We start from the raw sequence: 115,343 nt of genomic DNA, 5'->3' as shown, positions 1-115,343 counted from the left end.
CAACAGCTAAAAATGATCGTGACCCTAACAATTGGTATAACAAACTAGATAAGTATGTTCGTAATACTACTAATGGTGAAACACAAGGATTACTAATAGGACCTACCAGTTCAAACTTGTTATCAGAAATAGTCTTAACTTCAATAGACTTTGAGTTAAGAAAAAATAATTGGAAATATATGAGGAATGTAGATGACTACGCATGCTATGTTTCTAGTTATGAGGAAGGTCAACAGTTTTTGACCGAATTATCTGAGCAACTTCGCACATACAAGTTAATGCTAAATCATAAAAAAACTCAAATTAAACCTTTACCAACTGGATCTACTGAGCAATGGGTAAGAAAATTAAACACTTATCTACAACTTCATGATGAAAAGAAATTAGACTTCAACGATGTGCGAGCTTTGTTGGATTTATCCATCCAATTAATGCCTTCAAATAACTTTAATTCAGCGATTCTCAACTACACTATTAAGGCTTTAAGTTCTAAGGACTTTACAGATAACGCTTCTGAGTATTATATAAAAACCGTATTCCACCTTTCAGTAATTTACCCTTATTTAATACCGTTATTAGAAAAGTATATACTAAAAGTTTTTAATGTAGATACAACCAAAATAAAAGAGTTTTCACAGACTATATATAACGAAGGAGTGAATTTTCACAACTACGAGACAGTTTCTTATGCAATTTATTTTGCTATAAAATTCGATTTTAGTATTCCTCAAATAGATTACAAATTTTTACGAAACAGTAATCATTGTATTCTCTTCATACTTGGTTTTTTGTACGCAAAGCATATTAATTACAACTCTGAAGTTAAGGAATTTAAAAAGTTAGCAAGGAAATTAAACAATAATAAAGAAGATATTGATCAATATTGGCTGTTTATTTACGAAGCATTGCCAAAGTCTCATCTGAAAGGGGATTGGAAAGATTTAAAAGAAAATCAAGTCACTTTTGTCCACTTTTAAGTTATATAAAAATCACCAAATATAATGATTTTTTTCACATTAATGGTATAATATACTAAATGTGATTCCAATGAGTTTATTAATAGCTGGAGATGGTTTTGATGAATAACGAAGAAGTTTTGGCTGAGGAAGATGATGTGAATGAAGAACTTGTTGATGCCGAAGATGGCGATAACATATATCACTCTTCAGAGTTTATATTATCCATCCTTTTAAAAGAATATGAATTTGAATTGCATAGAAAAAACACAATAGAATCCCGTACAGGAATCTTAATCACTTTATCTTCAGGCTTGTTAACCTTTGCTATATCTAAAATCGAATTGAGTAAAATTGATGCTTTAAATATGGAGTTAACATCAAATAAAATCTTCCTAATACTTTATGCACTATTAGCGTTAGGTACCCTTTTCTTCTGGCTCTGTTCAACCGTTTTATCCGTAATTGTATTAGTTGCCTTGAGATATAAGAGGTTTGATGTAGGAGCTCTAAAAGAAGAACATGAAATTAACAAAGTAGATGTCATGGCTTCTTCCTTTCTTGAATTGTATAAAGAAATCCTTTCAAAGAATCAGGCAATCAATAACAAAAAAGCTCTTTTCTTTAATTTAAGCCTAATCGCAGTGGTATTAACAGTCCCAACTACCATCGGTCTGTACTGTTTATCCATAAACCTTTAGCAGGAAGGAGGGGGCTATAGTGGGAGATAATTCTTTTGATGACATTGTTAAACGAAAGAAGAAGGGAAACAAAACTACCAACCCTGGAAAGAAACCGAAGTTAAAGACTAAGTCCGTCAATGAACGCGAAGGAATTAAAACCGAATTCTTCAGTGAGTTGCCAGATTTTTTTAAAGACCGCACCTCAAAAGATCGAACTTCAAAAGAATAGTCATAATTGAAATAGGACCCGCTTTAGAGTACAACCCTAGTGGAGGTCCTTTTTTAGTGCTACCAAGACAAATAAATTACGTACATGGAACCCTATAATCGAATATATCTACGATGAGTAGAAATAGTTCATGAATATTGAAGAGAAATTAAGTACCGAGTACTTTAGAACTCATTAAAATGAGCCTCACCTTTTGGGGGAAAGGTGGGGCTCATCCTTGCTTGAAAAACAGTAAAACTATGTGAAATTTTAATAATTTCACCACATAATACTTGTTCTTTATAAAAATAGGTAGAAATAGGAACTGAAATTCCTTCTATAAACGCTTTTTCATATTAATAAAGGTACTTTTTGAAAAATAGCACATGTACAATTATGAGTATTATCCAGTCAAAATCCAGTCAAAAAAACTTTAGAGAATGGCTAAATGTCCTCTCCACTGCGAGTCACGATTACAACGTTTGATTACTACCGAAGAATTCCCACAAAAGTTGATAAAATAGCAAACCATGGGTTTGCCAAATTTTTCTCCGTGATACGCAAAATGTACAGGATAAGATTTAAACAGGTTGATTTCTGCTGGCGGCGGAGCAGATCTTTCACTTGCAAATACGTATTATTTCCCACTCAACGAATCTCTATGAAAACCACCTTTTGCTTCATAAAGGTATTTATCAGGTACTGCTTCTTCAATCAATGGGAACAATTCTCTTTCTTCCAGCCGTACATGCTCATCCAGTAATTTGCCTAATTCATTAACTTTATCATAGGATGTATTTGAGATTTCTCGAAGATGACTAATCAGACTTCTGATTTGCGCATGTTGATATAGCACCTGTTTGACCAAACCTTCATTAGGTTGTTCAGCATATTCGAGATAAACCGGCAGTAAAATTTCCTCCTCATCCCTAAAATGCGCTTGGCCATCTTCTTTCCAAAACGAAATCATTTCCCTTATTAATTGCTTATAATTCTTTTCGCTTTTTTCTGTGCCTGCTTTTTTCATTTCAAGGGCCAACACTAAAGCGTGATGGTGGTGGTGGGAAAGTGGGATTAAAGCTTCATGTCTTTTCATGTCCAGCCTCCTATCAATAAGCAGAGTTCTTATTCTACACCTTTCATTATATATGTATTAGAAAAAATTAACAGGTGGATTTCTATAAGATGATTAAAGATGGTTAAATTAATCTTTTCGGCTGGTATTTATAAGTTTGTAATGAACGACAAGCCTCACAATTCCTGGCAGTACGTTTCAATATTCCATTCATAAACGCCGCCCCCTCTTACATACGAACGTTTGTTCTGTTAATATATATGATATCTCATTCCATATTAAATCAAACTAGAGAATGGAGGTCATTTATATGAGGTTATTTAGGGATTTGGAGATGGCGATATTTTACAATGATGATGCTACAAAGATAAAGATGAACGAGGAATGGCTGGGAGGACAGATAAAGAACAGACCTATCCTCGATGCACAAGGAGATCCCCTCATGCTGTCGATGAATTTTATGGGTATACCCGTGGAATTCAGTAGAGATGTTGAGGATTTCGAACTTAAATGTGGAGATTAATCGACGTTACATGAAATTTACAAAAAATTTTCGCTAAAAATGACACCAAATGCCTCCTAATTAACGATTATAGATTAAGGAGGCGAAAAACAAATGAACAATACAATGAAAAGGCTGGACAAGTGGCAAGAGGTTTTAGTGGAGCAGGATTTGAACGATGAATTGAAGCAGGTCCTAAAAGAGATGCATATGTATTTTGGTGATCTGGATTATGAGATTAATCGATTGAAAGTTAAAGCTCTAACTTATGAGGGGTATTTAGAAGGTTTGGGCCAAGGAGATTTAATTATGGATGAGCTGTATATGAATGAGGACAAACACTAATTTAATACACCTGGTTTCGTCAAATTCGACGGAGCCAGGGTGTATTTCCAATCAAAGGCAAGGTATATTAGACTTTCCAAACAAATCACTGCTTTTACTTTCAAAATCCATATCGTCAATTGGTTCCAACGAACAATAAACATGAGTAAAGGTATGTGGCCCTTACGTCCATTGCTTTGTAACATGTTTAATGTGAGTTAACATAACTTAATTAATCCGCGTCTTCTAACGTTTTCTTATGATTGATAATGTAACATCTTTAACGATAATTAATGGCTTAACAAAGGGTTATGTTACCCCTTTGTTACTCCACTTTCAATTAAAGGTCATTTAATATAATGACCTTTAATTTGTACCAGTATTATTTTGTTACTTGTTAAAACCTAAACCCGAGAGCTATTATGAGTAAAACACTCCTCATTGAAGAGGCACAGAGCATTACAGAATTAGAGAGAGATCATTTAGAAGTAAATGGATTTGAAAGTGATATAAAAACAAATGGGACGTTTTGAACATACCTTCGAAAGATTATAATACTATAATTTCACTAACATTTTTTCTCTAAGTAAATCAACAAACTCTTTTCTATTGAATAACCCTAATTGATCACTTGTTGCTAATTCAATTAATCTTTGCCTAGCCTGTGAAATGTTTAATAGGTCTATAACTCTCTGTTTATCATTTTATAGGTGAACGTGAGATAAAGGGAAAAGCGTGGTGGGGGATTCCCCCACCACTACATTTAACAATACACCGTAAATGACAACTTACCTTAACTCATCATCTAACGGCACAATTTGTTCATCCAATATTTTTTTCCATTCACGTTTCATCATTTGCGGGTACTTAAACGGTTTCACTTCCGGATTCTGGGCCTTAAATGTGTTATAATCTTTACTCTCAATTATGCTCTTCATATTTGGAAGTGAATCCATCCCTATCATGTACTGAATAGCAGAGGCATGCAGTTCATTACTTGAAACACACCATTGTATGCTGAATCCCTCAACAATTTGTTCCTTCTTCTCGGTAAAGAACCGCCGTTTCACTGCAAAAATATCTTCCTCTTCATCGACTTCCTTTTCATCGATTGCATTCAAGATGTTCCGATAGACTTCTTTTACTGTTTCAGCCTTGTTTAATTTTTGCAGGGCTTTTTCAATCTCTTCACGTACATCAGGATTATTCGCTTCATAGGTTCCCAGTAATTGATCGATATAGCTGGAATCAATGTCGTACAGTTTGGTTGTGGCATCACTGAAAAAGGTTAATTCTGAAAAGTCTGGTTCATCTCCAGATTCATCGTAGTTCTCTTGATTTTTGTCTATCAACGAACCCTTTACAGTATGATAAGTCCCCACTTGCTCTTCCAATGTCTGAACCTGATTTTGAAGAGCTTTTGATGTATCTATATCGTTATTGTAACTATCGTAGGTGACCAGGGCTTCATAGGCATTATTGAACTCTTGAAAGGCTTTGACATAGTCCACACGCGTTTCTATAGGGGAGTTCTCATCGATGTCACCTTCTGCTTCAATAATTTCAGATAAAGCCTTGTGAGCCTTTTTAAAGCGTTTCTTGGCAGAATCATAGCTTGGATAGATTAAGCCGGATTCTTCTTTGACTTCCGAATACAGTTTCGTAGCCTTGGCCACGTTCTCTTCCATCTTAAACGGTTTACGGAACGTGACGATGAGTCCCTTTGTTTTATCGGGATATGTGCGATTTGTTCTGGAGAATGCCTGAATCAATCCAGCGTATTCGAGGTTTCGATCCACGAATAACGTTTGAATCGTCGGGGCATCAAACCCCGTCAATAAGCGATCCACAACGATAACCAGATCCACCTGATGCCCGATCTGTTTAAACTCTGCCCGTTTTCTTGCCAGCCTGTTATTTATATCACCGTTGTAGCGTTCAATGTCATGAAGAGACCAGGCGGTTTGGTAATACTGATTATAGTCATCGATAATGTCCTGCATTTCTTGTTGCTGTTCCATGGCATTTTCCGTATTTTCGTCCAACGAGTACGTGATAGCAATGCGGGGGAAATCCGGGTCATCCATCGTCCGGCCTTCTCGAATCGGTCGATCATGGAAAATCTGTTCCATCCAGTTGTCCTCTTTTGTCATCGCTTTAATAGCCTGATAAAAACGCTTGGCCATGTCAATGGAACTGGTCGTCAGAATCGCTGATTTCGTCGGTTTTCCGTTCTTGAAATCAAACTTCGTATACGCATTATCCGGGCGGAGAATTTTCTTGATGACGTTATCAATATGCTCGTCCTGCTCATACAAAGTCTTGTCGATGTAGGCTTCCTTTTCAATCCCAGTCATCTCATCGATCTCAGTATTGAGGGCTTCATCTGGCACATGGGCATAGTTTTCATTGGTTCGGAGCTTATGAAAGATCATGTTATCCAAAGAGGTAGGTTCAATCGTCGTTTCATGTTCCACTTGGAAACCAAGGACGGAGCCGTCTTCTAAGGCATTCTTGATCGTATACGTGTGGAGAACTTCCCCGTATTGATCAAAGGTCGTTCTCGCCAGTTTCCCCTTCGCCTGTTTCTTGTTTTCTTCAAAAATCGGTGTACCGGTAAACCCAAACCATGTGGAATTCGGGAAGAAGTCTTTGATCTCTTCCATGTTCTCGGCACTCAATGCACGATGGCATTCATCGACGATGAAGACAATATGCTGGCCCATCAGTTTTTCATACCGGTTCGATCCCTTTTGTTCTTCCTGTTTCTTTGCATACTTTAACGCTGCGTCCAGTTTTTGACGCGTTGTAATGATCACAACATTTGAATTGGCATCGGCAAGGAGCGTTTTACTTAACTCCTGAGCACTGCCGGTCCCAACAATTAAGCTGTTGGCAGGCGTATTCCCGGACGAGATGCCCGTATTAAATTCCGAAGCGAACTTCGTAAATTCACTGGTTGTCTGACTGTCCAAGTCTTTTCGGTCCACGAGCATAATCGTACGATCAATCCCTGACTTCTTCGCCAACAGTTTTGTCGAGACAAAGCTCGTGAGCGTCTTCCCTGAGCCTGTGGCGTGCCAGACATAGCCGGACTGATGTTTGTTGGCTGCGGTAAATAATGCTTCAATGGCATGAATTTGATAAGGATGCAGCACCATCAAGGTTTTGTTGTCCTGATCTTCACTGACGATGGTATAGTTGGCGATCAGCCGGTGGGCATCCGGGATATTCAGGGCCTGTTTACAGAACTCATACAGGTTCTCCACCTTCTTATTATCTTTCGTACGCCAACTGAACATGAACTTCCTGTGCAGATTCTTCGGCGTTGCGTTTGCGAAGTATCGTGTCGTTTGTTCATTGGAGACAACGAACAATTGCAGCGTTGAAAAGATATTGCTTCGGAACATGCCTTCTTCGGCATATTTCTTAATTTGATTGAAGGCTTGATAGACGCCGTCTTTCGCCGTTACCTTTTTCAGTTCAATCTGCACAATCGGTAAACCGTTGATGAGCAGCGTCACGTCAAAGCGTCGATCCCGTCCTTCACCTGTGGCATTCTGCTTCGCAATCTGATTGACGACTTCATAGCTGGAGATTCCGCCGCCGATATCCTGATTGGAGTACAGGACAAGGGAAACGAACCCCAGGTTTCTGTCCTCACGTTCTATGGTGATCCGGGCGATGCCGTTTTCTCCTTTTAACCACTTCGCCGCATCAAACGGCGTTTGTGTGCGGAAAAGCAGTTCCGTTTTAATCGCTTCAAACTCTTTATCCGTTAGTGGTGTATCACCGAGTTCAGACAGATTGTTCTGTGTGATCTTTTGTCGGAGGTTACGCCAGAGATCATCTTCCGATTTCAAATCCTCACGAAACGTCCACTGGTTATACCCTTCGCCTAACACTTGAATCAAATGGTTCTCAATTTCAGCCTCCGAACGATGAGACAGACTCTGCACATGGATAACCTCCTAGACAAACATTTTTTGCAGGAATCCTTTTTTGGTTTCTCGTAAAAGTTTGAGTTCTTTCTCGTGAATAACAATTGTATCATCGAGGTTTTTGAAGAATTCGCCTATTTTTTGTTGTTCATGGTATGTAGGATAATAATTTGAAAAGCTTTCAACTTCTTGCCTTGATAAATTAGTTTGTCCTACTCCGCTATCAAATTTCAAAAAATATACATTTCTATTCAATAAAATACTTAAGAAATATGAATCAGTATCTTCTTTAGGCTTAATACCAGCGATTCGTTGATTAAGGCTGAATTTGTCACAAGAATCTATTATATATGTCCTTGCAAGTGCTTTTCCATTCGGAACATCAGAGAGCACAAACGCTATTTCCCCCGAAGTTAAAGGTTCAATTAAATTTTTGGTATATTTTTTTACATTTCCATTCGATGAAACAAATTTTGAATTAACTACGACATATTGTCCATTTTCATCAATATTTTTTTCATGCGCCTTTCCATTACGATATTTTGCAACATCACTTAATTTACGCAGTTTCCACTCCCCACTAAACCCATCAAACCGAACCTCCGGCACACGCTCGCCATCCTTCGGAAACATCTTCTGCAAAAAGCCTTGTTTGCTTTCTTTTAATAATTCGATCTGGCGTTGCTGAAAGGCGATTCGATCATCGAGTTGTTTGAAGTATTGGCCGATTTTTTGTTGTTCTTTATATGGTGGAACCATAATACTGAAATTTGAATAGTCTTTCGCATTTATACCAGGTTGACCAGATCTTTGCGATGAAATTTTAACAAAATTATGATATCGTTTCGTTAATGTATTTTGGAAAATAAACCTAGGATCAAATTCAGATTTTATTCTGGCTCTAATTAAAAATCCAGCATAAAAGACTTTTCCATCTTCCTCTTCATAACAATATGTTTTGCCAGTACTTGCCCCAGTTCTAGCAAATACAATATCCCCAAACCTCAATTGATAATGTTCTAGGTTTTTAACATCTACAGAAGGAGAAGTTAATTTTATTGGTGAAAACTTATTTGAGTTTTCATCAATGTCAGTAATCCTCAAATATTTATTTTCTCCATCAAACACTTTTGAACTAGCATTTAGACCGTACTCCATACTTTCAGAGATATCGCCAAGTCTATATAAATCCCATTTATCATTAAACTCATTAAAACGAATTTCCGGGGTCTTCTTATTTTCCATCTTTAAACACCTCTAACGCCCCTTGAATCCATTCCGCATCTTCCTCACTGTATTGAAGGGATGAAATATCTTCAAACAAACTCTTCTGCAGTGCCTCTTTATTCTGTTGAATCTCCTTCATTTCAGTGCCAACTGCTTTCATATCCACAGGTTCTTCTTCTTCAAACGTATCCACATATCTTGGGATATTTAAGTTATAATCGTTCTCTTTGATCTCTTCAAACGTCGCAAGATGAGCGTACTTATCAACACTTTCACGCTTATTGTACGTATTAACGATCTTCTCTATATTCTCTTTCGATAACTTATTCTGATTCTTACCCTTGATAAATTCCCGGCTCGCATCAATGAACAAAACATCACGTGTGCTTCGATTCTTCTTCAGAATCAGAACGGTAGTTGGAATCGACGTCCCGAAGAATAGGTTTGGAGGCATCCCGATGACTGCATAAATACTGCCGTCTTCAAGGAGCTTTTTGCGGATCACACCTTCCGCAGCGCCCCGGAACAGAATCCCGTGCGGAAGAACAATCGCCATCGTACCGGTTTCTTTCAAGTGATAATAGCCATGAAGTACGAAAGCAAAATCCGCTTTCGATTTCGGAGCCAACTTCCCGTAACGATTAAAACGTGAATCATCCAGGAAAGTATCATCCGCGGACCACTTTGCAGAGTATGGCGGGTTCATCACAACAGAGTCAAAGGTATATGGTTCATCCGTTGGCCAGTCCTTATTCAACGTATCCCCGTTACGCACCCGCATTTCCTCCGGGTCAACACCATGCAGGATCAGGTTCATCTTCGCTAAGTTAAACGTCGTTGTGTTCAATTCCTGACCGTGGTACTTCACTTTATCCGGATGATTGAGATAATTCCGCACATTCAGCATGAGTGAGCCTGATCCCATGGTCGGGTCAAAGACACTAAACCATTTTTTATCTTCCTGACCGATAGCCACAATCTGTGCCATCATGTCGGATACCATATGCGGGGTGTAGAATTCACCGGCTTTCTTACCGGCTTCCGATGCAAACTGGCCGATTAAATACTCATACGCATCACCAATCACGTCACCCTCATAACCAATGAGATCCACATCATTCAGCTTTTTAATCACGTCTGTCACCGTGACGTTTCGTTGCTGATCGTCTGACCCCAACTTCTTGGACTGCAGATCCACATCGTCAAATAACCCACTGAAGGCATCATACTTCGTGGTTAGCTGGATAAACGCTTTGTTCAGGTCATTTAATTGAAACACATTCTTCTTCGCCTGTTCGGCAAGCACACTAAACAGATACGGCGGTTCAATATCATAACCGAGTGTATCGACGACCGTTGCAATCAAATCTTCCTTCGTATCCTCATCTGACAAGAGCTCTTCATAAAGCTCAGTCTGCTTTTCCGGCGTATCGTATGTATCCATTGATTCATCTGCCAGTTCAACCACTTTCAATAACAGCTTATCCGAGAGGTACTTGTAGAAGATCAGCCCCAGTAAATAGTTCTTGTACTCCGAAGCATCCATCTTACTGCGAAGATTATCCGCAGCACTGAATAATTTTGAATTTAATTCTGCGCCCATACTCATACACACTCCTATGTCTATTTCTTTAATCTAGTTTAATTCGTTTAGTGACAGCTACTGTCAGCTTTCACACGTTCCCATTAAAAAGTCTCTAATTTACATAAACTGATTATCAATTATATATACTTCGATTCTATCATAAGCAGTTATCCTCCTTAATAAAGAATTTCATGCAGCAAGACGTTTATACAAACTTTAACCGTAAATACTCCAAAGCACCTGCTCTGTGATTCACCTTCTTTTTCTATACGCATTGGTAATTCTATTATAGTTGACCTTAATTTCTAAATCGTAATTCTCAATATCGTTATCTTCTAATTCATGATCAAGAACTCTACTAACATCACTTCGATCCTTCTCAGTGTTACTATCGGCTTCTCTTTCTAATCGAATTTGAATATCCTTTTTAGACATATTTAATTGGTCTATTGCTATTTTTATATTCCTATACCACTTAGGAAATATAATCCTTCTAGTACTTACCACGAAGAAACTATTTGCTCATTGAATTAATATCCATATTAATTATGGGTTGAAAAGGATTTCTTCTTTTAGATAATTTAGTTTCTTTTTTTAAATCTTCATTCCAATCTTTCTCTTTTGGAAAATAATTTGACGATACATCATTTTTGAATAAATTTTGATACTTTACTGCAAACTCCCTACCAGCCTTATCATTATCCGTACAGAAAGTTATGTGATTCACCTTATGGCCTTCCTTGCCCATCCGTTTGATTTCATCAATCATGGTCTGTCGCTTAAGTCCAGACATGGAAACTAAGCGAGTATCTTGTAACTTCCCTTTCTTAATACTCCAGTACGATAACGCATCGATCGGACTCTCAAACAGATAAATAGAATTTGGCTTTCCTATATCAACCGAAAATCCAGCCGATCCATGACTGTTCCTATCAATCCCTTTAAACATTCGTCCATCTTTCATTGGAGAGGTTCCTTGGCGGTCTGCTCCAACAATCTCTCCCTGCTGCTTCCACTTAAACACCACATTCCCGAGCTTGTCCTGTGCAATTAAGTCCTTTTTATCAAGCCAGTTGATAATCTTAGGATGAATCTTCCGTTCATTCGTAAGATAACCCTTAGCCTTTGTCTTATCGTTCATTTCATATTGGAAAGGATATTGATAAGGTTTCTTAGGCTTTTGCTTTTGGACGTTGTCTTTCACTTTATAACCTTGTTCATTCAGATCGAGGACAGCTTCTGGAAAATTCATTCCATAAAACATTTTGGCAAAGTTAATTACTCCAGCTCCTTTTTCGTCTCTAGAGTTCCAGGCATACATCTGGTCTTTAATCACTAAGCTGTCGTGAACTTGATGTCGGTAATATCTTCCCTCTCTTTTCAATGGCTCCCCTTTACGCTCCAGATAGTCTATAAGATCCACATTACGAGCAACCTCCACTTGGTCCGCGCTTACATGTTTGGCCATGCAGCACTTCCTCCTTTCTAAAATTAGATATAAAAAAAGACAGGGAGAAACTCTCCCTGTCTAGCGTTCAACCTCTACTTTTTCTTTTTGCTTTTCTTTCTGTTGAAAATCCTCCTTACCCCCTTTTCCATTCTTCATTTTCGAAGTGGTGCTTTCTTTCTCTTCATGGAATTCTCCATCTAACTTACTTTCAATTTGGGATAGTCGTTGTTCTCCACGATCCGTTAAAGGCAGCTCTTTTAATTCTTGAAGAGATTCTTTCTTAAGCTGGTAGACCTCTTCTTTACTATGAGTCTCCTGAAAAGTACGCATCTGATTTAAACGTTCTTGGCGGTCACTGTTTTCTTCTTTATCCAATTCTTTTCCGACGGTTGGTTCAATAAAGTTCATGAGCTCTTTTTTATAAGCATCTTTGAAGTCTTGATGAGAATATTCCTCTTCGGCCTTAACAAAAGGCCCGCTACCCTTCTCAGACTTGCTCACCTGGCTTCTGTACATCTCCCGAAGCTTTTCTGAAGGTAATATCTCTCTTTCTTTTTTCTCCTCTTCCATTTCATGTTTTTGTTCTTTAACACTCATATCTTTCTCCCCTTCCTTTTCTTGGCCCATAGATTCTTCAATGGTTGTAATGAATTCTTTAGCGGTTGCCTGAACTTCTTGTAATAAGCTTTCGTGGTCTTTAAATTCATGGTCCTTAGTCCAGTGATGCAGATAATCTAATGAGTAGTCACTGGTGTCAATATTGAAATAAGAAGCAACCGTATAAGCTGTCATTTCAGCCTGAAATTCTTTCTCCGGTTTGGTGTAGTCGCTCATATTTTCCTTCGTATGAAGCTTGGCGTGAGTCAATTCATGTAATAAAGTTTTTGTATCTTGACGCTCAGAGTTACGCGGATTAAGAGCGACTTCTCCTTTCCCTGTATAACTTACGCCTTTAGCTGCTCCTAACTCTTCATAAGGCTCTACAATTTGAATGTTATTGTTATCAGCTATATCCTCCATCCCTTTTCGAAGCTGGCTGTAATTTTGAACCTCCCCATCGATCCATTTGTTAGGAAAGATTTGTGGCAAATCTTTTTGAGTGGCTGTTGTCTGAGAAACATCAAACACACTCCCGGTAGAATAAACAAGACGGCCATCTCGTTTATTGAGTTGACCGTCTTTGACTTGTTGCTTTTCTGTTTTCGTCGCATATTTCAAGGGTTTCCATTCGCCCTCTTCATTTTGAAACTGCTTACCTAGCCGATTGGGCACGAGAACCTTTAGGCTTTTCTCTCCTTTGTTTACGGAAAATCCCTTTTCTTTCCAGAAGGCGTAAGATCCTACAGCTTCAGCCCCTGGGAACTGTGAATCAATGAGTGCTGTATTACGTGGAGAATAACGATGGAACTTACCCATAAAGTCTAGATACTCTTTCATTTGTTCGGGAGAATGAAAGTGGTTCGAAATACTTTTTTCCATCCCCTCTGTCAGTCGATTAACCTCCTCTTTTACCTTTTCCGGTGATTTCTGTTTATAGGATCGTTTAGTCTTCGCCATGATCCTCAACTCCCTCACTAATGTTCATGAGTTCTTCCATTTCTTCCTCATCGTAATTAGATTCTGTATTTAATATTAGTTCCTTTGTTTTCTTATGAAAAGGAATGAGTAAGTTTTCTTGATTCACTAAATGCTGTTCAAGATCATCCATTTCCTCTTCACTTAACGTTAAGGTATATTCCTCCTGTCCCACCTCCATCACGAGCTCATTATTTTCACTTAAACGCTTAAACACACCCACTTCATAATCGCTATTAAACAAAAGCATTCCTTCAACTCCTTTGTTAGATAATTCCTAGTGAGTACCACTATCTGGATGCTGGTTGAGTATCTCCAGCACTTATTCTCTTCTGACGCTGATGACTGATTCTTTCTTCTACCGCTTGCCTCGCATCCTTCATCGCTTGGCTCTCAAAGATCGGTGTAGTAACACAGCTTTCTAAGTTTTGGTCCATCGCAAAACCGTTCATTAATTCCAGAAGGACTTGCGTGTTTTTATCGCTTCGATTGGCTGCTAACCGCAGTCGTTTCATCTCTTCAGAAAACACGTCTTGAAAATGTTGAGCCATCAAACTCATGAGATATTCTTGTGATTGTTCCTTCGCATTCTGTGCTTCCCATTCCTCAATCATACGGTCTAAAGCTTCACCAGGATAACGAATATGATGCTGTTCCTGATACTCTTTAATTAACGCAATTGTCTCTTCATGCAACGTGACATTTTGACGTTTTCTCATTCATGTCCCCTACCTTTCTCTTTCGATTTCTCGTTCCAACTTTTGATGATCCAAGTCATTGATAAACTGGTCATACGTTTGCCCCAACGAACGTTGAATGCTTCTCAAGGAACGTTGCAATTGAATCCCGGAAGGCATGGACTTATAAGGGGCATTTGTATTGGTAGTTTGTCTAGGATACTGCTGACGATCGTACCGTTTCATTTCTTGTAAGAACGCATTGCCCATTCGTTTATAGAGGTCATCCAACTTGTTTTGTTTGTAATGCTGATATCGCTTCTTATCCTTAGGTCCATCCCCATAGGCTTGTTTTAATTCATTGACTTCTTGATCCAATTTTTCATGTAGCTGGTTCATATTTTTGGCGTGATACTTATCTAAATACCTTGTCGTTAGTTTATCAATCTTCGGTCGAATAGGATTCAGTGTTTGATAGCCATAGTGCCACTGTCGCTTATCCTTAGGCAAGTGATTATACACATCGAGGAACAGAGGTTTTATTTCTCTATTGCTCCATTTCATGCTGCTATTTTCTTTCTTTTCATTCACCATATGGTCACGAATCAACGTGTTAATTTGATTTCGTTCTTGCGTTCGATCTAACAATCCATTCACGACTTCGCTTTTCATCGCGTCTAATGTTTTCGGTTTTCGCTTTCCACGGTCACGAGTCGGGTTTGGTTCGACTGTAGCCACATGAATATGAATGTTATCGGTGTTATAGTGAATAGCAGCCGACCATACAGCACTCTTTTGCAATCCTTCTTTTTTCATCATGGCCTGCATAGATTTCCGTGTTACTTGCTTCAAAGCTTCTTCATCTAAAGTGTGTGTCTTTGAATCATAAACACCTTGTTTTTGAAGCCAATCATTATCAAAGGTAATGACGTCCTGCCACATGATACTGTTCTTCTTTTGAGCTTGTTCAAACAAAGATTTAATGCCCTGTTTTCCTTCCACCGATAAACGATCCGATTGCTGGGTAAACAAGGCAGATGTTTTATCCGGATCGTCCATATAGTGATTATATAAACTAAACATGGACCGATGAGCATCCCCCTTTCCTTTGGCCTCTTCACGATCTACGTATTGCACATAATCTTGGAATCCTTTTTTATTTGCAGTCACGAATTTTGTTTTTAAAACCACTCCAGGCGTTACGGTTTCACTCATGCTTCTTCACCTGGTTCTTCAATCTGTAAGAGATCATTCATTTCTCGAATCGCTGTATAACAATGAGCCATCGTTTGAATGTTGCGATCGACTAATTGCTGCAGTCTTTGTTCACGATAGTTCTCTTCTCGAAAGACAGCTAACTGATTCAATTGAGCATGTAAAAACTCTTGCCGACTTAATCCTTTTTCTTCCGCAAGTTCGTCAATTCGTTGAACAGTTTTCGGATCCATATATCGAATTCTAACTTCCATTACAATCACTCCCTTTGATGAAGTCCCTAAAACTAGTGAATAAAGAGAAGAGCATAAGGGGTTTTTGTTCCCACTTGGCGTGTGAATCCCGGCAGAGCCGGGCAAAACGAGGGAACAAGAAAATCTCCAGATGTGCGGTCGCTGTGCGGCTAAAACAGGAACGTTCATTCGTGTATTCGACGTGATGTGTGGTCCCTGCACAGGAGATGTGCGGCCCCTGTGTTGTCCTTAATAACAACCTTCGTCCTTTTTAGTTCGAAATCATTTCTCTTTTTTCTTCTAACATTTCAATCTTTTCAACGATGGTTTGAATAGTTAGTTCATGTTCAGCTGCCTCTTGATTGATCTGGTCTTTCTCATTTTCTAGGTGATGAATTCTAGCCTCCGTTTGCTTTTTCTCTTCCTCCGTTTCGTAAAGAAGCTCTGATTCTAATTCAACGTTTTTCTGTTCAATTTCTTTGATTCGTTCATCGATCATTTGAATACTTTCCTTCTTCTCTTTTATTGTTTCTTTTGCCTCTTCGATCTGTTCAGATACAGCATCTACTTCATATTTCTGCTCCGTTAAGATGGTTATTTGTTTGTCCATTTCCACTCTACGTTGATCTGTATAAATACGTGCCAACTCTTTCTTTTCCTCACCCTCTTTCAAGGAATTTTGAGTACTCTCTTCCGTTAAAAGCGTATTGGCATTTTCCTTATTTATATCTAAGGCCATTACATCAAAGGAAGGACTTACCTGTTGGATGCTAATGACATATCTGCTTTCATCGTTATACTCAACGTGCGTTGGTAAATCGCGTTTTGGATGCTCTTTTTCCTGAGCCGTGAAGCTTAACTTTCCATCTAATAAAGTGGTTGATTTATTAAGATTTAAGGTGACAACCATCAACTTTTTCGTTGGATTATAAACCCAGTCTTTTATGGTCAGTTCGCCTGATCCTTGTAAGTTTAGAGGTTCATTGACAGGCGTTTGTTGAACTTTACTCTGCTTTTCATCACCAAATATAAAACCAGAAAACAAGAAAAAAAGAAGCGCCATAGCCATGACGCTTAATCCAATAAGATATTTTTTTGAGGTTCCTTCCGTGATGTGTTTCGTTTGTTTCTTCATGAATAGCCCTCCTCTTCTACGTCTTGAAAATCTGTTATTACCCAGTGCCCTTCTTCTCTATGAGCATTTATTCTGAGGAACACAGGAGACACCTGTTTTTGATCGCTCTGTAAAGAATAGAGCGTGTGTTTAAACTTAACTAATACGCTAGCTTTATTGTTTGTGAGATTACCTGTTTTGATGAAAATTTCTACTTCATCCGCCTCCGTTTTCCTGTTTCCTTTATAGGTATCTGTAGGAAAGAAGGTTGCAGCTAAATCTTTACTCATCACCTTGTGTGCTTCTTTTTTCCTTTCTTGGTAGGTCTCTTTATCCTGTGTAAAAGCAACCTCTATAAACACAGAAACCTGCTTCACTAAAGCGTCATATCTCGCTTGAATGTCAGCAGGTTCCTGTTTTTGTAATGTCATCTCTAATTCAGTGTTTTCTTCCATAATCTTTTCGTTTTTCACTTTTAATTGATGCAAGCTTTCCTGTAGATCATCACTCGATTCTGTGCGTGCAGCATATATATTAACCGATGTGAGAACAATTAACAGAACGACAAACAGGACAAAAAGAACACGTCTATTCATCAACGTTCTCCTTTCTTAAAGTCCAAGATAGGGTGCAGGATTCACATCAGAACGATACTGTTTTTTGGTCCGAACTTCGAAATGTAGATGGGGACCTGTAGAGTTTCCTGTCGAACCACACTTGCCTACTTTTGTTCCTTTTTGAATCATCTCCCCGTTTTGTACACTTATCGTATACAAATGAGCATAGTGACTATAAAGTCCCTCTTCATGTTTGACAAGAACGTTATTTCCATATCCAGAGTTTTTTCTTACCACACCAACCACTTGACCGTTATCTACGCTTTGAATAGGCGTTACGGCGTTCGTACAAGCAAAATCAATCCCTCTATGCATGTCCGGTGTTCCATCAAAGGGATCTGAGCGCATGCCGTAATCAGAGGTTTGTGTGAGTGCTCCTTCAACGGGCATAACCCAATCTCCCGTAGGTTGTAAATCTGCTTCAATAACTCCACCTTTAAGGTAACTTAAAACGGCCTCAACATAACCAATATCCCCATAACAAGCTCCTGTTTCTGCCGATTCAGGTCTAATGCAGGAATACATGCCTGTATGCTTCAATTCCTGGTACTTCATTCTTGAAAATTCGATCGCTAACTCTTTGCTGTATTCTCCATTGTTGTGTTCGTTTGCGTAATCAATGAACCCTCCACCGAAGTTATAAGCTTGGAGGGTTAGCTTAATATCTCCCCCTGCTTTCTCCAGCATTTCAGAGAAGTATCGGATCCCGACATTAATGCTTCTTTCAGGATCCTCTATCGTGTTTGGAGGTAGACCGAGAGACTCACTTGCTTGCATCACATCATCAAGACGTCCACCAGATTCCTGCATCGTTTTGGCCAAGAGAAGCTCCACATACTTGGACACCCCATACTTTTCAGCATATTCTTCAAACAGAGGACGGTACTCTTCTAGTGCGGCTGAAACTTGCGCTGTTCCATTTACCACATCAACGGACCTCACGTCCTCACTGGAGGAAGACTTTTGATAACCGATTAACCCTGTAATGACTGAAGCATACAAAAGCATTTGTAGAAGGAAAAGAGCTACCAGAATACCAATCAACCAAAGCCATACTTTCCGAGGGACTAACCCCAGGAGGAGGGACCAAGGCATCCTTATGCACCTCCTCCAAACAAGGCTAATTCTTCGTCCGATACCTCTACCTTGAAACGAATGTTTTCAACCGCACGGATGCTTAACATCGTCTCCCCTGTTTGTAGGTAAGGGATATCTTTTAATTCACTTTGGCTTAACTGCCCCATGAATATTTGCTGCATCATCTCTAAGTTGTTACTATCTTGCTGCATAATAATTTTGTATTGGGTCAGTTCAAAAAGCTTCTTGATTTCCTCTACCATACTCTGATCCGAACCCTCAGGAACAAAATCACGGATGGTGTGACTGGCATAGAGAAGAGCACCAAAATACTTCCTGGCCTCTCGGCTAAACTTTGTAAGAAAATCAAGAGCACTCTCACTTTTCTTCTTTGTATTGTAAGGTAAGAACCCAGCGCCTTTCCGTATTTCTAACGGTAGGTTTCTAAGAACTCCCCTCAGAACCGTACGTACTCCTTTCGGAGTATACGGCTCGCCATCTATCCTAGAGTCATTCTAATCCAATTTTCCGGCGTGGAGTTTGACATGACAACTTCTACAAAGGACAAGAGTTTTTCGATTTCTAGCTATCATAAATTCTTCCCATTTTTTCTTACCTTTGAGGTCTTTTAATTTCCTCACATGATGGACTTCACATTTTCCTTCTCTTCCGCAATGCTCGCATTTGTTGGCTAGTAATCTATTTTCAATAGAAGTGCGTGCTTTATATTTCATTTGATTGGGTTGAGAATCTATGTGGTTTTCCAACAGTCCCATGTTTCTTTGAGAAGGGATTTTGACTGTCTTAAAACCTTCATTATAGAAGGGACGAAATCTTGTTCCTTTTGTTGTTTTGAAAAAAACACCGAAGGTGCCATTTTGGTCAAACTTCCGATAAATTTTGTGGCAAGATGTTTTGTATTTGTTGGCTAGTGTCATGGCGCAGCTTGTCTTAATGATATTGTGGACACCACTTAACTTTCTTACGTCTACTGCCAATTTATAGTATTCATAGAACCCTCTTATTTCTGCGTTATAACTTGATAGAATTTCTATATCGTCGTTATGAATTAAGTTAGCGCGATGACATGCTTTCCACTGTCCGTTTTTCTCTACCATGTAACGATTTCTAAATAAGAAGTCTCGCATCTTTTCATGTGGTAGATGTAACATAGGAATACCTTTTACGCTTCTTCTGGTAATGCCATTAGAGGAGGTTGTTTTCTTGTTTCCTCCAACGCTTACCTCGTATCCTAAAAAGGACATTCGTTTGGAAGCTGCATGCGTTATAAGTGTTTTTTCCATTGAGAGTTCTAACCTCAGACTACTACTTAGAAAATTGGCAATTTCATCTCTAATTTGTCGTGTGAAATCCTTGCTTCCTATGACTGCTACTACAAAGTCGTCTGCATAACGAACGTATTGTAGTCGCTTGAAGTTCTCGTCCATTGGATCTTCCGACGAGAGTTTTTCTCTTTGTCTCGACAGTTCTTTAATCTCGTTTTTAACTTGTTTTGCTTCTTCCTCGCTGAGCTTTTGATCCCTAAGTTTTTTATTACGATTCCATATTTTACTGTTCAGACTGTGATATTCAGGATTATTTCTTCGTCTCTTACCTCCGTTGAAGGTTGCTTTCAACTCCTCCAGGAACTTATCTAATTCGTGAAGGTAGATATTGGCCAGAATAGGACTGATAATTCCGCCTTGCGGAGTTCCACTGTAAGTGTGGTTTAACGTCCAGTCTTCAACGTAGCCCGCCTTTAGGAATTTCCAAATTAAGTTGATAAATTTTTCGTCCTTTATCGTTTTTCTTAATAGCTTGATTAATGTGTGGTGTTCGATGTTGTCGAAAAAGCCTTTAATATCTCCCTCAATCCACCATTTCACACCTGAGCATTTACTTTTCACTTCCATTAGTGCGGTATGGCAACTCTTCTTGGGTCTGAAGCCATGTGATGAATCGAGGAAACGTTCCTCGTAAATGCTTTCTAATATTTGTTTTACAACTTCTTGGACTAATTTATCATTGAAAGATGGTATTCCTAATGGTCTTTTCTTTCCGTTTTTCTTAGGGATGTATATTCTTTTTGCAGGATTGGGTCTGTAGGACTCGTCCTTTAGCGATTCGATTAGCTTTTCTACAAGTTCAAGATTAAAGCCATCTATTGTTTTCCCGTCCGTTCCCTTCGTCATATTACCTTCTTTAGCATATATCTTCCCATATGCTTTTAGGTAGAAGTCAGGATTATAGAGATTTTTGTAGAGCCCTTCAAATACATAATCTTTATTTCCGGCTTTTTCTCTTAGAATGTCTAAAATTAATTCAGGTCTTCGCATGGTCTCCACCATAACCTTCCTTTTGTTTTTTTAGATAGGATAGACTGTTCCCCTTCGCCATATGCCAGGCTTTCCCTAGCTTGGACTACTACGAGAACTCCGTTACCTTATTGATTTTTCATGAGCCACATACCTTGCTTTTTACCACTTGGTATCATCCTCAATAGCCTACTTAATAGGCGTTTCAACTTAGGTAATCCCCGTTTAGCAACTTAGCGATAATTATGATTGAGTTAGGAATCCCTTTTTGTGCTTTCACTCTATACTGAGCGCGGACTGATATTGTGGACGACATGCAGAAGCAATTATTAAATACTTTGCACTTTTTGATTAAACGCCCTGTTAAATGCGTTTATCATATCAGCAATACCTCTTAACCATAGTAGGTAAAGGAACACCATTACTCTCCTTGCACTGGGGTTCAGGCAGTCAAGCTTTATTCCTTCTCAATCGTTTCGTCTCGACACTCAGTCGCAGGATGTATGGCTTACCTGACTTGTGCCTTTACACACCATGCTACACTCCCCCGTGGGTTTCCCCTTAGGATAAGGTGGTTGACGATGAAGAGTCGTCTTCTCCAGCCTTTTTAGGCAATCGCATAAGCCCCTTACGGGCGCACGATAATGTGATGAGCTTCGTCCATTAAAATTAAATAACGAACTGCATCTTCAAACGCGAGTTCTCCTCGATCATATGCATCGAACTGTGGGGCTCCATTGGTCAGCATTGAATCCCAGAGGAGATTCAGTACGTTAAACAGTTGCGCTTGAAAAACCTCAGCTCGCATTTGGGATAGTCCTCGCAACGTAAAGGTGACTACTTGTTGAGCATCAAAGTGTTCGATCGTTGAAGCTCCATTGAACAAGTGAGCGTAAGTTTCCACGATGTTACGAATGTTCAATTCAATACTTTCCAGTCGCCGTTTTCTTTCCTGGCTCACCTTCTCCCACTGCTTTCCTTCCTCGATGTTTTCATAGAGATGGTCTTCAATAAACGCCAGGAAATCTGTAAATATAGGATAATCATTCACCGAGCGTTTCGTAATGTTCGAGTCTTCCTCCTCTCTCCATAGTCCTGTCTTTTCATAAAGCTTCCTTAGTAGATTCTCGTACTCTTTCAGTTCACTATCTGTAGCTTCTGGAGCTAAAAACTTATAAAACGTGGTCAACTTCGATAAATGCTGAGTAAAGGACGTGTACTCGTCTTCAGCAGTTCGATAGACTTGTAAGGGATTAATGACACCATCCGATCCATCTAAGGCAATTTGCTTTCCTCCTAGAGCTTCTGTTAATTCTGCGAATTCCCCAGTTACGTCAAACGTTCGAACCTTATATCCTTTGATCGCATTATCTAGCATAATCTTCTTGAGTGTAGTAGATTTTCCGGCTCCCATCGCTCCGACCATGACCCCGTTATAACTTTTTCGCTGCTTATCCCGATGAAATAAATCAAAAACCACATTCCCTCCGGTTAACGTGGTTCCGTAAAAAGTGCCGTAGGGATCATTAAGACTCGTAAAATGAAAAGGAAAACCACCAGCTAAACCTAATGCTGGAATCGGCTGCCCTTCCCGTTTATTCCGATAAGTGGATTGTTCTGTATAATTCGATAGAAGGGATTGCCATTCATACTCCTGTTCATTTAAGAAGATGGACCCTCGGAAGTTTTCATCTTGTAAGTTGGACACTACAGCTTTCACTTTATCCTCTAATTCAGCTTTTGTAGGGGCGCTGACGTAATGTCGAAGATGGACACGCTTTACGATCTCACCCTCTTCGGATACTTGGTTATAAAGCTCTCGTAAATCATCGTAATTATTTTGTGCCTCGATAATCCCTGCATTATCTTTCTCGTTGATGATACGGGAACTTTGTTCGGCCATCCCTTTATTTAATCCATCGCGTACTTTGTAACGATCGTCTGATACGACATCCATGGTGGTAATCACATTTTCCATATTGAAAATCGGTTCTAACCAGAAATCAGACACGTTCTTAGGAAAGGAATAGACATGGACACAAGCTTCATAGCCATCTCCTTTGCGAATATAAGATTCTTGAAAGTGAATGCCACCCTGGGGTTGTACATGAGCTAATAAGTAGGGATTATATCCCCGATACTCGGTTTCCTCTTCATCGTTTCTCTTTTTAAGGAAAGAAAACAATTCTTCTACCCCCTTTTTTCCAATTTGGTATTAAGATTGTTGAGCTTATAAATTAAATCAAGCTTCTTTTCATCGGTTAATTCAATGATTGGAGTCACTCGTCCAAGGTACCGACGACAGTTATTACGATATTCAGCTAGCTGCTTAAGGCTTGAGGCATAAATATATAAATAAAACTCGCGGTTGGTTCGATGAGTTTCTAAAAACTGCAATTCATCCCTTTTCTTAAGTAAAAATCGTTCATATAAAGGGGCTGTATTTTGAGCAATTTTACGGTGGATCGCGTCTAATTGCTTTTGCATATCCACTGGAAAATTCATAGAAACAACCTTAATGTCGTGAGCATAGGATTGAAAGAATTTAGCCATCATCATAATGTCGTACTCCGTTTCTTGCGTAGAGGGAGAATAAATATCCTTACTCTGCAGCTGCATCACGTCCATGTACCCTTTGTTCCTTTGAAGTTCAAAGGATCCATCAGGTGTCATATCTTGAATCGGGATAACTTCGGCAATGGAAGCTTTGGCTAGTTCTCTTTTTTTCTTCCCAGTCTTAGAGTTTCTGTCTTTAACCTTCCGTTCGGCTCGTTCATCAAAAAGAGCTTGTTGCTCCTCGCTATCTTCGAAAAACAAAACATCTTCTTTTTCTCTCCGAGGCATTTAAGAATCTCCTTTCTTTTCTTCCTCTGTATCTATCGCACAATAGGTTAATCGATCGCGGCTGACAGCTAAAAGCAACACTTTCGCCATCCGAAGCTTTGGATTCGTTTTCGTTCGTATTAACCAAGCAATCATCAACAAAATCCAAAAGATCGCGTAGTACCAAACCAAAGAAGGATGCACCACATATCGAAAAGTAAAGCCGATCCCTCCTAAGATTAAAACCACTAGGAGATCGGTAAGGTAAAACAGCCGGTTGATTTTAAGCTCACTTCCAATTTCAGAAGGAATTTTGTACTGCAAGGTCCTTTCTCCTTTCTCAAAACAAAAACGCGAACAAAGTTAAGATCCTTGTCCGCGTTTCTTGATTTTATTTTTCCAGTTTTCCGTGGAATTTCGTGATAAATCGTACGTTCGTTTTGCCCCCTGTACCTTTCTGTTATTTTGAATGCGTTCCTTAGCTTGATCCCTGACGTATTGACTAATGGTTCTCTGCTCCGTTCTGTGCTGATTAGGCATCGGTATCTCATCTGTAGTTGCTGGAGCTTCTTGAGGTGAAGTTGTGGTTCCTTGAACTTTCTTACCATCATGATTAGGGTTCTGTTCTGTTTGTTCTAGAGGCTTTCCATTTAACCCTGAGTTTTTATTTTCTCTCTTTTCCACTGAAGTACTTGTTTGATGACTCCCTTGACCTCCTTCATCATTTGAACGCTGATGGTTATATGAATAAGAGGAAGGTTGCTGATTTTCTTCGCTAATTTCTTGAGGAGTAGAATTCATGGATTTCCCAGATAAAGTGGACCCTTTACGAGAAGGTGAACGGCCTCTCTGGGAGGAATCCATTGGACTTAGTTCTTGCTTTTGAGGCTTTCTCTCTTCCTGAGCTCTGTTACTCTTTGTCGGACTAGCCGTTTGCTTATTTTGTTCAGATCCTTGTGACTGACCTTTTGGTTTACTTCCTGCCATTCCTGCAACGGCACCAGCTGCGCCAGCTCCCGTATTCATAACGGCACTAGTTCCCCCACTAGCAATAGCTCCGGCTGCTTTTTTTGCAGGTGGTCCTAGCGTTTTGGATGCTAGGTAACCTCCCATAGCCACATGCCAAGCGTTTTTCAGCCCAGCATCTATGCCGAATAGCTTCTGAACAATATTCGGTCCATCAATCACAGCTAGACTCCCTGCAATCAGGGCTACTAAATAGCCTATCCCTTCAAGGTTTTCACCGATAAAGGTGGTGTAATACATATGCACCCGCAAGCTTAGGAAAATCATAATAAGCGAAGCAAAGATACTACCAATATTCTTGATAATCGCTTTTAATCGTTGCCCAGTTGAGATATCGGCATAAGCCATAATAAGAGCAACGATATGATTAAACCCAAGTTCAAAACATAGCTTAGCGATTTTAATGGATATGAGAATCATCGTAAAAGCCATAACTCCCAGAGTCACAATGGCTGTAAACCAATCGATATGCCACCGGTAATAATTTTCAGGCAAGAAGTCAAATAAACCACTTTTGCCTAACTCTACTAGTCCTTCTTCCCCGTTTGATTCTAAGCCAACTTTATTCATTATGATCTCTTTTCCTTCAGAGGATAGTTGATCTCCATTTGCCTTTTCGAACTCCCTAGTAATGGTCTCATTAATAGAGATTTTATCTATAGAGTCAGGACTTATATGATGCTGGTTATCAACATCTGAGCTTTCCCATCCTGTTTCATCGTATACTGCAATATCCGTAACATAGTCGGTCATCACTCGGTCGGAAGTCGTGAAGGAGTCGGTGTTCACTTGGGCCACATTGACTGCATCCTCAGTAAAATCATTGACTTGTCCCATCCCAAACGTTAATAGACTAATGGTCATCACGGATAGGAAAAGGTTCATTGGCAGATCGGCACGATTTTTCTCTTTATTGAAAATCAAACGAAAACCGATCATCGCTAATGAAATAGCTAATAATACGTAAAGCACAGGTTGAATGGTATCTAGAAAACTTTGGACGGGTTCACTTAAGAAGAAATCTGTTAGTGTTAAGACACTATCGACCATGCCTTCTAGGCTATCCACGATCATCTTCAGAAGTAATATAATCCCCCAGCCCATGATCCGTAAGCCCGATATGAAGATATTATTCGTTGACAAAACCTCTGAAAACTCCAGCAACTTCTCTAAAAGTTCCTCATCTGACATCGTTTCACCCCCTCGTATCCCTTACATGGGAGTCTTTTCTTTTTCATTCCTAGGGTGCTCTTGCTCTTCTTTTAATTTGTCCGTTTGCTTACGTATGTGATCATACACTTGCCGGTTAATTTCCTGTCCCTCTCCTAACAGTTTTATATGGTCAAGAAATACCTCCATAGGTTCCTGATCCATCTCTTCCTTACTGTGATGTAAAAGGGGTGCCACCTGTTGATGAACCATATGAAGGGTACTTTTATCAAGAAATTCTCCTACCTTTTGTTCTTTCCATGGTTCTCTTCCCACACTATCTTCTTCAAACGGACCATTTTCAGCTTCACCAGATAATTTCTCCAAGTTGTTTTCCTTCTCCGTTTTGGGAAGGGAATGGTTATAAAAATCAATTACTAATTCTTTTGGTTGAATATAACGGTGCGGGGTGTGTATTTCTTCTTCCGTGATGGATCGGCTCGTATCAAAATACTGACTTAAATACGTGTGAGCATACTTCATACTGTGTTTGCCTGTATTGTATATGGGAAATGCTCGTATTTTTCTCCTCTTCTTATCTCGCCTCATTAATACACGACGAACTACCGTGTCTCCTTCCTCTAATTCTTGCAATTCGTTGGCCGTTAGGAGGTCTCTGCCTTCCGTACTTTCTGTTTTCGACTTATCTAAAGAGAAAGTAGAGCCAGACCGTGTTTGCGTATTTAATGTTTTTTTACCTAATTTGGATGAAAAAGAAGAAGCTGAATCATAATCCGCACTTAAAATGTAAATTTCATTCCCGCAATTTCCTCGGATCGTTGCCTGTCCATCCTCCCCGTATAAGTCTTTTAACTGAGCGTAGGATTGAATAATTAAGTGAAAACGTATATTTCTTCCCAGGCAAACCGTTATTTTATTGTCCATGTCTGCAATAGCGGGCATATTTCCGAATTCGTCCAGCATAAAGACTACTTCACGCAAACATTTCTGCCCCTTTGCTATGGCTGCATTTTTGGATAACACATAATACAACTGGCTCACAAAAATAGAAGGAATCGCGTGAGTCGATGTATCGTAATCCGGCGTAACCATGAAGATAGCTATAGGTTTTGTGAAATAAGTAATTCGTTCCACTCTAATTTCACTATCGGAAAGAGAGGAAGAGGAAAAATGAACCTCTCCCGTATCCTCATGAATCTCCTTCACCTTGATGGCCACTTCACATCTCTGCTTTTCTTCATCATCTTTCTTTTGATCTTTCGTTGAATTCCTTCTTTTCTTAGAAGAAACGGGCTCTTTATCTTGTTGAACAGTTATGATGTCCCCTGGCTTCAATTTTGATGAAAAGTTAATCGTCCAGGTTCCACTCTCTCCGGATTGATTGGTTTCCTTTACACCATCTGGGAATGTGACAAACACCTTTGAAAAAGGAGCACCTTGGCCTTTAACAAATTGACCAAATCCTACCTTCTTCAAATCTAACGAGTTCTTCGCTGTCATCTTAGCGGTTTCGCTCATCGTAAACTTCGTTAACCCATTCATAGCCGTTGTAAAAATGCTGGACCGCGTATTTCCTTTAGAGAAATTACTCGTCGCATACTGCTCTTTTGCTACATGCGATTGGGGTAAGCTTTGAAAATATTGATCCAGCGCGTTAAATTCTTGACCATTTTCATCGATGTCATTTTGCGTTCCTAATTCTGCTAACATGTTAGCTACGGTATACATCGTGATTTTTTCTTCTGTTCCTTCTGTTATGCTTTTCTCCGTAATCGCTAGGATCATCGCATTGACAAGTGATTTAGCCGAGTCATCCCACATAGGCTCTTTCGCTTGAGGGTTGTGGTAGAGCATGTGAGTGATCGTTTCACATAGCGTTTGAGCTGTAGAATAGTCACCATCTTGATAGGATTGTTTAACTAGTTCCAGCAGGTTAAAGCTCATGCTTTGCATGGGGTTCATTAAGTTAAGAACTTCTACTTCATACCCTCGACTTTCAAGGGTTTCACGGCTAGAAGCGAACAGTTCGCCCTTAGGATCATTCATCACTAAAGATGGTTGGTTCTCCGCCCGAGAATAGGCATCAATTGTGGGAATCACATACGTTTGCCCTTTCCCACTTCGTGTTGTCCCAATAATCAAGTTATTGACGGGAGATGGATCGATATAAGCGTTCTCCCCTTTGCGAGCTAATACAGGGCCACCTTGACCAGAATAGGAACTCCTGCGATCAGGGATAGCTTTGTATTGTTGGTGAATTTCTTTCCTCGTAGCAAATCGCTGGGATCCTTTTTCATCGGTTCCAACAGGACTAAAGTTGCTGCGAAGTTTATAAATCATATAAGCGATACCCAGGAGACTTAAAAAAGCCGCCACTCCGTAGAAATACGGCTGCTCCTTCACATGAAAATCAGTAAAATACGATGCTTCTATTACTAATGGCTGGTTAAAATAAGGAAATGTTTTTAAGGTTTCCCACATGGCAAGCCCCACATTCCAAATAAATGTGGCCATAAGCATCGTCACCATAAAAAAGCAGATGCTTAATGGGATAAGCACCTGCTTTTTAGCGATGATCGATTTCAAAATAATCGCCCTCCTATATACTATTTTGTTGAGCTTTTAGCTCGTCTATTTCTTCTTCTAAGGCCTTGATTTTATCTTGGTCTTCACTTTCTGATTGTTTCTCAGTTTCTATTTGACTGTTCACCTTCTTTAACTGTTCTTCTAATTCCTCATATTCGTTGATTTTTTCATTCAAATCATCACTTTTGGCCTCACTTGCCATTTTCTTCGCTTCTTCTAGTTGATCCACCCTCAAATAGGCCAACCCTTTTTCCTTATAAAGTTCATCTACCATAGGCAGCTTTTCAATATTGATCGCTTTTTCATACTCTTCAGTGTGGAAAGCCACTTCGAAAGCACCGACTGGACTTGGATAGGATTCTTGGAATTTCTTGAGCTCCTCTATTCCATGGAGCTTCATCACTTGACTAGCTAAAAATGTTGATTGATTTTTTTCTGCATAATGAAGAGCTTCTTTATAATTCTTTTCTGAAACTAAAAGGTAAACCAACGCTTTTTGTTCAGATGCACTTAGATCTTTTTTATTTTTCATATGGTTAACAGCTTCATTCCTATCACCACTCAACGCTGTTTCGTATGCTTGTTTCATTGTCCTTACCTCTGTCAATTCCCCTTTCGCATTATTCAAAGCTTTCGCTTGATTACTTACCATAACGGCTAACGTAATTGAAATAGTAATGGCTATGACAAGCAAACTAATCAAAGAAATAGCAAGAATCTTTCCATGTTTACTCGTTCGAGTCCATGTAGAGGATTTCTCCGTATTCTTTTTTACTAATTCCGTAACATCCATTTGATAATTCGTTGGCGTATGGGACGTTAATTGTTGCAAAAGAATGTCCCTTTCGTTTTCATGTTGATGATTTCTCATGGGGAGTTGGAAAAGCTTCTGACAAATATGGTCGTAAATATTTGTGGTATCTTCCGATCCAACGACATACGTCCCACTATACAGTTTATCTCCTTCTTCATTTGATAGCATAAAATCGAGATGTACCGGTTGAGCATTCTTTTTCTTCCACTTCTTATCAAGAATTTCTGTCTTTTCTACGACTTCTGCAAAAGAATAAGGGTGAAAACTAGTAATCTCTCCATCTAGCTTTGACGTGAATAATACTCGCATTCGTATATCGCTCCTTTAAAAAACTACCTGGCTATCAATGTATTGAGCAATAGCTGTTGCACCCATTAGAACCACAAGACCTACTGCCCCACCAATAAACCAAACAATCGAACTCTGACGCCCTCGAACACCTCCCCAAATAAGATGATAAGCTCCAATTCCAAAGGCAATGGCAGCTGAAATAATACCGAGCAACTGCATAGCAGTCAGTATCGAAGCCCCAGTAGATTGAAGATTACTAATGGCGGAAAGCATAGAATAATTAGTTAGAAATTTCATCGATCGATACACTCCTTTTAAAATTTTTCTTTCTCTTCATTCAACCCTTTGTAATGCAACAAAGATTTCATAACAACATCCTGATTGTCTTGAATATACTCTTGGTGTTTTTCATGTAGCCAATCATTGTAAGATAGGTCTTGAATAGTTAATAGGGTTTGAACCAAGTCCTTCGATTGTTTTAGTTCACGATTTGTCGCTCCCATTGTGATCACCTCCTTTAAAGGTTTTTTGGCATAAAAAAAGAAGCGATCTATTAAAGATCACTTCCGTTATGATGCGTTATTGTCAATAAATTCTTGCAAAGCTTTTTCCTTACTATCTTCTGAAGGAAAATCAACACTTCTTAAGGAAACATAGTCTTTTAATTTTCCATCCTCATAAAAGCCCAAAGTCTCAAACTGGATGCTTTTTAACCCTAAGTCTTCTGGCTTTAAATTATTATCTAGCATCTCTGGAGACTTAGCATTTATTTCTTTCACACTAATCGAATTAATCTTATCTTCAACTAATTCAATCTTTTCTGTCCGATCTTCCTTATCCTCCGTATTATTAAGTAATATAAAGGCTGTGTCATTTTCTTCGATGTGACTTCTCATTTCGTCTGGTGATAAAGACTCTACTTCACCTGTGGCTCCTTGAGCTCCACAACCTACAAGAATGATAGCTAATATCAAACCAGAGAAACTACTGATCCAATACTTTTTCATCAGATCATTCCCTTCTCGAGTGAACTGTATAACGATTCTAACACCTACTTAAACATAAATCCACATCTTGGAAAGGAATCCTTATTATATAAAGAGATTGTTTTTGGCTAGATACAATCAACCCTATGCAGACCCACCATGTTAATCATAGTGTTCTGCAATGCACAACGTTTCTAGCATATACGTAGAACTTTATGCATCTAGGTTTTACTATTAAAAGTTTCATTGGCTATATCCTCACTCCAAATAGAAGAACCATTATTGATACAACGCTTATCCGGTCACTAGATGCGTTTCACGTGACACGCACCGAACGATTATCGACAGCTAGGAAAGTTCTGTGACCTTTCTTTTCCTAACGTAGATATGTAGTTTTCAAAGTTCCATACGTGCTATTTAAGCACGTATTAAAATCGTTACATTTACCTGACGGGTATTAGTTCACTCTTAGGGTTTTTGCGTTTTGCAATGGTTTTAAATCGATCATTCTTCACGGTTCGAATTCGGTAATAGATACTGGCAAGTTTTTTAGTAGTTCCATAGCGATCTACCGCCCAAATACCGTGTACATCATATCTTTTTCCTTCAAAGGTTTTTACATTATCCGCTTGTGATGCAATATCATAATAAGCAAAGTGTTTATTTTTGGTTTTTCCCACTTTCCTACCTCCCTTGTTTATGGATCTCCAACCACACTAGGGTTCGATTGTTCGAGTAAAATATCTAAGGCAGTGTATTTACCTTCCTGAATCGAAGCTATATCTTCTTCAGAGAGTTTATACCGATGATCAATAGATTCAAGAATTCTCTCTCTCGGTCTATTTAACTTGATGGATAACTCAATGATTCGAGCTATATCTTCAATGCTAGGCGGTTTATTTGTATTATGACTTTCTTGCTCTGCACAGTTTTTGAACCAATCGGGAATCACCTCTTGGTTTTGTGGTTGTCTGGTATACCTAGCTTCATTAGGGCGTCTATTCTTATATTCAACTTCTTCAGCCTCAGTTTGTTCTATAGTTTGAATTCCTTTATTTACCCAGGACTGAAGAATACTTTTCACGTATCCCCACCTTGGTTTATTACGATCTAGAGAGCGCTTCATTGCTTCCACGGTCAATGGATCTCCAAGATCCTTACTCCAGGTCATTATTTCTTCTGAGATTTGAGGACGTATAATACCAAAGTTGTTTTGATAAAATTTAATGGCTTCACATTCCACTCGTTCAGAAGTAGTTGTTGTAATAAATTCTTTTACATTCTTAACTTCTTTAAGTTCTCTGCCATTCTTGTATGTGTCTTTTTGCTGTCTATCTGATGGCGAAGTGCTGTTCTTTTGCTGGTTATCTGCTGATGATTTGTTGTCGTATTCTTCATCGTTAGATTGGTAATTTGCCCAGTTTTCAACGGTTATGACACTATATTTGTTGGTGGAAAGAATAGTAATTACATCATCTTCCTCTAATATTTTTAAGTAATCACGAACCGTCGATTCATTCATGTTCAATTCAGATGCAGCCTTTTTACGACCAAATATAAATTGTCCTGGTTTAAGTTGAACCTTCTGCCTACCCACTCTAGATTCAGTATTTTTATGACTTGATTTCGTTAGGCAATAGATAAAAATCTTTAACATTTTTTCATTTTCAAAAATCTCACTTTGAATGATTTTACGATGAAGCTTTATCCAACCTTGCATTCTTTCACCTCCTGCAATTTTTAAAATATTTTGGGTTTAGAGTACATAACCATTGGATTTTAATTTAGAATAATGCTCTTCCCACAACTCTAGCCATCCCATGTTGTAAGTCTCACACACGATAGCTAAGTACATAAGTGACCAGTAAACTGCTTCAACAATTTCACTAGCAGAAATTCGAATATCTTGGAGATCCATAGAGTGAACAAAATTAGGAACTTTATTAATTTCAACTCTAGCAATAGAATCAAGTACGCCATGAAGTGCTTCTTCTACTTCTGATTGAACAATACTGCTAAGATTATCAGCCTTAGGACCATCTAATTTGGTTACACCCCAGCCGATATATTCATTAGCTGCCTCTAGTGCCAACCATGGATCGTTGTACTTGTCAATAAATTGTCTTGTTAAGCCTGGCTGAACCGACCTATTTCCGTTTTCTTGCTTACTTAAAGATTCTCTAGATTGTAAAACCTCACTTGAAAGTTGTTCTTGTGTTTTATCCATTTTCTCTCTCAACTCCTTCAAAGTTCTTCCAACACGATTACCCTTCAATAGATGTAGTCTCCTTTTTGTACCACTTTGTTAACAATTATTGTCTTAAACTTAAGTTACATAGCTTGATGTTCATAGTTGGACTCCTGATCTTTAATCCAATTATTAACTGCATCTTGGGAGAAAAAGATACGCCGACGCACTCTAAAATGTGGAATTTCGTTGAGTTGGACCATCTTATAAATGGTTTCAATACATACACCAAGATAATCAGCGGTTTCTTGAGTAGTCATTGTTACTCTTTGCATTTAAATCACCTCCTCAGAATCACAAGTTTCCAAATCGGAAACTTTATACTTAATAAATAGTTGATCGATTGGAATACCTAAAAATTCGCTTACCTTTGCTAGTTTTTCTGCAGTAAATTTACTTTTTCCTGATTCTAAATAAAAGTATCCATTAGGACTGTTGTAGCCAAGTATTTCAGCCATTCGTTCAAGAGAAATGTCATTACTTTTTCTAGCGGCTTTTATTTTTTTTAAGTCTACTTTTTGTTCAAACATCATTTCCACCTCCTCATTACCAATTTGGTAACTATAATCACATCTTACATTACCATTTTGGAAATGTAAAGATATAAATTACCAATTCGGAAATATGTTTTTACCAATTAGGTAATAATGTTAAAATAATGGTATTCATGAATACTGATGGAAGGAAGATCTTCCTTGAATATTATAGGTAAAAGAATTAAACATTTACGGGATAGAAATAATCTCTCACAAAAGAGAGTTTCTGAATCAATAGGTGTTTCTAACGTACAACTCTCTCGATATGAATCTGGTTCGAGGCAGCCAGATTATGAAACACTACAAAAAATTGCTGATTATTTCGATGTATCCACTGATTACTTATTAGGAAGAATTAATAGTCACAACCTTACACCACGTAAAGAAAATGACTTTGATTCTTTATCAGAGATAAACCGCCTTCTTGAGAAGTACGAAATTGATGATATGTCTTTTTTTGATATTGAGAAGTGGAAGTCCATGGGGCCGGAACAGATAAAGGAATTGGAGAGTTATTTTCAATACTTAATTCAGAAATCAAAAGAAATAGAAAGTGATAAAAAATAAAGTATTTTGTGAATAAACCAAAAAGCACACCCACTTTTGGTGTGTTTTTTTATTGACTCTGTTAAAGTTGAGTGTTGATATTACTAACAAAATGAGGAACTTCCAATTTCATTGAAGTTCCTCTTTTTTATATTGGGCTTATTCAACTAAAGCTCCCCAACAACAGAAGACTTGATTTCGAGATATTGAAACAGATTTCCAACTCAGTTTTCTCTGTTTTTAAGTTGAAGACGATTTAGAATTGGAAATCCCCATCCTTCATTAGCAGGACTTCAGTTCCACCTTCTTCAATCCCCACTACTTTCATATCTTCGGTACCAAAAGTCACATTGACTAACAAAAGTGAAGCATTTAGACCCGCCGCCTTCAACTTTTCCTCAGTTTGGTCAACACCATTTTGAATATTGGAGGGAGATGCATTTCCGATTCCAATATGACAGGACGTGTTTTCATCAAACAGGTTATTGTAAAAAAGGGTATCTATCTGAGCAAGAGGAGATTTATTAGAGACCAAGGCAATCTCACCTAGATAATGAGAACCTTCATCTGTTTCGATGAGATCCTGTAACACATCCTGTCCCTTTGCGGCATAATAGTCGGTAATCCTTCCATCTTGAAAAATTAGATGAAATTCATCGATGACACTTCCCCCATAGACAAGAGGTTTAGTACCTACCAATTTTCCATTCACCTTATTTTTATGGGGAGCCGTAAATACTTCTTCCGTAGGAATGTTCGGAAAGAAAGGTATTCCCTTTTTATCTATGACACCCCCGCCGATATAAAGATGATTTTTAGGTAGACCAACGAACAAATCAGTTCCACGGCTATTTGTAAAATGCAGGGCTTCAAATTGGCTCTCGTTGAGGATCTTTTTTCGAGAATCGAAGGCACGGTCATGATTTTCCCAGTCTTTGATAGGATCTGTTCCATCTACCCGCGCTCCACTTAAGATCGCTTGCCATAACGATTGCACGGCTTCTTCTTTACTTACGTGAGGATATACTTTCGAAGCCCATTCAAAAGAAGGTACAGCTATAAGACACCAACGTACCTCATGGGATCTGATTTTTGCATGATGGTCCTTCAATTTCGTACGAGAAGCCTTTAGATAACGATTTATCCTGTCTGTAGAAACCTCCTCGAAGACATCTAAGTTTTCAGAAATAATATGTATGTAAGCAGCACCTCCATCTTCCCATTCCTTGAAACGGGCAGCCTGCCAATCAGGAAAGTGATCGATGGCATCATCTGTTGCATTTAAGTAAAATTCTTTGGCAGCCTGTTCATCTTTCCAATCTATAAATACATTTGAAGCCCCTGCCTCGTAGGCTACCGTTTGGATTAGACGGGCAAACGTAGCATTTTGTATATCACTATGAATAATCAACAATTGATGTTTTTGCAGATTTACTCCAGCTCGCACAGCAAGTTCTGCATACTTTTTTAACTCTGCTTCACTTATAAATTCATATAATCCTTTAGTCATTTATTATCTCCCCTGTGATGTTCTTGTATATGTTTACTCAAGAAATGCTCCCAATTATGGAAGACTTGATTTCGAGATATTTTTATAAAATGTTAACTAATGCATACCCTAGTACAATATGAAATCTTATAAATAACCTTTCATCCTAATTACTTTTCCATCAACTTCTGTACCGACTTCATCCATTCCGATTGTACGATAAAACTTGATCGCGTTGTTATTTGATGGAGAAACCCTTAGATGATACTCACTAACTTCATTGTTTTTAAAGAATTGCTTAGCGTAGTGGTGTAAAGTTTTCCCTTTACCCTGGCCACGCATTTCGGGTGTTAAATAATACAAATTTACATACCCAATTTTATTGCCTTCGTATTCACGTATAGTTAATTCAAGTTGTCCGATATATTTACCATCTTCCTTGGCTAAAACAAAACCTTCCGGAAAATCTCTAATTTTTTCAGCTAACCAGCTTAAATATTCCTCTTCTTCACCGAACCCCATAGCATTCCCAAAACTTACATAAAATGAATCTTTCCGAAATTGAACTACTGTATCTCGATGTTTCTTTATATCAATTTCCTCAAAGATCATTTTAAACCCCCTCGTAAATATCAAATCCCTTCTTCAACTAGCCTTCTCCGTGAGTTACAAAAGCTATCGTCTTTATTGGAGGATAGCTCCCCAATAACGGAAGATTTAAATTCAAGATAATATTCCTCGTTCATGGTGAAAACTTCGTTCTCTTCTTTAAGAAATCCCCATCTGGTCCAATGAAATCGACCCAAAATAGAGGAATAAAGAAGGACGCATGTCAGTAAGATAATACCATAAAAACATTTAAATGGAGGGGGATTAATATAAAACCAATATCTATTCTATATTTTATGTTAATAATGACATCATTAATAGTAATCTTGCCAACTGCTGTCGTAGTTCCTTATGTAAATCCCCAAGAGCACGAAGTAAGCCAGACAACTACAGAGAAGACAGAAAATAATAGTATAGATGAAACTATTATACTAGACCAATCAACTGAAGTAAGTGTTTATCGTACTCAAAAAGATGTGGTAGAAAAACTCCCTTTAGAACATTATGTAGTTGGTGTAGTTGCTAGTGAAATGCCAGAAGAATTTGAGAAGGAAGCCTTGAAAGCACAAGCACTCAGTGCGAGAACGTATATTACCTCATTATTGCTAAATCCAGACCACTCAGTTCCCCAAAAAGCCGATGTAACAGACACAGTCACTCACCAAGTGTTTAGTAGTACAGCAGATTTAAAAGAAAAATGGGGCGCGAACTATATCCAAAAAATCAATAAAATAAAAGAGGCCGTTCATGATACCCAAGGGCAAGTAATCGTTTATGAAGATCGTTTAATTACAGCGTCTTACTTTTCTACAAGTAATGGTTTTACTGAGAATTCAGAGGATTATTGGTCAGCAGAACTTCCATACCTTAGAAGTGTAGAAAGTCCATGGGACAAGGATTCTCCTAAAGCTTCTAATCAAACAGTTATACCGGTATCTGTCTTCGAAGAAAAACTTAGTGTTGACCTCGAACAAGAGCCTGATTTAGAAGCTTCCATATCGGAAAGGACTAACGGAGACCGTGTACGCCAGGTAACGTTAAACGGGAAAGAATTAACGGGTAAACAAATTAGAGAGAAACTTAATTTACCTTCATCTGACTTTCATTGGAAAAAGAAAGGGGACCACATTGTCATTTCTTCTGAAGGATATGGTCATGGGGTAGGAATGAGCCAATATGGGGCGAATGGTATGGCGAAATCCGGGAAAACATATCAAGAAATTATTCAACACTACTATACAGGAGTGAAAATTGTTGATAATGAAAAATTTCTTTTAGAAATCTCAAAAGTAAATCAAAGCTAATTATCCTCCCCATCAGGGCCATATGCCCTTATTGCATTACCAATAGAAGAAAAATTCGAGAAAGTCAACATGCCACATTAATAATGAAAAAAGGAGAGGAGAGGCTTAATAATTAAGTCTCTCCTCTCCTTTTTTCATCTCTGAGATTTTTATTTCATGCTTAGCGTACGTTTTCCGCGTTTTGCTGGCGGTACCCCAATAATAACTTAATTACATAATCCATGGATTTACATACCCAATTTTATTGCCTTCGTATTCACGTATAGTTAATTCAAGTTGTCCGATATATTTACCATCTTCTTTGGCTAAAACAAAACCTTCCGGAAAATCTCTAATTTTTTCAGCTAGCCAGCTTAAATATTCCCCTTCTTCACCGAACCCCATAGCATTCCCAAAACTTACATTAAATGAATCTTTCCGAAATTGAACTACTGTATCTCGATGTTTCTTTATATCAATTTCCTCAAAGATCATTTTAAACCTCCTCGTAAATATCAAATCCCTTTTTCAACTAGCCTTCTCCGTTAGTTACAAAATTGATAACTTGAAACTGAGATGAATGCTATTTAAAAAAAGAAAAGAGCAACGAGCTCTTTTTTTAATCCTACTAAAGAGTTTCTGCAAATTCATCCAACAAATATTCACTCAGCCTTTCCGCCTCATCCTCATCAAAATATTTGTCATTAATCCATTGATGATAATGCACTAGTTCATGAGCCATACTTTTTAAAATTGCCCATAATGCATCTATTTCTCCCCTATCAGATACCAACTGTTCATAATCACCTGTGGCTATTCTTATATATGGCTCATGTGTTTTATTGGAAGGAGCAAAAAATGTAGCACTTGCAAACTCTTCTATTTCTATTGTTTTTAAAATAGAATCTTTCTTAAGATATACCACAACCCTAATCGGGAATTCCTGAGTTGTTCGAAGCCATTTAGCGAAATTAATACAGGATTCTCTTACTGCGCTATTTACTTCTTTATCGCTTCTTATCCTTAAACCTATTCGATTTTCATTTCTAACCATTTCATCACCCTGGGGTTTCTATTTTTTCCAAAGGTTTTTAACTAATTTCATTCATATAACTTACTTAATTGTTTTTTAAAGCTTTTATAATGCCAGTTTATGTGATCTAATTCAATTTCCAAGTTAATTAAAAGATCTTCTAATTCATCTTTTTTGTCTAATGAATCTATTTCATCTATCAACTTCGTTACTTTTATATTACTTTCAAGAATGTCATTTAAATCAACGGCTAATATTGAAGGGGCATCTATCTGCTTCACGAGTGAAGCTTTTTTCCTTAACTTCTCAATCCTATTATTACTCATAAAAACCCTCCTTGCATCTCAGATTAAACAGACAAAAATCCCGGCGATCGCAAAATGGTCAATTACAGGAAACTTTCACACTATATATGTAATTATTTAACAAACACGCTTTATTCATTGTATCACCAATGGAAGGAGTTTATTTAATATATCTCGTAACCAAACCTTTCAGATGACATCTTAAACATAAGTAAAAGGGAACAAACCTTTTTTACAGATTTGTTCCCTTTTATCGATTTATCGAAATTGAGACAAATCTAGAGGAGAGTCAACTTGCAACATAGATATCAGTGGCATCATATTCAAACCACAGTATTCTTTCGTGTTCTCCATCTATCTCAACACTAACTTTTTCACTTAACACGTCATAGTATTTTTTTCCTTTTATCGGATTTAAAACCAAAAAGAAAAAATCATTTATTTCGGTTAATAAGTAAATTTGGTTAATTAAATCAAATTCTTTAATGAAATCATTTTTGTTAAAAATTAATTCAAGATATTTCTTTGATTTATTCAAAGAGAATGTCTTTTTTGATTCAAAATTAAAATTCACCTCTTCTTCATTATAAAAACTATTGTTCACTTCTCCTCCTATTAGGACCCTTTCATAAGTAAGTTTATTGATAGCATTGAAAAAAGATTGAACATTATAAACTGGATAAGAATGAATGGAGTTGTACTGCTTAAATGTCATTTTTTCAGTTCTTATTAAAGCTAGGTCTTCTTTTATTGGTAGAAAATCATCCATATTTTCACTACCTTTACTTTAATTTATTTTGGGGTTGCACTTCTCAAATTTATTTTATCATGTTCAATTCATCTCGAATTCAAGTCTTCCTTAAACCTGCCTAAATAATAAATAAAAGGAGCAAACCCTTTTGTTACAGATTTGCCCCCTTTTGTGGAAGACTCGAATTCGAGATATAATCAATTAATCTTTTACTTACTCACCCATAATTTTAAATATATTGTAATTTGTCATCATTTAAATTTATTCCAAACTCCTGATAAGCCCAGTTATCAAAAGTTACCCATAAATTACTCACAGCACTTTGGATATCATTCAACTGTGCATTTAAAAACAAGCTTCTTATATTTAGTTCATAATTTTCTGGTATATTATTCAATACGAAGCTCTCTTCAACCATATTTTTATTTGATTTATATTTATATCTGTTAGCTAAACCAACCGTTAATGCTGACCAATAAGCTATATTGGTTACCTCCTGAGTAATACCTATGTAATTTGTAGATGACAATGTAAAAACTTTATAGATATGTTCATACATATCCGTGATAGCCTCCACTATTAGTTCGTTAAAATTTGCATTTTGCTCAGCAAACTTATTATTTACCTTCAGATCATCATAAATATAATGCGGGTCAAAGATTACTTCAGCAGTTTCCAAGTTATCGCCACTTATTGACCATTCATAATCAATCACTTTGGAAGCCTCTAAGGTTCTGGAAACAGAATTATAGCTAACCCCTACAAACATACCTTCATAAAAGAATGCATACCACCTATGATAATTAAAGTCTTTATCCAAAAGTACTCTTAACTCTAAGTCTGATTCTGGTGCATCCAACCCTTTAGCTGTTGACCCTTCAACTGCAACTGAAATTAATGAGTCTTTATATCTACCTTTCAAATTTTTCAATATTTTATAAGCAGTTTTGAGTCTATCTTCGTTAGTAAACTTATTAGGAGTCCATTTAAACATTTTATTGCTCACCTCTCTGCTCTCTCATTAAACTATCCTACTTCGTTATTTAAAAAGCGAAGGCTACTGTTTAACTATCGCTCCCTTACTAGAAAACTTGACTTCGAGATAACTTGGATTAAATACTTAGCAAACGAACCCGGTTGTTGAACAGTTTTTAGATTTTCTATTTTTCAAAATAATGTTCTTTATTCTCTACTACTAAAAATTCTTCTAAATTTGGAGATTGATTATATTTAATTGCAGCTTGTTTATCCTTTTTTATAATGGCTTTTGTTAAATCAATATCATTTATACTCGCAATTGACACTGCGTAGTGTATAACATCAACTAACTCTTTTTCTAAAGAAGCATCATCTGAATTTTCCTTCCGACCTTCTAACTGGTTTAGTGCCTCTGCTACCTCCCCGATCTCTTCTACTAGTTTCATAAATAAACCAGATGAAGTGCGTTCTTCTGTATATTTTAGTGCTAGGTAGTTCTGTAGCTCACCGAATGTTAATTGTTTCATACGAATCCTCACTTTTAATCTTATTTGTCTTATAAACTATTTATAAAAAAAGCAGCTTAATCGACGGTGCCTTCGTTTTAATCAAAGCGGCAGGTGCATTTCTTTTTTCGGGTTATAAATATCAAGCCAATTTTCTGTTTCCATCTCAATCCAACTGCCAAAGCAATTCAAGAATTTTAATATTTCTTCTGGACTTGATAAGGGGTTGATTGCGTACCAAAGGGCTGTTCTCATCTCATGCTCTTTTTCTGGATAGTGCTTCGAAAATAGTTTATAGGCTGGGTATAGATCCCTTGTGTACGATTGTTCTCGAACAATGACAAGCGCACCACCAGCCCTCACAATAATTCTCATGATCCAAGAACAGCAATCCTTAATGTCCTCAATATCGTCATTTCCTGTTAAATCATGCTTGGCCTTATTAATCAGAGATGTTAAGTGAATGAGGTGTTCATTCGCCAGGGAGCTGTCGGGTTTATAATCAGGGAGCTTACTTATTAGGTTTTCGCCATAAACACAAATACCATAGGTTTTTAGAATAAAGGGGATCATAGAGCAATATTTCAACACCTCAACCTCACTTAAAGGGCTGAATCCTAATTCTACACCGTTGATAAAAGAGAATTTTTGATCAATAAATTGTTCCGTCTCCTCAACCCAATCCAAGTCAAGTTCTTGAGGATTGGAATAGGTTACAATTATTGCGTCCACATCCGATACACCTTCAATGTCTAACCCTCTTGGCACAGAACCTCTTATGTAAATGCTGTGAATTTCCTTTGGTAAAGCGTAAAGACAGCTTTCCTTTATAAGTTGGATGACTTCTCTGAATTTCTTGTTGATATTTTTGTAATCAGACTGGTTTATGATATAGCCTTTGTCGTCTAAAGAACATAAAGATCCTATTTCTTTAATTTCAGTCATACAAGTCCCCATTCCTGTTCAGATTGTATTTATTCATAAAATGACCTTTCCCCATACAAAAAACGCATGTCTTATTCAAGATTTGCCCCCCGTTACTTTAAGACTCAATTTCGAGATATGTCTTGGGAAGTCTTCAACTTGTTACCCCTTAGTTATACACCATATCTCAATAAGCCAGTTTCTTGGAAAGATAATACTGTTGATTATTATTATTAGGATGATCTTCTATTACACCTACTATTTCATAACCATATTTCTGATAGAAATTTGGGGCTTGAAAGCTAAATGTATCTAGTTGAATGAGGTTGCATCTATTCTCTCTTGCTATTTCCTCTATATTATCTAATAACTGTTTTCCGTAGCCTTTTCCTCTAAGAGATTCATCAACCCATAAGAATTCAATATGTAAGTTATACCAAAAAATCCTTCCAGTAATGCCACCTAAAATTTTCTCCTCTTCATTTCGAAGCATAAAGCTAATGTTCTTGACTGGGTGTTTTACTTCATCTGGTAATTTAGAAAGATTGTGTTCAATTACCTTTTTACGAATATAATTACTGTCTTCTTGATTCCATTGTTGAGTTATTTTCATAATTTTCCTCCATATAAGTTCCTGAATAAATATTTAGCACAACGTTATTGCCTGTGTTTATGTAAGAAAGGGGTAATGCTCTATTAAACAATAGCCCCATAAACTTGAATATTTGAACTCAAGATATTTACACTTTTTCAGCTGATGGTTTATGAGTTCTTTTAAAAAAAGTAAAGCCAACTATAGAGAAACATAGAACTCCACTTACCATGTAAATAGAAGTAAATATTTTCCCTCCTGAAGTAGGTGAGTTCATTATAAAAAAGCTAGTTGCCAAAAATATAATACCCCAAAGAGATAAGTATAAAGTTAACTTTTTAATGTGTGCTTTTAAGAATTGATATCCGATTAATAAAATTAGATAAATACTACTAATGGCCATAATAGTTGGAAACGTTGGATGAAATTTTGCAGCATATACAAAGTAATCTAACTGTGATATTTGCTCATCACTATGTATGTTTTCATGGAGACGCTCTGAAAAAGGAGTGGAATACTCCCATTCCCAAGGATTCTCTAATAATGCACTTCCCTCATACCACGTGACAAAAGTGGAAAAAACTAATAAGGACAGCGAAATACAGAGTTGTATGAGAAACCAATACATATAATCACCTCTAATAAAATATACAACCTTATAACTACAATATTCAATATAAATTCTATAATGTAGAGATTCGTTGGAGTTGAGACTTACCTGCCCATAATAAAGGAAAAGAAGCAAACCCTTCTATTGCAGATTTGCTCCCATTTACGGAAGACTTGATGTCAAGATATTTTTATAAAATGTTAACTAATACATCCCCTAGCACAATATGAAATCTTATAAATAACCTTTCATCCTAATTACTTTTCCATCAACTTCTGTACCGACTTCATCCATTCCGATTGTACGATAAAACTTGATCGCGTTGTTATTTGATGGAGAAACCCTTAGATGATACTCACTAACTTCATTGTTTTTAAAGAATTGCTTAGCGTAGTGGTGTAAAGTTTTCCCTTTACCCTGGCCACGCATTTCGGGTGTTAAATAATACAAATTTACATACCCAATTTTATTGCCTTCGTATTCACGTATAGTTAATTCAAGTTGTCCGATATATTTACCATCTTCCTTGGCTAAAACAAAACCTTCCGGAAAATCTCTAATTTTTTCAGCTAACCAGCTTAAATATTCCTCTTCTTCACCGAACCCCATAGCATTCCCAAAACTTACATAAAATGAATCTTTCCGAAATTGAACTACTGTATCTCGATGTTTCTTTATATCAATTTCCTCAAAGATCATTTTAAACCCCCTCGTAAATATCAAATCCCTTCTTCAACTAGCCTTCTCCGTGAGTTACAAAAGCTATCGTCTTTATTGGAGGATAGCTCTCTATAAAAGAAAACTCAGTATCAAGATAATTTGCGTGCAGTACATGCAAAATATAAATTATATTATATTGGTGTAGACTGTGGCTATCCAAATAACTAATAAAGCAAATATTAAAGCAGCTACTAAATTAATCCAGTTCTTCTTATAATCACGTCGAATTTTTTCGATAATCATTATGGCAAAAAAACCAATAGCAAAAATAAAAACAAGATATAGATTCCACCCTAAACCAAATATTAGCTCTATAGAAACAACAAGCAATAAAACAATGGCATACGGAATTAGCTCATTAACAGTGCTTTTTAAAAAAATCATTATTACTCCCCCCTCACTTATCTTATGAATATAATTACATAAAATTTCAGTAACGCTCCAAGACTCGATTTCAAAATAAAGTTAAATCAGTTATTTGATTTTCCGAATATCCTTCCATCCATAAACAACTTCACTTAGTCTTTTCCGAGAGACTTCAATCTCAATAATATCCAATTTTTCAGCTCCAACTTTTTCATAAAAAAAACGGGAATGATTGTCTTCTAATACTAAAACAAGCATTGAATATATACCTTGATCTTCTAGTTCTTGTATTATTGGCTTTAATAGCTGTTTTCCTAAACCTTTTCTTTGATGATCTTTTAATATGTAAATGGCATAAAGTTCTCCTTCAAATTCAGGATACTTTCCTGTCCTTTCAGGCCCGCCGTTAGAGAAGCCTATTATTTTTCCCTTATTGTCTTCAGCTATAAAAACTGGCTGCTTAGAGATTATGTCTTTCCACTTTTTTTCCCGGCTTTCGTAGGTCATCTTCCTTAAATACTCTTCAGGTACTATGTCCTTGTAAGTTGAATACCAGCTATCAACCTGAACTTTTGCCACTCCCTCTGCATCTGTTACGGTTGCCTTTCTAATCTTCATGCTTCACCTCCCTTAGTTACTAATCTCATGGCTACGTTTAGTTCCAATTATTTCAAATTATTACCCTTTACTCAACAGAATTTATTAAAAAGGCGTAATTCCTTTCCGGAATCACGCCTTGTGACTAAAGACAACAAATACCCTCTAATGAAGGTTTGTTATTGCTAAATTGCTCCCATTTCATGAACACTTGATTTCAAGACAATTCTTGACTCTTCCTTTATTGGCTATGCTTTAATTGTAACCAGTCATCATAAATAGAAGGATCCTTAATGTCCAATTGATGATTTAGGAACCTTGTAAATTCCTCTGTGTTTACTTCTTTATATTTATAGGTCAAATAATACTTTGTAAGGAAGTTTTCTGCTGCTTCTTTTCCTCCATGCTGCCTAAAAATATTCCAAAGACCGATCGGTGAGTTCCCATATACTTGAGTATGATAATCTTTTTGGTAGTGATCTAAAGGTAAATTTACGGGTTGAAGATTAGGGTAGAATTCATTAGGCAACTGAACATCTTCTGACTCAACGTCTGCAAGAAACAAGGAGGTTGCTAAATTTGCTAACCCTTCATCTAACCAAGCATCTCTATAAGGGTCATTGTTGATGACACCATAAAACCATTGATGGGCGATTTCGTGCACGACTTCATCCTTTAGTGATTCCATTCTTACCCCTCTCGAATTATCAACTGTCACTACACCTGGGTATTCCATACCTATATCACTGAGAATAATATCTAACTGTTTATGTGGATAAGGTCCAATTTTATTTTGGAAGTAATCCAGAGCTTGGAGTGCTGTTTCTAATACTTCTTCCTTTCTATTAGTCTGATCTGAGCTAAAGATACGAATTGTTACCCCTTGCTTTTCCTTCTCGAGTATTTCAGGATGACGTAAGATTGCCACGTAAAATTCTTTAACGGATTCAGCTTTCACTTTCTGTTCCTTAAGTGTAGGAAGGTTCTCAGTATCACTTGAAGTTATCACGGTATACTCTTCTGGAACTTTATAACTGAAATCAAAGTCACTGAAAGTGGTGTGATAAGATTCTCCTTTAGAACGATATTCTTCTTTATTCCAACCATCTCTGTATGTAGGAACCATCGGATACCATTGAGCTAAATAATAATTTGAATCATTTTCTGTATATCTATGACCTTTTTCAGGGAGAGTAAAAGAATAAGTAATCTCAATGTTTTTCTCTTCTTTAGACTGAACCTTCTCTTTTAATGGTACTGTAAAAGTATCTTTCTCTAAAAAATAATTAACCTCTTTACCATTTACAGAAACTTTTTGGACATTTAGTGACCCAGGCTTATCTAGTTCAGGAGCATTATCCTGAGTGAACATATTAGGTATAAAGTAGAAAACGAGGGACTCCCAAGCATCCTTCGACAAATTTGTGATCTCAATGGATGCTTTCACCTTAAATTCACCATTTTCATCTAAACTCAGCGATAAATCATAGTTACTTTTACTGCCTGCTGGAAGTTCCATAGGAGAAAACTCTGCCTTATTTTCTTTTAATTCTTCTTTATGACCAATTGAGTTACAAGAAGTCAATAATATTAGTAGTAAAATCATGTAGAGACACTTTTTCAAAAACTCTGCCCCTTTCGTTTTTAATATATAACATCCAATATACCAAGGGAACAGTTAGCAAAATATAGTTTCTACACAACTTCCAACTAAACAACAACTTTATATAAATATAGAGTTTAATTTCTCGAAACTGAGTCTTCAACGATTCTTGCCAAATTAAGTAAAAAGAGCAAACCCTTTTATTGCAGATTTGCTCCCCTTATCATGAAGACTCGATTTCAAAATATATTACCTTAAAAGTTAATATTTCACTACGGACATTTTGTGATTTACCGACCTTTTAAAAAATACAGTTATTTTTTAAATTCTCAACCTTTACAGTAGACTATTTCCCTAGATATATTAATTCTTGACCGTCCTTCTTTCTAAAATTTAGTGCTCCATTGACCCCATGAGCGCTACCGTAGTATTCTGCTTTATCTAACCCAATTTTTCTAAAATCAAAAGTAATTTTAGAGTCTCCGGCGTGGAATATAAAGTCGTCTTCTCTTATAGTACTGCTAAATTTTATAACATTTATCATTCCATTAGCCACACGTTCTTTTATTATAGAAAAAACTTGTTCAACAATACTTTCATCTAAGGTATTTTCTGCTTGAGCCAAGCATTTCTCAATGGATTGCTGTTCGAATCTAATTCTTACATGATTAGAATTATCGGGAGCTTTAAAATGAATCTCTTTACCAGAAGCCATACAGTCAATATCCTCTACTCTCATATGATTTATTAACATATCGTTATTTTTAACTTCAGCTATGATTTCTTTTTTATTATTCCAAAGTAGCGCATTGACAAAAATTTTCCCTTTATGATCTTGTTCTAATTTAAATAATTCTTTTCCTTTGATTCTCATAGTTAATGAAGGAGAAAAGAAATAGTTACCTCCTGATATTACTATTCCTTCATCGATACTCCAACCTAACTTACCTTTTGGCTTTTCCCTGTAAGGAGCTCTTTTCATTTCATGTAGGTCTTCAATTGACCAAGCTCTTTGATCAGCTTGTCTGTGGTGAATTGGACAAAGAGCTATCATTCCATCTTCGTTATGCATTTTCCCTTCATTAAAAGGTGGGTCGAAATGATGAAATTCGAGAAATGGGACTCTGCACCCTTCCACTGGGCAGCCAAAACCAACTTCTTTTCTTAACCTTCTTCTTTTCTTTCTTCCAATAGCATCCCTTCCCATACCTAGCCTCCTCTATCATGCAATGAAGCTGTTGAAACAATTAAATGAATTAAGCAAGAACACTTTTAAGACTTTCTTTATCGACGTTGTTATATAAGATCATTAATAATGCTTTCATAAATTTCATTTAATTCTTTTACAATTTGTATTCGGTATTCTGCATAATTTAACAATTAACTAATGATTCTTCCAAATTCTTTTTATACAAAAAAAGCATTTCCTTTCAATGCTATTCTATTCCTCACTGGCTGAAGCCTGCTCCATAGCCTCATGAATTTGGCTTCTAACTTCATCTATAGCCGGATCTTCTTCACTTTCAAATTCAAATTCGCTCATCATCATGTTGAAGTGAGACATATGATTAGAATTTTTGAATATCCGCCAAAATATATTAAAGTAAGTCTGATTTGCTTCCTGATTACTGTCAATATATAAATCATCGTTCACATGATGCGAACCATCGTTAGCCCAGGAAAGTAAAGAATTACAAACCACCTTTTCTTCATCAGGAAACCCTTCAACGATTTCATTAACATCCACGTTACCGAAGAACTTAAAGTAGTTTTCTAATATTCTTCTCATAATGTTTGGTGTTGTTATTGAATTAGGATTTTCCCGTAATTCTTTCCATAGTAGTTCATATGAATTCTTAATTGGGTTTTCTTCGTACCTACTAATGTAAGATATATTACCCGTCTTCCTGATAATCCAAAATGATTCATCAGGTTGCTTTTTATTGCTCATACCCTTATTGAAGGAAATTTCCTTATGGAAATAAATGTTGTGAGTCAAAATGATCAATTGTTTAAAGTTTGAATCACTACGCCTTACCTTTTTCTTTAGATTATTTATCAGGTTACTTACCATAAATAGTATATTGCTGTCTAGGCTAGAAATTGGATCATCAATAACAATTACTCTTGCGGTATTTACTTTGTCTTGATCATTACTTCCATTAATAAGTTGATAAAAATATAGGAAAGTAATAAAGGTTTTCTCCCCTTCACTTAACGTTTCATTCGCATCTTCGCCATTTTCTCTTACGATCTTGTAATTACCCTGTTCATCAGATTCAGCTAACTGAAAATTTGTGAAACCAAAGGATTTAAGAAGCGTATTAATTTCATGAATGGAAGGTAAAACACTTGTAAGCTGATTCTGCAACTCAATAACCTCTTCTTCCAGTCTTTTTTTATGGTCCTTTTGTACTTCCTTACCTTTTCTCATTCCTTCTAAAGCTCTATTCTGTATTCTGAAATTACTCTTGTAATTTTCATAGTGGCTTTTATTCTCTTCCACAATAAATCGCCATATATCTTTTATTAACCTCTCTTTTTCTTCCTTAATATTTTCAATTACCCTGTTTAATTCTGCTATTTGTTCATTTGCTTGTTCTACCTCTGATTTTATTTGCTCGAGGTAGCTTGTTATGGAACTCAACTCAACATCTCTACTTGGTTCATTGATCTTCCTTTCAAGCAACTGAATATTTTCGTTATATGTTGATTTCATAATTTCAAGTAGAGAAGTTATTTTTTCCTTATTAATGAAAGGGATATCTTCATTAATAAGAAATTTGTACTTTTCAAAAAAGCTAAATGTATTTCTTTTATATTTTTCTATTGATGAATTAAGATTTTGTATTTGTTCGTTATATGTTTCATCAAAATATTCATCCAACTTTTCCTTAAATCCTTCAGGAAGTTCTCGTTGGCAAAATGGGCATAAACCATCTGTATCCTCCATATGTATGTGCCCTTGTTGTATCCAGTCGCTTATATTTAGTTTAGTAATTAATCTAGCAACATCTATATCTTTTTTACCTATTATTTTTGTTTGAAATATTGATTGTTGCTCTAAAGAACTATCATAGTTAATTGTTGGAATTATTCCTACTTTTGCTTGGGGGGCTTTAAAGACCGACTCTACTCTATTTTTTAATTCTTCAAAATTAAATAGTTCATTTCTATTATTTACGGCTTCATCCATACACCTTTCCATAAATCTGTCTCTATTATTGCGTAAACCAGTAAATGCCTCTTTAAAATTTTCATCATATTTTTGTTTTAATTTCCAGCATTGATTTGAAAAATTTGTTTTTAAGATATCTAACTGCTCTGTTCTTTGATTTATGTTATTTTCTAAATTACTAATCCGCCCCTGATGTTTTTCAGCATCCTTCATTTTTTCATCAATTAAGTCTAATATATCCGTAGATTCTTTTCCTAAAGTAAAAATCCCCTTTATTTCATTACGGATATTGAAGTTTTCCTGGACAAAACTTCTATTATAAACATACAGATCAAAGTCAGAACTTTCTTGTTTTCTTTCTATATTGCAATAAGAATACTTTGGTTTGTCGCTATTTCTTAGTAATTCAGAAATAGTTGTCTTTCCAGTACCATTGCTTCCGTATATATAATTAATCTTACTCAAATTAACTTGAATTCCTGTTGAATCATAGGATGCTACTTTCTTAATACTAATCTTTTCTATCAATTTATAACCTCCCCACTTTTTCTAAATTCCCTAATGTCAATTCCTATTTTACAGGAAAAGTTTAACAAACAATATAAACAAAACACCAAATATTACACAAATAATCCTTATTTCAGTTCAATATCTTGAAAATGAGTCTTCAACAATCCTGCCCTTTACTTTAAGACTCAGTTTCGAGATAAATATCCGCTTAGGAGAACAAGATTCAATGGTTACATCGTGAAAGTAAATCATCTAAGGGTATCATAGGTTTCGACACTTGGAAATAAACCCCTTTTTACCATCATATCGTTCATCCTTCATACCGCTGACAATGGATGCTCTCTAATACCTGAAACCAGGTCAGGTTTGGCTTTCGTTCCGAGATTCCTTGCAGTACCGCCCCTGTTAAGGATGACTCTGTAAGAGCATCGATTAAATATTCCCGTAAACTATGCTTTTCCTCTGGATTAAGTTTTTCAATGGCTTTAAGAATATCTGTTGCTCTCACGGTCGTCACCCACTTATATTTGATAACTCCTTCACAGAACATTTGTTCTAATTATTCAAATATCAACAACAAACTTTAACTCAGCCTTTTTATTAGGCGTGATTTATTGAGGATCTTTTTTCTTACTTTACATGAAAAATTTGTATTTTCTATATATCTAGTAGCTGAAATTTTCTATAATTAAAGTAATTGTTTTAAAATACTCGAACATGAGAGGTTGATAATATGCCGAATGATGACTTTCGGGATGAAATAGACGTGATTTATAAGAGACCTTTAGAAAATGGATTATTACCAGGGGAAGTAATCCTTTTGGATTGGCTAAGTGGCAAAAACTTTATGAAAGCTACTTTTCCACTGTATTTTGAATATGATTATGGAATTGATGCTCACAGATCAGCAGAGAAGTTAATTAATGAAGACTACTTAGAACAAGCTACTATTTATGAATCACTTCCAGACTTCAAGGTTGCAGAGCTTAAAGAGATTTTAAAACACCACAACCTTAAAATTTCAGGAAAAAAAGCAATTCTTGTAGATCGCATAAAAGAGGAAATAACTTTGGCTGATCTTCAGCATCATATTATTGATACCACCTTGAAACTAACTTCTAAAGGTGAGGAAGTATTTAATAGGTACTATTATATTGTTCCTGCACACAAGTCCTCTTCTAAAGATGGTATTTATTATCCTGCTAGTGCAATTCGTTTTGTAAATCAGAGCAATCTTACTCCAAGTAACAGCGAGATTTCATGGGGTCTTTATACTCGTGCCAAAAGCAGATATGAGAGAGAGCGTAATTTTGGATTATTGACTATTGTCTTAATTAATATGGCCAATCAATTATACAATGAGGAAGATTATGAATCTGCACATAATTATTATCTTCATGCATTTATATTAAGCACTAGTGGTTTACACAATGGATTTATTATTGATAATCCAGAAAATATATCACCTATGCCCACAAGTAAGCGACTGAATCAATTAAATGAAATCTTAGAATTAAACCAAAATGACCTCAAATGGATATTCAATAAATCATGGGTTGAACTAAAGAACACCCTCCCCCACCACGCTCTAGATGCAGAAAACTGCTTCAATTGCTTGCTGGCACACATAGAGGACGATGAAGAGAAATTTAGGTCACTGGTAATAGAATCTTATAACATTAAACCTCAAATAAACGAAACAGGAATATCTACAAACGAGCAAGGCACAGACATTTCAAATGAAAATTTTACATCTCAAAAGGGAAAACAACCATCTAATCAGAATGAGAAAGCTTTACCTAAAAAAGAGTTGGTTAAAAATCTAATAATGAGTATGCACTCTGATTTTATTTATATGGTAGAGGGCGGATTATATAAATCAAATGAACCCAGTCAGTACTCTGCAATTACTCATACCGGAATATTTGCTTACTCCTATCAAAAGGGAAAACTAATACAACTTGAACAAACACATTGGAAATCAGTAGCTCATGCTTCGATTGATTTTAGAGCTATGAGTACTCTTCTAACGTTAAATGGAAAAATTTATAAGATATATAGCGATAGTAAAAAAGTATTAAGTACCGCCGAAGAAAAGTGCAATGTAAAAATTGAAAAAAAAGAAAGAAAATGGTACCAGAAAATTGTAGGGTTTAGAACCGGTAAAGCATGGAAAATGGTGACATCTATCCTTATCTATATCCTTTTGATCGGGACTAGTGTAGATGCTCTTTCTGGGGAAAATGATGATTTAACAGATGAAACTACTACAGAGGATGTGATGGCTGAGACAGACACATCACCTGAAAACTCTAGTAATGGCGATGGAGCAGACCCAAACAGTGAAGAAGAATTAAAGGCAGCCGAAGAAAAAGAAGCTAAAGAAGTTGAAGAACAAAAAGAGCAGGAAGAAAAAGATAAAAAAGAGGCTGAAGAACAGACTCAAGCAGAGAAAGAGCGTAAAGAAAAAGAAGCTGAAGAAAAGGCACAAGCTGAAAAAGATAAAGAAGCTAAAGAAAAGGCTGAAGCAGAAGCTGCTGAAAAAAAGAAAAATGAAACAAACGCTACAGTAACTCGAGTCATAGACGGAGACACAATTGAAGTGAACATGGATGGTAAAACAGAAGATGTCCGTCTCTTACTTATTGACACACCTGAAACGGTACACCCTTCTGAACCAGTTCAACCTTACGGACCTGAAGCATCTCAGTTTGTTAAGGATACTCTATCCGGAGAAGAAGTTAGAGTGAAAGTTGGAAGCGAAGAGCGTGACAATTACGGTCGATTACTAGCTTATGTATATATTGATGGTGAAACTATTCAAGAAAAATTGCTGGAAAAAGGATTGGCACGAACTGCTTACTTATACAACGACTTAACCATGCTTGATGAATTTCATGCAGCTCAACAGAAAGCAATCGACTCTGGCAATGGTGTCTGGTCAATTGAAGGTTATGCACATAAAGATCACGACCATGGTTACCACTTTGAGGAAGAATCGGAACCAGCGCCTGAACCGGAGCCATCTCCACAGCCTGAACCTTCAGAACCGTCTAATAACGGACTTCTTTATGATCCATTTGGACCTGATCGTGACTGTGGTGACTTCCCTGACCATGCTTCAGCACAAGCATTTTTTGAAGCTGCTGGTGGGCCAGCGAATGATCCTCATGATTTGAATAGGGATACTGATGGTATTGCTTGTGATAGTTTACAATAAATTTACAGGAGGTAATAAAAATGGCGCGTAAACGAGATAGCTTTTATATTAATAGCGAAGGTGGAAACTATGAAGCTTTAAAAAGAGGTATTCAATGGCTTATAAAGCAATGTGAAAAAGATGGAAACCAAAATGCATTTTTATGTGTACCTACCAAACAAAATTTAACGGGGGTAATAAGTGATACATTAGGAAAAGATTATACAAATATCCTCTCTAAGAATAACGAAGCACGTTTACCAAATAATTTAGGGAAATTGATTCTTATAACTGAACGCAGTAAAAATGTGAATAACTCTGGCCCTTGTCTTGTTCTATACCCAAGTTCCAAATTATTAAATAAAATCGATTCCTACACAGAATTGAGAAAAGTATTAGTTATCCCTTGGGGTTGGAATAGTAACATTCAAAATTGGATTAAGACATGGAATGCGAAAGAATTGGAGACAAATGATAAGAAAAACGCAGAACAGTTTATCAAGAATCCAGTTGTAGATGAAGCTCTCAGAGATTTATTAGAGAGTATAAACACGTCTACTGGAATCTCCTGAAGAAAGACAGAGGTTAGATCCGCCTCTGCCATCTTTTTGATCCACTTAGGACAAGGAATTGAGCCACTCGCGCCATAAGTGAGCCACTACCATACATGATGGTGGATCTGAGTTTTACTGGTGTAATCCGTAACGTTCTCTCATCGACATTTCTCCGTCAATGACAATATTATATGAATCGTGAACGATTCGATCGAGAATGGCGTCAGCCAGTGTGCTTTCTCCTATTTTTTCATGCCATCCTCGCGGATCAAATTGTGAACAGAAAATAGTGGATCCTTGTTGGTGACGTGCCTCCACAATTTCTAGAAGGTCTCTTGCTTCCGTATCATTTAGAGGTGTTAGAAGCCATTCGTCTAATATGAGTAAGTTAACTTTTTTATATTTTTTCATTACTTTTCTGTAGATCCCTTCGCCTCTAGCGATGGCTAATTCGTCTAATAAGTCGGGGAGACGGGTGTATTTCACTTTATAAAACTGCCGACATGCTGCGTTGCCAAAGGCACAACCCAAGTATGTTTTACCATTTCCAGAGGCGCCCATAAGAATGATGTTGTGGTGCTCTTCAATATAGCTACCTGTCGCCAAACGCAAGATTTGGTTTTTGTCCAATTTCCGGTCAGAGTAATACCTGATGTCTTCAATACATGCTTGAGTGTCTCTTAATTCAGCTGCCTTTATCAATCGATCGAGTTTACTATTTTGTCTTCGTGACCATTCCATGTCAACCAGTAATCCAAAACGATCCTCAAATGATAATTCTTGATATTCAGGGTTACTTAATTGTTCAGTAAATTTCTCTGCCATTGCTGTCATACGCATTTCATTTAATTTTATTAGAGTATTATCAGTTGTCATGATTTTTACCTCCATAATAGTTCGCACCGCGTGTAAAACCATAAGCGCTATCATTTTTTCGTTCACTAGATTTTTTTGTCACCATTTTAGGATCGAATTTATCCTGGCCCGTTTTTAAAATGGTCTGAACACTTTTGAGTTTAGGTCTTGGAGTATAGGACAAAATTCTTTCGCAGGCGTCTTCGACACGTTCAATGGAATACTTATCTGCTAACTTAATTAAACCGAAGGTTGATTTTAAGCCTTGCTTTTCAGTTGGGTAGCTTTCTAAAATCTTTTCAATGGTTAATAATGTGAACGGTCCTGCGGACTTCCCCCATTTTAAAATGTACTCTTTATCAAGCTCTAAATATTGCTGGTGTTTTCTAGGCATATGATCTGGAATCGTTTGAAAAGAATCCCCATATCTACTTAATCTCTTATGGGAGGCAATCCGTGCATTTTTATAAAATACTTCTACTATTGTTCTAGTCATTCTGACGTCTACTGTACATTTGATATAATCATAAGGAACAGAATAAAATTTAGAATCAGCTTTTATATGATAGTCGGGTTGGACAGTCGCCGTTGTCCAAGTCGCCATTTCATAGGATGAAGTAGGCAGAGGCATAAGAGCGAACTTTTCTTCCTCTAAAAATGCTTTCTGCCTATTTCCACTTTTTTTCTGAAAATCTTTAGTATTGAATTCTTCTAACTTCTCTTTTATTGCCTTATTAACTTCTATGAGAGTAAAGAATTTTTGATTACGAAGAGAAGCAATAATCCACGTTGATATGTGGCCTACAGTAACTTCTACACTTGGTTTATCTTTTGGGTGAGAGACTCGTGCTGGGATTATAGTTGTCTGATAATGTTCAGCCATCTCTTGATAAGTCGGGTTAATGATAGGTTCAGTACGAGATGATTTCGTTACACCAGTTTTTAAGTTATCAGGGACGATAATTCTCGGGATTCCCCCAAAAAATTCAAAAGCATGAATATGAGCTGTAATCCAGCTTTCACTGTTCATGGACAAAAATGCTTCTACATATGCATACTGACTACAAGGTAAAACACTAACGAAAATATACACAGGTATCTTCTCACCAGTTAAGTGGTCGGTCAGATGCATTGTATCCCCTGCCCAGTCAACTTCCAGCTGTTCTCCAGGTTTCCTTTTAATACGCATGGTAGCTTTCGTTTTTCGTGCATAGTCATTATAAAACCTGCAAAACTGGCGATAGCTGTATGGGATTTCATTATTCGCCCTGCTCTGCACAGAGTATTCATCCCATAATAGAGATAAAGTGACACCTGACTTCGCCAATTCCTTATGAATATATTCACCATCTGGCTTGCGCCGATGATCGGAAGGAAGTTTCTTTTCCGGGAACAGAATGGACAGTAAATCTAAGTCAGTCACATCCTTGTCCAATGGCCAACATACACCTTTTTCCTCCGCTCGTTTTAGCACTTCCCTTACAGTGTTCCTGGAATGTCCACAACTTGAAGCTATCCCCCTTTGAGTGACTCCTTGTGCCTGAAGCCTTAATATCTCTCGATACTTAACCACAAAAAAACCCCCTACATAATAAAATGGCACCGTTAAGGTGCTTCTTTATTATATAGGAGGGTGGATCAGCTTTGTCTTAAGTGGATCAATATATTGGTAGAGTTGGATCAAAAAGATGGCAGACCTGGGTCATTTCCATGGCTGTAAACATCATCCCGCAGATAAAAGCGCTACCATTGACTTATTCAGAACCCTAAAAAAAGGAAACGAAGAATTTGAACCAAATGAAATCAGATCTTGGTTAATAATTGAAGCTGAACTTAATCCTAAGTTCGCTGATGATATAAGGGACATAGCAAAAGAAGTATCCGACGGTAAACAAATTAACGGAGATTCATTTTGGAATGAAAGTATTTTAACTGCATGGAGAACGAGAGCAAAACAAAGAGATATGAATTAACTAGTAATAAAAATATATAGCTAAATATTCACTTGAGTCATAGATAATAATTATCTATGGCCTTTTTTATAGAAAAACATTTGAAAACAAGAACATTTGTTCGTATAATACTAACAGGAAGGTGATAGTATGAATTTCCCGCAATACACGACAACAGCACTAGAAGATTGCGTGTCCAACTGGTACATAAAGCACACAATTGAATACCCAGATGACCTCAAAATCAAGAAAATAGCGATGAAATATCAAATTTTCATCCACTACAAGCCGCATGAATCAAGATATACCCGATTTGGAAGGTATGAAGAAATCGTTATTAACTCCACTAAAGATCCACTGATTCAACGCGAACAATTTTTTCATGAATTTTGTCACGCTCTTCGCCATGTAGGAAAACAAACGATGATGCCTGAAGCCTTTAGAGAGCTTCAGGAGCGAGATGCTCGTAACTTTACTCTATATGCTGCTCTCCCCTATCACATGATTAAGAAGTACAATCTCCAGGATCCAGAAATCATCGAAAGATTGTCCCAAGACTTTAAGGTGTCGCCTAGTTTATGTGTGGAAAGACTGGATCAGATTCAAAGAAGATACATTTCAGCAAGGGAAGAAAATTGTACCACGTGTATTGCTGAAGATAGTTTACGTTACTTGTAAAGGAGGTTGAAGCTATGGGAAGCATTGAGAAACGTGGTAAGGGCTCATTTCGTCTTTCCGTTGTAACTGGATATGATGCAAAAGGAAAAGCTATTAGAGAGCGCAGAAACGTTAAAGTAAGGAATAAGACACGAGCAAGGCAAGAACTGGCTAAATTTGAGTCAGAAGTGCTTTCTGGCGATTATACTAAGCCCACTTATACTAAGTTAGATGACTTCTATCAGGAATGGCTTACTAAGTATGCAGAAGATCATTTTGCACCGCGCACAAAGTACGAATATATTAATATTATTCAGAAAAGAATTCTTCCCCAGTTAGGTCATCTAAAACTTATGGATATCAAACCTATGCATGTTGTGGATTTTATCGATCAATTAAAGAAGGGTGACATTCGTTTTGATGGTAAAGATGATCCATTGTCCTCTTCTACTATTCGAAACTGTTACAAGGCTCTTAACAGCCTTTTATCGGTCGCTGCTGATTTTGGATTAATTAAAAACAACCCTGCAAAAAATATTAAGCTCCCTACGAACTCAAACAAGAATGCTATATCCTTTTCTAAAGGGACGATTGATTACATTATTGAATGTATTGGTAATGAACCATTTGAGAAGCAGGTCATATTTTGGATTGCGTTCGTCACAGGTTGTCGAGAGGGTGAATTAGTCGCCTTAGAGGATCGTCACATCTTGCCAGAGAATAACGCTATTCGTTTTGAACAATCTCTGACTCAAATTAAGGGTGGAGAATTAAAAGTGAAATCAATAAAAAATGGCATGGATGGTACAGCTGCTATTCCAGTAGAATTAATGACCATGATTGATAAGATAGTTAAAGAGAAGAAGAGGCACTTTATTAAGCTCAGGGATCGATGGTATGACCCAGAGCACCTATTCCTCTTCTCTGATGAACTAGGTAAGCCTATGCGTCCGGATAGCATTAGTCAGTGGTGGGGGCGTTTTAGAAAGAGGTATGAGATTGGAAACGTTCGATTCCATGATTTGAGACACTACTCTGTTACTTATTTAATTCAAAAGAATGTCCCTACTAAATCGATCAGTCAACGGGTACGTCATAGGAAGATTGGGACAACTATGGACATTTATGGACATCATATTGAAGAAATTGATCAAGTAGCAGCTGAGCACTTTAGTGAATTCTTTCAAAATAATACGATAGAGAAAGCTAAAAGAAGCTACTGATTTAGTAGTTTCTTTTAGTTTAAACATCACACTTTACGATCTCCTTAAGAAAAAAAGATCCATTTCTTTGAAAGCAGATTTCAAGTCATTAAATTGATTACTGTTTTCTAGATTTTCTTTTATTAGATATGCGAGGGAAAGTTTACCAATTTCCACTTCTTGATCTGGATATACTTTATTTAAGTGATTTTCTAAATTATTGGTAAAAACGTTGAATCTTTCTTGATTTCTTATACTATTTAATTCTTCATCACTAATTTTTGTGAAATTTGCTACTCTTTCAGCTAAATAAGAATTAATACAACTATACAATATCTCATCTTCGAATAAGTCTTCAAATTCTGAACTGTTGTAAATTGGTTTTTTAGGAATAACTACTTTATCGTTATCATATTTTTTCTTTTTAGAAATTTTAGTAGCGACATCTAATCCATCTTTATCGTTATCCAGAAAGAGACAAAATGGCAATTCAACTTTATCCTTTAAAATCGATAAAAAAGGCTCCATCTTTTTTGCTCCTTCTGCTGATATTATATTTATTCTATCCTCATCTAACTTAATTTCTTTTTCTGTCTTTAAAATCTCAATCATACGAGGAAAAACAAGTTGCTCTGTTCTTCCTTCCACTACTAAATTAAAATCACCTAGTAACATTCCGTCAGAAATACTAGCCCCCATTAGTTCTCTTAACATCTTCCAATTTTCTTTTTTGTGTTTCTTTAAATCTATTCTTGTTCTCCCTCTGCTATCTCGCTCAACTAAAAATATATTTTCGTCTTTTGACTTATCCAAAAAAATGAGGGAATGGGTTGATATAATTACCTGATGTTTAATAGACAATTCTTTTAAAAACTTAAATAACTTTTTTTGTAAGCCAACATGAAGACTCGCTTCAGGTTCGTCAATAGCTATTATAAAACCATTTTTACTATTAGTATTCAAACCTAAACTTAGCGTCATCGACATCAGTGCAGCCATTTGAGTACCTGAGCTTTTATTCTGGAGGTGATCGTCGTCGCCAAACTCATCTATTAACCTTAGGTCTGGCTCCTCGGTATACCTCTTGTCTGCGTACAACTTGTAAGTAGAATCAAATATTTCAGACATAAATTGATTAGCATTAGACATAATTTTTGAGTATTCATCATCATCTTCAGGTAATATCTTAGCAATATTTTGTTGCATATCTCTAATCTCATTATCTCTAGAAAGATAAATAAATTTTGGAAATGTTTCATTTTCACTATTAATTACTTTTCTCGAGTCATCCAACATGCGTTTATTTAGATGTGTTTTTTCCTTATTACCGAAATAACAAGTATAAACATTAGATTCCTCCTTATTGAACCTTACTTCAATAGTAGGAACTATTCTATTGCCCTCCAGCTGTACCGATAATAATTTTGACACTTCATTTTTTTGTATGGAATCCGAATTAAAAAAGGCATTTAAAGACTTTAAAATATTACTTTTACCAGAATTATTTTTTCCAACAAATACGTTCAGACTGTCTTTTAGATGTATAAACTCCATTTCTGCTATTGATTTATAATTATAGATTTTTATAGAATCTATGTACATCTAATCGCCCCTCTCTCTAGTTACTGTGAATTATCTATTACTAAAATATACCATTGAAACTCTCATAATCAATAGAATTATATATAAAAATTAAAATTGAAAAATTCTGCCCCAGTTCTGCCCCAAAAGCACTTTTGGGAGTTCACCAGCCCTAAACTGTTCAATACAAGAAAAACGCTGAATCCCTTGATAGACAAGAGATTCAGCGTTTTTACAGTTAGCGTCCCAGGAGAGATTCGAACTCCCGACCCACAGCTTAGAAGGCTGTTGCTCTATCCAGCTGAGCTACTGGGACATTGTAAAAAATTATTCAGTTTGTAGATCAACTTTTAATAGAACACCTGTCGTCCCGATTTTTCAAATCGGTACGTTGAAGCTTTTTCTTTGAAGCTCATTCGTTCATGCTCTATCCAGCTGAGCTACTGGGACATAGTATGAAATTTAAGCAAGTTATGTAATTCATTGGAGCGGGTGAAGGGAATCGAACCCTCATCATCAGCTTGGAAGGCTGAGGTTTTACCACTAAACTACACCCGCATTTACTTAAGCAGATTACGTAGTTCCTGTTTTTTCGGACAAGAATAAGTATATAAATATATGGACCATTTGTCAACAGCCTGCAGCAAAGAAATTTAATTCTTTGCCGCAAGTGTTGTTTCCATCTGCAGTCCAGACAGGGCTTCACCGTCTACATGATAGTATTGAACCCTTACCTCATTAGGATTTTCCCATTCTAATATAGCATAGGTTGGTTCTTTTCGATCTCTTGGCTGCCTTGCGCTTCCCGGATTAATAAACAGCTTACCGTCAATATTTTCTGCTCCTGCCATGTGGGAATGGCCAAAGCAGGCGACTTGAGCCCCGACTTCATCTGCCCGGTATGACAGTGGCATCAATGTCGATTTAATTTGATGCATGTGTCCATGGACGACAAGAAAAGTCAGTCCATCAACCGTAAAGATTTGCTCTTCTTCCATTTCCGGCTGGAAATCACAATTTCCTTTGGCATAGTAAAAGCCTTCAAGCTCTTTTGAATCGAAATCCAATTCGGAATCGCCGCAGTGAATCATTGCGTCTACTTCCTCCTGATGCCGTTCTTTAATTTCCGTCACTTTGTCCGTTAGACCATGGGTATCACTGATAATGAGTACCTTAGCCAATTGATCACCTCATTTTCACAAGTCACTTAACCATTTTTCGATTTTTAAAATTGCATTTTTGCGATGACTGATTGCATTTTTCTCTTCCGAAGTATGCTCGGCCATCGTCCGGCTTTCCCCTTTAGGGATAAATACGGGGTCATAGCCGAAGCCCTGGCTTCCTTCTTGCTTTTCGGCAATGGAGCCTTCGCACGTTCCTCTTTCCACAAGGGAATCAGAATCAGGCCGGGCGATGGCAATTGCACAGACGAACCTTGCTGTGCGTTTCTCTTTCTCCACACCTTTTAGCTCACTCAATAGTTTATCGATGTTTTTCTGGTCGTCTTTCTCTATACCCGCATAACGGGCAGAATAAATCCCCGGGGCCCCATTTAAGGCATCTACTTCAAGACCGGAGTCATCTGCAACAACCGGCAGACTAAACTGACGCGCGATAGCTTCAGCTTTGATTAGAGCATTTTCTTCAAAAGTCATGCCTGTTTCTTCAATGTCCTCTACAGGTTCATTTAGATCTAAAAGAGAATAACCTTCCAGCTCGTATTTTAAAAACATTTCTTTAAACTCTCTGGCTTTTCCTTCATTTTTTGTAGCAATAATTACTTTTTTCATCATTACTCACCTGCTTGTTTGGTTTCGATAACTTCCGCCCAGGAACCGATCGCTTCTTTCTGGATAGAAATTAGCTCATTGATCCCTTCCTGTGCCAGACCAAGCATTGTCTGAAGCTGATTAACGGAGAAAGTCGCTTCTTCTCCAGTTCCCTGTAATTCTACAAACTCACCCTCACCTGTCATAACGACATTCATATCCACCTGGGCCTGGCTGTCTTCTGTATAGCAAAGGTCAAGAATCTCTTGGCCATCATTTAAAACGCCGACAGAAATGGCAGCTAAAAAGTCGGTAACAGGCAGCTCTTTAATCGTGCCTTTCTCAACTAATTTGCCAAATGCAAGGACAACGGCCACAAAGGCACCGGTAATGGAAGCAGTTCTCGTTCCGCCATCCGCCTGGATAACGTCACAGTCGACCCATAGAGTTCTTTCTCCCAGTTTGCCTAAGTCTACAACAGCTCTTAAAGCTCTTCCGATAAGACGCTGTATTTCCATTGTACGGCCTGACACTTTTCCTTTGGAGGATTCGCGTATGTTTCTTTGTTCAGTGGCCCTTGGAAGCATCGCATATTCAGCTGTAATCCATCCTTTGCCCTGTCCCCTTAGAAATGGAGGCACACGATCTTCCACACTGGCATTACAGATTACTTTTGTATCTCCAAAACTGATTAACACAGATCCTTCCGGGTGTTTAATATAATCGGTCTCAATTTTTATATTTCGTAATTCATTTACTTCTCGCTGATCATTTCTCATCTACTTACTTCCTCCCTTTAACAACAACCTTTTTCCTCGCTTATCGTAACATAATCCCTGTGATGTTTACAGAAACAAATAAGAGCCACTAACCTATATAGTGGCTCTCCTGCATCCATATTATAAGCTTTGCGCTTTTTGTACGTCTGTTTTAGTCACTGGTTCGGTAATGGCTTCTCCTGCTTCATTTAAGACTTCTTCTACACCTTCCACTTTCACTTGGACAGATTCTACCTCAGGAAGGTTTGTCAGGCTCATGACAAGGCTTGTAAGAGCTTCATTTGATAATGATTTCGTTTCTTCTCCCGTCAGCAGGGCTTCGTTAAAGGTGACACTCAAAACGCCTTCATTAAATTCTGCGTTCGTTACTTCTGCTCCTGCATTAAATGGCTGCAGCAGGGATGTACCCAGGGCCGGTCCTTCAAGAAGTGTTTGCACAACTGCCGTGTACAGGTCCTCTTCGTTCGTTACCCGGGTCGTGACAGGCACATGATACACCTCTTGTCCGTTTTGCTGTGAAGGATAATAGACGGTAACTGGATCACTCTCTACAGGGTCGCTGACTGCGCTCTCCTGAATGTTAATCCCGTCTGAACGGGAGACCCCGTCAGAGATCGGGGTTCCGTTGACAGGCATTGTTTTTAGTTCATGGCCGTTGATCCACAATTTAATTCTTTCTACTCCGTCAAACTGAGTAAGTGTATAAGTCATGGCTTGCAAAATTTTCTGTTCTTCTTCCGGCTTATAGGTTTCAAATTCCTTGGAAACATCGACGATCATCGTGCCGTCTTCTTTTAGATTCACTCCTTGAATCTGGGTGCCCGCCGGCAGGACTGCAGCAAATCCCGAAGGTAAAAGTTCAGTCACTGGTCCATCTTTTACTAAGTATTCTAAGGCCTGAGCCGCTACTTCTTTAGAAGCTGGAATCTCGATGGTCTGCGGGACGACCATTCCGTTAGAATCAAGTAAGTATAATTCTCTCTCCACTGTACCTGCTGTTTCTTCTTCCTCTGCACCTTCTTCTGTATCTGTCTCACTCTCAGTAACTTCGGATGTTGTCTCTTCGTTTACTTCTTCCTCAGGAGGACCGTCCATTTCCTCCATTGACTGCTCACCTTCAAAGAAACAGCCGGCCAGCAATCCTAAACTTAGAAGAGCAACAATAGATAAGGGCTTAATGCCGCTTGTTTTCATTCCTTTCCCTCCCAATGATAGTTTGTACTACCATATATACGAGCTTTTAGGGGGATTAGACTAGAAATATCCGCAAGAAAGAAAAAAAGCTCCGTATTATTTTACGGAACTCTGCATAGGATCAAGATTTACTAATTCTAATATTTGGACGGGTTCATCCAGCCATTGGTCAGCCACACTTCGGAACTTTTCCAAATCTCCTGTGGTATAGAATTCATGAACAGGAATATCAAACCGTTTAGCTAATGCTTTATTATAAGCAAGGATTAAGCTAGCCTCACGTGCTGTTTCTTCTCCAGAGCTTATTACTTGAATATGAGAGCCCATTTCAGCTTGTACGAGATCTTTAATAATCGGATAATGCGTGCATCCGAGAATAAGAGTGTCCATGGCCTGATGATTTTTCAACGGAGCAAGGGTATGTTTCACAATTGCTTCCGCTTCTTCGCCTTGCAGGACTCCATTTTCAATCATAGGCACAAACGGAGGACACGCCAGGCCTTCAACCAGAATCGTATTATCGATTCCTCTAAGAGCCTTCGGGTATGCCTTGCTTTGAATCGTTCCTTCGGTGCCAATGACTCCGATGTTTTTATTCTGACTGCTGCTGATCGCTGCACGTGCTCCCGGCTCAATGACTCCGATCACTGGAATATCAAGCTCAGATTGAAGCTCGGTTAGTGTGTACGCAGTCGCGGTATTACAAGCGACGATCAGCATTTTAATGTCTTTTTCAAGAAGATAATGAACCATTTCCCACGTGTAACGCTTTACTTCCGCTTTAGGTCTTGGCCCATATGGACACCTTCTTGTATCTCCTAGATAAATATACTTTTCCTTCGGCAGCTGGCGCATCAGCTCGCGGGCTACCGTAAGTCCCCCGACTCCTGAATCAATTACACCTATAGGCTGTTGCAAGCTAATCCCTCTTTCTGTATCTACTTAGATGTATCAAGCATTTGCTGATGAAGTAAGCCCAGTAATTTATTCAATGTTACTACTTCATTTTCCGAGAAGTCACTTAATACATTCTCTAAATACTTTTGTCTTTTTTCGATAACTTCGTGAATGATCTGCTTTCCTTTTTCCTGAACATGAATCCGGACTACACGGCGGTCCTTAGGATCCCTGACTCGTTCAACCAGTTTATTCTTCTCCATACGATCAACTAAATCCGTCGTCGTACTGCATGCTAAGTGTATATGATTCGACAACTCTCCAATCGTTAAATCGCCCTTATCCATCAACCATTGTAAAGCGACAAACTGCGGGGCAGTTATCGGATAATTATCCAGAATTTCTCTTCCTTTTTGCTTAATAATCCCAGATATGTACCTTAATTCTTTTTCTACATCGGCAACGATGGCTGCCGGCTGTGAGTGAGTCACTATTAGAGCACTCCTAACAAATAGTTTATTCTTTATTCTCACGCTTTTTATTACAAAATTCAAGTTAAAGTTATAAAATGAAAATCCTCTCAGGACCGGAATGCCATTTACCATCCAAATCCTGAAAGGTCCTTCAGTGACGCCATTGCCCTTTTAACGTTTGCGCTAAAGCTTTAACTCACCCATACGCAGCAGTTCTACTACAGCTTGAGACCGTCCTTTTACACCAAGTTTCTGCATTGCATTAGAAATGTGGTTTCGCACGGTTTTCTCGGAAATGAACAATTCTTTAGCGATCTCCCTGGTCGTCTTATCCTGAACTAACAGCTCAAAAACTTCCCGCTCGCGTTTTGTAAGAATTTGTGTCGGCCTATAGCCCTCCTCCTTCACAAGCGTACCCCTCCTTGTTATCTAGAGCTCTATCGGAAGGAATTATTTAGTCTTGATATCGTATGAAAGGAGGTATGGCCCTGTGCCGGCCGATTACGTTTTAGATATTAATCCAAATTCCTGAGCCTTAAATAAAGCTTCTGTACGTGATTTCACCGACAGTTTATTAAAGATTCCAGTCAGCGTATATTCAACGCTTCGCTGCGACATGTGAAGGGTCTGTGCGATTTCACGATTCGTCAGCCCTGACGCCACCTCTTTTAAGATCGACTGTTCTTTCTCATTTAAAGAAATGCTATTGCCTTCCATTTTAGAGGTTTCGCCTACACTCGCTTCCGACCTTCGCAGCTGCTTAAATAAGTGAAGCGGAAGGACCACTTCATCTCTAAGGGCACAGCGAATAACGTTAACGAGCTGTTCGCTTGTCGCCGTCTTGCTTACGAAACCGTTAATGTTCGCTTCAACGAGCATGTTAAAGTGGGTGCTTAAGTCAAAGCCTGTATAAATTAATATGACGAGATCGGGGTGGTTCTTCCGTAAATCCTTGGCTAGCTCTACACCGCTCATTCCCGGCATATATAAATCAAGCAATAATACATCATAGTCCTGCTTCTTAATCTTATCTTCTGTATCTTTAGCCTTATCTATGACATCCACCAGCATATCTTCTTCCTGCTCAAGCATCGCTTTTGTTCCTGCTCCTACTGCCGGGTGATCATCAACAATTAATACACGCGTCATACTCTAACCTCCTTGTAGGCTGTACTTGGAAATTTAATGACAGCCTTAAAACCTGCATTCGGGGCTGTTTCTACGTTCAGCTGACCGTCTAACCCGTGGACACGCTGTTCAATCCCTGATAAACCAATATGGGAAAACAAGTCCCGCTGGAAGGAATAATCCATTCCCTGACCATTATCCGAATACATAAGGGTAACTTCTTTATCCGTATTAGATAAACTCAGCTTTACGATTTTCGCTTCTGAGTGCTTCATCGCATTTGATAAAAGTTCCTGAGTGATTCTAAAAATAGCTAAGACCCTCTCCTGATCGAGTTCCTGGTCAAAGTTCTGGTGAGAAAAATAAACGGTAAAATTGGAACGCAGCTGATACTGTTCGATTAGATTTTCCATGGCGTGGACCAGCCCTAATTCTTCAATAAATGCGGGCCTTAATTCATTACACGTTTCTCTAATTAAGTGAATACTGTCTAAAATCGATTCCTTGAAAATATTTAACTCTGCCTGCAGTGTCTTCGGAAGATCTTCCCGTTTACAGATCAGGTCGTCCATTTTCCTGTATAAATATAACTGTTCCTGAAGCACGGTATCATGTAAATCGATCGATAACTGCTTCCGTTGATTCTCCGCAATGGAGAATAAGAGCCTTGAGAGCCACGCTGGATATTGCTGCGTCTGATCACTTCTCAGTGTCCTCAGCTCTTTTAAAAGATCTTCAATGAGATTCATATTTTCAATAGCGATATTGGCGTTGTGGGAAATGGTCTGCAAATATGTTTTTTCATCACGGTTTAACGCGGTAAAATTTTTCTTTCCTTCGCACCACAGCATCGTTACTTTTTCTAAAGAAAAACCAACGATAACACCAAAGCCTTTCTGAGTCTCAACGATGGATCCAATATCATACTTGTTTACATCAAAATTCTCTGTAAAATGGCCGAGCAGATTTTCCGGAATAGGGTCATAGACACAATACATCGGCTTATCAATATGCTTTGAATAAATGTAAATATGGCGCACATTAAGAACACTGCTGATCTCCCCGCGCAATACTTTCATAAGATCTACCGCATTTGTCTGGTCTTTCATATCTTTAGCCAGACGGTGCATACTTTCCTGATAACTATAGCGTGCTGCGAATAAATACTGCTGCAGCCGGAAGTCCAGGATTTCTTTTACCGATAAAAAAAGGATCAGCATAAACAGGACTACAAAATAAATTTCTACATAGTGAACAGCTCTCAGGCGGTCGCCCATCGTCAATGCAATCACTATAAGAATCCCAAAGCTCGGGATCGTGGATAAGATAGCATAATACCTCAGCCGTCCCATATAAAAATCAATGTCAATCAAGCGTTCCCTTGTCACTAAGTACATAAAGGTCGCTGGCAGCGCCAGCAGGAATACAGCCGCGACTTCAAGGGGAATCAGCTTGAACCCTAACGTAAGTCCCGGAATTAAATATAATACAATATAAGGAAGAAAAGCTGCCGACATGGCAAAGGCCATGTATTTAAACAGTACTCCGTGAGCCTGATCCTTATAAAGGTAAAGACCTCTATAGATAATAAAAAATAACAGAATGTATTGCAGCAATAATAAAATCCGCGGAATCTGGTAAAAGTAAGGCGGATAGTAAACGAGCATCAGGAATACACTTTCCAGAAGGCCGGTAATCAGTACAATGATATATAAACTCTGAAACCATTTTTTCGAAAACCAATAGACGTTAAACTCCGCAAAGTAATTGTATAAGAAATGGATTAAGACAACCGGAGATAATAAGAATAATAATGTATTTAAAAACACGCTGTATAGATCATCTCTGACAGCTCCGCTGGCACTGAGATAACCTAAGCCTATTAATAAGAAAAACAGGACGAGCAGGTGTGCCGAGAAGCGTTTCTCTACCTTTTTCTTAACGACTTGTGATATCCAGAGTACAATTACTAAGAAAATAAGAGGAAGGATGATAAATAAAGCCCAATGAATAATGGAAGATTGTTCGATTCCCTCATAGACAATCGTTTCTCCCTCATTTATTATTTCAAAAGAGTTCGCATTCTCGATTTCTCCAAACATGAAAACCGTATAATGTTCCTCAGGGAGTTCGTCATTGATCGCAGATACTTCAGCTCCCAAAGGTACTCCCTGACGGTCTGCCCAGCTCTCCCCTTTAATATGGGAGATTTCCCATCCTTCGTTTGTGCTTTCTACTTCTATCCCTAGAAAAGGCTGATTAATAGAAATAATAGTTATATAACTAGCCGACGCTATAATAAAAAGTAATAAAGCCAGCTCTTTCTTGTTAAATGACTTCATATGCCTTCCACCTTCAATAAAAATCAATAATTTTTATTATACTACGTGAAATAAATAGGACAACCATCGACAAAAAAACCACTGCCATTTTTGACAGTGGTTTTTCATAATTTATGGTATTTATACGCGCTGGTCACTTCCGAAGAAGCTCTTAAACGATTCAATGGCCGTATCACGATACAGTGCGGCAAGAGAAGTCGTTAATGGGATTCCTTTAGGGCAGGCCTGCACACAGTTTTGTGCATTTCCACACCCCATAATTCCTTCTTCATCCATAATCGTCTGAAGACGTTCGCTCTTATTCATAGCCCCCGTTGGGTGGGAGTTGAATAGACGTACTTGGGAAAGAGCCGCCGGACCAATAAAATCTGATTTGCTGTTAACGTTCGGGCAGGCTTCAAGGCAAACCCCGCACGTCATACATTTAGAAAGTTCATAAGCCCACTGGCGTTTACTTTCAGGCATTCTCGGCCCTGGTCCAAGATCGTAAGTACCATCAATTGGAATCCAGGCTTTTACTTTCTTCAAGGAATCAAACATTCTATTTCGGTCCACTGCCAAGTCACGCATTACTGGGAATGTGGACATCGGAGCTAACCGGATCGGCTGCTCAAGCTTATCGACAAGAGCTGTACATGACTGTCTTGGTTTTCCGTTAATAACCATCGAACAAGCTCCACAAACTTCTTCCAGGCAACCCATTTCCCAATCAACAGGAGAGGTCGCTTTGCCTTCCGCATTTACCGGGTTGCGTCGTATTTCCATTAAAGCGGAAATAACGTTCATATTTTTACGATATGGAATTTCGAAGGTTTCTTCATATGGAGCAGATTCGGGATCATCCTGACGCGTAATAATAAACGTAATCGTTTTATTTTCGCTCATAATGGTGAACCTCCTTTATTTGCTTTTAGAGTAATCTCGTTTCCTCGGTGTAATCAACGATGTATCTACAGGCTCGTAACTGAACACAGGCTGGTTGTTTGCCTTGTCATAATCAGCAATGGTTGTTTTCAGCCAATCTTCGTCGTTACGATCCGGGAATTCAGGTTTAAAGTGAGCTCCACGGCTTTCATTACGGTTATAGGCACCCTGTGTAATAACACGGGCCAACTGAAGCATATTCCAAAGCTGACGTGTAAACATAGCTCCCTGGTTACTCCATCTCGACGTATCGTTAATGTTAATACGTGAATATCTCTCCATTAACTCAACAATCTTTTCATCCGTTTTAAGGAGTTTTTCGTTTTCACGAACTACTGTTACGTTATCTGTCATCCACTCACCAAGTTCCTTATGAATCTGGTAAGCATTTTCATCTCCATCCATGCTCATGATCTGCTCGAACTTTTCCTGCTCTTCTTTTACTTTCTGATCGAACAGCGTAGAGGTCATTTCCTCAGAGATCGTTTCCAGCCCGTCCGTATATTCAACGGCTTTCGGTCCGGCAACCATACCGCCATAGATGGATGACAATAAGGAGTTAGCACCTAAACGGTTTCCTCCGTGCTGGCTGTAGTCACATTCACCCGCTGCAAAGATTCCTGGAATATTTGTCATCTGGTCAAAGTCGACCCATAGACCGCCCATAGAATAGTGGACAGCCGGGAAGATCTTCATAGGGACTTTACGTGGATCTTCGCCAACGAATTTTTCATAAATTTCGATAATACCGCCAAGCTTAACATCCAGTTCCTTAGGATCTTTATGGGAAAGGTCGAGATAAACCATGTTTTCTCCGTTAATCCCAAGCTTCTGGTTAACACACACGTCGAAAATTTCACGAGTGGCAATATCACGCGGTACGAGGTTCCCGTAAGCCGGGTATTTTTCCTCGAGGAAGTACCAAGGCTCCCCATCTTTATATGTCCAAACACGGCCGCCTTCTCCGCGAGCTGACTCACTCATTAAGCGCAGTTTGTCATCACCAGGAATGGCCGTTGGGTGGATCTGAATGAATTCTCCATTCGCATACTTAGCTCCTTGCTGATAAAGAGAACCAGCAGCAGAACCAGTATTGATCACAGAGTTCGTAGATTTACCGAAAATGATTCCAGGGCCGCCTGTAGCCATAATCACAGCATCGGCAGGAAACGCTTTAATTTCATGATTTCTCAGGTTTTGACCGACAACACCGCGGCCTACTCCCTTTTCATCAATTATAGCAGATATAAATTCCCAATTCTCATATTTTGTCACAAGTCCGTTCACCTCGTGACGGCGGACTTGTTCATCAAGAGCGTATAATAATTGCTGGCCTGTTGTAGCCCCGGCAAATGCCGTTCTATGGTGCTGTGTCCCGCCAAAGCGACGGAAGTCAAGCAGCCCTTCAGGAGTACGGTTGAACATAACTCCCATACGGTCAAGCAAGTGAATAATTCCTGGTGCAGCTTCACACATTGCTTTTACTGGCGGCTGGTTTGCTAAGAAGTCTCCTCCATAAACTGTATCGTCAAAGTGTTCCCACGGTGAATCTCCTTCACCTTTCGTGTTTACGGCCCCATTAATTCCACCTTGGGCACATACAGAGTGAGAACGTTTAACGGGTACTACAGATAGAAGGTCCACATGTACACCCTGCTCTGCAGCCTTAATTGTCGCCATCAGTCCCGCAAGACCTCCGCCAACAATAACTATATTTCGATTACTCATGATTGAACCTCACTCCCTTGCTTTCTATAACAGATCATGAATGATTATTTAAATTCCATAAGCGAATTGAATTAGCGTACGTACACCGACATAGGAAATGGCAATGAAAACAATCATGCTTACATAAGTCATGATTCTTTGAGAGCGTGGTGAAACTGTAAGTCCCCAGCTGACAAAGAATGACCATAGGCCATTAGAGAAGTGGAATGTCGTGGAAATAACCCCTACTATGTAGAACCAGAAAAAGAATGGATCTGTAAGAATGCCTTCCATCAGCTGATAATTCAATTCAGCCCAGCCAAATCCAATGGCTATACGAGTTTCCCACACATGCCACGCTATAAAAATAAGTGTAATGATACCCGTGACGCGCTGTAAGATGAACATCCAGTTTCGGAAATAACCAAAATTAGATAGGTTACTCTTTGCCGTAAACGCGATATATACCCCATAAATACCGTGGAAAAGCAGCGGTAAAAATATAATAAAAGTTTCCAGGACGTAGCGGTATGGTAAGCTTTCCATAAAATGCGCCGCATTGTTAAACGCCTCAGGCCCGCGTGTAGCAAAGTAATTCACGGTTAAGTGCTGGATAAGGAATATTCCAATTGGAACTACTCCTAATAATGAATGTAATCTTCTGTTTACGTATCCTCGTGTTCCTGCCATGTTTACCCCCCTCAAGATGATAGCGATAGATTTTTGCACATTTCAGATAATAAAGCGCTTTACAAACAGCTTAAAAATATATGAAAATCCACAAATTCTCATATAAAAACTGATAAATGTACAATTTGTAACACGTTTATTGTACTTCTATCACGTAAGAGCGTCAAGAAATCAAGGATATAAATTATGGAAAAACGTACATTTGGTTTATTGCACGGAAACATGTTGCGAGTTTTCCTAATTCGGGGGATAATAGAGGGGCAGAAAGGAATGAGCGTTGTGAAAGAATCAGCTAAGCTAAAGACAGAGAATATTTCATCGCTGGTTGCTACCGGAGCAGGCTACGATCTGCTGAGATACTATACTCTCCCCGACTTTTTAGGAAAAGAAGCTCCATACTTGCTTTATTTTATGGGGAAGAATATAGCCCGCGAAACGAAAATAGAAAGTTTTGAAGAGCTCTTTGAGTTCTTTCAGTATATGGGATGGGGCGAATTGCAGCTTGTGAAAGAGAAAAAACGTACGTTGACTTTCCACCTGCATGGCCATATCGTTGAGAAACGGCTGACCCAAAAATTATTCCCTGTAGACTTCAGATTGGAATGCGGTTTTTTATCAGAAGTCCTTTGCAGCATAACCGATGATACATATGAATGCATGGAAGAAGTTATACAAAAGCGTATTATTGAAATAATGGCGACGAAGGAATAATAAAGAGCCAGCTGTTCACTCCTCAGCTGGCTCTTCTTCTTGGTTTAAGGTTTCAATTATATTTTGGGCGACAGGCTGAGGCAGCCCTAACTTCGTAAGGTCATCCGGTACAGCTTCTTTTATGGCTTTTACAGACTTAAAGTGTCTTAGTAGTAATCGTCTGCGCTTCTGTCCAACCCCCGGGATTTTGTCGAGCTCTGATTGAAGAGCTCCTTTGCCGCGCAATTGCCTGTGGAACGAGATAGCAAAACGGTGCACTTCATCCTGAATTCGCTGGACTAGATAAAATTCCTGCGAGTTTCGATCAAGCGGCACTATACTTGGCGGCTCGCCGTATAAGAGCTCACTCGTCTTATGTTTATCATCCTTTGCTAATCCGCATAACGGAACATCAAGTCCCAGTTCATTTTCCAGCACGTCAATCGCCGCCGACATTTGTCCCTTACCGCCGTCCACGACGATTAAATCAGGTAAAGGCAGATCTTCTTTAAGCACCCGTGCATACCTTCTCCTAATTACTTCACGCATAGTGTCGTAGTCATCAGGACCTTCTACGTTTTTTACTTTATACTTGCGGTATTCCTTCTTGTTAGGTTTTCCATCTATAAACGCGACCATAGCCGAAACCGGGTCTGTCCCTTGTATATTCGAGTTATCAAATGCTTCGATCCGGTAAGGCGTTTCGATATTTAATGCCTCACCCAGTGTTTCTACTGCTTTAATCGTACGCTCTTCATCTCTTTCAATTAAAGCGAACTTTTCTTCAAGTGCAATTTCTGCATTCTTCATCGCTAATTCCACGAGTTCCTTCTTACGCCCGCGCATGGGAATCAATACTTTTGTATCAATAATCCCCTCTAACAGTTCTGTTTTCGTTGCGATAGGTACGAGCACCTCTTTTGGATAAAGGTGATTCTGATGCAGGTAGAATCGTCCAATATAGCTTAGGAAAGAATCTTCCGGGTCATCAAAGAACGGAAATAGAGCGACATCTCTTTCAATCAGTTTGCCCTGGCGGATGAAAAACACCTGTACACACATCCAGCCTTTATTGTATGAATAGCCGAAGATGTCACGGTCAACGCGGTCATTCATCGTCATCTTCTGCTGCTCCATAACAGACTCTATATGTTCAATCTGATCGCGATATTCTTTCGCTCTTTCAAAATCAAGCTTTTCAGAAGCTTCATGCATTTTATTTTTCAGGTCATCTTTGATTTCCTTGTGCCCGCCTGCTAAAAAAGATGTAATGCTCTGGACGATTTCCTGATTGGTTTCTTTAGAAACAGGAAATTCACAAGGGCCCAAGCATTGATGCATATGGTAATATAGACAAACACGATCAGGCATCGTATTGCACTTTCTTAAAGGATACAGACGGTCGAGCAGTTTCTTCGTTTCCCTTGCCGCTATAACGTTAGGGTAAGGACCAAAGTATTTCCCCTTATCCTTTTTAACCTTTCTCGTTACAATCAGCTTCGGATGCCTTTCGGCTGTAACTTTCAAATACGGATATGTCTTATCATCTTTAAGCATGACGTTATATTTAGGGTCATGCTTTTTAATTAAGTTCATTTCAAGAATCAACGCTTCAATCTCTGAAGTCGTCACGATATATTCGAAGTCCACGATTTCCCGGACTAATCTTTGGGTCTTTCCATCATGGGCTCCCGTAAAATAAGAGCGGACCCGATTTTTTAATACCTTGGCTTTTCCAACGTATATAATCGTACCCTGTTTATCTTTCATTAAATAGCAGCCCGGCTGACCCGGCAGCACGGCTAGCTTTTCTTTTAAATTGTTATTCATTGTTGCTCACTCCACCCTATTGTGGTTCTTCTAAAAATGTACCACATTTAGGAAATGATATACAGCAAAAAAGCCACGTCGCTGAAGCAACGTGGCTTTCTCTTAAATTGTTGATTAAGAATGCTTTGTAATCAATTCAGCAAGTGCTTCCTTAGGCTGGAAACCAATGACCTGATCAACTACTTTTCCATCTTTGAATAGAAGCAATGTAGGAATACTCATAACGCCAAACTTACTGGCAGTTTCCTGGTTTTCATCTACATCAAGCTTCACAATTTTCACTTGATCGCTCATCTCTTCATCTAGTTCTTCAAGTACGGGAGCGATCATTTTACAAGGGCCACACCAAGGTGCCCAGAAATCAGCAAGTACTAATCCCTCGCTAGTTTCTTCTGTAAAGTTCTGATCAGTTGCTTTAACAAGTGCCATAAATAAATTCCTCCTCGATCATAATCTTTTGATCTGTAATGAGTATATCACTTTATATTTTGAGTGACTAACAATTTGTTTATGCTAAGAAAAGTAAGAGGGGCTAAGTTAGGCCTGACATGCATATGCAAAACCATGCAGTGGCGGTCCTTTGCCACGTAATGGGATTGCTTATGACACGAAGGCCTGCCCCTCGCAACTGGACCTTTTAAAAGTGGAGGTGCCTCGGTAAGCTGCGACAAGCATAAGACAAGCTTTAGCGTGAAGTGATCCACTTCACATAGCCAACAAACTTAAAATTGAAAGGCCAAAGCAATTAAGCTTTGGCCCTTTTCAATTATGCGTTAACTTTAAGCTGCTTAATTTCTTCTGTAAGTTTCGGCACGACATCAAACAGGTCACCGACAATTCCATAATCGGCTACATTAAAAATGTTAGCTTCCGGATCTTTGTTTATAGCAACAATAACTTTTGAGTTCGACATCCCCGCTAAGTGCTGAATGGCTCCTGAGATACCGCAGGCGATATACAAGTCAGGAGTTACAACTTTACCTGTCTGGCCAATTTGAAGAGAGTAATCACAGTATCCCGCATCACAAGCTCCACGAGAGGCTCCTACTGTCCCCCCAAGAACTTCAGCCAGTTCCTCTAGAGGGCCAAACCCTTCTGAACTTTTCACTCCACGCCCTCCGGCTACAATTACTTTGGCTTCAGATAGATCTACACCGTCAGATGATTTACGAAGGATATCTTTAATCACTGTGCGGATATTCTGAACCTCTACATCCTTCTCAACAATTTCTCCGGACCTTGATTCGTCCCGGGCACCAGCTGGTATATTATTTGGACGGATTGTCGCAAATACAATGCCATCGGTAATTTCTTTCTTCTCAAACGCTTTTCCTGAATAAATCGGCCGAGTAAAGACAACCTTATCACCCTCAGCTGTTACTTCTGTTGCATCCGAAACCAATCCGGACTCCAAGCGGCTGGCAAGCTTAGGTGTTAAATCTTTACCTATGGACGTGTGTCCCATGATAATTCCTTCTGGAGACTCTTCATCAAGAACCGACTGAATCGCCTGGCCATATCCATCAGATGTATACGTTTTCAATTCATCGTTTGCTAACGTAATTACGCGGTCAGCGCCGTAATAAATCATTTCCTGACCCATTTCCTTTAGGTTATCAGAGCCGCATAATACACCTACGACTTCGCCGCCATCACTGATAATCTTTCCAGCAGCAATTGCTTCAAACGTTACGTTTCTTAGAGATCCCTCACGAGCTTCCCCGATTACTAATACTTTTTTACCCATACCTCTATCTCTCCCTTCTCTGTATTAAAGGACTTTCGCTTCTGTTTTTAATAAAGATACTAACTCTTTTACCTGATCTTCTGTGTCTCCTTCGAGAACCTTTCCAGCCTGCTTCTCCGGAGGAAGGAAAATATCGATCGTTTTCGTTTTTGGTTCTACATCATCTTCATCTAAATCCAAATCATCAATTTCCAGCTCTTCCAGCGGCTTTTTCTTCGCTTTCATAATCCCCGGCAGTGAAGGGTATCTTGGTTCATTAAGTCCCTGTTGACACGTAACGAGAAGCGGCAGAGTTGTATCGACTTTCTCAATATCTCCTTCCACATCACGTTCGATATGGACGTCAGAGCCGTCGATTTCAATATTAGTAATAGTAGTTACACAGGGTATATCTAATCGTTCCGCTAAACGAGGTCCAACTTGACCGCTGGCTTCATCTATAGCAACATTTCCGCCTAAAATAATATCAACTTCTTTATCTTCGAAATAAGCTTCTAATATTTTTACAGTAGTAAATTGATCGCCTTCTTCAAGATCATCTTCTGTATTGATCAGTACGGCTTTATCCGCACCCATCGCAAGAGCCGTACGCAGCTGCTTCTCTGCGTCTTCTCCACCTACTGTAACAACTGTTACTTCTCCTCCATGGGCATCGCGTAAGTTAATGGCTTCTTCGACCGCATACTCATCGTAAGGGTTAATAATGAATTCTGCCCCATCTTCTTCTATACGTCCTCCGCCAATAGATATTTTTTCCTCTGTGTCAAAAGTACGTTTCATTAGCACATAAATATTCATGAAAAAATTCCTCCTGTCCTATTGATCTTTAAACACTGGTTTTCTTTTTTCTATAAAAGCCTGCACGCCTTCGAGAGCATCTTCATTAGCAAAAATTTCGCCAAATGCTTTGGCTTCCTGCTCCATCCCCTCTTTAAGCTGTGTAGTATGCGCATAAGGGATAAGCTTCATAATTTGATGGATCGACGGTCCGCTCTTTGAAACCATTTGGCTCATTCGCTTTTTCGCTTCTTCAAAAAGGGTGTCTTCCGGAAAACTAGCATTAGCCAGCCCGCACTGAACGGCGTCTTTACCAGTAATTGGCGTGCCGGTTAGGATCATTTCATAGGCCTTTGCTGTACCCACATAGCGAGGAAGCCTTTGAGTGCCTGCAAATCCTGGTATGATTCCTAAGTTCAATTCAGGGAGCCCAAGTTTTGCATTTTCAGAGACATATCGGATATGACAGGACATCGCAAGCTCGAGTCCTCCTCCTAATGCCGCACCATGGATGACAGCGATCACCGGAATATGAAAGTTCTCAATTCGATTAAACAGCTCTTGTCCATCCTTGGCCAGGTGGCCGGAACCAGAGGAATCCTGAAAAGAAGTAAATTCTTTAATATCAGCACCTGCAGAGAAGAACCTTCCCTCTCCTTTTAAGAGGATACCTTTAATTTCTTTATTGTTTTCAATCTGATCGAGCTCATGTGATAAATCTTTTAAAATATGACTTGATAATGCATTGGCCGGCGGGCTGTCTATTGTTATCTCAGCCAGTGTCCCGCTCAGCCGTACTTTCATAGTAGACAATAACATTCACTCCTTAGTCTGAGGTTGGGCCAGCCCATAAACGATTAAACTATGGACGTCTTTAGCCTGTTCTTCTAAGTTATAACGCTGATCCTTCATCACCCAATTGGTCACTGCTTCATCCATCATTCCAAAAATCAACTGACGGACGAGACGGCGGTTTAGGTTATCCCGAAACAGCTTTTCACGAATGCCTTCTTCCACGATTTTATCGATCACCGCAAGATAACGCTTTAACACATTGTTGATCTTGCTTCTCAGTTCCTTGTTAGACTGGCGAAGTTCAAGCTGTGTTACAATTGCTAAGTGATGATCGGCAGCCAGCTGTTGAAAATGTGTCTCAATCAGAGTAAGCAGCTTTTCTTCGGCTGACTGCCGGGAAGTGGTTTCGTGTTCAATTTTCTCTATGAACTGGCCCATCTTATCTTGAAATAATGACACTAAAATATCTTCTTTGTTTTTAAAATAAAGGTAAATGGTACCATCCGCCACTCCCGCTTTTTTGGCAATTTTTGATACTTGCGAGGAGTGATATCCATTTTCAGCAATAACTACAACTGCTGCTTCAATGATTTGTTTGTATTTTGGTTTGTTTTTGTTCATGTGCAATCCCTGCCTTTGCTAAAAAATGAATGAATGGTCATTCACGTATTATATTACAGTCCAAAAATCACACTGTCAACAGCTTTTCCTAGGAATTTTGCAAAGGTTTAGAGTCTTCTATCTTTTTTCTTTCTTCTTCCACCAGAGTGCGTCTTAGAATTTTTCCGACTGCTGTTTTTGGCAGTTCTTCTCTGAATTCATAGATCCGCGGAATTTTATAGGCCGCCATATTTTTTCTGCAGAATTCGTTAAGCTCTTCTTCTGTCACTTCCTTGTTTTGTTTTTTGACAATAAAGGCTTTAACAGTTTCTCCGCGATAAGGATCAGGTACTCCTATAATAACAGCTTCCTGAACGGCCTCGTGCTCATAAAGAACTTCTTCTACTTCCCGTGGATAAATATTATATCCACCGGCAATAATCATATCTTTCTTTCGATCAACCACGTAAAAATACCCATCTTCATTCATATAGCCCATATCACCTGTACGGAACCAGCCATCTTCACTCAGTACTTCTTCCGTATCTTCTTTTCTGTTCCAGTACCCCTTCATTACTTGAGGTCCTTTCACGACGATTTCGCCTATTTCTCCAAACTCTGCCTCTTCATCTGATCCCATTTTAATGACTTTCGCATCTGTATCCGGCCAAGGGACTCCGATACTTCCGCTCACCCGATTTGTCCAGATGAAGTTGGAGTGTGTAACCGGCGACGTCTCAGTCAGACCATAACCTTCTACAAGCTTACCTCCAGTTATTTTTTCAAATTGTTCCTGTACTTCTACTGGCAGAGGAGCCGAACCACTGAGGCATGCTTCGATCGATGAAAGGTCGTATTTCTTGAGGTCTGGATGATTGAGAAGAGCAATATAAATCGTAGGGGCTCCCGGGAAAAGGGTCGGCCTTTGCTTTTCGATTACTTTTAAAACGTCGAGAGGTTCAAACCTCGGCATGAGCACCATTCGATTCGACATCATAACAGATAGGTTCATAACGGCTGTCATTCCGTAAACGTGAAAGAAAGGTAAGATTGCTAAAACCGTTTCTTTTCCTCTTTCACATTTATAGAGCCATTTCACCGACATCTGGGTATTAGCCACAAGATTAAAATGGGTGAGCATTACACCTTTAGGAAAGCCGGTTGTACCTCCTGTATACTGCAGCAGTGCTAAGTCTTCCTTAGGATCAACTTCCACCGGGGAAAATTGACCGCTGCTTTCCTTAATAAGATGATGCCATAAGTGAGTATCCGTAGATCGCTCAGGTTTAACGAGCATCTGATATTGTTTTCTTTGAATAAAAGGATAAATTTTATTTTTAGGAAATGGAAGATAATCCTTAATCCCTGTCACAAGGATATGTTCCAGCTGTGTAGCTGCTTTTATATGTGCGACTTTTGGATAAAGAATATCCAGACAGAGGATCATTTTGGCTCCAGAGTCTTTTAACTGGTATTCCAATTCTCTTTCCATATAAAGAGGATTGGTCTGAACAACAACTCCTCCGGCCAATAATACTCCATAGTAAGCAATTACAGATTGAGGGCAGTTCGGCAGCATGATGGAAACCCGGTCACCTTTTTCTAAACCGAGCTTCTGCAGATAGCCGGCAAACTTCTTAGCATCTCTATATACTTCTTCATACGTCAATTCCTTACCCATAAAATAAAGCGCTTTCTTTTCTGGGTAATTTAGAGCACTTTCTTCTAAATAATCGTGTAGAGGCTTTTCATCATATGTCAGGCTGACAGGTATTTCCGGGGGATAATGCTTATGCCAAGGACGTGATTCATTAACCATAATCGATTCCCTCCCACCTTTTAATACTTTCATTATACCGATATATCCAAATAATTTGAAATATTTTTTAAATAATCTTAATTTACTAAGTATTTAGTTCTATCCCCTCGTGTAGTCGCATATAAAAAAACTCCCTGTTAGAAACAGGAAGTTTAAACAATAAACATATATATAACACCGACAATAATAAATACAGCTGCCACCACCATTAATACTTTCGCTAGTGTTTCCACCTTAAGCCTCCTTACTTAATATTGGCCCCGATAACAAAGGACAGACCTATGGAAATAATTAATGAAATAAAACCTACCGCCCGATTATCATTTGCAATTTCTTCATCAATTTTAAAGGAAGGGGTTAAGAATTCGAAAATAAAATATCCAAGCAGAAGAAGAACAAACCCGTAAAGCCCCCACCCCATCATTTGCAAAAGAGAATCATTATGAGCGATGGAATACCGAAAAATATTAGCGATTCCGAAAATTTTTCCGCCTGTCGCCATCGCTACCGCCAAATTCCCTGCTTTGATCTCGCTCCAGTTGTTGTATCTTGTGACCATTTCAAAGACCGTCATAAATATGACTACACATAGAACAGCCACACTGTAACTGGCAGCCGTTTCTATATAAACGTTTTCCCAAAAACCAGTCATACTCCCGCACTCCTCGTGTATAGATTATTTTAACTCTAACACTGTCACTCCGCTTCCGCCTTCATTCATGCCCCCAGCCCGGTATGAGGAAATGGAGCGGTGGTTCTTGGCATAGTTTTGAACAGCATTACGCAAAGCTCCGGTTCCTTTACCGTGAATAATAGAGACTCGCGGATAATTGGCTAATAACGCATCGTCCACATATTTCTCCAGTAAATTTAGAGCGTCTTCATACCTTTCGCCCCTTAAGTCCAGCTCTGTTTTTACATAGTGTGCTTTGCCTTTAACTGTCGCCATAGGTTTTTCTTTGTACGGCTGTTTGGCCTTCACAAATTCCAAGTCGGTTCTTTTAGCTTTCACTTTTAATACACCGAACTGAACCTGGTATTCGTCCCTGCCTGTCTTCTCTAAGATGACGCCCTGCTGATTTAAAGTCACATGTTTGACTTCATCGCCTGGCTTGAGTTCCTTATCTTCCTTAGCTGTATTGAGAGTTTGAGGTTTCCCGTCTCTTTTAGCAAGATGAGGCTGGGCTTCTTCAAGGGATTTCCGAGCTTCAATCCATTCGTGCTCTTTCATTCCCGCCTGATTCTTCATGCTGCGGATCTGGCTGACGATCTCTTCCGCCTCACGTCTGGCATTCTCGATGGCTTTTTCAGCTTTTGCCTCTGCTTTTTGATAAAGCTTTTCTTTCTTTTCTTCTAATTGCTGCCACTGTGCGCGCAAATCATCGTAAAGCTCCTGGGCTTCTTCGAGCTTCCTCTGCGCTTCTTCATAATCACGCTCTGCTCCTCTCGTTGATTCCTCAAGAGAAGCAATCATATTTTCAACACTTTGTGAGTCAACTCCCACTTGCTGCTGGGCAGTATGAATAATATCTTCGGAAAGGCCCAGCCTTCTAGATATTTCAAATGCATTACTCCGGCCCGGAACCCCGATTAATAAACGGTAAGTCGGCTTTAATGTTTGAATATCAAATTCGACCGAAGCGTTCGTAACCCCTTCACGATTGTAGCCGTATGCTTTTAATTCAGGGTAGTGAGTAGTGGCAATCACGCGGGCTTTCCTGCCAACAACTTCATCAAGAATAGACATCGCTAATGCTGCACCTTCCTGCGGGTCGGTTCCTGCCCCAAGTTCATCGAAAAGCACTAGAGTACGGTCATTTACGTGCTTAAGAATTTCCACGATATTGGTCATATGTGATGAAAAAGTTGATAGGCTCTGCTCAATCGACTGCTCATCACCAATATCGGCAAAAACTTGTTCAAATACGGCTAATTCACAGCCGTCTAACGCAGGCACTTGAAGACCTGACTGAGCCATTAACGTAAATAATCCGACTAATTTCAGTGTGACCGTTTTACCACCGGTATTGGGCCCGGTAATAACAATTGACGTAAAGTCCGTCCCAATTTCAATATCATTTGGCACAACTTCCTTTGGATCAATGAGCGGGTGCCGCGCCTGTTTCATTTTAATACGGCCTTCTTTGTTCATCGAAGGCATAGCCGCTTTCATCTTTTGGCCGAGCTTTGCCCGGGCGAACATAAAATCAACAGCCGCTAATATGTCGACGTTGTGGCGCAGTGCTCCTTCTTCTTCAGCGATCGCCTGAGAAAGCTCGGAAAGAATTCGTTCGATTTCCCGCTTTTCATCAACACGAGCTTGCTGCAGCTGATTATTCACTTCAACTACAGCCTGTGGTTCTATGAACAAAGTAGCTCCTGAAGAAGATTGGTCGTGGACGATGCCTCCAATTGATCCTCTGCTCTCCTGCTTCACAGGCAGCACATAACGATCGTTTCGGATAGTCACAATTGCATCAGAGAGCATACTCGCTTTGGACTTCATTAAACTGTCCAGCTTATCGCGGACTCTGCTTTCATACGTGCGGATTCTTGACCGGATAGTCCTCAGTTTTTCTGAAGCTCCGTCCATCACTGTCCCGTTGTCATCAATACAGTTTTTTATTTGCCTCTCGAGCTCTGAGAGCGGAAGAAGTTCTCCGATTAACTCTCTTAATATCGGCATTTCAGGCTCATCCAAATCTTCAATAAAGCGTCGAAGCTGACGGCCGCCGTAGATCGTGCTGGCGATATCCAGACACTCCAAAGCACTTAGGACACCGCCTATCGCTGACCGTTTTAAGCTTGGTTTAATATCAAAAATCCCGCCTAACGGAATATTGCCTTTTAAACGAAGCACTTGAGCTGCTTCGTCCGTTTCGTTCTGCATCCTAACGACTTTCTCAAAATCAGTCGAAGGTTTTAAGGAAGCGGCTTCCTGCTTGCCGAGTGACGATGCAGCTTGTTCAGTCAGCTGATCTATAATTTTTTTATATTCTAAAACCTGCAGGATTCGTTGATTCATGGATTCAGATCTCCTTTACGTACGCTTAATCCCTAACCGTTTCTTCAGCTGTTTGGCTGTTAAAGTGTTGATTACCGTTTCTTTCTTCAGCCAGCCTTTACGCGCTGTACCTACACCCACTTCCATATGATCAAGCATTGGGTAGCTGTGGGCATCGGTATTAATGGCGATTTCTACTCCTTCTTCCTGGGCTTTTCTCACCCACTCAGAGTTTAAATCAAGACGGTTAGGGTTAGCGTTCAATTCTAGAATGGTGCCTGTGTCTTTTGCCCCTTGAATGAGCTTGTCTACATCAATGGCATACCCATTTCTACGTCCAATCAGACGCCCAGTCGGATGGGCAATCATATGAACGCAGGGATTTTCTAATGCATTAAATAAACGTTTCATAATTTTGTCTTGTGACTGAGTGAAACTGGAATGAATGGAACCGATCACCCAGTCCATTTCTTTTAAAAATTCATCATCGAAGTCAAGAGAGCCGTCAGGAAGGATATCCAATTCAATTCCCGCAAAGATGTGGAAGTCCTTAAACTCTTCATTCAGCTTATCGATTTCTTCTCTCTGCTTCCTCAGTTTCTTTTCATCTAATCCGTTGGCCACACGTAAATACTTAGAGTGATCTGTAATAGCGATATAGTCATATCCTTTTTCCTGACTGCGAAACGCCATTTCCCTAATCGACTGAGCACCATCACTCCACGTTGAGTGCATATGCAGATCCCCGCGTATATCGGAGTGTTCAAGCAGTTCCACTTTATCTTTAAAAACTTCCACTTCTCCTGTATTTTCTCTTACTTCCGGAGGAATATAATGCAAACCGAAATGAGCAAAAAAATCCTCTTCTGTTTCAAATGTTTCTATTTCTCCGGTTTCTGTATTTTCTATTCCATACTCGCTGATTTTTTCATTTCTTTCCTTCGCCAGCTGCCTCATCGTCACATTATGATCTTTTGAACCGGTAAAATGATGAAGCGTAGTAATAAACTCTTCAGGCTCCACAATTCGAAAGTCAATTCCGATATCATATCCTTCGTTAACGATCACTGAGACTTTTGTTTCACCTGAAGCGATAACTTCTTTCACATCCGGGTACTCCAACAGCTGATCTCGTGCTGCAGGTGCATCTGTGGAAGCCACAATAAAATCTAAGTCTTTAATCGTTTCCTTCATTCTGCGCACACTACCGGCCTGTGAATACCGTTTAATAGAAGACAGGCTGCTTAAGTATTCTTCAACCTTCTGTGCGAGCGGCAGCATAACAGCGATCGGAAGACGCTCAGGTCTTGAACCTGCCTCTTCTAAGCTCTTCAGCATTTTTTCTGCTGATTTCTTCCCAAACCCTTCTAACTCTTCAACTTTTCCTGATTCGAGAGCTTCTTTAAGGGATTCCGCATCTGTTACCCCAAGCTTCTGGTAAAGCTTAGCCAGCTTCTTACCGCCAAGTCCCGGTAAGTTAAGAAGAGGAACTAACCCTGCCGGCACTTCGGCTTCGAGCTGGCGGAGGGTTTCTGAGACTCCATCTTCTATATACTCTTCAATTACAGAAGCTGTTCCTTTTCCAATGCCTTTCATTTTTGTAAAGTCGTCGATCTCTGACAGAGAACGGTCATCTTCTTCCAGCGCACCGGCCGCTTTTCGGTAGGCTGATATTTTAAAAGGATTTTCTCCTTTGAGCTCTAAGTAAATCGCAATTTTTTCAAGGAGTTTTACTACTTGTTTTTTATTCACAGTCATATCTTTTCCACCTTTCTATTCGCATAGGCTGTGTTAATTATTCGTAGTGACTTCCTATCATAAGGGAAGAGACTGTTTGCTTTCTGCGGACGAACAGTCAAGGCTCCTCACTCGTGACCTCTCTGCTGAGGTCGCAGGCCGTCTGTTTTTTAAGCAGGACTCTCGCAGGACCCCTCCTTATCCGGAATCTCAACATCCTGTTCGTAAAGGGTTCATAAAAAAGAGCCGCCATGATCTAATCATAGCGGCTCCATTTCTCTTTATATCATACTTGCCACTTGTTCAATCCATAAATTTTTCAATTGACCAGACAAAACAGGCGTATGTTCAATAATGAACTGCGCAATAAACGATCCATCGATTGCGTTCTGAACAGACGCTATCGGAACGAGCGCCGCGATATAAAGCAATATAAAGAGAATGATATAACGCTCGATGAACCCAAGGAAACCGCCAAGAAGCCCATTGACGGAACTTAGCACAGGAAGCTCCGCGACAAAGTCCAGCATAGAGGCGATGATTTGGAGAATAATTTTCACACCAAAAAATATAATGGCAAAAGCAATTGCATTATAAAAGGCAGCTTCGAGCGGCAGACTCTCTAGAAACACTGCCCATGAAGCATCCTGTGGCAGCTGTGGATAAGGCACCCACAGTACCAGATGAGGAGCTAAGTCATCATAATAAAGCACTCCTGTTACAAATGCGGTTATAAATCCAATCAAATGAAATATTTGAAGAATGAAGCCTCGTTTAAAGCCTGTAAAAATACCTAAAAGTAAAATTAAAATTATCAGTATATCAATCATTTTCGTTGTCTTCCTCTTTCTCTATTGTTTCAATGTAGTTCATGAGCTCCGTACATTCTTCTTTAAGTTTTATGTACTCGTTCATCGTATTAACCGCCGTTAAAACAGCTAACCTGGAAACATCCAGGGTTGGATTCGCTTCATGAATCTCTCTCATTTTCTGATCGACAAGATTAGAAACCATACGGATATGGTGTGGCTCTTCCTGACCTATAATTGTATAAGACCTATTGTGAATTTCAACTGTGATTCTTTTACGTTCTTTATCAGATTGGGACACATCCATACCCCCCTCCATAATATCCTACGCTTAATAGTAACATGAAGGTAAACGAATAGGAAACTATTACGTATTCTTTCTATTTTGAGTAGTATATATTTGCTATACTAATTCTATCGCGATTATTTAAAAGGAAGGAAATACATATGCCACAAGTTGTTCTTAAGCTTTCAAAAAAGCAGTTAACAGATATAAAAAAGCATTATGAGTCATCCTTAAAAAACCCCCCAGCCCATGCTTTATTTGCAGCCAAAACACAAAGCTGTACGATCACCGCCTACCCTTCAGGAAAAGTCCTTTTTCAAGGTAAAAATCCTGAAGCCGAAGCCGGCAAGTGGGGGTCTTTGGCTGAAGTGAAATCTAAGGCCTCAACCAAGCCTGTTCACCGCTATCATCCGCCAAATGAATTGTTTGCACAGTCACACATCGGCTCAGATGAAGCGGGCACGGGGGATTTTTTCGGTCCGATTACCGTAGCAGCGGCTTACGTAAAAGAGCATCAAATCGGCCAGTTAAAAGCGATAGGCGTCAAAGATTCCAAGCACCTTGCAGACAGGCAGATCACACATCTGGCCAGACAAATTATTGAAATGAAAATTCCTTACAGCCTGATGCGGTTAAACAATGCGAAATATAATGAGTGGCAGCAAAGAGGATGGTCCCAAGGGAAAATGAAAACCATACTGCATGATAAGGCTCTTGAAGCCCTGCTTGCTAAAATTGCTCCAGAAAAGCCGGCAGGAATTTTAGTCGACCAGTTTTCCCAGCCTGATGTATATCAGAAGCACCTCATGTCACAAGGACGTAAACTACAGGAAAACATATATTTCATGACGAAAGCTGAAAGTTACTCAATTGCTGTTGCTGTTGGTTCGATTATTGCGAGATCAAGCTTTGTCAAAGCGATGAATCAGATCGAAATGGATACAGGGCTTCCGATTCCTAAAGGAGCATCTGCTAAAGTTGATCAAGCAGCCGCGAAGATCATTGAAGTATATGGTGTAGAGAAATTAAACGAAATTGCCAAGGTTCACTTTGCCAACAAAGAAAAAGCGAAAAAGCTGGTAAAAAAACAACCATAACAACGCGAGGGAGTTAAGCCGTTCGCTTTCCGTGGACGACCTGCCAAGCCTCCACGTTCGTTACCTCACTAAAGAGGCTCGTGGTCTTATCTCCATCCGTCTGAGCGAAAAAAAGATTCTCCTCCATGGTTTACTATAAACAGGAGAGAGTCTTTTTTTGTTCTTATTACCAACACAGCTGAGCCTTTTTCTAAAAACTAAAAAAGCGAGCGTTAAACGCTCGCTTTTTTATTATCCTCTTAGTTCAGCAGCATGCTTATTTTTAACTGCCTGCAGGATTTCATTGTGTTTTCCTTCCACTTCTTCATCCTTAAGAGTTCTGGCCGGATCAAGGTATACGAGATTGAAGGCTAACGATTTCTTACCTGCCTCTAAATGCTCGCCTTGATAAACATCAAAGACTAAAACATCTTTAACCAGCGGCTCACCAGATTCACGGATTGTTGCTTCAATGTCTCCAGCTTCGATATTTTCATCTACTACAAGCGCAATATCACGGCTTACGCTTGGAAATCTAGGGATCGTTTCAAATCTTTCTTCTTTATTATACAGCTCAAGCAGCTTCTCTGCGTTCAAATCAAAGACGTACGTTTCTTTCAACCCTTTTTCTTTCTGTAATCGAGGGTGAATTTGTCCTAAGAAACCAATCACTTCTCCGGCTGCTTTTATAAAAGCGGTTCTGCCTGGATGCATATTCTGAAGCTTCGCTTTTTCAAAAGTGATCTCAATTCCGAGCTTCTCTGCCAGCCCTTCAACAATTCCTTTAACAACGAAGAAGTCAACAGCTTTCTTCTCTTGCTGCCACGGATGAGACATCCATTCACCAGTTAAGACTCCAGCGGCACGAAGGACTTCCTGCGGCTGTTTGGTCACCTGCTCTTCTTCACTGATAAACACTGTGCCTATTTCATAGTAGGCGATGTCCGCCTGTTTGCGTGCTACATTATAAGCGGCTGAGTTCAGTATTTCAGGCAGCAGGCTCAGGCGCAGATGGCTGTGGTCTTCACTCATCGGCATAGCCAATTGTACGGGCGATTTTGCCTGCTCTTCTACTTCTTTACTTACGAGGATTGTCGACTGCTTCTCACTGGTCAGTGAATATGTGATCACTTCATCCAGGCCTGCTCCTTCAAAGTACGCCTTCATACGGCGCTTAAGCAGCTGTTCCTGTGTTAATCCGCCGGCCTGGGAAGCTCCGCTTGGCAGAGTGTATGGAAGATTATCATAGCCGTAAATTCGTGCTACTTCTTCAAGCATATCTTCAAATAGAACAACATCTCCGCGGCGGGTCGGTACACTGACCGTGAAATCTTCGTCTTTCTGCTTATATCTAAATTGCAGTCTATCAAGGATTCCGGCGATTTCATTAGAAGAAATCTCTGTTCCTAAACGATCATTAATCGTGTTTGTATTAATTTCCACTGTTTTTTCAGCGCGGTCCAGTTTATCAAAGCTGGAAGCACCTTTCAGAACGGTGGCGCCTGCATATTTTTCTAACAGTTCACAGGCTCTTACCCCTGCCTTATCCACGCGGTTAGGATCTACACCTTTTTCAAAGCGAGTGCTCGCTTCACTTCTAAGACCGTGATCTTTCGCAGATTGTCTAACATTCGCCGGGTTAAAGTAAGCAGCTTCTAACAAGATGGTCGTTGTATCTTCCTGTACTTCTGATTCCGCACCGCCCATTACACCGGCAATCGCATGTGCTTTTTTCCCATTCGTAATTACTAAATGCTTGCTTGTTAATACTCTTTCCTGGTCATCCAGCGTAACAATAGTTTCTCCATCACGGGCACGTCGGGTAACAACCTTGTTGGAACCAAAGCGGTCGTAATCAAAAGCGTGAAGCGGCTGGCCATATTCCAATAGCACATAGTTTGTGATGTCTACCACATTATTAATCGGGCGGATACCGGCAGCTGTTAAACGGTTTTGCATCCAAAGCGGCGATGGTCCTACTTTGACATTCTTCACGATAAACGCTCCGTAATAAGGGTTCGCCTGCGGGTCTTCGACGTCTACTTCGATATAAGATTCTGCTTTTTCAGAAGAAGTCTCCGCTTCCTGTGTTTCTAACTTATAATCGCGTCCCAGAGCCGCAGCAACTTCGTAGGCAACTCCTGCCATGCTTAAGCAATCCGCACGGTTAGGTGTTAAGCCTAGTTCAATGATGATATCGTCAAGATTAAGCAGGGAGATCGCATTTTCGCCTTTCTGCACATCTTCAGAAAAGACATAAATGCCTTTCTGAAATTCTTGCGGCACATCCTTCTCATCTACACCAAGCTCCTGCAGTGAACAGACCATCCCGTTGGATACTTCTCCGCGAAGCTTTGTTTTCTTTATTTTAAAGTTACCTGGAAGGACAGCACCTGGTACAGCAACAGGCACCTTTTGGCCTTGAGCAATATTTGGTGCACCGCAGACGATCTGAAGCTTTTCTTCCCCGACATCTATCTGGCATAGGGATAGCTTGTCCGCATTCGGATGCTGCTCACAAGATTCTACATACCCTACGACAACTCCCTTAACTGCTTCAGCTACCGGTTCAACACTCTCTACTTCAATTCCAGTTTTCGTAATAATTTCAGCTAAATCTTCTGGTTTATAGTCACGAACATCAATTAATTCATTTAACCAATTGAATGATACTAACATCGATCTTCCTCCTCTACGCCTTATGGTATTGCTTTAAGAATCTCTTATCATTTGTATAGAAGTTGCGGATATCATCTACTCCGTACTTCAGCATTGCGATACGCTCAGGCCCCATGCCGAAAGCAAAGCCGGAATATTCTTTCGGATCATATCCTGCCATTTCTAACACGTTCGGGTGAACCATTCCGGCACCAAGGATTTCAATCCAGCCCGTTCCCTTACAAACTGAACAGCCTTTTCCTCCACATACTTTACACGAGATATCCATTTCAACAGAAGGCTCTGTAAAAGGGAAAAAGCTTGGACGCAGGCGGATCTCGCGTTCAGAACCAAACATCTGCTTGGCGAAAGCATTAAGGACTCCTTTAAGGTCACTCATTCGAACATGTTTATCTACGAGCAGGCCTTCTATTTGAGTAAACTGGTGGGAGTGTGTCGCATCATCCGTATCACGGCGGTACACTTTACCCGGACAGATCATCTTAACAGGTTCTTTTCCATCCTTCAGCCCCATAGTTCTCGCCTGAACCGGTGACGTATGTGTTCTTAGGAGAAGCTCCTCTGTAATATAAAAGGAATCCTGCATATCACGAGCGGGATGCCCTTTAGGCAGGTTTAATGCTTCAAAATTGTAGTAGTCTGTTTCTACCTCAGGTCCTTCTTTAATTTCAAAGCCCATGCCGATAAATAGATCCTCGATTTCTTCTACGATGCTTGTCAGCAGATGCGGGCCTCCTGTTTGGACCGGACGCCCTGGAAGTGTGACATCTATACTTTCACTTTCGAGCTGCTTTTCCAGAGCTTCTTCTTCTAAGCGAGTCTGTTTCGCTTCGATGACTTGGGCGATTTCTTCGCGCACTTCGTTCGCCAGCTGGCCAATAACCGGGCGTTCTTCCTTAGACAGCTTGCCCATGCCTCTGAGAACTTCTGTAATTGGTCCTTTTTTACCTAAGTATTGAACGCGGATGTCTTTTAATGACTGAACATCTTCAGCTTTATTAACTTGCTGCAACGCTTCTTCTTTTAATTCCTGTAAACGTTCCTTCATGTATATTTCCTCCTTTAATTCTCAAATAATAGATCATTTACTACTCTAGTGGGGAATAAGCTCGCTTTTTGCGGACGAACTGTCAAGCCCCTCTCTGCGCGGTCTCGCCAATTCCCTTTTAATAGTCAGCACCAAAATAAAAAAAGCCTCTCCCTAAAAAAGGGACGAGACTTTTGCGGTTCGCGGTACCACCCTTGTTGACACACTTAGTGCCCACCTTGATGAGATAACGGACTTGCATCCGAACGCTAAAATGCGCCAGCTCCAGAGTGAAAATTCAAGTATGGCCACGATAGAAGTGCTTCCAGTCTAACGGCACTTCTTCCCTGAATCGATGTTGCGATACTTTACTTGCTCTTTCTTCGCTATTCACTATATAACTCCCATTATTATAGAGAATGTAGGCTGACAATGCAACCCTATCCTTTTAAGTGATACATTAAAATACCACCGGCAATCGCTACGTTTAGTGATTCCGCCTTTCCGTAAATCGGGATATATACCTGATCGCTCGAAAGCTCCACATAGGAATCAGCAATTCCCTGGCCTTCATTGCCGAGCAGCAATGCAGCCGAGGAGGAAGGGGACATTTCTTGAAAGGCTCTTGCCCCTTGTAAAGTAGCCGCAAACACAGGTACTTCCGCTTCCTTCAGGCGCGGGATATAATCACCAAGCTCGCCTTGGATTACAGAAACGTGAAAAAGAGAACCTTGTGTTGAACGGATAGCTTTTTCATTGTAAACGTCCACTGTCCCCTTGCCTAGGATCACCTGTGAAAAGCCGGCGGCGTCAGCCGTACGAATAAGCGTACCCAAATTACCCGGGTCCTGTAAGGAATCAAGCAGAAGTGTGTAAGGAGCATTTTCAAACTCAAACTTCTTAATTTCAACTACAGCCGCAATCCCTTGAGGGGTTTCCGTATCAGCTGTCTCTTTGAAGACTTGATCACTTACTTCCACAACGGATATATCCTGATCAGGAAGCTCTCTGTGATAGTCTTCACGTTTAATTACCTCGATAACTTTCCAATTGCTCTTAAGGGCTTCCTCCACGAGGTGCTCTCCTTCTACAATAAAGCGCTGAAGTTTATCACGGTATTTCCGTTTTTTCAGTTTTCTCCATTCTTTCACTTTTGAATTTTGAATTGATGTAATCATAAATATTAAGCCTCTATTCATCTGATTTCCTATCCATCATACATAGCCTTATCACATTTGGTCAAACTAAACCTAATTCAACAGGAGGTATGCAAACATGGACTTAAATTTAAGACAAGCAATTCTTTCAAATGTCTCTGGCCATAGTGCTCAGGAGCTTCAGGCTACTATTGATGATGCAATGGCAAGAGGTGAAGAGAAAATGCTGCCTGGTTTAGGCGTTTTCTTCGAAATGCTCTGGAAAGAATCCAACGAGCAGGATCGACAGGAAATCCTTGAAACTCTTGAACAAAGCCTGGCTGAATAACAGAAAAAGCATCCCGGAATTTTTAGGGATGCTTTTTTACTATGGATTAATTAAAAGTGATTTCTTTAACGGTTTTATCGTCTAAACGCTTTATAACTTCCACGATCAGTTTAACTGCATTTTCAAAGTCATCACGGTGAAGCATCGCCGCGTGTGAGTGAATATAGCGGGTCGCGATCGTGATAGATAAAGCAGGAACTCCATTATGGCTTAAGTGGATGGCACCAGAGTCCGTTCCACCTCCAGCAAGTGAATCAAATTGATAAGGAATCCCCTGTTCATCTGCTGTATCTACGACGAAGTCACGTAGACCTTTATGGGAAACCATAGAAGCATCATACAGAATTATTTGCGGGCCTTCTCCCATTTTGCTGGCTGCATCTCTGCTGGACACTCCCGGTGTGTCGCCTGCAATTCCAACATCCACTCCAAAGGCAATATCAGGGTTAATCAGGTTAGCAGAAGTACGTGCTCCGCGCAGTCCCACTTCTTCCTGAACAGTTCCAACTCCGTAAACAACGTTCGGGTGCTTTTCACCTTTAAGCTGTTTTAGCACTTCAATCGCAATCGCACAGCCTATACGGTTATCCCAAGCTTTAGCCAGCAGCATTTTTTCATTTTTCATTTGAGTGAATTCGAAATACGGCACAATGGAATCACCAGGTGTGACACCAAATTCCTTTGCTTCTTCTTTGCTGGAGGCACCGATATCAATAAACATATCCTTTATGTCTACAGCTTTCTTACGCTGATCAGCCGGCAGGATATGTGGGGGCTTGGATCCGATAATTCCTGTAAGATCGCCGTTACGTGTCATAATCGTAACACGCTGAGCCAGCATAACCTGACTCCACCATCCGCCTACAGGCTGGAAGTAAATATACCCGTTATCATCGATCCGGGTTACCATAAAGCCTACCTCATCCAAGTGGCCGGCAACCATAATATGAGGGCCTTTTTTATTGCCGATTTTTTTGGCAACAAGACTTCCAAGATTATCGGTATAAACCTCATCCGCATATGGAGAAATATAGCGGCTCATTACTTCTCTAGGTTCCCGTTCATTGCCGGGGATACCTTTTGCATCCGTTAAATCTTTCAGCATTTGTAACGTATCTTCTCGTTTTGCCATATGTAAATTCCTCCTTTTCATCACTCTATTTTATTATATAGCTTATCGTCAGAATTACAAAAATTTTTCCATTAATACCCTTCTTCCTGTCTTTGAAAGTTCACTTCATTCTTTTGGATATATCCTCTCATTAAATCTTCTTCCTTTAAGCCAAGGGATAAGCCAAGTTTTAAATAAGATTGAAATAGATTTACATAGGATCCTTCACTTTTTGCTTGTTTAAATTCCTCAATAGAAGTGTAAACCTCTAGAAAAGCCGCTGCAGCAGACTTAAGATTTTCCGTTTCTTCCGTTTCTTTCTCATAGTAAAAACCTAAATCCAATCCGAGGGATAAGATAAAGTGAAGGCCATCAACGTATTCTTCTAAGATCACTTCTTTTGGACTGGAAGGTTTAGTGCTCCAAAACTTAAAACATCTTGTCTCATTGGCGAGTTCGCCCGCTTCTACTAATAAAGCCAGTATTTTATCATCCACTACGTTTTTTCCTTGAAGATTTTGTGACTTCATTATATGGCTGTCCAATTGTTTTTGCATATCGTAAAACTCTGACCAGTTCATAAACTGCCTCCTTTAAAAGACTCTCATAATAAATGTATCATTTTTTTGAAACAAATGCGGAGGAAAGAACGTATATAAAATATTAACTCCAAAAAACAGGGAGACGATCTTGATGTTAATGATTATTTTACTTAGAATTCTGCTATTGGCAGCTATCGTGTTAATTATATATACAACCATCCAATTCATGATGAATCCCCGGCGCAAACTGGACAAAGCTCACGAACAAAGAGATTATTATATGCTTGATGATGCCGATAATATTAAGCAGAACTTCCTGATTACGTATAAAGGAATGATGTTTGAAGGGGAGAAATATTTAGGGACGACAGACGACAGCTTCGAAGTGTTAACGATTTATGTATCAGCCTGCCAGCCTGAGAAGCTTAAAGGATTAGAGAGAAATGACCTTTATTTTATGGAAGAAAAAATCTTACAGCGTTATCCCTTTACAAAAATCGAGTGGAAATATCCGATCAACCGATTAAATGTACATCCCTTTCCGGAAGATGACCAGTGATCACCCCTTCATTCAAATTGTAACGGCAGAGACTCATGCAAGAGGCAGAGGGATCGAAGAATGCGAGACGCCTGCGGCAAAACGAATGAGCCGAGAGACCCTGCAGAGCGGTTTCTCGAGGTGCGTTCGTCTACAGAAAGCGAGCATTCTTCACTCCAGGAGCTTCTGCTCTACAACCTAAAAGGCCGCATTTTGCGGCCTTTTTATTTTGCAGTTTGAAAGAAATCGTTCCACAGAAAAACTTCTGATTTTTTTCTCACTATAAAACAAAGAAGCAGAAGCAGGCTTGAAGCGAAAAGCATAACAGGCAGGGAAAATAGGGTAATCCACTGCCCCATCGATGTATATATAAACGCTAAAGGAAAGTTCGTAACGAGCGATGATTTAGTGTAATCTTTAAAATCAGCCGTAATTTGGATAAGACAATATGAGAGAAAATGAAAATGAATAAAAGGAATAAGACGAAGTATAGCGACTTGCTTAACCGTAAGCTGGGACTTTCTTTTCGTCCACTTCTTATACATCTCCTGAAGCCTTTTAAATCCTGAAGGTACAAGGTGTGTCATACGGTAAAATAAAATACTTGAGAGTACCGTTCCCACCACAGAGTAAGCTGTCCCGGCGACCGGTCCAAACAGCACACCTCCTGCTATACAAAGCAGTATGACCGGCAGAAATAAAAAAGGGCGAAGTAAATGGATAACGATAAATAACAGAGGGGCCCAATATCCTTGATGTTCTATCCATGTAAGCAAAGTAGCTGAAGCTTCGCTCATGCCCTTCACACCTCCTGCCTACAGAATATGATACGTTCCTTCACATTAGAACAGATCCGCAGCAAAGATCGCATAGATGTGCAGTCCGGCTAATAAAGGCATTCCAATGACGAAAGAGGTATGCTTTGTTTTATGGCGGAACACCTGCATTCCGGCTGCAGCTCCTGCTGCACCGCCGAAGAGGGCAAGCAGCCATAATGTTTTCTCGCTTATTCTCCATTTTCTTTCTCGGGCTTGCTTCTTGTCATAGCCCATTAGTAAGAACTGGATGAGACTCATAATGATTAACAAAGTTACAGCTGCTGTTTCCAAATTGATCTTCTCCTTCTCCTGCGATTCTTTTAAACTTTTCGTATATGTTTATTAATAAGAGGAGGGAATTCTCTCTCTTTTTAAGCAGACCCAGGTGATACAGGGGCCGTTAGATGTTGGCTTAGGACATGCCTGGTTTATTCCATTTTCTCATTTATACTTTAGCTCCCTGACTGCGGGACCCTCTGACTTTAAAGATATAAAAAAAGCCATTTCCTACCGACCGGAAATGGCTTCTTTCTTAAAGCTCAAACGCACTCAAGGTGTTTTGCTTATGCGTGTCGTGTCTGACCAGGGCGTTTTCGCTTTTCTTTTGTCCAGCTGCAACGCCTAGACACTCGCGTCATAAGCACTCCCATTACGCGGCAAGGACTGCCGCTTCATGGGTTTGCTTATGCGTGTCGTGTCTGACCAAGGCGTTTTCGCTTTTCTTAATTACTTAAGAGCTGATTTAGCTTGCTCTGCTAGGCTTGCGAAACCTTTTTCGTCATTAACAGCAAGGTCAGCAAGCATCTTACGGTTAACTTCGATTCCAGCAAGCTTCAGTCCGTGCATTAGACGGCTGTAAGAAATGTCATTTAGACGAGCAGCAGCGTTAATACGCGCGATCCATAGCTTACGGAAATCACGTTTTTTCTGACGACGGTCACGGTAAGCATACTGACCTGATTTCATTACTTGCTGTTTAGCTGTTTTGAATAGAGCGTGTTTTGAACCATAATAACCTTTTGCTAATTTAAGAACACGATTACGACGTTTACGTGTTACTGTTCCACCTTTAACTCGTGGCATTGGAATTCCCTCCTATTTGAATCTCATTCTAAATTATTTTTTTGGAAGCATGTGTTTGATACGACGGAAATCTCCAGCAGATACTAGAGTAGCTTTACGAAGCTTACGTTTCTGCTTAGTAGATTTGTTAGCAAACAAGTGGCTTGTGAACGCGTGAGAGCGTTTCACCTTTCCGTTACCTGTCTTTTTAAAACGTTTTTGAGAACCTTTGTGGGTTTTCATTTTAGGCATAACAAATTTCCTCCTTCAACTAATTTCGCTTACTTCTCTCCAATGGGAGCAAGCATCATAAACATATTTCGACCTTCCATCTTAGGCTTGGTCTCAATGGTAGCAATATCATTGCATTCTTCAGCCAGACGATCCAGAACTTTTTGTCCCAGCTCTTTGTGAGTAATTGCACGTCCACGGAAACGAACAGAAGCTTTTACTTTATCGCCTTTTGTTAAGAACTTTCGTGCATTCCGAAGCTTCGTATTAAAATCATGTTCTTCAATACCTGGGCTCAGGCGAACTTCCTTGATTTTAATAGTTGTTTGGTTCTTACGAGCTTCTTTTTCTTTCTTTTGCTGCTCATAGCGATACTTACCATAGTCCATGATACGGCACACCGGAGGCTTCGCATTTGGTGCTACCATAACTAGATCAAGATTCGCATTTGCAGCGATATCAAGTGCTTCGTTCTTTGATTTAACACCTAGCTGTTCACCGTTTACATCAATGAGCCGTACTTCGCGTGCACGAATTTTCTCATTAACATTCATGTTATCCTTGCTAATAACTAGCCACCTCCAACTTATATTAGAAACCTTTTATAAGATCCGTCATCGACAAGTCTTTTTTCATTCCATAAAAAAAGTGCAGGTACACATACTGCACCCACACGTCTCCTATAAAATACAAAAGGATTAGTAACCTGCCAACAGCTTCTAAAGCGTCGATCAGGTGAGAAGCGGGTGCTTCTTCTTGTCTCAGATCCGTTCATTCAGTTACCTAAATAATAGTAGCATGTATTACTAGTTCGTGTCAACCATTTATCCGTTGAAGCAAGCTACCTTATAGATAATAAAGGAAAACTTGTACAAAATCAATAGCAAATAAGAAAAGGCCGGCATATTTCCGGCCTAATCATTTAGAAAAAATTTATTCTCTTCTACTCGTATTTTTCCTTCTCCCTGGGAACTTTTTTCAGTACGCTTATTTATTTAAAAGCTTTTGGTCAATTTCATTTTTAATTTCTTTAATGAAATCATCGACTGACTTCGTTTCGGAATTTTTCTCACTGTAACGTCTTACGTTAACTGAGCGATCCTCAATTTCACGATCTCCGACTACGAGGGCAAATGGAATTTTCTCTGTCTGAGTTTCACGAATTTTATATCCAATTTTCTCGTCGCGTTCATCTACTTCCACACGAACTCCTGCTTCTCTCAGTTCATCTTCCAGCTCTTTTGCATAGTCTAAGTGAACTTCAGCAGATACAGGGATGATGCGGGCCTGAACAGGTGCCAGCCAAGTTGGGAACGCTCCTTTATACTCTTCAATTAAAAAGGCCACAAATCGTTCCATAGTAGAAACGACACCGCGGTGAATAACAACAGGACGGTGATCTTTTCCGTCTTCTCCTACATACGTAAGGTCAAATCGTTCGGGAAGGTGGAAGTCTAACTGAACAGTCGAAAGCGTTTCGTCTTTTCCAAGAGCTGTTTTCACTTGAACGTCAAGCTTAGGACCGTAGAACGCGGCTTCTCCTTCTGCTTCAACATACTCGAGGTTCATGTCTTCCATTGTTTCTTTCAGCATTGCCTGGGCCTTGTTCCACATTTCATCGTTATCCACATATTTCTCTTTATCTTCCGGATCACGATAAGAAAGACGGAAGTAATAGTCGTCAATGCCGAAATCACGGTATACATGCTGAACGAGCTTCACAACTCGTTTGAATTCGTCTTTTAACTGGTCCGGACGGGCAAATATGTGGGCATCATTTAAGGTCATCGCCCGCACACGCTGCAGACCGGCTAAGGCTCCCGACATTTCATGACGGTGCATCGTTCCTAATTCCGCAATACGTACTGGGAGGTTACGGTAGCTGTAATATTCATTTTTATAAACCATCATATGGTGCGGACAGTTCATCGGACGAAGCACCAGGTCTTCATTATCCATTTCAAGTGTCGGGAACATATCATCTTTATAGTGATCCCAGTGTCCGCTTGTTTTATAAAGATCAACGCTTCCAAGGACTGGAGTATACACGTGGTCGTATCCCAGGCGTTCTTCTGTGTCTACAATATATCTTTCAATATTGCGTCGGATGGTCGCACCCTTAGGCAGCCATAGCGGAAGGCCCTGACCAACTTTTTGGTTAACTGTAAACAAGCCAAGTTCTTTACCCAGCTTGCGGTGATCACGTTCTTTCGCTTCTTCGCGCATTTTAATGTACTCGTCGAGGTGAGCCTGCTTTTCAAATGCTGTACCGTATATACGCTGAAGCATTTTATTGTTGCTGTCGCCTCTCCAGTAGGCACCTGAAATGTTTAGCAGCTTAAAGATTTTTATTTTACTTGTCTGCGGAACGTGAACGCCGCGGCATAGGTCGAAAAACTCCCCCTGCCTGTAAATGGTCAGCGTTTCTTCTTCAGGAATGTCATGGATCAATTCAAGTTTAAGGTCGTCGCCGATTTCTTTATACTTCTCGATTGCCTCTTCTCTGGAGAGCTCAATTCGTTCAATCTCTAAATTTTCATCGACGATACGCTGCATTTCCTTTTCAATCTTTGGAAGATCCTCCGGAGTCAGTGACTCATCTAAGTCAATGTCGTAGTAGAAACCATTTTCAATTACAGGGCCTACTCCTAGTTTCACTTCTCCATACAGCCGTTTGATTGCCTGAGCCATTAAGTGGGCTGTCGAGTGGCGCAGCACTTCAATGCCTTCTGGATTTTTATATGTTAAAATCTCAATCGCTCCATCTTTTTCAATGGGACGACGAAGATCATAAGGCTCCCCGTCTAATTTAATAGCAAGTGCCTGTTTCCTTAAGCCGGGGGAGATTGAATGGGCAATCTCTTCTCCCGTGGTTCCTTTATCAAATTCTTTCTTATTCCCATCAGGAAACTGTATTTGAATAGCTTCTTCTGCCATAAGTCCCTCACTCCTTAATCTTTATTATAAAAATAAAAACGCCCGCCCCTTAGTCTTGTAACTAAGGGACGAGCGTTGTCACTCGTGGTTCCACCCAAAATTCCCGCAGAAAATGCGGCTTCATTTGTCCTTAACGCGGATAAAACGCTGTTCATTACTAGAATTCGTTCACGAACAGTGCTCCGAGGTGGTAAACATCCAAGTCGTCAAGAAGGAGCTTTCAGCCGGCGGCTCCTCTCTCTAATCATGCGTCACTTCATGTTCATGTCCTCATCTAAGCCCTAATATTAAATATGTAGGTATTATAGCCGGATTCCAGTAAGAAATCAAGCTTTTAGAAAAGGAAAATGAGAAAGTGGTTTCCAGACTGCTTTTTCTTCAAAAATATTCATCAGCAATTCAAGCTTCGCTTCACCCTGACGATCTGAATAGATGACAAGTTCTTCAGGTGAGTAAATCAGTGCCGGAAGGATTCCCCAATCGGCCGGGAGGTTCTGGATGAGAGGATCGGGATGGGATTTTAAATAATTTAATAATTCCCCCCGCCTGACTTCATTGCCCTCCGAATAAAAATAACGAACTCTTTCATCATACAGCACATGCAGAAGGTGCACTCCAGTATCATTATTGTTTACTCGACGGCGCCAGGAATCGACCATCATTTGATGGGCTTCTTCTAGCTTGTACTCATCAAGAAGCTTTCCAGTAAAGTCCAAGAGGTCATGATACAGATACTCTAAGCAGTCAGCCGAAAGGTCATCAAACAAAATATCTTCCTGTTCAATGACTGCCTTCCTTACGAACCTCTCGACATAAAGATCAATCGGAGGAATTACGACGCCTTCGGGCGGGTCCTCTTTAATTTTAGATGATAATTTAACGACTCTTTCAATTTCGTCCCTGTCTTCATAATAAAAACGATGACGGAGTATCCCTTCCATCCATGCGTTTAGCTTGCGGCGGCACAATATGTTAGTAATTGCCCGGCTGACTCTGGGAGCGGTATTTTTTTGTGATTCATATACTTCTACACTCCAGCTGCCGCGGTCTTTTTTAATCTCTCCGTTTAATTGCTGCCGTGAACTAGTATCAAAAAGAAATTGATAAAATAAAAATGCCTCTTTACGGTTTGAGAACTGAACACAGACCAACATCACTTCCTCCTCACCACAACGTGTAAAGCCTGTCCATTCTTACAGAGTGAATGGAACTAAACCTTTTGTACTTTATACATATGTGGATACTGAAAGAAACATGACTCTACTTATCCACGGCGGTTTTTCCCATACACAGGAACGGACTTGCTCAGCTGCCTGATTCGTTCAGTAATTCGCTGAGCCTTAACTTGATCCACTTCTCCGCGATTGCTCGTCATAAATATTTTCTCCAGCTCTTCTAGGTTGTAGTTGGATGTGAAAAATACCGGCAGTCTTTCCATCATGCGGTATTGCAGGATCGAACCGAGCACCTCGTCTCTAAACCAGGAGGATTGAGATTCAGCTCCGATGTCGTCGAGCATTAATACAGGCGTTTTCTTGAACGCTTCTATTTTTTCGTTCATGGAATCATCTTTAATTGACGACTTGATTTCCCTGACAAATTCAGGCATGTAAATGACCATGGAAGATATATTTTTTTTACTTAATTCATTCGCAATAACCCCGAGAAAATAAGTTTTCCCTACCCCGAACGGACCGCAAAAATACAGACCTTTACTTGGCAGCTCATCTCCAATGCCTTCTAAATATTGCACAGTCTGCATAACCGCTTCGCCTCTTTCTGGGTCTTCAACATCCAGTCTGTCTAAGGTAGCTTCGAGAGTTTCTCTTGGTATATGCAGGCTGTTTATGAGAGACCTCTGTTTTCGTTGATGCTCAAGACGCCTCTCCCTCTGGCAAAGGTTGTAAGCCAGCTTAAGTTCCGTTCCTTCAACCGTTGCTTCAGGCGTATACCCCGGCAAAATATTAATGCACTCTTCGCGTGACGGGCATTTCTCACAATTCTTAGATTGTGATTGGTATTCATAAAACTTAATCAGCTGCTTCTCCACAGCTTCTTTCGTTAATGATGGATTTTCTTTCATAATCTGCTGAACTTCAGGATCATTTAATACAGATTTTTTCATCCCATTAAAACGCTTCTGAAATTCATTGTGACTTTTCATCCACTTCTGCAGCGACGTTTGAATCGGCTCCATAAGCTGCCACCTCCTTACGCTCCATTATTGTTGCTCGACAGTTTTCGGATTCTCTCGGCAATTTCATTCGTATCAATAGAAGCAGAAGCTGTCTGTTCCTGCTGTTCCCTTTTTTCATCCTGTTTCTTAAACCATTCAGGTATGACTTCTTTGCTCTGTTTACGGTAAGACGATCTCTGTCGTCCCCACTGCTGGTATTTCTGGTGCTCCGCTTTCGCCAGGTTCATAGCCTGCCGCACCGTAGTTACATTTTTTCTCGTCCAGTGACTTGCAATTTTTTCAAGGTATGGTTTAGACAGCTTCATGTCTGTTTTCAACAGCACATAGTGAACAAGCACGTTCATAACTCCTGGTGAAAGACCTTGTTCTGTCATAACATCACGGATCATCCGCAGATCCCCATCCGCAGCTTGGTTTCCATAAGACACGTCTTCAAGAAGCTCTTTTGGAGAAATCTGTTCCAGCATTTGTACAAACTGCTCCTCTTTACTTAAGGACGAATCAGAAGAAGCGGCTACTTTCTCGCGGGTATTTTCCACGTCAGCTGTTGATTTATTTTTCTTCATGAAATCGTGGCAAGCTGATTTGAACTCTTCAACATCCAATTCATTTTCATCGTTGATCGCCCACGTAAGCGCCCGCTCTATTTCTGTAGTGGTCAGATTATAGAGAGAGGCCAGCTGAACAATCAATTTTTTATTGATTCCACTAAGTATCTTTTGGGAAGGGTACATCCGCTGTTTGAGTGCTTCCTCCAGCCAGTTAAAATCTATACGGTTGTTCAGAATGATCGGCCCCTTCTTAACCGGCCCTTTATCCTTCTGCTGAGGTGAAGGCATATCCTCTTTCATAGACACGGGCAGGCGCTGATGAAAGATATCATCAAAAGAAGCCGTAATTTCTTCGTATCCCTCTAGAGAAGTCTCTTCTCTTTGAAAACGCAGTTTGAGCTGATTGAATTTATCATTCCCAATTTCATGCTGCAGCAGCAGAGAAAGAAATGTATCTTTGAAAAATTCCTCAGGAGAAAATGGAGGACAAATCTCATAAATATACACTCTGTTCTCTTGTTTGCTGACATACGTTTTCAGCAAACCGATCGCCTCAAGCAGCCGTCTTGCATCATAGAATTTATCAAGCGGCGTGGATAAATAAGTCATCAGCGTATGATGGGTCTGTTTTTGTATTTCTTTGCTTGTCTCATGCTCACTGCACAGAAACTGGTAAATAGAAATCGGCAGCTGTCCTAAGATAGGCTGATATAAGTGAGTTAGTGCAGAATGGTCGTCTTTTGGTGTAACTCCTGTCTTTGTAATGATAAAACCATCTACAGGAAGAATTTTGCCAATTGAAGAATCCACTAGTTATCTCCCCCTTTCTCCCTATCACTTGAAAAAGAAAATGAGCCGATGAAGGGGCTCATTCTTTATCTTCATGCTTAATTAATTCTTTTAGTTCATCAATAAAAACATTAATATCTTTAAACTGTCTGTAGACAGACGCAAATCTAACATAGGCGACCTCATCGATTGCAGATAAATGGCCCATTACCATTTCCCCGATATCTTTGCTTTGGACTTCAGAAACTCCCCGGTTTCGTAAATCCTTCTCGATTTTCTGCGTTACCTTTTCGAGTTCTTCTACGGCTACCGGACGTTTTTCACAGGCTCGAATAAGTCCACGCATAAGTTTTTCCCGACTGAACTCTTCGCGTGTCCCCTCTTTTTTGACGACAATAAGAGGTACTTCTTCCAATCGTTCGAATGTTGTATAACGGAACTCGCACTTCTCACATTCTCGCCGTCTGCGGATGGCATGGCCATCTTCTATAGGTCTCGAGTCTAAAACCCGAGTGCTTTTATAGTGGCAATTCGGACACTTCAAAGTTAATCATCTCCACATATCTTTTCTAATCTACTGAGCTTTATCGTGTCTTGTGAACTGACGGTTTAATTTTTCGTACGCATCGACAATTAAATTATGGCTGAAACCAAAATCAATTGGACCGCCTGAATCTGTCGTTACTGAAAAATCGACAGCTGTTTCAAATGGACGAACCATAATTATGGTAGCCACTACAAACGCCTTTCGTTTCCCCTTATAATTAATTGAGATTTCTCCACGTTCTTTGGAAAGCGCTACTTTTTCTGAAGGAGATGGAAATAGAGCTTCGACCGCCTGAAAAACTTCATCTCTCTTTGCTTTATAGTAATGAGTGACTAACTCGGGATCCTTATGAGTTTCACTCGTTTCCGTGTGATTGCTGAAATATTTCGATATAAACCTTTTCAATGACATTACCCCTTACGAAAATTCGACATGATCTGTATTTATTTTAACACGTTTTATTAAAAAGAAAAGTAAGGGTGAGAGACCGAAGGATAAAAAAATCACACAGGATCCCCTGTGTGATTTTGTTCATATTATAAAGCGCGTGACTGTTGGACTTCTACCGGTCCCATTCCTCTTGGAACTTCAACCGTTTCATTTCTTCCTGCTTCAAGAGAATCAACAATAAACTGTGCCGCTACATTTGGATCAATCCGGTCGCCGCACGTATACACATCAATACTTGCATATCCATGCTCTGGAAAACTGTGAATCGTTAAATGAGATTCAGAAATGATTACTACTCCGCTGACTCCATGAGGAGCAAATTTGTGAAAAGCTACTTCACGTACTTCAGCACCTGCTTTAAGAGCAGCATCCACAAATACCTGCTCGATATAACTCATATCGTTTAATTTATCTTCATTACAATCCCATAATTCAGCTATTACATGTCTTCCCATTGTATCCATTTAGGATCCCCCTTTTTGTACAGTGACTAATTTGACTACTGAATAAACAGACATGTACTACCACGGGGGAAAGTTAGTCCTGAGAGGTCCTAACCCTTTGAGCAGACATGAAACGGACAGTATTCAGAAGTTCAAAAAAAGTATATACGGTTTATCCCATTTTTGCAAGAAACTTTTTAAAAATACCGATGGTGCTTATTATAAGATACAAAGGGAAGTTTTTCTAGTTATTAAGAAACTTTTGCTGGTTTTTCTTGTTTCAGGAACTTGCCGACATGTTTCGCCAAGTCTACGACTCTGCAGGAGTAACCCCATTCATTATCGTACCAGGCCAGCACTTTCACTTTTCTGTCACCCATAACCTGTGTAGATAATCCGTCGACAATTGCAGAAGCCGGAGATGTCGTGTAATCAATAGAGACAAGCGGCTCATCGCTAAACTCTAGGAACCCTTTCATTTCACCCTGGCTGACTCGCTTAAAGGCCTGGTTTACTTTTTCTTCCGTGACATCTTCTTTTAAGTCAACCACTAAATCAACAAGCGAAACATTCGGGGTAGGCACTCGGAGCGCCATCCCATTGAGTTTTCCCTTCAAGGAAGGAATAACCTCACCGAGGGCTTTGGCAGCTCCTGTTGACGTAGGAATGATCGACTGAGTGCAGCCGCGGGCACGTCTTAAGTCCTTATGTGGATTATCTAAGTTTTTCTGATCATTTGTAAAAGCATGAACTGTTGTCATAAGCCCGTTTTCAATTCCAAACTCGTCTTCCAGTACTTTGACCACTGGTGCTAAACAGTTTGTCGTACAGGAAGCATTCGAGATTACATTATGTTCTTCCGGGTTATAAACATCTTCATTAACTCCCATTACAATAGTTGAATCCACTGATTTACCTGGAGCTGTAATGATGACCTTTTTAGCACCAGCCTGAATATGAAGAGCTGCTTCTTCCTGGGTTCTGAATTTACCTGTTGCTTCAATAACAATATCAACATTTAATTCATCCCATGGCAGCTCTAAGGGATTTCTTGTAGAACAAAGCTGAACTGTTTTTTTATTAATTAATAACCCATTTTTAATAGGTTCAATTTCACCTTCAAATCGGCCGTGCACACTGTCATATTTGAGCATATGTGCCATCGTTTCAGGAGGATAACTTGCATTGACCGCTACAAGCTCGATTGACTCATCGAGAACCGCCTTCCTGAAGACCATTCTCCCAATTCTCCCCAGACCATTTATAGCCACTCTTGTTTTCTCCATAAGACAAGCCTCCTATATGTGATATACCCTTTAAATTATTTTTCAGAATTAGTATAACACATTGAAAACGCTTTTGTAGCCTATTTTTATTAAAAAAGCTATGTCAACTTTTTATTAAAGGCTACACTCATTTTTCACAAAAAAATGCACGCCTATTCGCCTAAATTGCCCCACATAATTCCGGGTGTTCGATGCCGGCATACGTAGAACTACTTCGTGGGGTTTCACATCTCATCATCTACCTTCCTCACTCGCAAGCCTTAACCACTCCGTTTTTGAGCAGACGCGTACCTGAACAAAAAAAGAAGATGATAAAGTCTACGCTTTATCATCTTCTTCAATGACTCCCCAATTGGTAAGTATAGCCTTTAACTGTTCGAAACTTTGCTCACGAGTGCCGGAATTATCAATGACTGCGTCTGCCCATTCGGCTTTTTTAGAAGCTGGAATTTGGGAGCGAATCCGCTCCATCGCTTCCGCTTCTTTAGACTCGTCCCTCGCCATCAGACGCTTCAGCTGTGTCTCTGAATCCACATATACAACAAGAGTGCGATCCACATAGTCTGTGAGCTTGCTCTCAAATAATAAAGGGATATCCAGAACGACCGCTTTGTCTCCTCTGGCTAAATAACCGTCACGCTGTCTTTTCATTTCTTTTCTTACTTGGGGATGAACGATGCGATTAAGTATATTTCTCTTCTCTTTATCTCTAAAAATGACCTTGCCGAGCTCTTTTCGGTTAATGGCCCCGTCTTCATTTAAGATCTCTTCACTAAATTGCTCTACAATTTCTTTATATGCCGGTTCCCCAGGATTAACCACTTCTCTGGAAATAATATCAGCATCTACTACAGGAATCTCAAAATGTTTAAACATTTGAGAGACCGTGCTTTTTCCTGTAGCAATGCTGCCTGTTAAACCAATTACAATACCCAAACAGCTGCCTCCTTACACTATTTTTATTAGGCCGATTAAAATGAGTAATATTCCCGGAAGTGAGGACAGGTACTCAAGTTTATGACTCAGCCTCGCTCCGCACTTAAGGCCGCCGTAAAGCATGGCACTTGTCAGCACAAAAATCAAAGCGGCTGCAGTAAAAGGCGGAATGCCAATAAACACACCGCTTATCCCGGCGCCAATAGTATCAAGCGATAAAGCGATCCCAAGCAAAAAGACCTCTTTCCCTTTAATGCCCCCTGAGCGGTCGATGTCTGCGGATTCTGGAGCCTGCAGAACATGAACCGGCTGCTTCCACACTGAGGTGACGTCTTCTTCTTCATTTTGACGAAGATTATTGATTAGAAAGAAAGCCCCGAGCACTATAAAAGCAAGCGCACCCAGCCACTCAAACAAATCAGCATCGACGTATGGAAGCAATAAAAAACCAGCCATTGCCGACCCTAAAAAGAACAACCCCGACAAACACGCAATTCCAAGAATGGCTCTATTCGATAACTGAATACCTTTCATCCCAATGATACAGCCGATGCCAAAGCTATCCATACTGACAGCAATTACAAATAAAAAAAGAAAAACAGCAGTCCCCACCTATTTCACCTCAGCTATTCATGAATGTGAAATAGTATATGGGCCGCTTCCTCTTTTCGTGTCAGCACTGGCACTCAGGACAAATATGGGTGCCCCGGCCGCTGACTCGCAGCTTAATAATCACCGTGCCGCAGCCGGGACATTCAGTATCTTCTTTTCCATAAACATTGAGCTTCTGCTGAAACATTCCCATTTCACCCTGTCCGTTTAAATAGGACCGTATCGTTGTGCCTCCCTGCTCAACAGCTTCAACGATCGTTTCGATGCTGGCATCTCTGACACGCCGTGCTTCCTCGAAGGTGAGTTCTTTTGATATCCGCTCAGGATGCACCCGCGCACGATATAGGGCCTCATCCACATAAATATTTCCAAGGCCTGCTACTACCGACTGGTCTAATAATACGGCTTTAATGTTTCTGCTTGTCTTTTTAAGCTTTTCATAAAAGTAATCAATCGTAAAAGCAGGAGCAAAAGGATCTGGTCCCAGCTGATTTAAAGGCTTTTCTTTACTTTCTTCCCCTTTAGGAAACAAGTGCATCGTTCCAAATTTACGAACATCATTGTAACGGAGCTCTGTGCCATCGGTGAAATGGAATATGACATGGGTATGCTTCGGGCGTGGAACAGCTGATTCATACACACCAAATTTGCCTTCCATTCGCAAGTGAGACACCATGGAAATGTCATCCATCTCAAAAACCAGAAACTTCCCCTGACGTTTAATTTCCTGCATCGTCTGACCCTTGAGCCACGATTTAAATATTTCCGGATCTTGCGGTTTTTTTATAATATTCCCCCAAAAAATTGAAACATCTTGAATTTCTTTTTTCAATATTAAGTTTTTTAACGTCTTCCGAACTGTTTCTACTTCAGGCAGTTCCGGCATCTTTCATTCTCCTCATCTACTTTGCATCATACCATGTCGGGCCATAGGAGTGATCCACTTCAAGCGGAACATCTAGTTCGATCGTATGTTCCATCACATCGGCAACCACTTTGGCTAACTGTTCAACTTCAGACTCAGGCGCTTCCAGGATGAGTTCATCATGCACCTGAAGAAGCATGTGGGCCTGCAGGTTCTCTTTTTTCAGCCGTTCGTCCAAATCAATCATCGCTTTCTTAATGATGTCAGCGGCACTCCCCTGAATAGGTGTGTTCATAGCCGTACGTTCTGCAAAGCTTCTTTTATTAAAATTACGGCTCGTAATATCAGGCAGATATCTTCTTCGGTTCATAAATGTAGATACATACCCGAGCCTCTTCGCATTTTGGATCGATTCATCCATGTATTCTTTTACTCCAGGATAGCTGTCTAAATACTTATCGATAAACAGCTTGGCTTCTTTTCTTGTAATTCCAAGGCTCTGTGATAATCCGTAATCGCTGATCCCGTAAACAATTCCAAAGTTTACGGCTTTTGCCTGTCTTCTCATATTCGAAGTGACTTTATCGTGCGGCACGTCAAACACTTCACTTGCTGTCTGTGTATGAATATCTCTGCCTTCTCTGAAGGCTTCTATTAATTTTTCATCCTGTGCAATGTGGGCTAAAACTCTCAATTCAATTTGAGAATAATCACTTGCAAAGATCACCCAGCCTTCCTTGGAAGGAACGAAAGCCTGTCTGATTTTCCTTCCTTCTTCCAGCCGAATCGGGATGTTCTGCAAATTAGGCTCAATCGAGCTAAGTCTCCCTGTCTGTGTAAGAGCTTGATTAAAACGGGTGTGAATCTTATTTGATTTCTCGTCCACTACCTTCAGAAGGCCTTCAATATAAGTGGACTGCAGCTTCCCAAGCTGGCGGTACAGTAGGATTTTAGCGACAACTTCGTGCTGGTCCTCTAGCTGCTCTAATACATCAGCAGAAGTAGAGTAGCCTGTTTTGGTTTTTTTGATCACTGGAAGGCCGAGCTTCTCAAATAGTATCGGCCCAAGCTGTTTTGGTGAATTCAAATTAAATTCCTCACCCGCAAGTTCATATATCTCACTTTTCACTTGATCCAGTCTTTGCTGTAAATCATCTTTCATTTCTTTTAACCGCTCGACATCCACTTTAACACCGCAATATTCCATCTCACCTAAAATCAGCGCTAAAGGCATTTCAAGCTCTTTAAATAGCTCCATCTGCTCATTAGCTTCAAGCTGTTCTTCCATATTTTCTTTTAAACGGTAGAGGACTTCTGATTTTCTAACAGTATGCTCTTGCAGGATACTGTCATCGTCAGGAAGCTTCATCTTAGCTCCTTTTCCGTAGACTTCTTCATCGTATTTAACAGCACGTTCGTTCATACGGTGGGCGATCGCTGGAATATCATGATTGTTTTCCGAGGGGTTGATTAAATAAGACGCTAACAATAAATCGAATGTGACCCCCTGCAGACTAATTCCGTGATGCCTTAATGCCACGTGTGTACGCTTAGCGTCGAAGACCCACTTTTCTTTTGAATCATCTTCTGCCCAGTCACAGAACCCCTTAGACTTCTTGGCGTCCTCTATCGAAATAAAATAGCTGTTGTCTTTGTTAACAATTGAAATGCCGGCGATCGGAGAGTGATGATAATTCTCCTGAAGCATTTCGACAACTAATGCTTCTTTCCCGGTTATCATGTCGTCTTCAATGTCTTTAATTACTTTCACATCCACCGGCTCCCATTCCTGGTCAGATGTTTCTTTCGGTTCCTCGTCCTGATCAGAGACACGTGAAATGAGGGACTGAAATCCTAATTCACGGAAGACAGATGTTACTTTGTGAGATTCATAGCCCTTATAAGCAATGTCGCTTAAAGCAACCTCTATAGGAGCTTCTCTCTCGATCGTCACCAGCTGTTTGCTCATAAAGGCTTCATCTTTGTTTGTTTCAAGCTTTTCTTTAAGTTTTTTGCCGCTTACCTCATCAAGGTTTTCATAGAGATTCTCAAGTTTATCAAATTGTTTCAGCAGCTTAACCGCCGTTTTTTCACCTACACCCGGAACGCCGGGGATATTATCCGAGCTGTCTCCCATCAGTGCTTTAAAGTCTATAACTTGATCCGGGCGAATGCCGATTTTCTCTTCTAAAAAGGCGGGGTCATACGTATCCACATTCGTAATCCCTTTTTTCGTTAGTGTCACCTTGGTCCGCTCAGTGACAAGCTGAAGCAGGTCTTTATCGCCTGAAATCACCTTGACATCATACTTTTGGCCATCAGCCTGAGTGGCTAACGTTCCGATAATATCATCTGCTTCATACTGTTCCAGCTGATAATAAGGAATGCCAAAAGCATCAAGCAGTTCTTTTAAAACAGGGAACTGTTCTGATAATTCCGGCGGAGTTTTCTGACGTCCACCTTTATATTCTGTGTATGTCTTATGCCTGAAGGTTGTTTTACCCGCATCAAAGGCAACGAGCAGATGATCAGGCTTATCCTCTTCTAAAATTTTTAAAAGCATTGTGGTAAAACCGTACACAGCGTTTGTGTATACACCTTTATCATTGTTTAGTAAAGGCAATGCGAAAAAGGCCCGGTAAGCAATGCTGTTTCCATCGATTAATACTACTTTTTCTGCCATATCGTTCAGCTCCTCACACTTAAACATCATACTTTCTATTTTACCATGTTCATCAGCGAGAAGAAAAAGATCAGAAAAGCAAAAAAAAGCAGAAGTTATAATAACTTCTGCTTAAAGAGAAAACACCTTGGATGAAAGGGTTTCAATGATAGAATACCAAGGGTTTGTTAATATAATTCCAAAGTATTATTAATTATTTGTAAATTCCTTAGGAAGAATGACGGTGAAGGTTGTTCCTTGATCGATTTTACTTTCTACCTGAACCGTTCCATGGTGAGCTTCTACAATGTGCTTCACAATCGCAAGCCCAAGTCCGGTTCCGCCTGAATTACGGCTTCTCGCTTTATCCACGCGATAAAAACGTTCAAAGATACGCGAGATTTCCTCTTCGGGTATCCCTACACCATTATCTGTCACCCGGACAAAAACTTCATCTTCATGTTCTTCAAATGCTAATTTCACCTCGCCGCCTTCTCCTGTGTAATTGACAGCATTTGAGAGAAGGTTAATAAATACCTGCTTTAAGCGGCTCGAATCTCCTTCTACAATCGCTTCTCCATCGATCTCCGTCCGTATATTGATCTTTTTTTTGTCTGCCTGCTGTTCAATTAAGGGAACGAGGTCGAGCAGAAACTTATGGAATTTAATTTGTTCCAGTGTTAAATGAAAGTCTTCCCTTTCTACTTTGGAAAGTTCTAGCAGATCTTGAATAAGCGACTGAAGCCGGCCGCTTTCTTTTAAAATAATCTGCAGAAATCTCTCAAGCATGGCTTCATCTTTCATTGCCCCGTCAAGCAGGGTTTCCGAAAAGCCACGAATCGAAGTAATGGGGGTCTTTAATTCATGGGAAACATTTGCCACAAAATCCTTGCGCATCTGCTCAAGCTTTTTCATATCAGTAATATCATGGAAAACGAGGACGACTCCCTTCCATGCATTCTTTTCGCTGAAGATAGGAGCTCCTGTAACTTCCAGATGCTTATGGTCAATATGAATCGGCAGAAGAAAGTTTTCCCTGACCGTTTCTTCAAACATATATACATTTTGTACGGTTTCATGAATTGCTGTGTAGGGAATTGCGTCATGATATAAATATCCTACATAGCTCTTCTTTTCACCGCCGAAATTCTTCAAAAATGCACGGTTTACCAACAGGATATAACCTTTTTCATCTATGAGGACGAGACCGCTGCCCATATTGTTAATGACTGCCTCTAATTGGTTTTCCTGCATGCCCTTTGAACTCGTCATCTGCTGTAAATTTCTCGCCAGAATATTGATTGACTGGCTGAGCTGTCCTGCCTCACCGAACTGCCCTTCGTAGGTTCTTGCTTTATAATTCCCCTTCGCTAATTCATTCGCCACATCAGCAGCTGAGCGAATCGGCCGCACGTATTTCGAAAAAATATTAAAACCGATAAAGAAAATAGCGGTTAGTCCTAGAAGCAGTGTCAGCCCAATAATCAGCCAGATGTTTTTAGTAATTGTTGATAAAGAAGTAACAGGAGATATCAAAACAAGTGTCCCCGCTGTATTATCCACTGTCAGGGAAGTGGTATAGTAAAACACGTCTTCAAGCAGACGTCCCTTTTGCTCCTCGTCTGTATTATTGATTGAAGCTAATATAACCGACTTATCCTCGCTAGTTATTTCCTTATTTGCGCTTACTGTATCAAGAACCAGTTCTTCATCTGCGGTAACATAAAGAATACTCGTATTTAATTGATCACTAAACCGATGAAGAGTATCCGTCGATATGTCTTCATCCTCAAGGTATCCTTTTACATAGTTAACAAAATACTCACTTTCTACGGAGATTCTCTCTTCAAATATTGTAATGAAATAGCTTCGTGTCAGCTGTGCTAACAGTATGCCTAAGCTGATCATCACAATGATGACGAGAACCGTATAAGTAAGTAAAGGACGCGTATTGGACCTCATGTTATTTAGGGACCTCCATTTTGTACCCTAGACCTCTGATTGTTTTTATATACACTGGTTTCTTTGTATCCGGCTCGATTTTTTCCCGCAGGTGACTGACATGGACATCTACGATGCGTGTATCTCCGGCGAAATCATAATTCCAAACCGCACTAAGCAGCTGGTCTCTAGAAAGTACTCTCCCTAAATTCTGGCCTAAGTAATAGAGCAGCTCGAATTCTTTAGGAGTAAATGTTAACGGCTCGCCGTTGATGGTAGCCTCATATTGCTCCGGATATATCATAAGGTCTGCTACTTTAATGCTAGGAGAGGAATCCTCTTCGGAAGGTTCACGAACCATTCGGCGTAAAATCGCCTTAATTCTTGCCAGCACTTCTCTTGGGCTGAACGGTTTTGTTAAGTAATCATCCGCACCGAGCTCAAGTCCAAGCACTTTATCAAACTCGTCATCTTTGGCCGTCAGCATTAATATCGGCGTCTGGACCTGCTTTTGACGAAGCTCTTTGCACACGTCCATTCCATCCATTTCCGGCAGCATGACGTCGAGTACAATTAAATCAAAAGTCGTGGATGAAGCTTTCTCAAGTGCTTCTTTCCCATTGAAAGCCACGTCTGTTTCATACCCGGCCTGCTCTATGTTGTATTGCAGGAGCGTTACGATGGATTCTTCATCATCTACTATTAAAATTCTCTGCTTCACGATAATCACCTCAGCGGACAAAGTATGATACACTTTCATCATACAACGAAGTTTACAGTTTGACACAAATCTTTGCAATCTTTACATAATCATTACATTTATTAGAGTTATCTTTCCACAAAAAAGAGACTGAATACGATCAGCCTCAATAAAAATTCTCTAATGAAGTGGCGTTTAATGATTTAGGTTCATATGGAGGACGCACCCATATTTTCCCTTCTACGATTTTGTCTCCTTCTTCATCATATCCGTGGACTGCCAACTCTACGATATGATCTTTTTTATGAATGAGACTGACTTCAGCCGAAATCTTAACTTCACTGTAATGGTATACCGCTTTATCATAGCTGAGTTCCTGTCTAATAATGTGGCTTCCAGGACCAGGCAAATGCATGGAAATCATCGAAGAGATTTTTCCAAAAATCATGACAGTCGGTACAATCGGACGCTGATAAGGGGTCTCTGAGGCATAATCATGCTGAATATAAAGAGGGTTGGCATCATCTGTCAGCCCTAAGTACATTAAAAGTTCTTTATCTTCGATCGTAAAGGATGAAGTAAAGGAGTCGCCCACTTTCAGGTTCTGCACCTTTTTCCCTAGCTTTCTTTTTTTCCCAAGCATCGTAATCCCTCCAATAGTAAGCGTTTTCAAAAAAGTTAAAAAAGGATTCGAGGAATCATCCCCGAATCCTTCTATTCTTAGTTTAATACATTTAGGACGTTTTTAACAGAGTCAGCTGATTGATCCAGCTGTTTCTTCTCTTCTTCTGTAAGTTCCAGCTCGATTACTTCTTCGATTCCATTCCCGCCTAAAATCGTTGGAACCCCAAGATAAATTCCCTCATAGCCATATTCACCTTCAAGGTAAGCAATTGCCGGAAGGATACGGCGCTGGTCTTTAAGAATAGCCTCTGCCATTTGGGTTAAAGAGGCAGCCGGTGCATAATAAGCACTTCCGTTACCTAACAGTCCGACAATTTCGCCGCCGCCTTTACGGGTACGCTGAACGATTTCATCTAGACGTTCTTTAGATATTAATTTCTCAAGAGGGATGCCGCCTGCGAAAGAATAACGCACGAGAGGCACCATGTCATCTCCATGTCCGCCGAGTACAAAGCCTGTTACATCCTTTACGGATACGTTAAGTTCTTCCGCAACAAATGTACGGAAACGGGCTGTATCAAGAACGCCGGACTGTCCAATGACACGGTTCTTAGGAAGTCCTGCTTCCTGGAACACAGAATAAGTCATCGCGTCTACTGGGTTAGTAAGAACAATGATATAGCAATCCGGTGAATATTTAACAATCTCTTTCGTTACGCTCTTCATAATCTTAGAGTTTGTATTTACAAGATCATCACGGCTCATCCCCGGCTTTCTGGCAATACCCGCTGTAATGATCACCAGGTCAGAACCTTCAGTTTCTTCATAGTTTGCAGTACCTGTGACTTTGGCGTCAAATCCTTGCACAGGGCTTGCTTCTAGCATGTCGAGCGCTCTCCCTTTTGTCGGGTCTTCCATATCAGGAATATCCACTAACACGACATCGCCCAGTTCTTTCTGTGCAAGCATCAGCGCTGTAGTAGCCCCGGTAAATCCACTTCCGATAACTGAAATCTTGTTTCTGCGAATAGCCATAATGTTCTCCTTCCTTACCCCATATTTTTAATGAGTGCGTCACCGAACTCAGAACATTTAACTTCTGTAGCGCCTTCCATCATACGAGCGAAATCGTAAGTTACTACTTTACTTCCGATCGTTTTGTCCATAGATTTAGAAATAAGCTCAGCCGCTTCTCTCCAGCCAAGGTGTTCAAGCATTAAAACACCTGAAAGGATAACTGAAGATGGATTAACCTTATCTAAACCTGCATATTTAGGAGCCGTACCGTGTGTAGCTTCAAAAATAGCATGTCCAGTTTCATAGTTGATGTTCGCCCCAGGAGCGATTCCGATTCCGCCTACCTGCGCAGCAAGTGCGTCGGAA

The 115,343-nt window shown here is 39.5% G+C and carries 115 protein-coding genes, 2 tRNA genes, 2 pseudogenes and 1 other annotated feature (2 of these 120 cut by a window edge); of the genes and pseudogenes, 16 read left to right on the top strand and 103 right to left on the bottom strand.

Annotation, left to right across the window (positions count from 1 at the left end; all coding sequences use genetic code 11):
* From HUS26_RS04245 to HUS26_RS04235, 3 genes are all read left to right on the top strand, one after another.
* A protein-coding gene (locus tag HUS26_RS04245) for an RNA-directed DNA polymerase (protein WP_173915968.1) crosses the window boundary here: on the top strand, window positions 1-977 show its 3' portion. Its footprint begins 526 nt before the window's first position; only the last 977 of its 1,503 coding nucleotides appear in the window; its start codon lies beyond the left edge, outside the window; its stop codon occupies window positions 975-977.
* 101 nt (window positions 978-1,078) lie between these two features.
* On the top strand, window positions 1,079-1,657 hold the full coding sequence (locus tag HUS26_RS04240; protein WP_173915967.1) for a hypothetical protein: 579 nt from the start codon (window positions 1,079-1,081) through the stop codon (window positions 1,655-1,657).
* A 19-nt stretch (window positions 1,658-1,676) separates the two neighbouring features.
* Window positions 1,677-1,868, top strand: coding sequence for a hypothetical protein (locus tag HUS26_RS04235; protein ID WP_173915966.1), 192 nt, complete (start codon window positions 1,677-1,679; stop codon window positions 1,866-1,868).
* 616 nt (window positions 1,869-2,484) lie between these two features.
* On the opposite strand, the gene HUS26_RS04230 is transcribed toward HUS26_RS04235, so the two are convergent.
* Complete coding sequence (locus HUS26_RS04230) at window positions 2,485-2,943, bottom strand: hemerythrin domain-containing protein (protein WP_173915965.1); 459 nt, start codon at window positions 2,941-2,943, stop codon at window positions 2,485-2,487.
* A gap of 289 nt (window positions 2,944-3,232) precedes the next feature.
* Between HUS26_RS04230 and HUS26_RS04225 the strand changes: the two genes are divergently transcribed.
* Window positions 3,233-3,445 (top strand): hypothetical protein, encoded by a 213-nt coding sequence (locus tag HUS26_RS04225; protein ID WP_173915964.1) that lies wholly within the window; start codon window positions 3,233-3,235, stop codon window positions 3,443-3,445.
* Between the two features lie 93 nt (window positions 3,446-3,538).
* Complete coding sequence (locus HUS26_RS04220; protein WP_173915963.1) at window positions 3,539-3,769, top strand: hypothetical protein; 231 nt, start codon at window positions 3,539-3,541, stop codon at window positions 3,767-3,769.
* Window positions 3,770-4,536: 767 nt separating this feature from the next.
* Here HUS26_RS04220 and HUS26_RS04215 read toward each other — a convergent pair.
* The 28 genes and pseudogenes from HUS26_RS04215 to HUS26_RS04080 form a co-directional block, all read right to left on the bottom strand.
* Entirely contained in the window at window positions 4,537-7,707 is a 3,171-nt protein-coding gene (locus HUS26_RS04215; RefSeq protein WP_173915962.1) for a type I restriction endonuclease subunit R, read from the bottom strand.
* 12 nt (window positions 7,708-7,719) lie between these two features.
* On the bottom strand, window positions 7,720-8,934 hold the full coding sequence (locus HUS26_RS04210; RefSeq protein WP_173915961.1) for a restriction endonuclease subunit S: 1,215 nt from the start codon (window positions 8,932-8,934) through the stop codon (window positions 7,720-7,722).
* A complete protein-coding gene (locus tag HUS26_RS04205; RefSeq protein WP_173915960.1) occupies window positions 8,924-10,519 on the bottom strand; it encodes a type I restriction-modification system subunit M in 1,596 nt (531 codons plus the stop codon). Before HUS26_RS04205 ends, HUS26_RS04210 begins: the two co-directional genes overlap by 11 nt.
* A 496-nt stretch (window positions 10,520-11,015) precedes the next feature.
* Window positions 11,016-11,969, bottom strand: a complete 954-nt coding sequence (locus HUS26_RS04200; protein ID WP_173915959.1) for a toprim domain-containing protein — start codon at window positions 11,967-11,969, stop codon at window positions 11,016-11,018.
* Between the two features lie 60 nt (window positions 11,970-12,029).
* Window positions 12,030-13,508 (bottom strand): ImmA/IrrE family metallo-endopeptidase, encoded by a 1,479-nt coding sequence (locus tag HUS26_RS04195; protein ID WP_173915958.1) that lies wholly within the window; start codon window positions 13,506-13,508, stop codon window positions 12,030-12,032.
* The gene (locus HUS26_RS04190; RefSeq protein WP_173915957.1) at window positions 13,495-13,776 is read right to left on the bottom strand and encodes a hypothetical protein; all 282 of its coding nucleotides are present in this window, start codon (window positions 13,774-13,776) and stop codon (window positions 13,495-13,497) included. The genes HUS26_RS04195 and HUS26_RS04190 overlap by 14 nt, the downstream gene beginning before the upstream one ends.
* 40 nt (window positions 13,777-13,816) lie before the next feature.
* Complete coding sequence (locus HUS26_RS04185; protein ID WP_173915956.1) at window positions 13,817-14,245, bottom strand: hypothetical protein; 429 nt, start codon at window positions 14,243-14,245, stop codon at window positions 13,817-13,819.
* A gap of 9 nt (window positions 14,246-14,254) precedes the next feature.
* Window positions 14,255-15,418 carry a MobP2 family relaxase gene (mobP2, locus tag HUS26_RS04180; protein WP_173915955.1) on the bottom strand — a complete coding sequence of 388 codons (1,164 nt, stop codon included), beginning with the start codon at window positions 15,416-15,418 and terminating at the stop codon, window positions 14,255-14,257.
* Window positions 15,415-15,672, bottom strand: coding sequence for a hypothetical protein (locus HUS26_RS04175; protein WP_173915954.1), 258 nt, complete (start codon window positions 15,670-15,672; stop codon window positions 15,415-15,417). The genes mobP2 and HUS26_RS04175 overlap by 4 nt, the downstream gene beginning before the upstream one ends.
* A 250-nt stretch (window positions 15,673-15,922) precedes the next feature.
* The gene (locus tag HUS26_RS04170) at window positions 15,923-16,786 is read right to left on the bottom strand and encodes a hypothetical protein (protein ID WP_173915953.1); all 864 of its coding nucleotides are present in this window, start codon (window positions 16,784-16,786) and stop codon (window positions 15,923-15,925) included.
* Window positions 16,783-17,361, bottom strand: a complete 579-nt coding sequence (locus tag HUS26_RS04165) for a hypothetical protein (protein ID WP_173915952.1) — start codon at window positions 17,359-17,361, stop codon at window positions 16,783-16,785. Before HUS26_RS04165 ends, HUS26_RS04170 begins: the two co-directional genes overlap by 4 nt.
* Window positions 17,362-17,376: 15 nt before the next feature.
* Window positions 17,377-18,477 (bottom strand): lysozyme family protein, encoded by a 1,101-nt coding sequence (locus HUS26_RS04160; RefSeq protein ID WP_173915951.1) that lies wholly within the window; start codon window positions 18,475-18,477, stop codon window positions 17,377-17,379.
* 2 nt (window positions 18,478-18,479) lie between these two features.
* Window positions 18,480-18,857, bottom strand: a pseudogene (locus HUS26_RS04155) (type IV secretion system protein VirB4); the annotation flags it as partial.
* Between the two features lie 117 nt (window positions 18,858-18,974).
* Window positions 18,975-20,795 (bottom strand): reverse transcriptase/maturase family protein, encoded by a 1,821-nt coding sequence (locus HUS26_RS04150; protein ID WP_173918738.1) that lies wholly within the window; start codon window positions 20,793-20,795, stop codon window positions 18,975-18,977.
* A gap of 607 nt (window positions 20,796-21,402) precedes the next feature.
* A complete protein-coding gene (locus HUS26_RS04145; protein WP_173915950.1) occupies window positions 21,403-22,959 on the bottom strand; it encodes a VirB4 family type IV secretion system protein in 1,557 nt (518 codons plus the stop codon).
* Between the two features lie 5 nt (window positions 22,960-22,964).
* Window positions 22,965-23,618 carry a hypothetical protein gene (locus HUS26_RS04140; RefSeq protein WP_173915949.1) on the bottom strand — a complete coding sequence of 218 codons (654 nt, stop codon included), beginning with the start codon at window positions 23,616-23,618 and terminating at the stop codon, window positions 22,965-22,967.
* Complete coding sequence (locus HUS26_RS04135) at window positions 23,619-23,921, bottom strand: DUF5592 family protein (RefSeq protein WP_173915948.1); 303 nt, start codon at window positions 23,919-23,921, stop codon at window positions 23,619-23,621.
* 39 nt (window positions 23,922-23,960) lie between these two features.
* On the bottom strand, window positions 23,961-25,814 hold the full coding sequence (locus HUS26_RS04130) for a pLS20_p028 family conjugation system transmembrane protein (RefSeq protein ID WP_173915947.1): 1,854 nt from the start codon (window positions 25,812-25,814) through the stop codon (window positions 23,961-23,963).
* Between the two features lie 21 nt (window positions 25,815-25,835).
* Window positions 25,836-28,379 carry a VirD4-like conjugal transfer protein, CD1115 family gene (locus tag HUS26_RS04125; protein WP_173915946.1) on the bottom strand — a complete coding sequence of 848 codons (2,544 nt, stop codon included), beginning with the start codon at window positions 28,377-28,379 and terminating at the stop codon, window positions 25,836-25,838.
* 13 nt (window positions 28,380-28,392) lie between these two features.
* Window positions 28,393-29,502: a hypothetical protein gene (locus tag HUS26_RS04120; RefSeq protein WP_173915945.1), complete on the bottom strand. Its 1,110-nt coding sequence runs from the start codon at window positions 29,500-29,502 to the stop codon at window positions 28,393-28,395.
* 15 nt (window positions 29,503-29,517) lie between these two features.
* A complete protein-coding gene (locus HUS26_RS04115) occupies window positions 29,518-29,781 on the bottom strand; it encodes a hypothetical protein (protein WP_173915944.1) in 264 nt (87 codons plus the stop codon).
* A 17-nt stretch (window positions 29,782-29,798) separates the two neighbouring features.
* Window positions 29,799-29,987, bottom strand: coding sequence for a hypothetical protein (locus tag HUS26_RS04110; RefSeq protein ID WP_173915943.1), 189 nt, complete (start codon window positions 29,985-29,987; stop codon window positions 29,799-29,801).
* 66 nt (window positions 29,988-30,053) lie between these two features.
* Window positions 30,054-30,491, bottom strand: coding sequence for a hypothetical protein (locus HUS26_RS04105; protein WP_173915942.1), 438 nt, complete (start codon window positions 30,489-30,491; stop codon window positions 30,054-30,056).
* Between the two features lie 422 nt (window positions 30,492-30,913).
* A complete protein-coding gene (locus HUS26_RS04100) occupies window positions 30,914-31,150 on the bottom strand; it encodes a hypothetical protein (RefSeq protein WP_254434138.1) in 237 nt (78 codons plus the stop codon).
* Between the two features lie 17 nt (window positions 31,151-31,167).
* Window positions 31,168-32,190, bottom strand: coding sequence for a DnaD domain-containing protein (locus HUS26_RS04095; RefSeq protein WP_173915941.1), 1,023 nt, complete (start codon window positions 32,188-32,190; stop codon window positions 31,168-31,170).
* A 36-nt stretch (window positions 32,191-32,226) separates the two neighbouring features.
* The gene (locus HUS26_RS04090) at window positions 32,227-32,697 is read right to left on the bottom strand and encodes an XRE family transcriptional regulator (RefSeq protein WP_254434137.1); all 471 of its coding nucleotides are present in this window, start codon (window positions 32,695-32,697) and stop codon (window positions 32,227-32,229) included.
* Window positions 32,698-32,801: 104 nt separating this feature from the next.
* Window positions 32,802-32,993 carry a helix-turn-helix domain-containing protein gene (locus HUS26_RS04085; protein WP_173915939.1) on the bottom strand — a complete coding sequence of 64 codons (192 nt, stop codon included), beginning with the start codon at window positions 32,991-32,993 and terminating at the stop codon, window positions 32,802-32,804.
* Window positions 32,994-33,248 carry a helix-turn-helix domain-containing protein gene (locus HUS26_RS04080; protein WP_254434136.1) on the bottom strand — a complete coding sequence of 85 codons (255 nt, stop codon included), beginning with the start codon at window positions 33,246-33,248 and terminating at the stop codon, window positions 32,994-32,996.
* A 165-nt stretch (window positions 33,249-33,413) separates the two neighbouring features.
* Here HUS26_RS04080 and HUS26_RS04075 point away from each other — a divergent pair, with 165 nt between their 5' ends.
* Window positions 33,414-33,821 (top strand): helix-turn-helix domain-containing protein, encoded by a 408-nt coding sequence (locus HUS26_RS04075; RefSeq protein ID WP_254434135.1) that lies wholly within the window; start codon window positions 33,414-33,416, stop codon window positions 33,819-33,821.
* Window positions 33,822-34,056: 235 nt separating this feature from the next.
* Here the strand turns inward: HUS26_RS04075 and HUS26_RS04070 are convergent, their stop codons facing one another.
* Both HUS26_RS04070 and HUS26_RS04065 read right to left on the bottom strand, forming a co-directional pair.
* Window positions 34,057-35,310 carry an aminopeptidase gene (locus tag HUS26_RS04070; RefSeq protein WP_173915936.1) on the bottom strand — a complete coding sequence of 418 codons (1,254 nt, stop codon included), beginning with the start codon at window positions 35,308-35,310 and terminating at the stop codon, window positions 34,057-34,059.
* A gap of 126 nt (window positions 35,311-35,436) precedes the next feature.
* Entirely contained in the window at window positions 35,437-35,901 is a 465-nt protein-coding gene (locus tag HUS26_RS04065) for a GNAT family N-acetyltransferase (RefSeq protein WP_173915926.1), read from the bottom strand.
* 293 nt (window positions 35,902-36,194) lie between these two features.
* On the opposite strand from HUS26_RS04065, the gene spoIID reads away from it, so the two are divergent.
* Window positions 36,195-37,202, top strand: a complete 1,008-nt coding sequence (spoIID, locus tag HUS26_RS04060; RefSeq protein ID WP_173915935.1) for a stage II sporulation protein D — start codon at window positions 36,195-36,197, stop codon at window positions 37,200-37,202.
* A 210-nt stretch (window positions 37,203-37,412) separates the two neighbouring features.
* Here spoIID and HUS26_RS04055 read toward each other — a convergent pair whose 3' ends face one another.
* The 16 genes and pseudogenes from HUS26_RS04055 to HUS26_RS03980 all read right to left on the bottom strand — a co-directional run.
* Window positions 37,413-37,676, bottom strand: coding sequence for an N-acetyltransferase (locus tag HUS26_RS04055; RefSeq protein ID WP_173915934.1), 264 nt, complete (start codon window positions 37,674-37,676; stop codon window positions 37,413-37,415).
* A 133-nt stretch (window positions 37,677-37,809) separates the two neighbouring features.
* Window positions 37,810-38,235: a hypothetical protein gene (locus HUS26_RS04050; protein WP_173915933.1), complete on the bottom strand. Its 426-nt coding sequence runs from the start codon at window positions 38,233-38,235 to the stop codon at window positions 37,810-37,812.
* 47 nt (window positions 38,236-38,282) lie between these two features.
* Window positions 38,283-38,540: a hypothetical protein gene (locus HUS26_RS04045; protein ID WP_173915932.1), complete on the bottom strand. Its 258-nt coding sequence runs from the start codon at window positions 38,538-38,540 to the stop codon at window positions 38,283-38,285.
* A gap of 268 nt (window positions 38,541-38,808) precedes the next feature.
* Entirely contained in the window at window positions 38,809-39,288 is a 480-nt protein-coding gene (locus tag HUS26_RS04040) for a hypothetical protein (RefSeq protein WP_173915931.1), read from the bottom strand.
* Window positions 39,289-39,499: 211 nt separating this feature from the next.
* Window positions 39,500-40,264: a kanamycin nucleotidyltransferase C-terminal domain-containing protein gene (locus tag HUS26_RS04035; RefSeq protein WP_173915930.1), complete on the bottom strand. Its 765-nt coding sequence runs from the start codon at window positions 40,262-40,264 to the stop codon at window positions 39,500-39,502.
* Window positions 40,265-40,430: 166 nt separating this feature from the next.
* Window positions 40,431-40,775 (bottom strand): MazG nucleotide pyrophosphohydrolase domain-containing protein, encoded by a 345-nt coding sequence (locus HUS26_RS04030; protein ID WP_173915929.1) that lies wholly within the window; start codon window positions 40,773-40,775, stop codon window positions 40,431-40,433.
* Between the two features lie 81 nt (window positions 40,776-40,856).
* Complete coding sequence (locus HUS26_RS04025) at window positions 40,857-41,699, bottom strand: nucleotidyltransferase (RefSeq protein ID WP_173915928.1); 843 nt, start codon at window positions 41,697-41,699, stop codon at window positions 40,857-40,859.
* Between the two features lie 166 nt (window positions 41,700-41,865).
* Window positions 41,866-42,291 carry an N-acetyltransferase gene (locus tag HUS26_RS04020; RefSeq protein WP_075038409.1) on the bottom strand — a complete coding sequence of 142 codons (426 nt, stop codon included), beginning with the start codon at window positions 42,289-42,291 and terminating at the stop codon, window positions 41,866-41,868.
* Window positions 42,292-42,418: 127 nt separating this feature from the next.
* Complete coding sequence (locus HUS26_RS04015) at window positions 42,419-42,898, bottom strand: YjdJ family protein (protein ID WP_173915927.1); 480 nt, start codon at window positions 42,896-42,898, stop codon at window positions 42,419-42,421.
* 216 nt (window positions 42,899-43,114) lie between these two features.
* Window positions 43,115-43,579: a GNAT family N-acetyltransferase gene (locus tag HUS26_RS04010; RefSeq protein ID WP_173915926.1), complete on the bottom strand. Its 465-nt coding sequence runs from the start codon at window positions 43,577-43,579 to the stop codon at window positions 43,115-43,117.
* A 147-nt stretch (window positions 43,580-43,726) separates the two neighbouring features.
* On the bottom strand, window positions 43,727-43,984 hold the full coding sequence (locus HUS26_RS04005; protein WP_173915925.1) for a hypothetical protein: 258 nt from the start codon (window positions 43,982-43,984) through the stop codon (window positions 43,727-43,729).
* A gap of 90 nt (window positions 43,985-44,074) precedes the next feature.
* Window positions 44,075-44,584 (bottom strand): GNAT family N-acetyltransferase, encoded by a 510-nt coding sequence (locus HUS26_RS04000; RefSeq protein ID WP_173915924.1) that lies wholly within the window; start codon window positions 44,582-44,584, stop codon window positions 44,075-44,077.
* 220 nt (window positions 44,585-44,804) lie between these two features.
* On the bottom strand, window positions 44,805-46,169 hold the full coding sequence (locus HUS26_RS03995) for a M1 family metallopeptidase (RefSeq protein WP_173915923.1): 1,365 nt from the start codon (window positions 46,167-46,169) through the stop codon (window positions 44,805-44,807).
* Between the two features lie 343 nt (window positions 46,170-46,512).
* The gene (locus HUS26_RS03990) at window positions 46,513-47,373 is read right to left on the bottom strand and encodes a hypothetical protein (RefSeq protein WP_173915922.1); all 861 of its coding nucleotides are present in this window, start codon (window positions 47,371-47,373) and stop codon (window positions 46,513-46,515) included.
* A 234-nt stretch (window positions 47,374-47,607) separates the two neighbouring features.
* Window positions 47,608-49,872: an AAA family ATPase gene (locus HUS26_RS03985; protein ID WP_173915921.1), complete on the bottom strand. Its 2,265-nt coding sequence runs from the start codon at window positions 49,870-49,872 to the stop codon at window positions 47,608-47,610.
* A gap of 352 nt (window positions 49,873-50,224) precedes the next feature.
* Window positions 50,225-50,362: pseudogene (locus HUS26_RS03980) on the bottom strand (IS1595 family transposase); the annotation flags it as partial.
* 225 nt (window positions 50,363-50,587) lie between these two features.
* Between HUS26_RS03980 and HUS26_RS03975 the strand changes: the two are divergent.
* Both HUS26_RS03975 and HUS26_RS03970 read left to right on the top strand, forming a co-directional pair.
* Complete coding sequence (locus tag HUS26_RS03975) at window positions 50,588-53,074, top strand: thermonuclease family protein (protein ID WP_173915920.1); 2,487 nt, start codon at window positions 50,588-50,590, stop codon at window positions 53,072-53,074.
* A gap of 20 nt (window positions 53,075-53,094) precedes the next feature.
* A complete protein-coding gene (locus tag HUS26_RS03970; protein ID WP_173915919.1) occupies window positions 53,095-53,625 on the top strand; it encodes a hypothetical protein in 531 nt (176 codons plus the stop codon).
* A gap of 114 nt (window positions 53,626-53,739) precedes the next feature.
* Here the strand turns inward: HUS26_RS03970 and istB are convergent, their stop codons facing one another.
* Both istB and istA read right to left on the bottom strand, forming a co-directional pair.
* Window positions 53,740-54,483, bottom strand: a complete 744-nt coding sequence (istB, locus tag HUS26_RS03965) for an IS21-like element helper ATPase IstB (RefSeq protein ID WP_173915207.1) — start codon at window positions 54,481-54,483, stop codon at window positions 53,740-53,742.
* Window positions 54,473-56,035: an IS21 family transposase gene (gene istA, locus HUS26_RS03960; RefSeq protein ID WP_173915918.1), complete on the bottom strand. Its 1,563-nt coding sequence runs from the start codon at window positions 56,033-56,035 to the stop codon at window positions 54,473-54,475. The genes istB and istA overlap by 11 nt, the downstream gene beginning before the upstream one ends.
* 115 nt (window positions 56,036-56,150) lie before the next feature.
* On the opposite strand from istA, the gene HUS26_RS03955 reads away from it, so the two are divergent.
* From HUS26_RS03955 to HUS26_RS03945, 3 genes are all read left to right on the top strand, one after another.
* Window positions 56,151-56,435: a hypothetical protein gene (locus HUS26_RS03955; RefSeq protein ID WP_173915917.1), complete on the top strand. Its 285-nt coding sequence runs from the start codon at window positions 56,151-56,153 to the stop codon at window positions 56,433-56,435.
* 237 nt (window positions 56,436-56,672) lie between these two features.
* Complete coding sequence (locus tag HUS26_RS03950) at window positions 56,673-57,092, top strand: ImmA/IrrE family metallo-endopeptidase (RefSeq protein WP_371809544.1); 420 nt, start codon at window positions 56,673-56,675, stop codon at window positions 57,090-57,092.
* Between the two features lie 14 nt (window positions 57,093-57,106).
* Window positions 57,107-58,294 carry a site-specific integrase gene (locus tag HUS26_RS03945; protein ID WP_173915915.1) on the top strand — a complete coding sequence of 396 codons (1,188 nt, stop codon included), beginning with the start codon at window positions 57,107-57,109 and terminating at the stop codon, window positions 58,292-58,294.
* Between the two features lie 33 nt (window positions 58,295-58,327).
* On the opposite strand, the gene HUS26_RS03940 is transcribed toward HUS26_RS03945, so the two are convergent.
* The 15 genes from HUS26_RS03940 to HUS26_RS03870 form a co-directional block, all read right to left on the bottom strand.
* Window positions 58,328-59,875: an ATP-dependent endonuclease gene (locus HUS26_RS03940; RefSeq protein ID WP_173915914.1), complete on the bottom strand. Its 1,548-nt coding sequence runs from the start codon at window positions 59,873-59,875 to the stop codon at window positions 58,328-58,330.
* A 221-nt stretch (window positions 59,876-60,096) separates the two neighbouring features.
* Window positions 60,097-60,170 (bottom strand) — tRNA-Arg (locus HUS26_RS03935).
* A gap of 168 nt (window positions 60,171-60,338) precedes the next feature.
* Window positions 60,339-60,412: transfer RNA gene (locus tag HUS26_RS03930), tRNA-Gly, on the bottom strand.
* Window positions 60,413-60,507: 95 nt separating this feature from the next.
* Window positions 60,508-61,035, bottom strand: coding sequence for a metallophosphoesterase family protein (locus tag HUS26_RS03925; RefSeq protein WP_173915913.1), 528 nt, complete (start codon window positions 61,033-61,035; stop codon window positions 60,508-60,510).
* A 15-nt stretch (window positions 61,036-61,050) separates the two neighbouring features.
* Window positions 61,051-61,644 carry an XTP/dITP diphosphatase gene (locus HUS26_RS03920; RefSeq protein ID WP_173915912.1) on the bottom strand — a complete coding sequence of 198 codons (594 nt, stop codon included), beginning with the start codon at window positions 61,642-61,644 and terminating at the stop codon, window positions 61,051-61,053.
* Between the two features lie 2 nt (window positions 61,645-61,646).
* Window positions 61,647-62,402, bottom strand: a complete 756-nt coding sequence (gene rph / locus HUS26_RS03915; RefSeq protein WP_173915911.1) for a ribonuclease PH — start codon at window positions 62,400-62,402, stop codon at window positions 61,647-61,649.
* A 120-nt stretch (window positions 62,403-62,522) separates the two neighbouring features.
* Window positions 62,523-63,596 carry a GerMN domain-containing protein gene (locus tag HUS26_RS03910; RefSeq protein WP_173915910.1) on the bottom strand — a complete coding sequence of 358 codons (1,074 nt, stop codon included), beginning with the start codon at window positions 63,594-63,596 and terminating at the stop codon, window positions 62,523-62,525.
* A gap of 96 nt (window positions 63,597-63,692) precedes the next feature.
* Window positions 63,693-64,514 carry a glutamate racemase gene (gene racE / locus HUS26_RS03905; protein ID WP_173915909.1) on the bottom strand — a complete coding sequence of 274 codons (822 nt, stop codon included), beginning with the start codon at window positions 64,512-64,514 and terminating at the stop codon, window positions 63,693-63,695.
* Window positions 64,515-64,534: 20 nt separating this feature from the next.
* Window positions 64,535-64,984, bottom strand: coding sequence for a MarR family winged helix-turn-helix transcriptional regulator (locus HUS26_RS03900; protein ID WP_254434133.1), 450 nt, complete (start codon window positions 64,982-64,984; stop codon window positions 64,535-64,537).
* A gap of 165 nt (window positions 64,985-65,149) precedes the next feature.
* Complete coding sequence (locus tag HUS26_RS03895) at window positions 65,150-65,374, bottom strand: response regulator transcription factor (protein WP_082233663.1); 225 nt, start codon at window positions 65,372-65,374, stop codon at window positions 65,150-65,152.
* 93 nt (window positions 65,375-65,467) lie between these two features.
* Window positions 65,468-66,115 carry a response regulator transcription factor gene (locus tag HUS26_RS03890; protein ID WP_173915907.1) on the bottom strand — a complete coding sequence of 216 codons (648 nt, stop codon included), beginning with the start codon at window positions 66,113-66,115 and terminating at the stop codon, window positions 65,468-65,470.
* The gene (locus HUS26_RS03885) at window positions 66,112-68,436 is read right to left on the bottom strand and encodes a sensor histidine kinase (RefSeq protein WP_173915906.1); all 2,325 of its coding nucleotides are present in this window, start codon (window positions 68,434-68,436) and stop codon (window positions 66,112-66,114) included. Before HUS26_RS03885 ends, HUS26_RS03890 begins: the two co-directional genes overlap by 4 nt.
* A 120-nt stretch (window positions 68,437-68,556) precedes the next feature.
* Complete coding sequence (gene sdhB / locus HUS26_RS03880; protein WP_173915905.1) at window positions 68,557-69,321, bottom strand: succinate dehydrogenase iron-sulfur subunit; 765 nt, start codon at window positions 69,319-69,321, stop codon at window positions 68,557-68,559.
* A 15-nt stretch (window positions 69,322-69,336) separates the two neighbouring features.
* Entirely contained in the window at window positions 69,337-71,088 is a 1,752-nt protein-coding gene (sdhA, locus tag HUS26_RS03875) for a succinate dehydrogenase flavoprotein subunit (RefSeq protein WP_173915904.1), read from the bottom strand.
* Window positions 71,089-71,136: 48 nt separating this feature from the next.
* A complete protein-coding gene (locus HUS26_RS03870; protein ID WP_173915903.1) occupies window positions 71,137-71,757 on the bottom strand; it encodes a succinate dehydrogenase cytochrome b558 subunit in 621 nt (206 codons plus the stop codon).
* A gap of 270 nt (window positions 71,758-72,027) precedes the next feature.
* Here HUS26_RS03870 and HUS26_RS03865 point away from each other — a divergent pair, with 270 nt between their 5' ends.
* The gene (locus tag HUS26_RS03865) at window positions 72,028-72,468 is read left to right on the top strand and encodes a DUF2507 domain-containing protein (protein ID WP_173915902.1); all 441 of its coding nucleotides are present in this window, start codon (window positions 72,028-72,030) and stop codon (window positions 72,466-72,468) included.
* A gap of 15 nt (window positions 72,469-72,483) precedes the next feature.
* Here HUS26_RS03865 and uvrC read toward each other — a convergent pair whose 3' ends face one another.
* The 12 genes from uvrC to zapA all read right to left on the bottom strand — a co-directional run bounded on the left by uvrC (window position 72,484) and on the right by zapA (window position 85,872).
* Window positions 72,484-74,277 (bottom strand): excinuclease ABC subunit UvrC, encoded by a 1,794-nt coding sequence (gene uvrC, locus HUS26_RS03860; protein ID WP_173915901.1) that lies wholly within the window; start codon window positions 74,275-74,277, stop codon window positions 72,484-72,486.
* A 114-nt stretch (window positions 74,278-74,391) separates the two neighbouring features.
* Window positions 74,392-74,706, bottom strand: a complete 315-nt coding sequence (gene trxA, locus HUS26_RS03855; protein ID WP_173915900.1) for a thioredoxin — start codon at window positions 74,704-74,706, stop codon at window positions 74,392-74,394.
* A gap of 337 nt (window positions 74,707-75,043) precedes the next feature.
* Window positions 75,044-76,024: an electron transfer flavoprotein subunit alpha/FixB family protein gene (locus HUS26_RS03850; protein ID WP_173915899.1), complete on the bottom strand. Its 981-nt coding sequence runs from the start codon at window positions 76,022-76,024 to the stop codon at window positions 75,044-75,046.
* Between the two features lie 24 nt (window positions 76,025-76,048).
* Window positions 76,049-76,822: an electron transfer flavoprotein subunit beta/FixA family protein gene (locus tag HUS26_RS03845; RefSeq protein WP_173915898.1), complete on the bottom strand. Its 774-nt coding sequence runs from the start codon at window positions 76,820-76,822 to the stop codon at window positions 76,049-76,051.
* A gap of 18 nt (window positions 76,823-76,840) precedes the next feature.
* Window positions 76,841-77,614: an enoyl-CoA hydratase gene (locus HUS26_RS03840; protein WP_371809542.1), complete on the bottom strand. Its 774-nt coding sequence runs from the start codon at window positions 77,612-77,614 to the stop codon at window positions 76,841-76,843.
* A gap of 6 nt (window positions 77,615-77,620) precedes the next feature.
* A complete protein-coding gene (locus tag HUS26_RS03835; RefSeq protein ID WP_173915896.1) occupies window positions 77,621-78,217 on the bottom strand; it encodes a TetR/AcrR family transcriptional regulator in 597 nt (198 codons plus the stop codon).
* A gap of 88 nt (window positions 78,218-78,305) precedes the next feature.
* On the bottom strand, window positions 78,306-80,015 hold the full coding sequence (locus HUS26_RS03830; RefSeq protein WP_173915895.1) for an AMP-binding protein: 1,710 nt from the start codon (window positions 80,013-80,015) through the stop codon (window positions 78,306-78,308).
* Between the two features lie 244 nt (window positions 80,016-80,259).
* Window positions 80,260-80,667: a DUF350 domain-containing protein gene (locus HUS26_RS03825; protein WP_173915894.1), complete on the bottom strand. Its 408-nt coding sequence runs from the start codon at window positions 80,665-80,667 to the stop codon at window positions 80,260-80,262.
* A 24-nt stretch (window positions 80,668-80,691) separates the two neighbouring features.
* On the bottom strand, window positions 80,692-83,040 hold the full coding sequence (locus tag HUS26_RS03820) for an endonuclease MutS2 (protein WP_173915893.1): 2,349 nt from the start codon (window positions 83,038-83,040) through the stop codon (window positions 80,692-80,694).
* A gap of 15 nt (window positions 83,041-83,055) precedes the next feature.
* A complete protein-coding gene (gene polX, locus HUS26_RS03815; RefSeq protein ID WP_173915892.1) occupies window positions 83,056-84,777 on the bottom strand; it encodes a DNA polymerase/3'-5' exonuclease PolX in 1,722 nt (573 codons plus the stop codon).
* A gap of 260 nt (window positions 84,778-85,037) precedes the next feature.
* Window positions 85,038-85,586 (bottom strand): CvpA family protein, encoded by a 549-nt coding sequence (locus HUS26_RS03810; RefSeq protein ID WP_173915891.1) that lies wholly within the window; start codon window positions 85,584-85,586, stop codon window positions 85,038-85,040.
* Window positions 85,579-85,872 carry a cell division protein ZapA gene (zapA, locus tag HUS26_RS03805; protein WP_371809539.1) on the bottom strand — a complete coding sequence of 98 codons (294 nt, stop codon included), beginning with the start codon at window positions 85,870-85,872 and terminating at the stop codon, window positions 85,579-85,581. The genes HUS26_RS03810 and zapA overlap by 8 nt, the downstream gene beginning before the upstream one ends.
* A 140-nt stretch (window positions 85,873-86,012) precedes the next feature.
* Here zapA and rnhC point away from each other — a divergent pair, with 140 nt between their 5' ends.
* Complete coding sequence (gene rnhC / locus HUS26_RS03800) at window positions 86,013-86,948, top strand: ribonuclease HIII (RefSeq protein WP_173915889.1); 936 nt, start codon at window positions 86,013-86,015, stop codon at window positions 86,946-86,948.
* A gap of 231 nt (window positions 86,949-87,179) precedes the next feature.
* Here rnhC and pheT read toward each other — a convergent pair whose 3' ends face one another.
* The 3 genes from pheT to HUS26_RS03785 all read right to left on the bottom strand — a co-directional run bounded on the left by pheT (window position 87,180) and on the right by HUS26_RS03785 (window position 91,811).
* Window positions 87,180-89,606 carry a phenylalanine--tRNA ligase subunit beta gene (gene pheT, locus HUS26_RS03795; RefSeq protein WP_173915888.1) on the bottom strand — a complete coding sequence of 809 codons (2,427 nt, stop codon included), beginning with the start codon at window positions 89,604-89,606 and terminating at the stop codon, window positions 87,180-87,182.
* Window positions 89,607-89,619: 13 nt separating this feature from the next.
* On the bottom strand, window positions 89,620-90,654 hold the full coding sequence (gene pheS, locus HUS26_RS03790; protein WP_173915887.1) for a phenylalanine--tRNA ligase subunit alpha: 1,035 nt from the start codon (window positions 90,652-90,654) through the stop codon (window positions 89,620-89,622).
* Between the two features lie 419 nt (window positions 90,655-91,073).
* On the bottom strand, window positions 91,074-91,811 hold the full coding sequence (locus HUS26_RS03785) for an RNA methyltransferase (RefSeq protein ID WP_173915886.1): 738 nt from the start codon (window positions 91,809-91,811) through the stop codon (window positions 91,074-91,076).
* A gap of 97 nt (window positions 91,812-91,908) precedes the next feature.
* Here HUS26_RS03785 and sspI point away from each other — a divergent pair, with 97 nt between their 5' ends.
* Entirely contained in the window at window positions 91,909-92,118 is a 210-nt protein-coding gene (gene sspI / locus HUS26_RS03780) for a small acid-soluble spore protein SspI (protein ID WP_173915885.1), read from the top strand.
* Between the two features lie 46 nt (window positions 92,119-92,164).
* Here the strand turns inward: sspI and HUS26_RS03775 are convergent, their stop codons facing one another.
* Window positions 92,165-93,250: a M42 family metallopeptidase gene (locus HUS26_RS03775; RefSeq protein ID WP_173915884.1), complete on the bottom strand. Its 1,086-nt coding sequence runs from the start codon at window positions 93,248-93,250 to the stop codon at window positions 92,165-92,167.
* A gap of 71 nt (window positions 93,251-93,321) precedes the next feature.
* Window positions 93,322-93,810, bottom strand: a complete 489-nt coding sequence (locus HUS26_RS03770) for a dUTP diphosphatase (protein WP_173915883.1) — start codon at window positions 93,808-93,810, stop codon at window positions 93,322-93,324.
* Between the two features lie 112 nt (window positions 93,811-93,922).
* On the opposite strand from HUS26_RS03770, the gene HUS26_RS03765 reads away from it, so the two are divergent.
* The gene (locus HUS26_RS03765; RefSeq protein ID WP_371809536.1) at window positions 93,923-94,330 is read left to right on the top strand and encodes a sigma-w pathway protein ysdB; all 408 of its coding nucleotides are present in this window, start codon (window positions 93,923-93,925) and stop codon (window positions 94,328-94,330) included.
* A gap of 203 nt (window positions 94,331-94,533) precedes the next feature.
* Here the strand turns inward: HUS26_RS03765 and HUS26_RS03760 are convergent, their stop codons facing one another.
* From HUS26_RS03760 to icd, 22 genes are all read right to left on the bottom strand, one after another.
* A complete protein-coding gene (locus HUS26_RS03760; protein WP_173915882.1) occupies window positions 94,534-95,106 on the bottom strand; it encodes a TVP38/TMEM64 family protein in 573 nt (190 codons plus the stop codon).
* 45 nt (window positions 95,107-95,151) lie between these two features.
* Window positions 95,152-95,418, bottom strand: coding sequence for a DUF1294 domain-containing protein (locus HUS26_RS03755; protein WP_254434132.1), 267 nt, complete (start codon window positions 95,416-95,418; stop codon window positions 95,152-95,154).
* 435 nt (window positions 95,419-95,853) lie between these two features.
* Window positions 95,854-96,210, bottom strand: coding sequence for a 50S ribosomal protein L20 (gene rplT / locus HUS26_RS03750; RefSeq protein ID WP_173915881.1), 357 nt, complete (start codon window positions 96,208-96,210; stop codon window positions 95,854-95,856).
* Window positions 96,211-96,243: 33 nt separating this feature from the next.
* Window positions 96,244-96,441, bottom strand: a complete 198-nt coding sequence (gene rpmI, locus HUS26_RS03745) for a 50S ribosomal protein L35 (RefSeq protein ID WP_082233632.1) — start codon at window positions 96,439-96,441, stop codon at window positions 96,244-96,246.
* Window positions 96,442-96,470: 29 nt separating this feature from the next.
* The gene (gene infC / locus HUS26_RS03740; protein WP_173915880.1) at window positions 96,471-96,974 is read right to left on the bottom strand and encodes a translation initiation factor IF-3; all 504 of its coding nucleotides are present in this window, start codon (window positions 96,972-96,974) and stop codon (window positions 96,471-96,473) included.
* An 82-nt stretch (window positions 96,975-97,056) separates the two neighbouring features.
* Window positions 97,057-97,184, bottom strand: a sequence feature (ribosomal protein L20 leader region).
* Window positions 97,185-97,407: 223 nt separating this feature from the next.
* Window positions 97,408-99,357, bottom strand: a complete 1,950-nt coding sequence (gene thrS / locus HUS26_RS03735; protein WP_173915879.1) for a threonine--tRNA ligase — start codon at window positions 99,355-99,357, stop codon at window positions 97,408-97,410.
* Window positions 99,358-99,683: 326 nt separating this feature from the next.
* Entirely contained in the window at window positions 99,684-100,508 is an 825-nt protein-coding gene (ytxC, locus tag HUS26_RS03730; protein ID WP_173915878.1) for a sporulation protein YtxC, read from the bottom strand.
* 113 nt (window positions 100,509-100,621) lie between these two features.
* Window positions 100,622-101,554 carry a primosomal protein DnaI gene (gene dnaI, locus HUS26_RS03725; protein WP_173915877.1) on the bottom strand — a complete coding sequence of 311 codons (933 nt, stop codon included), beginning with the start codon at window positions 101,552-101,554 and terminating at the stop codon, window positions 100,622-100,624.
* 14 nt (window positions 101,555-101,568) lie between these two features.
* Window positions 101,569-102,915: a replication initiation and membrane attachment family protein gene (locus HUS26_RS03720; RefSeq protein ID WP_173915876.1), complete on the bottom strand. Its 1,347-nt coding sequence runs from the start codon at window positions 102,913-102,915 to the stop codon at window positions 101,569-101,571.
* Between the two features lie 58 nt (window positions 102,916-102,973).
* Window positions 102,974-103,438: a transcriptional regulator NrdR gene (nrdR, locus tag HUS26_RS03715; protein ID WP_173915875.1), complete on the bottom strand. Its 465-nt coding sequence runs from the start codon at window positions 103,436-103,438 to the stop codon at window positions 102,974-102,976.
* 30 nt (window positions 103,439-103,468) lie between these two features.
* The gene (locus HUS26_RS03710) at window positions 103,469-103,852 is read right to left on the bottom strand and encodes a cytosolic protein (protein WP_254434131.1); all 384 of its coding nucleotides are present in this window, start codon (window positions 103,850-103,852) and stop codon (window positions 103,469-103,471) included.
* 125 nt (window positions 103,853-103,977) lie between these two features.
* Entirely contained in the window at window positions 103,978-104,355 is a 378-nt protein-coding gene (gene speD, locus HUS26_RS03705; protein WP_173915873.1) for an adenosylmethionine decarboxylase, read from the bottom strand.
* A gap of 230 nt (window positions 104,356-104,585) precedes the next feature.
* Entirely contained in the window at window positions 104,586-105,620 is a 1,035-nt protein-coding gene (locus tag HUS26_RS03700; protein ID WP_173915872.1) for a glyceraldehyde-3-phosphate dehydrogenase, read from the bottom strand.
* Window positions 105,621-105,938: 318 nt separating this feature from the next.
* Window positions 105,939-106,556: a dephospho-CoA kinase gene (coaE, locus tag HUS26_RS03695; RefSeq protein ID WP_173915871.1), complete on the bottom strand. Its 618-nt coding sequence runs from the start codon at window positions 106,554-106,556 to the stop codon at window positions 105,939-105,941.
* A 12-nt stretch (window positions 106,557-106,568) separates the two neighbouring features.
* Window positions 106,569-107,168: a manganese efflux pump gene (locus HUS26_RS03690; RefSeq protein ID WP_173915870.1), complete on the bottom strand. Its 600-nt coding sequence runs from the start codon at window positions 107,166-107,168 to the stop codon at window positions 106,569-106,571.
* A 61-nt stretch (window positions 107,169-107,229) separates the two neighbouring features.
* Window positions 107,230-108,054 carry a DNA-formamidopyrimidine glycosylase gene (mutM, locus tag HUS26_RS03685; protein ID WP_173915869.1) on the bottom strand — a complete coding sequence of 275 codons (825 nt, stop codon included), beginning with the start codon at window positions 108,052-108,054 and terminating at the stop codon, window positions 107,230-107,232.
* Window positions 108,055-108,070: 16 nt separating this feature from the next.
* A complete protein-coding gene (polA, locus tag HUS26_RS03680) occupies window positions 108,071-110,716 on the bottom strand; it encodes a DNA polymerase I (protein ID WP_173915868.1) in 2,646 nt (881 codons plus the stop codon).
* Between the two features lie 189 nt (window positions 110,717-110,905).
* Window positions 110,906-112,657, bottom strand: coding sequence for a two-component system histidine kinase PnpS (gene pnpS, locus HUS26_RS03675; protein WP_173915867.1), 1,752 nt, complete (start codon window positions 112,655-112,657; stop codon window positions 110,906-110,908).
* A 1-nt stretch (window position 112,658) separates the two neighbouring features.
* Complete coding sequence (locus HUS26_RS03670; RefSeq protein WP_173915866.1) at window positions 112,659-113,357, bottom strand: response regulator transcription factor; 699 nt, start codon at window positions 113,355-113,357, stop codon at window positions 112,659-112,661.
* A gap of 145 nt (window positions 113,358-113,502) precedes the next feature.
* Complete coding sequence (locus HUS26_RS03665) at window positions 113,503-113,979, bottom strand: MaoC/PaaZ C-terminal domain-containing protein (RefSeq protein WP_173915865.1); 477 nt, start codon at window positions 113,977-113,979, stop codon at window positions 113,503-113,505.
* 77 nt (window positions 113,980-114,056) lie between these two features.
* The gene (mdh, locus tag HUS26_RS03660; protein WP_173915864.1) at window positions 114,057-114,995 is read right to left on the bottom strand and encodes a malate dehydrogenase; all 939 of its coding nucleotides are present in this window, start codon (window positions 114,993-114,995) and stop codon (window positions 114,057-114,059) included.
* A 14-nt stretch (window positions 114,996-115,009) separates the two neighbouring features.
* A protein-coding gene (icd, locus tag HUS26_RS03655) for an NADP-dependent isocitrate dehydrogenase (protein WP_173915863.1) crosses the window boundary here: on the bottom strand, window positions 115,010-115,343 show its 3' portion. The gene runs 941 nt beyond the window's last position; 334 of the gene's 1,275 nt are visible here — the last part of the coding sequence; its start codon lies off the right edge, out of view; its stop codon occupies window positions 115,010-115,012.

The sequence above is a fragment of the Halobacillus sp. Marseille-Q1614 genome, from assembly GCF_902809865.1.
GTDB lineage: Bacteria > Bacillota > Bacilli > Bacillales > Halobacillaceae > Halobacillus_A.
The sequence above is the reverse complement of the archived record's forward strand: the minus strand, read 5'-3'. Positions and strand labels throughout refer to the sequence as shown.

Coding starts and splice junctions, on each gene's coding strand:
- HUS26_RS03810 (WP_173915891.1), bottom strand. CDS start 85,586: ATGATTGATATACTGATAATTTTAATTTTACTTTTAGGTATTTTTACA.
- sdhB (WP_173915905.1), bottom strand. CDS start 69,321: ATGAGCGAAAATAAAACGATTACGTTTATTATTACGCGTCAGGATGAT.
- pnpS (WP_173915867.1), bottom strand. CDS start 112,657: ATGAGGTCCAATACGCGTCCTTTACTTACTTATACGGTTCTCGTCATC.
- pheS (WP_173915887.1), bottom strand. CDS start 90,654: ATGAAGGAACGTTTACAGGAATTAAAAGAAGAAGCGTTGCAGCAAGTT.
- HUS26_RS03845 (WP_173915898.1), bottom strand. CDS start 76,822: ATGAATATTTATGTGCTAATGAAACGTACTTTTGACACAGAGGAAAAA.
- HUS26_RS03820 (WP_173915893.1), bottom strand. CDS start 83,040: ATGAATCAACGAATCCTGCAGGTTTTAGAATATAAAAAAATTATAGAT.
- sspI (WP_173915885.1), top strand. CDS start 91,909: ATGGACTTAAATTTAAGACAAGCAATTCTTTCAAATGTCTCTGGCCAT.
- HUS26_RS04035 (WP_173915930.1), bottom strand. CDS start 40,264: ATGTTTAAATGGACTCCTAATAAGTTTACTAACGAAGATAGACTCAAA.
- HUS26_RS03785 (WP_173915886.1), bottom strand. CDS start 91,811: ATGATTACATCAATTCAAAATTCAAAAGTGAAAGAATGGAGAAAACTG.
- HUS26_RS04165 (WP_173915952.1), bottom strand. CDS start 17,361: ATGAATAGACGTGTTCTTTTTGTCCTGTTTGTCGTTCTGTTAATTGTT.
- HUS26_RS04225 (WP_173915964.1), top strand. CDS start 3,233: ATGAGGTTATTTAGGGATTTGGAGATGGCGATATTTTACAATGATGAT.
- HUS26_RS03910 (WP_173915910.1), bottom strand. CDS start 63,596: ATGAAAACAAGCGGCATTAAGCCCTTATCTATTGTTGCTCTTCTAAGT.
- mdh (WP_173915864.1), bottom strand. CDS start 114,995: ATGGCTATTCGCAGAAACAAGATTTCAGTTATCGGAAGTGGATTTACC.
- HUS26_RS04150 (WP_173918738.1), bottom strand. CDS start 20,795: ATGCGAAGACCTGAATTAATTTTAGACATTCTAAGAGAAAAAGCCGGA.
- HUS26_RS03760 (WP_173915882.1), bottom strand. CDS start 95,106: ATGAGCGAAGCTTCAGCTACTTTGCTTACATGGATAGAACATCAAGGA.
- HUS26_RS04210 (WP_173915961.1), bottom strand. CDS start 8,934: ATGGAAAATAAGAAGACCCCGGAAATTCGTTTTAATGAGTTTAATGAT.
- HUS26_RS04000 (WP_173915924.1), bottom strand. CDS start 44,584: ATGAAGATTAGAAAGGCAACCGTAACAGATGCAGAGGGAGTGGCAAAA.
- HUS26_RS04070 (WP_173915936.1), bottom strand. CDS start 35,310: ATGACTAAAGGATTATATGAATTTATAAGTGAAGCAGAGTTAAAAAAG.
- HUS26_RS04105 (WP_173915942.1), bottom strand. CDS start 30,491: ATGAAAAAGTATTGGATCAGTAGTTTCTCTGGTTTGATATTAGCTATC.
- HUS26_RS04050 (WP_173915933.1), bottom strand. CDS start 38,235: ATGGTTAGAAATGAAAATCGAATAGGTTTAAGGATAAGAAGCGATAAA.
- polA (WP_173915868.1), bottom strand. CDS start 110,716: ATGGCAGAAAAAGTAGTATTAATCGATGGAAACAGCATTGCTTACCGG.
- uvrC (WP_173915901.1), bottom strand. CDS start 74,277: ATGAATAACAATTTAAAAGAAAAGCTAGCCGTGCTGCCGGGTCAGCCG.
- rnhC (WP_173915889.1), top strand. CDS start 86,013: ATGCCACAAGTTGTTCTTAAGCTTTCAAAAAAGCAGTTAACAGATATA.
- HUS26_RS04055 (WP_173915934.1), bottom strand. CDS start 37,676: ATGATCTTTGAGGAAATTGATATAAAGAAACATCGAGATACAGTAGTT.
- mutM (WP_173915869.1), bottom strand. CDS start 108,054: ATGCCGGAACTGCCTGAAGTAGAAACAGTTCGGAAGACGTTAAAAAAC.
- HUS26_RS03890 (WP_173915907.1), bottom strand. CDS start 66,115: ATGACGCGTGTATTAATTGTTGATGATCACCCGGCAGTAGGAGCAGGA.
- HUS26_RS03835 (WP_173915896.1), bottom strand. CDS start 78,217: ATGAACAAAAACAAACCAAAATACAAACAAATCATTGAAGCAGCAGTT.
- HUS26_RS04120 (WP_173915945.1), bottom strand. CDS start 29,502: ATGCGAGTATTATTCACGTCAAAGCTAGATGGAGAGATTACTAGTTTT.
- HUS26_RS04140 (WP_173915949.1), bottom strand. CDS start 23,618: ATGCCTCGGAGAGAAAAAGAAGATGTTTTGTTTTTCGAAGATAGCGAG.
- HUS26_RS03775 (WP_173915884.1), bottom strand. CDS start 93,250: ATGGCAAAACGAGAAGATACGTTACAAATGCTGAAAGATTTAACGGAT.
- rpmI (WP_082233632.1), bottom strand. CDS start 96,441: ATGCCTAAAATGAAAACCCACAAAGGTTCTCAAAAACGTTTTAAAAAG.
- HUS26_RS03975 (WP_173915920.1), top strand. CDS start 50,588: ATGCCGAATGATGACTTTCGGGATGAAATAGACGTGATTTATAAGAGA.
- polX (WP_173915892.1), bottom strand. CDS start 84,777: ATGACTGTGAATAAAAAACAAGTAGTAAAACTCCTTGAAAAAATTGCG.
- HUS26_RS03865 (WP_173915902.1), top strand. CDS start 72,028: ATGAGCGTTGTGAAAGAATCAGCTAAGCTAAAGACAGAGAATATTTCA.
- speD (WP_173915873.1), bottom strand. CDS start 104,355: ATGGATACAATGGGAAGACATGTAATAGCTGAATTATGGGATTGTAAT.
- trxA (WP_173915900.1), bottom strand. CDS start 74,706: ATGGCACTTGTTAAAGCAACTGATCAGAACTTTACAGAAGAAACTAGC.
- HUS26_RS03990 (WP_173915922.1), bottom strand. CDS start 47,373: ATGGGAAGGGATGCTATTGGAAGAAAGAAAAGAAGAAGGTTAAGAAAA.
- HUS26_RS04080 (WP_254434136.1), bottom strand. CDS start 33,248: ATGTTTGAACAAAAAGTAGACTTAAAAAAAATAAAAGCCGCTAGAAAA.
- dnaI (WP_173915877.1), bottom strand. CDS start 101,554: ATGGAGCCGATTCAAACGTCGCTGCAGAAGTGGATGAAAAGTCACAAT.
- HUS26_RS04025 (WP_173915928.1), bottom strand. CDS start 41,699: ATGACTGAAATTAAAGAAATAGGATCTTTATGTTCTTTAGACGACAAA.
- HUS26_RS04115 (WP_173915944.1), bottom strand. CDS start 29,781: ATGAAATTTCTAACTAATTATTCTATGCTTTCCGCCATTAGTAATCTT.
- HUS26_RS04170 (WP_173915953.1), bottom strand. CDS start 16,786: ATGAAGAAACAAACGAAACACATCACGGAAGGAACCTCAAAAAAATAT.
- HUS26_RS03885 (WP_173915906.1), bottom strand. CDS start 68,436: ATGAAGTCATTTAACAAGAAAGAGCTGGCTTTATTACTTTTTATTATA.
- thrS (WP_173915879.1), bottom strand. CDS start 99,357: ATGGCAGAAGAAGCTATTCAAATACAGTTTCCTGATGGGAATAAGAAA.
- HUS26_RS03850 (WP_173915899.1), bottom strand. CDS start 76,024: ATGGGTAAAAAAGTATTAGTAATCGGGGAAGCTCGTGAGGGATCTCTA.
- HUS26_RS03830 (WP_173915895.1), bottom strand. CDS start 80,015: ATGGTTAATGAATCACGTCCTTGGCATAAGCATTATCCCCCGGAAATA.
- HUS26_RS04090 (WP_254434137.1), bottom strand. CDS start 32,697: ATGGATAAAACACAAGAACAACTTTCAAGTGAGGTTTTACAATCTAGA.
- HUS26_RS03770 (WP_173915883.1), bottom strand. CDS start 93,810: ATGAACTGGTCAGAGTTTTACGATATGCAAAAACAATTGGACAGCCAT.
- HUS26_RS03710 (WP_254434131.1), bottom strand. CDS start 103,852: ATGTCATTGAAAAGGTTTATATCGAAATATTTCAGCAATCACACGGAA.
- HUS26_RS03700 (WP_173915872.1), bottom strand. CDS start 105,620: ATGGAGAAAACAAGAGTGGCTATAAATGGTCTGGGGAGAATTGGGAGA.
- HUS26_RS04020 (WP_075038409.1), bottom strand. CDS start 42,291: ATGAAAATAACTCAACAATGGAATCAAGAAGACAGTAATTATATTCGT.
- HUS26_RS04130 (WP_173915947.1), bottom strand. CDS start 25,814: ATGTCAGATGAGGAACTTTTAGAGAAGTTGCTGGAGTTTTCAGAGGTT.
- HUS26_RS03765 (WP_371809536.1), top strand. CDS start 93,923: ATGTTAATGATTATTTTACTTAGAATTCTGCTATTGGCAGCTATCGTG.
- sdhA (WP_173915904.1), bottom strand. CDS start 71,088: ATGAGTAATCGAAATATAGTTATTGTTGGCGGAGGTCTTGCGGGACTG.
- HUS26_RS03955 (WP_173915917.1), top strand. CDS start 56,151: ATGGCAGACCTGGGTCATTTCCATGGCTGTAAACATCATCCCGCAGAT.
- HUS26_RS04220 (WP_173915963.1), top strand. CDS start 3,539: ATGAACAATACAATGAAAAGGCTGGACAAGTGGCAAGAGGTTTTAGTG.
- HUS26_RS04005 (WP_173915925.1), bottom strand. CDS start 43,984: ATGATTTTTTTAAAAAGCACTGTTAATGAGCTAATTCCGTATGCCATT.
- HUS26_RS04185 (WP_173915956.1), bottom strand. CDS start 14,245: ATGAGAAAACGTCAAAATGTCACGTTGCATGAAGAGACAATTGCGTTA.
- HUS26_RS04200 (WP_173915959.1), bottom strand. CDS start 11,969: ATGGCCAAACATGTAAGCGCGGACCAAGTGGAGGTTGCTCGTAATGTG.
- HUS26_RS04040 (WP_173915931.1), bottom strand. CDS start 39,288: ATGGATGATTTTCTACCAATAAAAGAAGACCTAGCTTTAATAAGAACT.
- HUS26_RS03945 (WP_173915915.1), top strand. CDS start 57,107: ATGGGAAGCATTGAGAAACGTGGTAAGGGCTCATTTCGTCTTTCCGTT.
- rph (WP_173915911.1), bottom strand. CDS start 62,402: ATGAGAAATGATCAGCGAGAAGTAAATGAATTACGAAATATAAAAATT.
- HUS26_RS04045 (WP_173915932.1), bottom strand. CDS start 38,540: ATGAGTAATAATAGGATTGAGAAGTTAAGGAAAAAAGCTTCACTCGTG.
- HUS26_RS03870 (WP_173915903.1), bottom strand. CDS start 71,757: ATGGCAGGAACACGAGGATACGTAAACAGAAGATTACATTCATTATTA.
- HUS26_RS04065 (WP_173915926.1), bottom strand. CDS start 35,901: ATGATCTTTGAGGAAATTGATATAAAGAAACATCGAGATACAGTAGTT.
- mobP2 (WP_173915955.1), bottom strand. CDS start 15,418: ATGAGTGAAACCGTAACGCCTGGAGTGGTTTTAAAAACAAAATTCGTG.
- HUS26_RS04175 (WP_173915954.1), bottom strand. CDS start 15,672: ATGGAAGTTAGAATTCGATATATGGATCCGAAAACTGTTCAACGAATT.
- zapA (WP_371809539.1), bottom strand. CDS start 85,872: ATGGATGTGTCCCAATCTGATAAAGAACGTAAAAGAATCACAGTTGAA.
- HUS26_RS03970 (WP_173915919.1), top strand. CDS start 53,095: ATGGCGCGTAAACGAGATAGCTTTTATATTAATAGCGAAGGTGGAAAC.
- HUS26_RS04160 (WP_173915951.1), bottom strand. CDS start 18,477: ATGCCTTGGTCCCTCCTCCTGGGGTTAGTCCCTCGGAAAGTATGGCTT.
- HUS26_RS03940 (WP_173915914.1), bottom strand. CDS start 59,875: ATGTACATAGATTCTATAAAAATCTATAATTATAAATCAATAGCAGAA.
- HUS26_RS04010 (WP_173915926.1), bottom strand. CDS start 43,579: ATGATCTTTGAGGAAATTGATATAAAGAAACATCGAGATACAGTAGTT.
- HUS26_RS04205 (WP_173915960.1), bottom strand. CDS start 10,519: ATGGGCGCAGAATTAAATTCAAAATTATTCAGTGCTGCGGATAATCTT.
- HUS26_RS04030 (WP_173915929.1), bottom strand. CDS start 40,775: ATGAAACAATTAACATTCGGTGAGCTACAGAACTACCTAGCACTAAAA.
- infC (WP_173915880.1), bottom strand. CDS start 96,974: ATGAATGTTAATGAGAAAATTCGTGCACGCGAAGTACGGCTCATTGAT.
- HUS26_RS04195 (WP_173915958.1), bottom strand. CDS start 13,508: ATGGCGAAGACTAAACGATCCTATAAACAGAAATCACCGGAAAAGGTA.
- HUS26_RS04015 (WP_173915927.1), bottom strand. CDS start 42,898: ATGTATTGGTTTCTCATACAACTCTGTATTTCGCTGTCCTTATTAGTT.
- HUS26_RS04240 (WP_173915967.1), top strand. CDS start 1,079: ATGAATAACGAAGAAGTTTTGGCTGAGGAAGATGATGTGAATGAAGAA.
- HUS26_RS03665 (WP_173915865.1), bottom strand. CDS start 113,979: ATGCTTGGGAAAAAAAGAAAGCTAGGGAAAAAGGTGCAGAACCTGAAA.
- rplT (WP_173915881.1), bottom strand. CDS start 96,210: ATGCCACGAGTTAAAGGTGGAACAGTAACACGTAAACGTCGTAATCGT.
- HUS26_RS03825 (WP_173915894.1), bottom strand. CDS start 80,667: ATGACTGGTTTTTGGGAAAACGTTTATATAGAAACGGCTGCCAGTTAC.
- HUS26_RS04190 (WP_173915957.1), bottom strand. CDS start 13,776: ATGCTTTTGTTTAATAGCGATTATGAAGTGGGTGTGTTTAAGCGTTTA.
- pheT (WP_173915888.1), bottom strand. CDS start 89,606: ATGTTAGTATCATTCAATTGGTTAAATGAATTAATTGATGTTCGTGAC.
- HUS26_RS03920 (WP_173915912.1), bottom strand. CDS start 61,644: ATGAAAAAAGTAATTATTGCTACAAAAAATGAAGGAAAAGCCAGAGAG.
- HUS26_RS04095 (WP_173915941.1), bottom strand. CDS start 32,190: ATGCAAGGTTGGATAAAGCTTCATCGTAAAATCATTCAAAGTGAGATT.
- HUS26_RS03995 (WP_173915923.1), bottom strand. CDS start 46,169: ATGATTTTACTACTAATATTATTGACTTCTTGTAACTCAATTGGTCAT.
- HUS26_RS04110 (WP_173915943.1), bottom strand. CDS start 29,987: ATGGGAGCGACAAATCGTGAACTAAAACAATCGAAGGACTTGGTTCAA.
- istB (WP_173915207.1), bottom strand. CDS start 54,483: ATGACAACTGATAATACTCTAATAAAATTAAATGAAATGCGTATGACA.
- HUS26_RS04085 (WP_173915939.1), bottom strand. CDS start 32,993: ATGCAAAGAGTAACAATGACTACTCAAGAAACCGCTGATTATCTTGGT.
- HUS26_RS03950 (WP_371809544.1), top strand. CDS start 56,673: ATGAAATATCAAATTTTCATCCACTACAAGCCGCATGAATCAAGATAT.
- HUS26_RS04230 (WP_173915965.1), bottom strand. CDS start 2,943: ATGAAAAGACATGAAGCTTTAATCCCACTTTCCCACCACCACCATCAC.
- spoIID (WP_173915935.1), top strand. CDS start 36,195: ATGTTAATAATGACATCATTAATAGTAATCTTGCCAACTGCTGTCGTA.